The 115,343-nt window shown below is 52.7% G+C and carries 102 protein-coding genes and 1 other RNA gene (2 of these 103 running past the window's edge); 39 read left to right on the top strand and 64 right to left on the bottom strand.

Annotated features, from left to right (window positions below):
• Together GN241_05470 and GN241_05465 are read left to right on the top strand one after the other, a co-directional pair.
• On the top strand, nucleotides 1-675 hold the 3' portion of the coding sequence (locus GN241_05470) for an efflux RND transporter periplasmic adaptor subunit (protein ID XAT56862.1). The gene continues 663 nt to the left of window position 1, outside the view; the window shows 675 of its 1,338 coding nt (coding positions 664-1,338); its start codon lies beyond the left edge, outside the window; the stop codon is at nucleotides 673-675.
• Complete coding sequence (locus GN241_05465; protein ID XAT56861.1) at nucleotides 672-4,271, top strand: AcrB/AcrD/AcrF family protein; 3,600 nt, start codon at nucleotides 672-674, stop codon at nucleotides 4,269-4,271. The genes GN241_05470 and GN241_05465 overlap by 4 nt, the downstream gene beginning before the upstream one ends.
• Before the next feature lie 194 nt (nucleotides 4,272-4,465).
• On the opposite strand, the gene GN241_05460 is transcribed toward GN241_05465, so the two are convergent.
• Entirely contained in the window at nucleotides 4,466-6,298 is a 1,833-nt protein-coding gene (locus tag GN241_05460; GenBank protein ID XAT56860.1) for an ATP-binding cassette domain-containing protein, read from the bottom strand.
• A 94-nt stretch (nucleotides 6,299-6,392) separates the two neighbouring features.
• Nucleotides 6,393-8,432, bottom strand: a complete 2,040-nt coding sequence (locus GN241_05455; GenBank protein XAT56859.1) for a LysM peptidoglycan-binding domain-containing protein — start codon at nucleotides 8,430-8,432, stop codon at nucleotides 6,393-6,395.
• Between the two features lie 29 nt (nucleotides 8,433-8,461).
• Between GN241_05455 and GN241_05450 the strand changes: the two genes are divergently transcribed.
• On the top strand, nucleotides 8,462-9,031 hold the full coding sequence (locus GN241_05450) for a TIGR00730 family Rossman fold protein (protein XAT56858.1): 570 nt from the start codon (nucleotides 8,462-8,464) through the stop codon (nucleotides 9,029-9,031).
• Here GN241_05450 and rarD read toward each other — a convergent pair.
• The 7 genes from rarD to GN241_05415 all read right to left on the bottom strand — a co-directional run bounded on the left by rarD (nucleotide 8,989) and on the right by GN241_05415 (nucleotide 16,122).
• Entirely contained in the window at nucleotides 8,989-9,864 is an 876-nt protein-coding gene (gene rarD, locus GN241_05445) for an EamA family transporter RarD (GenBank protein XAT56857.1), read from the bottom strand. The two genes, GN241_05450 and rarD, sit on opposite strands and share 43 nt — an antisense overlap.
• A 145-nt stretch (nucleotides 9,865-10,009) precedes the next feature.
• The gene (locus GN241_05440) at nucleotides 10,010-10,609 is read right to left on the bottom strand and encodes a superoxide dismutase (protein XAT56856.1); all 600 of its coding nucleotides are present in this window, start codon (nucleotides 10,607-10,609) and stop codon (nucleotides 10,010-10,012) included.
• A 143-nt stretch (nucleotides 10,610-10,752) separates the two neighbouring features.
• Nucleotides 10,753-11,334, bottom strand: a complete 582-nt coding sequence (locus GN241_05435; GenBank protein XAT56855.1) for a sarcosine oxidase subunit gamma — start codon at nucleotides 11,332-11,334, stop codon at nucleotides 10,753-10,755.
• Nucleotides 11,312-14,314 carry a sarcosine oxidase subunit alpha family protein gene (locus GN241_05430; GenBank protein ID XAT56854.1) on the bottom strand — a complete coding sequence of 1,001 codons (3,003 nt, stop codon included), beginning with the start codon at nucleotides 14,312-14,314 and terminating at the stop codon, nucleotides 11,312-11,314. The genes GN241_05435 and GN241_05430 overlap by 23 nt, the downstream gene beginning before the upstream one ends.
• A gap of 70 nt (nucleotides 14,315-14,384) precedes the next feature.
• Nucleotides 14,385-14,714, bottom strand: a complete 330-nt coding sequence (locus GN241_05425) for a sarcosine oxidase subunit delta (protein ID XAT56853.1) — start codon at nucleotides 14,712-14,714, stop codon at nucleotides 14,385-14,387.
• Complete coding sequence (locus tag GN241_05420) at nucleotides 14,708-14,878, bottom strand: hypothetical protein (protein ID XAT56852.1); 171 nt, start codon at nucleotides 14,876-14,878, stop codon at nucleotides 14,708-14,710. The genes GN241_05425 and GN241_05420 overlap by 7 nt, the downstream gene beginning before the upstream one ends.
• Nucleotides 14,878-16,122, bottom strand: coding sequence for a sarcosine oxidase subunit beta family protein (locus tag GN241_05415; protein XAT56851.1), 1,245 nt, complete (start codon nucleotides 16,120-16,122; stop codon nucleotides 14,878-14,880). Before GN241_05415 ends, GN241_05420 begins: the two co-directional genes overlap by 1 nt.
• 176 nt (nucleotides 16,123-16,298) lie before the next feature.
• Between GN241_05415 and ccmI the strand changes: the two genes are divergently transcribed.
• The 3 genes from ccmI to GN241_05400 are packed head-to-tail and all read left to right on the top strand — an operon-like array spanning nucleotide 16,299 to nucleotide 18,258.
• Complete coding sequence (ccmI, locus tag GN241_05410) at nucleotides 16,299-17,537, top strand: c-type cytochrome biogenesis protein CcmI (protein ID XAT56850.1); 1,239 nt, start codon at nucleotides 16,299-16,301, stop codon at nucleotides 17,535-17,537.
• The gene (ruvX, locus tag GN241_05405; GenBank protein ID XAT56849.1) at nucleotides 17,534-18,025 is read left to right on the top strand and encodes a Holliday junction resolvase RuvX; all 492 of its coding nucleotides are present in this window, start codon (nucleotides 17,534-17,536) and stop codon (nucleotides 18,023-18,025) included. The genes ccmI and ruvX overlap by 4 nt, the downstream gene beginning before the upstream one ends.
• Nucleotides 18,022-18,258 (top strand): DUF1289 domain-containing protein, encoded by a 237-nt coding sequence (locus tag GN241_05400; GenBank protein ID XAT56848.1) that lies wholly within the window; start codon nucleotides 18,022-18,024, stop codon nucleotides 18,256-18,258. Before ruvX ends, GN241_05400 begins: the two co-directional genes overlap by 4 nt.
• A 20-nt stretch (nucleotides 18,259-18,278) precedes the next feature.
• Here GN241_05400 and GN241_05395 read toward each other — a convergent pair whose 3' ends face one another.
• Nucleotides 18,279-18,593 carry a DUF1272 domain-containing protein gene (locus GN241_05395; GenBank protein ID XAT56847.1) on the bottom strand — a complete coding sequence of 105 codons (315 nt, stop codon included), beginning with the start codon at nucleotides 18,591-18,593 and terminating at the stop codon, nucleotides 18,279-18,281.
• Nucleotides 18,594-18,640: 47 nt separating this feature from the next.
• Nucleotides 18,641-19,408 (bottom strand): hypothetical protein, encoded by a 768-nt coding sequence (locus GN241_05390; protein ID XAT56846.1) that lies wholly within the window; start codon nucleotides 19,406-19,408, stop codon nucleotides 18,641-18,643.
• A gap of 476 nt (nucleotides 19,409-19,884) precedes the next feature.
• Here GN241_05390 and GN241_05385 point away from each other — a divergent pair, with 476 nt between their 5' ends.
• From GN241_05385 to GN241_05355, 7 genes are all read left to right on the top strand, one after another.
• On the top strand, nucleotides 19,885-20,619 hold the full coding sequence (locus tag GN241_05385; protein XAT56845.1) for an AAA family ATPase: 735 nt from the start codon (nucleotides 19,885-19,887) through the stop codon (nucleotides 20,617-20,619).
• A complete protein-coding gene (locus tag GN241_05380) occupies nucleotides 20,616-21,881 on the top strand; it encodes a hypothetical protein (protein XAT56844.1) in 1,266 nt (421 codons plus the stop codon). The genes GN241_05385 and GN241_05380 overlap by 4 nt, the downstream gene beginning before the upstream one ends.
• An 88-nt stretch (nucleotides 21,882-21,969) precedes the next feature.
• A complete protein-coding gene (locus GN241_05375; GenBank protein XAT56843.1) occupies nucleotides 21,970-23,700 on the top strand; it encodes a HAMP domain-containing protein in 1,731 nt (576 codons plus the stop codon).
• Between the two features lie 48 nt (nucleotides 23,701-23,748).
• On the top strand, nucleotides 23,749-26,742 hold the full coding sequence (locus tag GN241_05370; protein XAT56842.1) for a response regulator: 2,994 nt from the start codon (nucleotides 23,749-23,751) through the stop codon (nucleotides 26,740-26,742).
• 26 nt (nucleotides 26,743-26,768) lie between these two features.
• Complete coding sequence (locus GN241_05365; protein XAT56841.1) at nucleotides 26,769-28,823, top strand: response regulator; 2,055 nt, start codon at nucleotides 26,769-26,771, stop codon at nucleotides 28,821-28,823.
• Nucleotides 28,802-29,671, top strand: a complete 870-nt coding sequence (locus tag GN241_05360; protein XAT56840.1) for a hypothetical protein — start codon at nucleotides 28,802-28,804, stop codon at nucleotides 29,669-29,671. The genes GN241_05365 and GN241_05360 overlap by 22 nt, the downstream gene beginning before the upstream one ends.
• A gap of 6 nt (nucleotides 29,672-29,677) precedes the next feature.
• Nucleotides 29,678-30,778, top strand: coding sequence for a hypothetical protein (locus tag GN241_05355; protein XAT56839.1), 1,101 nt, complete (start codon nucleotides 29,678-29,680; stop codon nucleotides 30,776-30,778).
• 263 nt (nucleotides 30,779-31,041) lie between these two features.
• Here GN241_05355 and GN241_05350 read toward each other — a convergent pair whose 3' ends face one another.
• Both GN241_05350 and GN241_05345 read right to left on the bottom strand, forming a co-directional pair.
• Entirely contained in the window at nucleotides 31,042-31,359 is a 318-nt protein-coding gene (locus tag GN241_05350; protein XAT56838.1) for a hypothetical protein, read from the bottom strand.
• Nucleotides 31,360-31,523: 164 nt separating this feature from the next.
• A complete protein-coding gene (locus GN241_05345) occupies nucleotides 31,524-32,330 on the bottom strand; it encodes a TSUP family transporter (protein ID XAT59187.1) in 807 nt (268 codons plus the stop codon).
• A 263-nt stretch (nucleotides 32,331-32,593) separates the two neighbouring features.
• On the opposite strand from GN241_05345, the gene GN241_05340 reads away from it, so the two are divergent.
• Together GN241_05340 and GN241_05335 are read left to right on the top strand one after the other, a co-directional pair.
• Nucleotides 32,594-34,057 carry an AMP-binding protein gene (locus GN241_05340; GenBank protein XAT59186.1) on the top strand — a complete coding sequence of 488 codons (1,464 nt, stop codon included), beginning with the start codon at nucleotides 32,594-32,596 and terminating at the stop codon, nucleotides 34,055-34,057.
• The gene (locus GN241_05335) at nucleotides 34,054-35,097 is read left to right on the top strand and encodes a 2-dehydropantoate 2-reductase (protein XAT56837.1); all 1,044 of its coding nucleotides are present in this window, start codon (nucleotides 34,054-34,056) and stop codon (nucleotides 35,095-35,097) included. Before GN241_05340 ends, GN241_05335 begins: the two co-directional genes overlap by 4 nt.
• A gap of 48 nt (nucleotides 35,098-35,145) precedes the next feature.
• Here the strand turns inward: GN241_05335 and dusA are convergent, their stop codons facing one another.
• Both dusA and GN241_05325 read right to left on the bottom strand, forming a co-directional pair.
• Nucleotides 35,146-36,141 (bottom strand): tRNA dihydrouridine(20/20a) synthase DusA, encoded by a 996-nt coding sequence (gene dusA, locus GN241_05330; protein ID XAT59185.1) that lies wholly within the window; start codon nucleotides 36,139-36,141, stop codon nucleotides 35,146-35,148.
• A 240-nt stretch (nucleotides 36,142-36,381) separates the two neighbouring features.
• Nucleotides 36,382-37,212 (bottom strand): EamA family transporter, encoded by an 831-nt coding sequence (locus GN241_05325; GenBank protein ID XAT59184.1) that lies wholly within the window; start codon nucleotides 37,210-37,212, stop codon nucleotides 36,382-36,384.
• 611 nt (nucleotides 37,213-37,823) lie between these two features.
• Here GN241_05325 and GN241_05320 point away from each other — a divergent pair.
• Both GN241_05320 and GN241_05315 read left to right on the top strand, forming a co-directional pair.
• The gene (locus GN241_05320; GenBank protein ID XAT56836.1) at nucleotides 37,824-38,534 is read left to right on the top strand and encodes a hypothetical protein; all 711 of its coding nucleotides are present in this window, start codon (nucleotides 37,824-37,826) and stop codon (nucleotides 38,532-38,534) included.
• 307 nt (nucleotides 38,535-38,841) lie between these two features.
• Nucleotides 38,842-39,968 (top strand): IS3 family transposase gene (locus GN241_05315; protein XAT56835.1). Its coding sequence is split into 2 segments (ribosomal slippage): nucleotides 38,842-39,106 and nucleotides 39,106-39,968, totalling 1,128 coding nucleotides; the frame shifts between segments, so codons are not numbered across the junction.
• Nucleotides 39,969-40,008: 40 nt separating this feature from the next.
• On the opposite strand, the gene GN241_05310 is transcribed toward GN241_05315, so the two are convergent.
• Together GN241_05310 and GN241_05305 are read right to left on the bottom strand one after the other, a co-directional pair.
• Nucleotides 40,009-40,446: a hypothetical protein gene (locus tag GN241_05310; GenBank protein ID XAT56834.1), complete on the bottom strand. Its 438-nt coding sequence runs from the start codon at nucleotides 40,444-40,446 to the stop codon at nucleotides 40,009-40,011.
• A gap of 167 nt (nucleotides 40,447-40,613) precedes the next feature.
• Entirely contained in the window at nucleotides 40,614-40,961 is a 348-nt protein-coding gene (locus GN241_05305; GenBank protein XAT56833.1) for a hypothetical protein, read from the bottom strand.
• 420 nt (nucleotides 40,962-41,381) lie between these two features.
• Between GN241_05305 and GN241_05300 the strand changes: the two genes are divergently transcribed.
• From GN241_05300 to kdsA, 4 genes are read left to right on the top strand one after another with little or no spacing between them, the layout of a single operon-like run.
• Nucleotides 41,382-42,377: an NAD-dependent epimerase/dehydratase family protein gene (locus GN241_05300; protein ID XAT56832.1), complete on the top strand. Its 996-nt coding sequence runs from the start codon at nucleotides 41,382-41,384 to the stop codon at nucleotides 42,375-42,377.
• 58 nt (nucleotides 42,378-42,435) lie between these two features.
• Nucleotides 42,436-43,401 (top strand): KpsF/GutQ family sugar-phosphate isomerase, encoded by a 966-nt coding sequence (locus GN241_05295; GenBank protein XAT56831.1) that lies wholly within the window; start codon nucleotides 42,436-42,438, stop codon nucleotides 43,399-43,401.
• Nucleotides 43,398-44,189 carry a 3-deoxy-manno-octulosonate cytidylyltransferase gene (kdsB, locus tag GN241_05290; GenBank protein XAT56830.1) on the top strand — a complete coding sequence of 264 codons (792 nt, stop codon included), beginning with the start codon at nucleotides 43,398-43,400 and terminating at the stop codon, nucleotides 44,187-44,189. The genes GN241_05295 and kdsB overlap by 4 nt, the downstream gene beginning before the upstream one ends.
• Nucleotide 44,190: 1 nt before the next feature.
• Nucleotides 44,191-45,018 (top strand): 3-deoxy-8-phosphooctulonate synthase, encoded by an 828-nt coding sequence (gene kdsA / locus GN241_05285; GenBank protein ID XAT56829.1) that lies wholly within the window; start codon nucleotides 44,191-44,193, stop codon nucleotides 45,016-45,018.
• A 19-nt stretch (nucleotides 45,019-45,037) separates the two neighbouring features.
• On the opposite strand, the gene GN241_05280 is transcribed toward kdsA, so the two are convergent.
• From GN241_05280 to GN241_05250, 7 genes are all read right to left on the bottom strand, one after another.
• The gene (locus GN241_05280; GenBank protein XAT56828.1) at nucleotides 45,038-46,438 is read right to left on the bottom strand and encodes a TRAP transporter large permease subunit; all 1,401 of its coding nucleotides are present in this window, start codon (nucleotides 46,436-46,438) and stop codon (nucleotides 45,038-45,040) included.
• Entirely contained in the window at nucleotides 46,438-47,067 is a 630-nt protein-coding gene (locus GN241_05275; protein XAT56827.1) for a TRAP transporter small permease subunit, read from the bottom strand. The genes GN241_05280 and GN241_05275 overlap by 1 nt, the downstream gene beginning before the upstream one ends.
• 72 nt (nucleotides 47,068-47,139) lie before the next feature.
• On the bottom strand, nucleotides 47,140-48,156 hold the full coding sequence (locus GN241_05270) for a C4-dicarboxylate ABC transporter substrate-binding protein (GenBank protein XAT56826.1): 1,017 nt from the start codon (nucleotides 48,154-48,156) through the stop codon (nucleotides 47,140-47,142).
• A gap of 181 nt (nucleotides 48,157-48,337) precedes the next feature.
• A complete protein-coding gene (locus GN241_05265) occupies nucleotides 48,338-48,847 on the bottom strand; it encodes an acyloxyacyl hydrolase (protein XAT56825.1) in 510 nt (169 codons plus the stop codon).
• 52 nt (nucleotides 48,848-48,899) lie between these two features.
• Entirely contained in the window at nucleotides 48,900-49,346 is a 447-nt protein-coding gene (modA, locus tag GN241_05260; GenBank protein XAT56824.1) for a molybdate ABC transporter substrate-binding protein, read from the bottom strand.
• A 312-nt stretch (nucleotides 49,347-49,658) separates the two neighbouring features.
• Entirely contained in the window at nucleotides 49,659-50,522 is an 864-nt protein-coding gene (locus GN241_05255) for a hypothetical protein (GenBank protein XAT56823.1), read from the bottom strand.
• A 212-nt stretch (nucleotides 50,523-50,734) separates the two neighbouring features.
• Nucleotides 50,735-51,598 carry an EamA family transporter gene (locus GN241_05250; GenBank protein XAT59183.1) on the bottom strand — a complete coding sequence of 288 codons (864 nt, stop codon included), beginning with the start codon at nucleotides 51,596-51,598 and terminating at the stop codon, nucleotides 50,735-50,737.
• A gap of 266 nt (nucleotides 51,599-51,864) precedes the next feature.
• Between GN241_05250 and GN241_05245 the strand changes: the two genes are divergently transcribed.
• Both GN241_05245 and GN241_05240 read left to right on the top strand, forming a co-directional pair.
• Nucleotides 51,865-52,740, top strand: coding sequence for an ATPase (locus GN241_05245; GenBank protein XAT59182.1), 876 nt, complete (start codon nucleotides 51,865-51,867; stop codon nucleotides 52,738-52,740).
• Nucleotides 52,741-52,783: 43 nt separating this feature from the next.
• Nucleotides 52,784-53,725 (top strand): homoserine O-succinyltransferase, encoded by a 942-nt coding sequence (locus GN241_05240; protein XAT56822.1) that lies wholly within the window; start codon nucleotides 52,784-52,786, stop codon nucleotides 53,723-53,725.
• Here GN241_05240 and GN241_05235 read toward each other — a convergent pair.
• Both GN241_05235 and GN241_05230 read right to left on the bottom strand, forming a co-directional pair.
• Nucleotides 53,722-54,093, bottom strand: coding sequence for a hypothetical protein (locus GN241_05235; protein ID XAT56821.1), 372 nt, complete (start codon nucleotides 54,091-54,093; stop codon nucleotides 53,722-53,724). The two genes, GN241_05240 and GN241_05235, sit on opposite strands and share 4 nt — an antisense overlap.
• The gene (locus tag GN241_05230) at nucleotides 54,090-54,446 is read right to left on the bottom strand and encodes a hypothetical protein (GenBank protein ID XAT59181.1); all 357 of its coding nucleotides are present in this window, start codon (nucleotides 54,444-54,446) and stop codon (nucleotides 54,090-54,092) included. Before GN241_05230 ends, GN241_05235 begins: the two co-directional genes overlap by 4 nt.
• A gap of 351 nt (nucleotides 54,447-54,797) precedes the next feature.
• On the opposite strand from GN241_05230, the gene GN241_05225 reads away from it, so the two are divergent.
• Both GN241_05225 and typA read left to right on the top strand, forming a co-directional pair.
• Nucleotides 54,798-56,336, top strand: a complete 1,539-nt coding sequence (locus GN241_05225) for a methyltransferase (GenBank protein XAT56820.1) — start codon at nucleotides 54,798-54,800, stop codon at nucleotides 56,334-56,336.
• Nucleotides 56,337-56,484: 148 nt separating this feature from the next.
• Complete coding sequence (gene typA / locus GN241_05220) at nucleotides 56,485-58,305, top strand: translational GTPase TypA (GenBank protein ID XAT56819.1); 1,821 nt, start codon at nucleotides 56,485-56,487, stop codon at nucleotides 58,303-58,305.
• A gap of 51 nt (nucleotides 58,306-58,356) precedes the next feature.
• Here the strand turns inward: typA and alaS are convergent, their stop codons facing one another.
• The 5 genes from alaS to guaB all read right to left on the bottom strand — a co-directional run bounded on the left by alaS (nucleotide 58,357) and on the right by guaB (nucleotide 67,547).
• A complete protein-coding gene (alaS, locus tag GN241_05215) occupies nucleotides 58,357-61,020 on the bottom strand; it encodes an alanine--tRNA ligase (GenBank protein ID XAT56818.1) in 2,664 nt (887 codons plus the stop codon).
• Nucleotides 61,021-61,177: 157 nt separating this feature from the next.
• Nucleotides 61,178-62,266 carry a recombinase RecA gene (gene recA, locus GN241_05210; GenBank protein ID XAT56817.1) on the bottom strand — a complete coding sequence of 363 codons (1,089 nt, stop codon included), beginning with the start codon at nucleotides 62,264-62,266 and terminating at the stop codon, nucleotides 61,178-61,180.
• Between the two features lie 302 nt (nucleotides 62,267-62,568).
• Nucleotides 62,569-64,434 carry a response regulator gene (locus tag GN241_05205; GenBank protein XAT56816.1) on the bottom strand — a complete coding sequence of 622 codons (1,866 nt, stop codon included), beginning with the start codon at nucleotides 64,432-64,434 and terminating at the stop codon, nucleotides 62,569-62,571.
• A 494-nt stretch (nucleotides 64,435-64,928) separates the two neighbouring features.
• Nucleotides 64,929-66,092, bottom strand: a complete 1,164-nt coding sequence (locus GN241_05200; protein XAT56815.1) for an RsmB/NOP family class I SAM-dependent RNA methyltransferase — start codon at nucleotides 66,090-66,092, stop codon at nucleotides 64,929-64,931.
• A 6-nt stretch (nucleotides 66,093-66,098) separates the two neighbouring features.
• Nucleotides 66,099-67,547, bottom strand: coding sequence for an IMP dehydrogenase (gene guaB / locus GN241_05195; GenBank protein XAT56814.1), 1,449 nt, complete (start codon nucleotides 67,545-67,547; stop codon nucleotides 66,099-66,101).
• A gap of 199 nt (nucleotides 67,548-67,746) precedes the next feature.
• Here guaB and GN241_05190 point away from each other — a divergent pair, with 199 nt between their 5' ends.
• The 6 genes from GN241_05190 to GN241_05165 all read left to right on the top strand — a co-directional run bounded on the left by GN241_05190 (nucleotide 67,747) and on the right by GN241_05165 (nucleotide 74,742).
• Nucleotides 67,747-68,715 (top strand): arginase, encoded by a 969-nt coding sequence (locus GN241_05190; GenBank protein XAT56813.1) that lies wholly within the window; start codon nucleotides 67,747-67,749, stop codon nucleotides 68,713-68,715.
• A 99-nt stretch (nucleotides 68,716-68,814) separates the two neighbouring features.
• A complete protein-coding gene (locus tag GN241_05185) occupies nucleotides 68,815-70,863 on the top strand; it encodes a DUF4445 domain-containing protein (GenBank protein ID XAT56812.1) in 2,049 nt (682 codons plus the stop codon).
• Nucleotides 70,860-71,225, top strand: coding sequence for a hypothetical protein (locus tag GN241_05180; GenBank protein ID XAT56811.1), 366 nt, complete (start codon nucleotides 70,860-70,862; stop codon nucleotides 71,223-71,225). Before GN241_05185 ends, GN241_05180 begins: the two co-directional genes overlap by 4 nt.
• A 131-nt stretch (nucleotides 71,226-71,356) precedes the next feature.
• Complete coding sequence (locus GN241_05175) at nucleotides 71,357-72,448, top strand: AI-2E family transporter (GenBank protein XAT56810.1); 1,092 nt, start codon at nucleotides 71,357-71,359, stop codon at nucleotides 72,446-72,448.
• A complete protein-coding gene (locus GN241_05170) occupies nucleotides 72,445-73,140 on the top strand; it encodes a chromosomal replication initiator DnaA (GenBank protein XAT56809.1) in 696 nt (231 codons plus the stop codon). The genes GN241_05175 and GN241_05170 overlap by 4 nt, the downstream gene beginning before the upstream one ends.
• Before the next feature lie 60 nt (nucleotides 73,141-73,200).
• Nucleotides 73,201-74,742 carry an exopolyphosphatase gene (locus tag GN241_05165; GenBank protein XAT56808.1) on the top strand — a complete coding sequence of 514 codons (1,542 nt, stop codon included), beginning with the start codon at nucleotides 73,201-73,203 and terminating at the stop codon, nucleotides 74,740-74,742.
• Between the two features lie 264 nt (nucleotides 74,743-75,006).
• Here the strand turns inward: GN241_05165 and GN241_05160 are convergent, their stop codons facing one another.
• Genes GN241_05160 through scpA form a run of 4 tightly spaced genes read right to left on the bottom strand, consistent with a single transcriptional unit; the run spans nucleotide 75,007 to nucleotide 79,026 of the window.
• Nucleotides 75,007-75,687 (bottom strand): molecular chaperone DjiA, encoded by a 681-nt coding sequence (locus tag GN241_05160; protein XAT56807.1) that lies wholly within the window; start codon nucleotides 75,685-75,687, stop codon nucleotides 75,007-75,009.
• A gap of 42 nt (nucleotides 75,688-75,729) precedes the next feature.
• Entirely contained in the window at nucleotides 75,730-76,218 is a 489-nt protein-coding gene (locus tag GN241_05155; protein ID XAT56806.1) for a GNAT family N-acetyltransferase, read from the bottom strand.
• Nucleotides 76,215-76,841, bottom strand: a complete 627-nt coding sequence (locus tag GN241_05150) for a VOC family protein (GenBank protein ID XAT56805.1) — start codon at nucleotides 76,839-76,841, stop codon at nucleotides 76,215-76,217. Before GN241_05150 ends, GN241_05155 begins: the two co-directional genes overlap by 4 nt.
• A 55-nt stretch (nucleotides 76,842-76,896) precedes the next feature.
• Nucleotides 76,897-79,026, bottom strand: a complete 2,130-nt coding sequence (gene scpA, locus GN241_05145) for a methylmalonyl-CoA mutase (GenBank protein ID XAT56804.1) — start codon at nucleotides 79,024-79,026, stop codon at nucleotides 76,897-76,899.
• Nucleotides 79,027-79,154: 128 nt separating this feature from the next.
• Here scpA and GN241_05140 point away from each other — a divergent pair, with 128 nt between their 5' ends.
• A complete protein-coding gene (locus GN241_05140; GenBank protein XAT56803.1) occupies nucleotides 79,155-79,577 on the top strand; it encodes a DUF4174 domain-containing protein in 423 nt (140 codons plus the stop codon).
• 120 nt (nucleotides 79,578-79,697) lie between these two features.
• Here the strand turns inward: GN241_05140 and GN241_05135 are convergent, their stop codons facing one another.
• From GN241_05135 to GN241_05120, 4 genes are read right to left on the bottom strand one after another with little or no spacing between them, the layout of a single operon-like run.
• Nucleotides 79,698-81,698: an acetyl-CoA carboxylase biotin carboxylase subunit gene (locus tag GN241_05135; protein ID XAT56802.1), complete on the bottom strand. Its 2,001-nt coding sequence runs from the start codon at nucleotides 81,696-81,698 to the stop codon at nucleotides 79,698-79,700.
• A gap of 14 nt (nucleotides 81,699-81,712) precedes the next feature.
• Complete coding sequence (locus GN241_05130) at nucleotides 81,713-82,063, bottom strand: hypothetical protein (GenBank protein ID XAT56801.1); 351 nt, start codon at nucleotides 82,061-82,063, stop codon at nucleotides 81,713-81,715.
• Nucleotides 82,057-82,452, bottom strand: coding sequence for a hypothetical protein (locus GN241_05125; GenBank protein ID XAT56800.1), 396 nt, complete (start codon nucleotides 82,450-82,452; stop codon nucleotides 82,057-82,059). The genes GN241_05130 and GN241_05125 overlap by 7 nt, the downstream gene beginning before the upstream one ends.
• Nucleotides 82,453-82,493: 41 nt before the next feature.
• Nucleotides 82,494-84,026 (bottom strand): methylmalonyl-CoA carboxyltransferase, encoded by a 1,533-nt coding sequence (locus tag GN241_05120; GenBank protein XAT56799.1) that lies wholly within the window; start codon nucleotides 84,024-84,026, stop codon nucleotides 82,494-82,496.
• Nucleotides 84,027-84,208: 182 nt separating this feature from the next.
• Here GN241_05120 and GN241_05115 point away from each other — a divergent pair, with 182 nt between their 5' ends.
• Both GN241_05115 and GN241_05110 read left to right on the top strand, forming a co-directional pair.
• Nucleotides 84,209-85,426, top strand: coding sequence for a Bcr/CflA family efflux MFS transporter (locus GN241_05115; protein XAT56798.1), 1,218 nt, complete (start codon nucleotides 84,209-84,211; stop codon nucleotides 85,424-85,426).
• A gap of 63 nt (nucleotides 85,427-85,489) precedes the next feature.
• Complete coding sequence (locus tag GN241_05110) at nucleotides 85,490-86,890, top strand: ImmA/IrrE family metallo-endopeptidase (protein ID XAT56797.1); 1,401 nt, start codon at nucleotides 85,490-85,492, stop codon at nucleotides 86,888-86,890.
• 37 nt (nucleotides 86,891-86,927) lie between these two features.
• On the opposite strand, the gene betA is transcribed toward GN241_05110, so the two are convergent.
• Both betA and betB read right to left on the bottom strand, forming a co-directional pair.
• Nucleotides 86,928-88,595: a choline dehydrogenase gene (betA, locus tag GN241_05105; protein XAT56796.1), complete on the bottom strand. Its 1,668-nt coding sequence runs from the start codon at nucleotides 88,593-88,595 to the stop codon at nucleotides 86,928-86,930.
• Between the two features lie 45 nt (nucleotides 88,596-88,640).
• Complete coding sequence (gene betB / locus GN241_05100) at nucleotides 88,641-90,095, bottom strand: betaine-aldehyde dehydrogenase (GenBank protein XAT56795.1); 1,455 nt, start codon at nucleotides 90,093-90,095, stop codon at nucleotides 88,641-88,643.
• A 130-nt stretch (nucleotides 90,096-90,225) separates the two neighbouring features.
• On the opposite strand from betB, the gene betI reads away from it, so the two are divergent.
• Nucleotides 90,226-90,807, top strand: coding sequence for a transcriptional regulator BetI (betI, locus tag GN241_05095; protein XAT56794.1), 582 nt, complete (start codon nucleotides 90,226-90,228; stop codon nucleotides 90,805-90,807).
• On the opposite strand, the gene betC is transcribed toward betI, so the two are convergent.
• From betC to mgtE, 11 genes are all read right to left on the bottom strand, one after another.
• The gene (gene betC, locus GN241_05090; GenBank protein XAT56793.1) at nucleotides 90,804-92,315 is read right to left on the bottom strand and encodes a choline-sulfatase; all 1,512 of its coding nucleotides are present in this window, start codon (nucleotides 92,313-92,315) and stop codon (nucleotides 90,804-90,806) included. The genes betI and betC overlap by 4 nt on opposite strands.
• Nucleotides 92,316-92,371: 56 nt before the next feature.
• Nucleotides 92,372-93,277, bottom strand: coding sequence for an EamA family transporter (locus GN241_05085; protein ID XAT56792.1), 906 nt, complete (start codon nucleotides 93,275-93,277; stop codon nucleotides 92,372-92,374).
• 39 nt (nucleotides 93,278-93,316) lie between these two features.
• Entirely contained in the window at nucleotides 93,317-93,916 is a 600-nt protein-coding gene (locus tag GN241_05080; protein ID XAT56791.1) for a LysE family transporter, read from the bottom strand.
• A 75-nt stretch (nucleotides 93,917-93,991) separates the two neighbouring features.
• Nucleotides 93,992-94,285, bottom strand: coding sequence for a hypothetical protein (locus tag GN241_05075; protein ID XAT56790.1), 294 nt, complete (start codon nucleotides 94,283-94,285; stop codon nucleotides 93,992-93,994).
• A gap of 498 nt (nucleotides 94,286-94,783) precedes the next feature.
• Nucleotides 94,784-95,536, bottom strand: coding sequence for a YebC/PmpR family DNA-binding transcriptional regulator (locus tag GN241_05070; GenBank protein XAT56789.1), 753 nt, complete (start codon nucleotides 95,534-95,536; stop codon nucleotides 94,784-94,786).
• A gap of 142 nt (nucleotides 95,537-95,678) precedes the next feature.
• Nucleotides 95,679-97,463, bottom strand: a complete 1,785-nt coding sequence (locus GN241_05065) for an SLC13 family permease (protein ID XAT56788.1) — start codon at nucleotides 97,461-97,463, stop codon at nucleotides 95,679-95,681.
• A gap of 42 nt (nucleotides 97,464-97,505) precedes the next feature.
• Nucleotides 97,506-98,384 carry an EamA family transporter gene (locus GN241_05060; protein ID XAT56787.1) on the bottom strand — a complete coding sequence of 293 codons (879 nt, stop codon included), beginning with the start codon at nucleotides 98,382-98,384 and terminating at the stop codon, nucleotides 97,506-97,508.
• A complete protein-coding gene (locus tag GN241_05055) occupies nucleotides 98,381-99,193 on the bottom strand; it encodes a TIGR00282 family metallophosphoesterase (protein XAT56786.1) in 813 nt (270 codons plus the stop codon). Before GN241_05055 ends, GN241_05060 begins: the two co-directional genes overlap by 4 nt.
• A 47-nt stretch (nucleotides 99,194-99,240) precedes the next feature.
• Nucleotides 99,241-99,711, bottom strand: coding sequence for an OsmC family peroxiredoxin (locus tag GN241_05050; GenBank protein XAT56785.1), 471 nt, complete (start codon nucleotides 99,709-99,711; stop codon nucleotides 99,241-99,243).
• Between the two features lie 62 nt (nucleotides 99,712-99,773).
• Complete coding sequence (locus GN241_05045) at nucleotides 99,774-100,346, bottom strand: 5-formyltetrahydrofolate cyclo-ligase (protein ID XAT56784.1); 573 nt, start codon at nucleotides 100,344-100,346, stop codon at nucleotides 99,774-99,776.
• Complete coding sequence (gene mgtE, locus GN241_05040) at nucleotides 100,343-101,734, bottom strand: magnesium transporter (protein XAT56783.1); 1,392 nt, start codon at nucleotides 101,732-101,734, stop codon at nucleotides 100,343-100,345. Before mgtE ends, GN241_05045 begins: the two co-directional genes overlap by 4 nt.
• A 150-nt stretch (nucleotides 101,735-101,884) precedes the next feature.
• Between mgtE and guaD the strand changes: the two genes are divergently transcribed.
• Entirely contained in the window at nucleotides 101,885-103,177 is a 1,293-nt protein-coding gene (gene guaD, locus GN241_05035) for a guanine deaminase (protein XAT59180.1), read from the top strand.
• A 28-nt stretch (nucleotides 103,178-103,205) separates the two neighbouring features.
• On the opposite strand, the gene GN241_05030 is transcribed toward guaD, so the two are convergent.
• The 3 genes from GN241_05030 to GN241_05020 are packed head-to-tail and all read right to left on the bottom strand — an operon-like array spanning nucleotide 103,206 to nucleotide 105,808.
• Complete coding sequence (locus GN241_05030) at nucleotides 103,206-104,549, bottom strand: 8-oxoguanine deaminase (protein ID XAT56782.1); 1,344 nt, start codon at nucleotides 104,547-104,549, stop codon at nucleotides 103,206-103,208.
• Nucleotides 104,550-104,564: 15 nt separating this feature from the next.
• On the bottom strand, nucleotides 104,565-105,389 hold the full coding sequence (hisN, locus tag GN241_05025; protein ID XAT56781.1) for a histidinol-phosphatase: 825 nt from the start codon (nucleotides 105,387-105,389) through the stop codon (nucleotides 104,565-104,567).
• 47 nt (nucleotides 105,390-105,436) lie between these two features.
• Nucleotides 105,437-105,808, bottom strand: coding sequence for a helix-turn-helix domain-containing protein (locus GN241_05020; GenBank protein ID XAT56780.1), 372 nt, complete (start codon nucleotides 105,806-105,808; stop codon nucleotides 105,437-105,439).
• 655 nt (nucleotides 105,809-106,463) lie between these two features.
• On the opposite strand from GN241_05020, the gene GN241_05015 reads away from it, so the two are divergent.
• On the top strand, nucleotides 106,464-107,240 hold the full coding sequence (locus GN241_05015; protein XAT56779.1) for a BAX inhibitor (BI)-1/YccA family protein: 777 nt from the start codon (nucleotides 106,464-106,466) through the stop codon (nucleotides 107,238-107,240).
• 153 nt (nucleotides 107,241-107,393) lie between these two features.
• Here GN241_05015 and rpmG read toward each other — a convergent pair whose 3' ends face one another.
• The 7 genes from rpmG to GN241_04980 all read right to left on the bottom strand — a co-directional run bounded on the left by rpmG (nucleotide 107,394) and on the right by GN241_04980 (nucleotide 112,159).
• Nucleotides 107,394-107,561 (bottom strand): 50S ribosomal protein L33, encoded by a 168-nt coding sequence (gene rpmG / locus GN241_05010; GenBank protein XAT56778.1) that lies wholly within the window; start codon nucleotides 107,559-107,561, stop codon nucleotides 107,394-107,396.
• A 126-nt stretch (nucleotides 107,562-107,687) separates the two neighbouring features.
• Nucleotides 107,688-108,078, bottom strand: an RNA gene (gene rnpB / locus GN241_05005) — RNase P RNA component class A.
• Between the two features lie 33 nt (nucleotides 108,079-108,111).
• On the bottom strand, nucleotides 108,112-108,834 hold the full coding sequence (locus GN241_05000; protein XAT59179.1) for an N-acetylmuramoyl-L-alanine amidase: 723 nt from the start codon (nucleotides 108,832-108,834) through the stop codon (nucleotides 108,112-108,114).
• Nucleotides 108,831-109,442 (bottom strand): hypothetical protein, encoded by a 612-nt coding sequence (locus GN241_04995; protein ID XAT56777.1) that lies wholly within the window; start codon nucleotides 109,440-109,442, stop codon nucleotides 108,831-108,833. Before GN241_04995 ends, GN241_05000 begins: the two co-directional genes overlap by 4 nt.
• Nucleotides 109,443-109,458: 16 nt before the next feature.
• Entirely contained in the window at nucleotides 109,459-110,946 is a 1,488-nt protein-coding gene (gene gatA / locus GN241_04990; GenBank protein ID XAT56776.1) for an Asp-tRNA(Asn)/Glu-tRNA(Gln) amidotransferase subunit GatA, read from the bottom strand.
• Nucleotides 110,946-111,233: an Asp-tRNA(Asn)/Glu-tRNA(Gln) amidotransferase subunit GatC gene (gene gatC, locus GN241_04985; protein ID XAT56775.1), complete on the bottom strand. Its 288-nt coding sequence runs from the start codon at nucleotides 111,231-111,233 to the stop codon at nucleotides 110,946-110,948. Before gatC ends, gatA begins: the two co-directional genes overlap by 1 nt.
• A gap of 329 nt (nucleotides 111,234-111,562) precedes the next feature.
• Nucleotides 111,563-112,159 (bottom strand): GNAT family N-acetyltransferase, encoded by a 597-nt coding sequence (locus GN241_04980; GenBank protein ID XAT56774.1) that lies wholly within the window; start codon nucleotides 112,157-112,159, stop codon nucleotides 111,563-111,565.
• 289 nt (nucleotides 112,160-112,448) lie between these two features.
• Here GN241_04980 and GN241_04975 point away from each other — a divergent pair, with 289 nt between their 5' ends.
• A complete protein-coding gene (locus tag GN241_04975) occupies nucleotides 112,449-112,799 on the top strand; it encodes a RidA family protein (GenBank protein ID XAT56773.1) in 351 nt (116 codons plus the stop codon).
• Between the two features lie 69 nt (nucleotides 112,800-112,868).
• Here the strand turns inward: GN241_04975 and GN241_04970 are convergent, their stop codons facing one another.
• Both GN241_04970 and GN241_04965 read right to left on the bottom strand, forming a co-directional pair.
• Nucleotides 112,869-113,549, bottom strand: coding sequence for a nitroreductase (locus tag GN241_04970; protein ID XAT56772.1), 681 nt, complete (start codon nucleotides 113,547-113,549; stop codon nucleotides 112,869-112,871).
• Nucleotides 113,550-113,615: 66 nt separating this feature from the next.
• Nucleotides 113,616-114,641: a CoA transferase gene (locus GN241_04965; protein XAT56771.1), complete on the bottom strand. Its 1,026-nt coding sequence runs from the start codon at nucleotides 114,639-114,641 to the stop codon at nucleotides 113,616-113,618.
• A 458-nt stretch (nucleotides 114,642-115,099) separates the two neighbouring features.
• Here GN241_04965 and GN241_04960 point away from each other — a divergent pair, with 458 nt between their 5' ends.
• Nucleotides 115,100-115,343: the 5' portion of an amino acid racemase gene (locus GN241_04960; GenBank protein XAT56770.1), read on the top strand. It continues 473 nt past the right edge of the window; only the first 244 of its 717 coding nucleotides appear in the window; its start codon is at nucleotides 115,100-115,102; its stop codon lies beyond the right edge, outside the window.

The following is a 115,343-nucleotide window of genomic DNA, read 5'->3' as shown; positions in this document are numbered from 1 at the left end:
GCGCGCATCGCGGCAGCCAAGGCGGCGTTCAGCACCACCCGTTCTTTGATTGAAAGCGCCGAAGCTGGCGTGGCGGTTGCCGAGCAAGAGATTGATAAATTAACCTTAAAGGCCCCCTTTGACGGCCTTCTTGAAACCGATAGTGCCGAGCTGGGCAGTCTGATGCAGCCCGGTGCCTTATGCGCCACGATCATCCAATTAGATCCTATCAAACTGGTCGGATATGTCCCCGAAACCGATATCGCCCGCGTTACGCTGGGGGCCAAAGCGCGCAGCAAGCTGATTTCGGGTCAAGAAGTGGTAGGCGAAGTGAGCTTCGTATCGCGCTCGGCCGATACGCTCACCCGAACGTTTCGAATTGATATTGATGTTCCCAACCCAAACTTGTCCATAAGCGATGGCCAAACAGCGGAAATTATGGTGGCCTCAGAGGGGACAATGGCGCATTTACTGCCCCAATCCGCCTTGACTCTGAACGATGACGGGCGCCTAGGCGTGCGCCTCATTGACGAAAAAAAACGGGCTGATTTCGTCCCCGTCACGTTGTTGCGCGATACCGCTGAGGGGGCTTGGTTGAAAGGCTTGCCAAATCAAGCAACGGTTATTTTGGTGGGCCAAGAATACGTGAATAGCGGCGTTCTTGTCGCGCCAAGCTATCGTGAGGCTGTTCAATGACCAGCCTCGTCGACTGGGCCGCTGAACGCGCCCGCATGATCCTTGCGATGATTGCGTTATCGCTGACGGCGGGCATTTTTGCCTATACCACATTGCCAAAAGAGGGCGAGCCCGACATCGAAATCCCCGTGCTGTTCGTTTCGGTGGTTTTTCCGGGCATTTCCGCCGCCGATAGTGAAGCGCTTTTGGTGCGGCCAATAGAAACCGAATTGGCGGACCTTGACGGGTTAAAAAGAATGACCGCAACCGCCGCGGAAAACTATGCCGGTGTGGCAATCGAATTCGAATTTGGCTGGGATAAAGCCAAAACCATGGCCGATGCCCGCGATGCGATGAATGCGGCGGAAGCTTTATTTCCCGAAGGCGCCGAAAAATATTCAATCAATGAAATAAACTTTTCTGAATTTCCGATCATTATCGTGAATCTTACCGGCAATGTGCCCGAGCGCACGATGACCCGCATCGCTGAAGATCTACAAGAAGAAATCGAAGGTATGGATGCGGTTCTAGAGGCTGTGATCGCCGGAAACCGCAAGGAAATGATGGAAGTTGTGATCGATCCGTTGCGGTTAGAGGCCTATAATGTCACCGCGGGAGAGCTTATTTCGGTCGTCCGCAACAACAACCAATTGATCGCAGCGGGTGAAGTTGATACCGCGCAGGGCTCGTTTTCAGTCAAGATCCCCTCAAGCTTTGACGAGCCGCGCGATATTTACGATTTGCCTGTCAAAACCAATGGTGATCGCGTCATCACGCTGGGCGATTTGGCGGATATTCGTCTAACTTTTGAAGACCGTGTTGGAACCGCACGCTATAACGGCGAAACAACCGTGGCGTTGCAAGTGGTGAAACGCAAAGGCTTTAATTTAATCAAAACTGCCGCGGCGATCCGCGCCCTGATTGAAGAAGCCGAAGCTACCTGGCCCCCAGAACTGCGCGCGGCAGTGGATATTGGCAGCTCAAACGATCAATCGCGCGTGGTGGCCAGCATGGTGTCGCAGCTCGAAGGCTCGGTGCTCACGGCCATTGCCTTGGTGATGATCGTTGTGCTGGCATCATTGGGAACGCGGGCCGCGCTTTTGGTGGGCTTTGCAATACCCACATCGTTTCTACTCTGCTTCGTTTTGCTCGCGGTTATGGGCATTACGATCTCAAACATTGTGATGTTCGGCCTGATTCTGGCGGTGGGCATGCTGGTGGATGGGGCAATCGTCGTGGTGGAATATGCCGATAAGCGCATCACCCAAGGCGAAGGTCCAATGCGGGCCTATGTAGAGGCCGCCAAACGCATGTTCTGGCCCGTGGTCAGCTCGACCGCTACAACCTTATGCGCCTTTTTGCCTATGCTATTCTGGCCGGGCGTTCCTGGACAATTCATGGGCATGTTACCCGTCACTTTGATCTTTGTTCTTTCAGCATCATTGATCGTTGCCTTGGTCTATTTACCGGTGGTCGGGGGGGTGACGGGGCGGATGGGGCGCGGCTTTGATGGCGCGGCGGCAGTGCTGCGTGCGCGTCTGCCTTGGATCCTGCGCGCGGCTTTGGTGCCTATGTGCATTTACGCGATGTTCCTTGGCGCGATGCAAACCGTCAATCCAGATTATCTTTTCGGGCTAGACGCGGCCAGTATGGGCGCCATGGCAGCCTTGCCCGGCGTGCTTATGTTCCTTTTGGCGGCATTTGCCGCTTCCGTCACCATGGGCGCCGCCAAAATTCACAGCGCGGAAAAAAAGGTGCGCTCAGGCTATCGACGTACCAATTTTGGGTTTTTAGTGAAGCTGATGGTTGCAAATCCGATCATGCCGCTGGTGATGATCTTCGGCGTGTTTTTCTTTGCCTTTTCAGTCTTTGAGTATTTTGGCGAAAACAATCGAGGCGTGGAATTTTTCGTCGAATCCGAACCCGAGCAAGCGATTGTTTATGTGAAGGCCCGCGGCAACCTGTCTTTGCCCGAAAAAGACCGGATCCTCAAAGAGGCCGAAGCACTCGTTCTGGCCCATCCGGGGGTTGAATCGGTCTTTGCCTTCGCCGGGGCGGGTGGGTTAAATCAAAATACTTCAGGCGCTGAAAAGCCCAAAGACACGATTGCACAAATTCAGCTTGAAACCATCCCATGGGAAAACCGGCGGGATCGCCCCGAGCTTGACGGCAATGTGATCATGAAAGAGCTTATAGAAGCGCTTGAACAGCTGCCGGGCATCCAAATAGAAGTGCTCGGGATCGAGCGCGGACCGGCCAGTAATAAACCAGTGCATTTGCGACTGACGGGGGATAATTGGCCCGAATTACTAAGCGTCACCCAAGAAATGCGAAGCGTTTTTGACCAAACCGAAGGGTTGACCTTGGTGGAAGACACGCGGCCCCTGCCCGGGATTGATTGGCAAATTGACGTCGATGTTGAAAAGGCAGGGCGCTATGGCGCCGATGTGGCCACGGTTGGGGCCATGGTGCAATTGGTCACGCGCGGAATTTTGCTGGATACGATGCGCGTGGAAACCAGCGATGAAGAAATTGAGATCCGCGTGCGCCTTCCCGAAAAAGACCGTGTGCTCAGCACGCTAGACGGTTTAAAATTGCGCACCCGAGATGGGTTGGTGCCCTTGTCGAATTTCATTACCCGCAAGCCGGTCCAAAAACTGGCAGAAATTAATCGCATTGATCAAAAACGGTATTTTGACATCAAAGCCGGCGTGCTGCCCGGATTGTCGCGCAGTGAAACGGACGCAGCTGGGGTTGAAAAAGACATTTTGATCAATGCCAATGAACGGATTGCCTTTCTCACCCGCTATTTGGAGGCCAATCCGCTTCCGCCAGGTGTCAGTTGGGAATGGACCGGAGATCAAGAGGATGAAGCCGAAAGCCAAGCGTTCCTATCGAAAGCTTTCATCGCGGCTTTGGCCTTGATGTTCATTATTCTGCTGGCGCAGTTCAACAGCTTTTTCAATTCGTTCATCGTTTTGCTAGCCGTAGTGTTATCAACGGTTGGCGTTCTGATTGGGATGCTGGTGATGCAGCAGGCCTTTTCGATCATTATGACCGGTACGGGAATCGTTGCCCTGGCGGGCATCGTGGTGAATAACAACATTGTTTTGATCGATACCTATCAAGAACTCTCTCGGTATATGCCGCGCATCGAAGCCATTATCAGAACCGCCGAACAGCGCATCAGACCCGTTTTGCTCACAACCATCACGACTATGGCCGGATTGGCGCCAATGATGTTTGGGCTGAGCCTTGATTTTATCAATGGCGGCTATTCTATCGACAGCCCGACCGCACTTTGGTGGAAACAACTGGCCACGGCGGTGGTATTCGGGCTGGGTATCGCGACGGTTCTAACCTTGCTGCTTACCCCCTCTTTGCTGGCCGCGCGCTATTGGATTGTTACCTATATTGTTTGGATCGCGCGGGCGCTGGCCGTGCTCGGCGCGTCACGGCAAGCCGATATCGCACGCGACTGGGCGCTGCAGCGCATGGCAAAACGCCTCAAACAACCAGAAATTATCTGGGATGACCTCATCGAAACGCCCGCCGCCCAAAAGCTTAAAAAAACCGCGACCGGCAAATCATCTGATGGATTGCAAGCCGCCGAGTAAGCCCGCCGGCAGCGTGGCAAGGCGCCTCTAGCTTCGCAGACGCCGCTGCTTGGAGAACCATGCGGCGCGTGATCAATCGGGAACGCTATATGCAGTGCGGCGAGATATGGTTCGCGCCAAGCCTGCGCGCCTGAATGCCAATCCGCCAGCTTGCCCCGCAAACCCGAAGAATGCATGCGCGCACTCAAGCAGCCTCAGGCTTGGGCGCGTTGATCGCTGTCTTGCTCAGCGCTTTGCAACATCCATAAATCATAATAGCGGCCGGCTTTGGCAAGCAATGCCTCATGCCGGCCGGTTTCAACAACCACCCCATTTTCGAGCACAACAATCATATCGGCCTCGGCCACGGTTGACAGACGATGCGCAATCACAATCACCGTGCGTCCAAGGCCCGCTTGCGCCAAAGCGCCTTGAATTTCATGCTCAGTCTCGCTGTCTAACGCGCTTGTGGCTTCATCCAGCAACAAAATAGGAGGGTTTTTCAAAAGCGTACGCGCGATCCCTACCCGTTGCTTTTCACCGCCCGAAAGCTTCAACCCACGCTCTCCTACAACGGTATCATACCCCTCGGGCAAAGATTGGATAAACGCGTGAATCTGGGCATCGCGAGCCGCCTGCTCTACATCTGCGCGGCTGGCCCCATCGCGCCCATAGGCGATGTTGTAAAAAATTGTATCATTGAACAGCACCGTGTCTTGCGGCACCACACCGATTGCGTTTTGCAAACTGCTTTGCGTCACATCGCGCACGTCTTGATTGTCGATGCTGAGCGCCCCACCCGTAACATCGTAAAACCGAAATAAAAGTCGCCCGATGGTTGATTTTCCCGATCCGGATGAGCCCACGATTGCAACGGTCTGACCGGCTGGAATATCGAGCGACACATCGCGCAAAATTTGCCGGTCCGCTTCATATGAAAATGCGATATTGCGCAGCGAAATGCTGCCCCCGGTGACCTGCAGATCAGGTGCTCCCGGCTTCGTGGTGATTTCTTTTGGCTGCTCTAAAAGATCAAACATCTGCCCCATATCGACCAAGGCCTGACGTATTTCCCGATACACCGTGCCCAAGAAATTCAACGGCATGGTGATTTGGATCATCACCGCGTTGACCATCACAAAATCACCCACGGTGAGCGCGCCCGCGCGCACTTGTAAGCCCGCCATCACCATCACAATCGTCAATCCAGCCGTGATCAAAAGCGCTTGGCCAAAATTCAACGCCGCCAGCGAATAACTGGTTTTCAACGCAGCGGCTTCATAGCCGGCCATCGCCGCATCATAGCGTTTGGCCTCGCGCGCTTCGGCGCCAAAATATTTTACAGTTTCAAAATTCAACAGACTATCGATGGCTTTTTGCGCCGCATCTGTATCCTGTTCGTTCATTTCTCGGCGCAATTTCACGCGGTATTCGGTGACTTTGAAGGTAAACCACACATAGACCGCAATCGTGCCGAACAACACCAGAACATACCATAAATCCAGTTTCCATAGCAAAAAAACCGAAAGTAAAACCAGCTCTAACGCCAAGGGACCGATTGAAAACACCAAATAGCGCAGCAGAAACTCAACGCCTTTAACACCCCGTTCGATAATCCGGCTGAGCCCGCCCGTGCGCCGCGTGATATGATAGCGCATCGACAGATTGTGAATATGCTGAAAGGTTTCCAGCGCCAATGAGCGCAGCGCGCGCTGCGCAACCGGGGCAAATACCACATCGCGCAATTGCTGAAAGCCATTGCTAAGCACCCGCGCCAGTCCATAAGCAACAATCAATCCAATCGCGCCAATCACAAATAAAGACGCATCGGGCGACACCAGACTATCAACCGTATATCCATATAAAAAAGGCGTACCAGCCGAAATGAGCTTTGCCAGCACCAGCAACAGCATCGATACGATTAAGCGGGTTTTAACCGCTGAATTATCCCGCGGCCACAGATAGGGGCCGACGCGCCGGATGGTGCGCAGAGCCGAGCGCTTTTCTTCCTGATTAAGCTCTCGGTCAGATTTTATGCTGGGTGACATGGAACATATCCTTTAACACGGTTTTGGTGAACCGTTTCTCAACACGTGGTACAGCTCTCACCAGAAGAGGCCTGCAAGACCTATTCGAAACGCCTTAATCGGGTAGATCAAAGACCTGCCCCGGATAGATCAAATCGGGATCACGGATCTTATCACGATTGGCTTCAAACACCCGCACGTATAAAATCCCCCGCCCATACCGTTTGCGCGCTATCGCCCAAAGCGTATATCCAGGCTGCACCGTAACCACATTTATCCGCGCCTCGGTTTTGGTGTCTTGGAGATGGGTAAGAAGCTTTTGTGGGCTTTCCTTTTTGAACGGTGTTTCAAGCCGCGAAACCACCTTACCAGCCGCATTCACCTGATCAATGCGCAGCGTATAAACCCCCGGATCAACATTGCTGAGCAAAGTTTTCCAGTTGCCATCATCATCCGGGCGTACCAAAAGAACCGGTGCGTTATCAAGATAAATCCGTAGATAAGCCATTGGGTTGCTGCGACCAGACAGCATAACTTGGCCATCCTCATCATAGCTGATCGCATCCAAAGCGATGGCGTCTTGGTCAAGGCTATCATCGGATTGTACAACCCGAACCCCGTCTTTATCCGCGATTAAAACTTTTGGCGGCGCAGCAGCATCCGCCAAGCTTTTCACCGGAGCCTCAGAGGGGGGTTGCGCAGACGCAGTTTCTTCGGGCTTAGCATCTGTAATTTTTGGTGTTTCCGCATCCTTTGCCGCGGCCGCATCAGCAGGTTTTGGCACCTTAGGGCTTTCGAGATCGGCGCGCGCGCTTTCGGTCGTTTCGCCTTCAGAGGCGCTTTGGTTATCGCTGTCCTCATCCCCTGAGACGGACACCGAGCTGCTTTTGGCTGATAGGCCGCTGGCATCTAAACCGTCTTGCGATGTCTCATTTGCCCGGCTCTGCTCGGATGCGGTGGCCTCAGAGGTTGCCTCTGCGTTTTCGACAAGCTCGATCTCCGCTTCATCAGATGTTTCGCTCGCCTCTGGCAGCGGCGCGGCAATCTGCGTGGGCAAGACCAAAACATCTTGATCGGAAAAAACATAGGCCTCAGCGGTCCCAACGCGTAGCCGAATGACGCGCAGCTCGCTGCTATAGGGCAAATCAAAAAACCCTGCAAAATTTCCTGACCCATCTGCGTAAAGCGTGAGAAGCGCGACGTCATTAACCAGCACATCAACCGCTTGATTGGGGCCGACCAAACCGGCGATCAAAACAGCACCATCTGCCTCAATCCGAATTGTTTCAATTTGTGGCACCCTTGCCAAGGGTTTTTCCTCTTTCGCCGGCAGGTCTGTCGCCTCTTTGGTGGCGGCTTGCGTGGTCTCTTCGCGCGTTTGATCGGATCTTGTCGCATCCACATCCTCAGCGGCAGGCTGTGTGGCGGGCGCCTCTGCTTGATTCGCCACGTCTGCCGCAGGTTGCTTTTGCAGGTTCTCAGGTTCGGCTTCAGCGTCAGCATCAGCAGTGGCGGTTTTCGACATGTTGGTTTCTGCTTCAGCCGCGCCGGTTTTTTGGAGCGCCTCAGCTTCACCACCAGCGGCAGCGTCTTCGACCACAATCTCCGCCTCTTCTTCGGCGGCTGCTGGCGCTTTGATTGATTCTGTAACCCGCGTCTCTTCCGCGGCGATTTCAGCTTTGGATTGTTCGGGCGCTAGACCTTCCGGCGAATCGATGGCTGCCTCAGCTTGCTTTTGATCAACCGAGCCGTCGCGATCCGCAACGGCTTGCGGTGCTTCGGCAACCGTTTCTGCCTTGGCAGAGGCGCCATTTTCGAGCGCCGCTTCTGTTTCTGGTGGCGTTTCATCCGTATCTATAGCCGGTTTCTCAGGTGCATCCGCTATTTCTTCGGATTGTGCTGCGAGATCCTTCACCGCCTCAATCGCCATATTCACAGGCTGCTCAGGCGGCTGCACCGAGGCCTCAGGAGGCAGATCAGAGGGACGATTTTGTTGAAAAACCACAAATCCGATAACCGCAATCATGGCCAAAACGAAAAAAATCCAAGCAGGCAGCCTGGCGCGCGACGTGTTTTCTTGCATATTTACCCTTCGGAGCCCCCAGACCCCAATAAAACATTGAGAGACCATAACACTGCAGGTAAACATGGTCAAAGTGTGACATGCCGCAAAAGGACTCCAAAATGCAATGCTTTTCAGTCTGTGTATACTGCGGCTCGCGCCGCGGTGCGAAGCCGATTTATGCCCAAGAGGCCAGCGCTTTGGGCACCGGGCTTGCAGAGCGGGGCTGGAGACTGGTCTATGGTGCAGGCGATGTGGGCTTGATGGGCAATGTTGCCCGCGCCGCACAAGCCGCAGGTGGCGAAACCTTTGGGGTAATTCCAACGCATCTTTTGCAGCTTGAAGTCGGCAAACAAGATCTCAGCAGCTTTATTGTCACCGAAAACATGCATGAACGTAAAAAAGTGATGTTCATGAATTGCGATGCTGTGGTGCTGATGCCAGGCGGCGCAGGCTCGCTTGATGAATTTTTTGAAGTTCTGACATGGCGTCAATTGGGGCTGCACAGCAAACCCCTTATCATCCTGAACGTGGCTGCCTATTGGGATCCGCTTTTAAAATTGGCCGAGCATTTTATTGCAGAAGAATTTGCAGATCCCAGCCTTCGGGATTTTTACACGGTGCAGACTACCGCAACCAACGTTTTGGCTTATTTGGCAACGTTGCGGGCCGAAAACCCCGACCAGCTATAAATCACCACGGCAACCCAAATGATCAAAAACGCCCAAAAATGCCAATCCGTCATAGGCTCGGCAAAGATCAATAAAGCCACCAAAAACTGAATGCTGGGATTGATATACTGCATGATTCCAACCGTCGACATGGAAATCCGACGCGTTGCATAGGAAAACAAGATCAAGGGCGTTGCAGTCAGCGGGCCGGAACCCATCAATAAAAGCCATATTTGCCAGCTATCAGTGCTGTCTTGAATGGGCCAATTTTGGATCACCAGATAGGGCACCGTCAGCGGCAAAAGCAGCATCACCTCAAGCGTGACGCTGATCACAGGCGATAAATCCAGGCGCTTTTTCAAAACCGAATAAGTTCCAAAGCTCAGCGACAGAACCAAGGCCAACCAAGGCGCGACCCCCAAGCCATAGGTCAAAACCAACACGGCAAATACCGCAAGCGCCACTGCAACCCATTGCAAGGCAGAGAGCTTTTCCTTGAAAACAATCAAGCCAAAAACCACGGCAACTAAGGGAAAAATAAAATAGCCCAAGCTTGCCTCGCTGACGCGATTGATCTGTACCGAATAAATGAAAAAATACCAATTCACGGCAATGGCGCAGGCTGCGGCGAATAAAGTGATCACATGTCCTCGATTGCCGAGCGCATGAATTAATGTAGAAAACCGGCCCTGCAGCCCCAAAACCAAAGCAAAAAACAAAAAAGACCACAGGGTGCGCTGCGCCAGCAATTCAAGCGGCGGCACCATCGTCAGCAAGTTGTAATACAAAGGCGAGAGCCCCCAAATCACGCAGGCCGCCAGAATGGCAAGAATTCCCTGGGCCGTTCTGTTCATATCACGCAGCCTCGCCGTTTTCTTATGATCATGCTCGGGCCAGTTCAGGCCTGCGCCTTTGCACAGCCCTGTCTGGGTCAGCCCTCATGAAAAAACCTGCCAAACAAAGATTTGGCAGGTTTATCTCTTATTTATGCGCGCAGCCTTACATGCGGCTGGCAACATTTTCCCAATTCACCAGATTATCTAGGAAGTTTGACAGATAGGCCGGGCGTTTATTGCGGAAATCGATGTAGTAGGAATGTTCCCACACATCGCAGCCCAATAAAGCCGTTTGGCCAAAGCAAAGCGGGTTCACGCCATTTTCGGTCTTGGTCACTTTCAATCCGCCATCGACGTCTTTGACAAGCCAGCACCAACCGGCGCCAAATTGCCCAGCGCCCGCGGCTGCAAATTCCGATTTAAACGCATCAACGCTTCCAAAGCTATCGTTGATTGCCGCGACCAGCTCTGTGGGCATGGCAGCGCCGCCTGGCCCCATCATTTCCCAAAACTGATTGTGGTTCCAATGCTGGCTGGCATTGTTGAAAATACCATTTTGAGCCACCGCACCGGCTTGATAGGTGCCCCGAATAATATCTTCGAGCGATTGGTTTTCCCACTCGGTGCCGGCAATCAGTTTATTGCCATTATCGACATAGGCTTTGTGATGCAGATCGTGATGATATTCCAACGTTTCCTTGGACATACCTTTATCGGCAAGCGCATCATGGGCATAGGGAAGATCAGGAAGTTCAAAAGCCATAGAAGGCCCCCTTTCAAATTTACAAATTCACTAGGCACAAATGGTAGGGTTCACCCCTCGAGGTCAAGCCCTAACCCGATAAAAAGCAATAATTTGCGATCCGTTCAAGCCTTTAAAGAAAAATGCGTCCGCAGCAGGGGGGATTACCAATCGCCAACCTCTGCGCCAATAGCAGCCGCGACGCATAGTTGTTTAAACATAAAACGCGCCACCGAACGAAAGCAAATCACGCGGATTTCAGCTTCAGCTGGCAGCCACATCGCAGCTGCAATTTGGCCAAACCGAGTGCGCCTTATTTCGGCAACTGGAAAGCCGGTGACGCGCATATCTACCGGCGCCAGTTTCGCCGCCACGCTGCGCGCAGCACCGCCCGAAATCGCAAAGACCGCCCGCGCATCTGACACGTCAACCACCATGGCGTGGCAACTGTTCAACGCCGTTTCAAGCAGGGGCAAAATCTCAGAAACCTCTTCTTCGGGGCCGATCAAAAGCGCCTCATCGGGTGACATCCATGCAAGAGACAGCGCACCGGCCTGCTCAATCTGCCGCGTCCCCGGCGGCGATAGGCGCGTGGCTTTTTTGAGCCCAGTTTGAAATTTTTTATCCGAAAAATCACCGCGCAAAGTCAGCATACCCAAGCCGGACACCTGCGAAATTCGGGCAATGCCTTCAAAATCGGCGGGTTTGTCCTGTGTCTGCAGCTTAGACATTTTGTCTATCTCCATTCTTGTCGTAAAACACCGGATCAACCAGTTTTACCTTCACCTCATTGCCCGAAAGATTGGGAAAATTCAAAATCTCTCCCATTCGTTCAGGCCCCTGCGCAACCAACCCCATGGCAATGCCCCGATTCAGCGTTGGCGAGAAATAAGTAGAGGTAACGCGGCCAATTGTATTGCGCTGGCCATTTGCGTTTTCGCCCTCACCCACAGCATAGGCCCCATCTGGCAGAACACTGCCATCAAGCGTTTCCAATCCGACAAGTTTCCACCGGTCTGGATCTACCATATGGCTGCGCTCTTGCGCGCGCTTGCCTAGAAAATCGCTTTTCTTTTTTGAAATCGCCCAATCCAATCCCAAATCCTGCGGAATAACCGTACCATCCGTTTCGTCACCGATCATAATAAACCCTTTTTCGGCCCGCATCACGTGCAGCGCCTCGGTGCCATAGGGCATGATCCCAAATTCTTCTCCGGCCGCGCAGAGCGCCTGCCAAAACGCCAGTCCCTGCCCCGCAGGCACCGCTATTTCGTAAGAAAGCTCGCCGGAAAAGGAAATTCGAAAGACACGCACGTCAAAAGCGCCCAGCCGCCCCTCGGCATATTCCATAAAGCCCAGCGCCTCTTTGCTGACATCTAAACCGCCCAGCTTTTCCAAGACGTCGCCCGCTTTCGGTCCAACCACGCCCACTTGCGCATATTGTTCGGTAAGATTGGCGACATAGACCTTCCAATCCCACCATTCGGTTTGCAGCCATTCTTCCATATGCGCATGAATATGCTCAGCGCCGCCAGAAGTCGTGTGGCAAAGAAACGAATGTTCACCAAGGCGCACCACGACTCCATCATCCATCAAAAAGCCGTTTTCCGAACACATCAACCCATAGCGGCATTTTCCGATTTTCAACGTGCTCATCATATTGGTGTAGAGCATATCCAAAAACTTTGCGGCATCTGGCCCCTGTACCAAAAGCTTGCCCAAAGTAGAGGCATCCAACAGCCCCACCGAATTTCTTGTTTGGCGAATTTCACGCGCAACCGCGTCTTGATGGGTTTCATCGGCCCGAGGATAGCAATAGGGGCGGCGCCATTGCCCCACCGGCTCCATGTAAGCCCCCTGCTCGATATGCCAGTCATGCATCGGGGTTTGCCGCACCGGTTGAAAAATCTCATCGCGCGCCGCACCCGCAATCGCGCCCATGGAAATCGGCGTGTAAGGTGGGCGAAAGGTGGTTGTGCCCACCGCCGGAATATCGGCGTTTAAAGCCCCAGCGAGCACCGCCAAACCATTGATATTCGACAATTTCCCCTGATCCGTTGCCATGCCCAAGGTGGTGTAACGTTTGGCATGTTCGACGCTTTCAAACCCCTCTTGCGCTGCCAATTGCACATCGCTGACCTTGACGTCATTTTGAAAATCCAGCCACGCTTTTGAACGTAGCTTTACACCCGCACCCTGCGGCATCATCCAGACCGCTTCCATCGCGGCTTCCGCCGTTTGATCGACCTCAGGCAGGGGCTGTGAAGCCGCTGTTATACCCGCGGCCTCTGCGCCTTGCTGCAGCGCATCCTGCATCACTGCGCCAAGAGAAAAATGCCCATTGGCCGCGCCAGCCGCCAAAACAAACCCCTCACCCTCTTGGTTGAGCGGCGCCTTTTCAGGATCTGGCCGGAACATCGCCAGAGCCTCATCCCAGACCAGTTTACCCCCGCAATGCGACCATAAATGCACCACCGGAGACCAGCCCCCCGACATCGCCAAACAATCACAAGCGATTTCTTCCAAAACCGTGCCCTGCCCCGCTTGATCGCAAATCGCCACGCCCGTTACCACGCCGCGCCCCTTTACAAAGGCCACGGCTTTGCCCGTTTCTACGCGAATGCCCAACTTTTGCGCCGCCTCGGCCAAGGAGCCACCGCCTGCGCTGCGCGCATCCAAAATAACCGGCACATCCAGCCCTGCAGCTTTCAAGGCGATGGCCGTGCGATACGCATCATCATTATTGGTAAGAACGACCGTGCGATCCCCCATCGACACACCAAAATTCTCAACGTAATCGCGCAAAGCCGAGGCCAAAATCACCCCGGGAAGATCATTGCCCGCAAAAGAAAGCGGCCGCTCGATCGCGCCCGTCGCGGTCAGGATCTTTCCGGCTCTGATCCGCCATAAACGATGCCGCGGACCCGGCTGCGAGGGTGCATGATCCCGCAGGCGCTCATATCCCAGAAGGTAGCCGTGATCATAGACACCTGCGCCCATTAATCGGGTGCGCATTGTTACATTTGCCTGGGCCGTCAGCTCTGTAACCAGATCCTCGATGAAATACTCGGGATCTTTGCCGTTAATCTGATCGGGCTCGACCACGCAGCGCCCCCCCCAATGCGCGCTTTGCTCCATGACCAAGATCTGTGCGCCCGAGCTTGCCGCGGCTTTCGCGGCCATCAATCCGGCAATACCCCCCCCAACAATAACCAAATCATAAAAGGCGTAAAAATGCTCGTAAGTATCGCTATCACGCATTTTGGGCGCTTTGCCCAAACCGGCCGAGCGGCGAATAAAAGGCTCATAGACATGTTTCCAAAGCGGGCGCGGATGGATGAACATTTTATAATAGAACCCGGCAGGCAGGAAGCGCGCCAATTTGCTATTGATCGCGCCGATGTCAAATTCCAAACTGGGCCAATGGTTTTGCGATTCAGCCACAAGACCGTCGAATAATTCGGTCGTCGTTGCGCGCTGGTTGGGCTCAAACCGGGTGCCCTCGCCCATATTGATCAAAGCATTGGGTTCTTCGGCGCCGCTGCTGACAACGCCGCGTGGGCGGTGATATTTAAAAGAGCGCCCCACCAGCATTTGATTATTCGCAAGCAAGGCCGAGGCCAAGGTATCGCCTTGATATCCCTTCATTTTGCGACCGTTAAACGTAAAATTCAAAGGGACGTCTTTATTCAAAAGACGACCGCCTGTTTGCAAACGCGTACTCATTGCATGCTGCCTTTTAAAACGAAGGATTGGAGTGCTGGCTTGCAGCGTTTAAAATTGCGGTAAAAGAGCATCACGAAAACTCCCGCCACGACCAGCCAGGGCGCTTTGCAGAGATGGCCTTTTTGATATCCTCAGGGGGGGTCAAACTTTGCGCCGAATAAGTACCAAACACTTCCAAACTCGTAGTGCAGCGCGCGGCATGAAACCATTTTCCACAACCAAAGCTGTGCCGCCAACGTTCAAAATGTAGGCCTTTGGGGTTTTCGCGCTGGAACAAATAGGCTTCAAATTCATCGTCGCTTGACCCGACGCCAAAGCGCTTCAGATGCGCCTCGCCGCTTGGGCTTAGCTCGGTTTCTTCGGCCTCAACGCCGCAATAGGGGCATTTCATCACTAACATATTTCGCCATCCTTTCGGAAAACAATTTTGCGCAAACAGCTCCATTGCGCCGTAAAATTGCAGATTTCACGCGCGATCACTGCGCCGCCATCCGCTTGGTCCAAGCTGGCAATCTGCACAATGCTTTGACCATAGGCAGCATCGGAATATTCAGCCTGCGCCATCAATGGGCCACCCCGGCCGCCACACTTTCATCGATAAATTTGCCCTCTTTGAAGCGCCACATCGAGAACTCATCGGTCAGCGAAGAGGCGCCTTTTGCGATCAACTCAGCCATGCCAAAGCCCGAGCCGGGAATGGCTTTGAAGCCGCCGGTTCCCCAACCACAATTGATAAAGCAATTGTCCAAAGGCGTTTTTGACAGGATCGGTGAGCGATCCCCCGTCATATCCACGATACCGCCCCACCAGCGCAGCATTTTAAGCCGTGAAATCATGGGGAAGGTTTCGACCAAGGCCCGAACAGTTTCTTCGGCGTGATGAAAGCTCCCGCGTTGGGTGTAATTGTTAAATCCATCCGCACCGCCTCCAATCACCATCTCACCCTTATCCGATTGGCTCATATATCCATGCACGGTATTGGCCATGACCACCACATCCATACAGGGCTTGATCGGCTCGGACACCAACGCCTGTAAAGCCACTGATTCTACCGGCAGGCGAAACCCGGCCATCTGTGCCAAAACGCCCGAATGCCCGGCCACTACGATGCCCAGCTTATCGCAGGCAATCGCGCCCTTGGTCGTTTCCACCCCGGTCACCTGCCCTGCCGCTTGGGTTACCCCGGTGACTTCGCATTGTTGAATGATATCCATACCCATATCCGAGCAGGCGCGCGCATAGCCCCAGGCTACCGCATCATGACGTGCGGTGCCCGCCCGCGATTGCCACAAAGCGCCCAGCACAGGATAGCGCGGCCCGTCGATATTGATGATCGGGCATAATTCTTTCACGCGCTCAGGTCCGACAAATTCGGTTTTCACCCCTTGCAGCGCATTTGCATGGGCGGTTCTTTGATAGCCACGCACTTCATGATGGGTTTGCGCCAACATCATCACGCCACGCGGGCTGAACATAATGTTGTAATTCAAATCTTGGCTCAGCGTCTCATAGAGGCTGCGCGCCTTTTCATATATCGCAGCAGAGGGATCCTGAAGGTAATTTGACCGGATGATGGTGGTATTGCGGCCCGTATTACCGCCCCCCAACCAGCCTTTTTCGATAATCGCAACGTTTTTAATCCCAAAATTCTTGCCCAAGTAATATGCCGTTGCCAATCCATGACCGCCCGCGCCAACGATCAAAACATCATATTTGGCCTTGGGCGTTGGCCTGCGCCAAGCCCGCTCCCAACCACTATGGTAACGCATCGCTTCGCGCGCAATTGAAAATGCAGAATAACGCTTCATGAGTGGACTTTCAGAATAGCTTAGACAATGCCGCCTTATGACAAGATGCTAAAAATTACCACACCCTCAGAGCGTCACAACATTTATCGCTTGCGACATCTGGTGCAAATCGACGCATTGCCCCTTTTGTCGGGGCTTAAGGAAGGCTAGATAAGGGAAAGGTGGGAGACGGCGCTATGATGTTTTGGATTATCAGCACAGGGTTATCAGCAGTGGTCGCTGCGTTTTTCCTAGCCGTGATGCGGGCGCAATCTGCGCAACCCGAAACCACCACGCCGGCATTGCTGATCTATAAACAGCAATTGCAAGAGGTTGAAAAAGACGTCGCCAAAGGGCTCTTGGCCGCAGAGGAGGCAGAGCGGCTGAAAATCGAAATCTCGCGGCGCATTCTAGCACTTGATGCCACCAGACCCGGGCAAACCCGAAGTGACACACCTGCCTCACTTGCCCTGACAGCTGGGCTAATCACGGTGACTCTTTTGGGCGGAACGTTTCTAATGTACCGCGAATATGGCGCGCCGGGTTATGAAAACCTTTCGCAAAAACAACGCATTGCCAATGCTCAACGGTCATTGCAAACACGCCCCAGCTTGGAAGAATTTGCCGCTGCAATTCCCGTCCAACCCGAAGTTGTTGCGCCCAGCGCCGATTACACAGATTTGGTTGAAAAACTTCGCAAAACGGTTGCCGAACGCCCGGATGATCTTGAAGGCCATGTGCTGTTGGCCAATGTTGAAGCCGGTTTGCAAAATTTTGCAGCCGCCGCTCAGGCGCAAGAGGCAGTTTTAAAACTTAAGGGTGAAGCCGCTGAGGTTTCAGATTTCTTTGACCATGCCGAATTGCTGATTCTCTCGGTGCAAGGCTATGTCGCGCCCGAGGCCGAGGCTATTTTGCGCGATATTATAAAGCAAGAACCCACACATGAAGGCGCCACCTATTATATCGGCCTGATGATGGCGCAGAATGACCGCCCAGACCAAGCTTTCCGGCTTTGGCGCGCGCTTTTAGAAAAAGGCCCAGCTGACGCGCCTTGGATCACACCGATTCGGGACCAAATCGAAGAAGTGGCGGTTTATGCGGGGATCAATGATTATGTTCTGCCCGATGCAGACCAAGCCGCCGCCAGCGCGCAACTGGCTGGCCCGACGCAAAGCGATATTGATGCCGCAAGTGATTTAAGCGCCGATGAGCGGATGATAATGATCGAAGGCATGGTCGCGCAATTGGCCGAGCGCCTCGGCGCAGAAGGTGGCTCATCCGCGGAATGGGCCCGTCTGATTGGTGCCCTGAGCGTTTTGGGCCGCGTCGATGAAGCGCAAGAGATTTGGCGTGAGGCGCAACTGGTCTTTGCAGGGTCAGCCACAGATCTTGAAACCTTGCAACGAACAGCAGAACAGGTTGGGCTGATCCAATGATTATGGATAGGATTGAAGAATATGCGCTGGCGCTACCGGAAACCGGCGCGCTTATTGGCTTGGATCTGGGCACCAAGACCATCGGCGTGGCGATTTCGGATAGGCTACGCTCGGTGGCAACCCCAATTGAAACTATCAAACGCGCGAAATTCAACCTCGACCGCCAACAGCTTGAAGCGCATATTCACACGCGCGATGTCAAAGGGTTAATTTTGGGTCTGCCGCGCAATATGGACGGCAGCGAAGGCCCGCGCTGCCAGTCTACACGCGCTTTTGCGCGCAATTTGAGCAGCCATATTACTATTCCAATCGGCTTTTGGGATGAACGTTTATCAACCGTCGCGGCTGAAAAAGCTTTGTTAGAGGCCGATACGTCCCGTCGCCGACGCGCGGAAGTGATCGACCATGTGGCTGCATCCTATATTTTACAAGGCGTTTTAGACAGGCTGCGCCATTTTCACGCGCAAAATGCAGCGGTAACAAGATGACAGAAAAAGATCTCTGGAGGCGTAATGAGCCAGATTCGCCCTGCGTGAATATCTGTTTGATCCACCCTAAAGAACGGCTCTGCACGGGGTGCCTACGCAGCATCGAAGAGATTTCCATTTGGTCGCAACTAAGCCCCGAAGCCCGCAGAACACTCATGCAAGAGCTGCCCGCCCGGCAGGCCGCTTTTAAAAAGCGCCAAGGCGGGCGCGCGGCCCGGCTCAAAAAAACGTAATCCGACCTCGGCACAATGCGCTAGCGTTCCTCGGGGTTAAAAGCGCGCAGCTTCTCGACCATTTCTTCAATTTCAGACCGCGCAAATTTTGAAACGCGCCGCGTTTGCGAGGCAGGGTGCACCAATAGGCCAAGCTCGGGATTTGCCCGCCAAGAATTTTTGGGGCGGATCGGGCGGGCGCTCAAGCCTCCTCCGCAGGTTGCGCAGACATTAAAAAGCACGGTTTCAACGCAATCAGCGCAATAGGTACATTCATATGAACAAATGCGGGCCTCTAAACTATCGGGTGGTAAATCTTTATCGCAAAGCTCGCAATTCGGGCGCAATTCTAACATCTCACCTCTCCTTATCTCGGGATAAACCAGCCAGCAGCCCCGAACGCTTATAGATTTGGCCACTCCACGATATCATTCAATTCTGGCCGAAAATAGGCAATCATACGGCCTTCGCTGGGGGCACGGGCATCCGCTTGCCATGGGGCAATCCCATGCAACGCTAGCCTATGGATCGCATAGGCTTCGCCAGGCTCGGCATGAACAGCCACGCGGCGGCAGTTTGCAAAAGCGTCTCGGCGTGCGGCATGATACACCTCACTCAGATCAATATCGGACCATTGCGATGCAGGATAGGGGCTAAGTGCGGCCTGAAACGCTTTGTGCATAATCAGATGCGAGCCCTCCCAGACAACCATCGGGCTGGCTTTGATATCGCAGGCGTTCAAGGGCAAACCAAGCACATAGGCATGGGGCTCGCGCAACATACGGCGGCGCGCTGCGCCGACGGGCAAAAGCCCGTCCACATGCGCCGCATCCCGTGTCAGCCGATAGGCAAACCCAGCCTTGGTTTCGCCCTGCCTTGGTTTTGGATATCCCGGATAAAGAATTGAGACCTGCGCGGGGTGCAGAGCCTTTGTAGCCACGCTTTGAATTAACTCTGAAGCAGGTCCGGCCAGCTCAATACCCTCAAATCGCCCGTCATCACCCGAAGGCAAGACGTCTACGCCAACAAACCAAGTGCCTTCGCATTGCAACCATTTTTCTTTCAAGGCGGGGGTTTGCGCTGCGCCACTGGCGAATTTTCGCGCCGCGTTCGCCCATTTTTTGATTTCATCATTGGCCTTAAACCGACGCCAACCTTTTGCTCCAAACATGCCTATCCCAGTGGTTTGTTGTATTCGCATCTTGACGCATCAAAGAATAAAAAGACAACAAGGCCTCGCGCCATGCGCCTTGACGTGGAAGTTAGGCCTGATCGCTTGCCCGCCAAGGATAAGATCCTTTTTTTTCAAAACGGCATCTGCGCCCGCAAACGCAAAAAACGCGATAACCGCTCAATAAGCGAGCGTAAAACCCGATTGAACAGACCAGATCTGCCCTTCGCGCAGGGGCCTTCATCCTGCCAAGCATAAGTTCAGAAAGATCAAACCGGCTGAAACGGCCCTAAATGTAAAAATCAATGCACCTACCAGACATATACCCAAAATGGTTGGATATGGGATTTTGGGATATAATTTGAGACGAAACTTGACAGAGACACCAAGCTAACGCACGTTTTGAATATTCAAGATTGATATTTTCAACATTCTAATTCGGCGCGAACACCCCTCGCAGACATTGTTTTGAACGTCTGCTCACCTATTACAAAAATTCATCAACCTGCCTACGGGCATTTTATTTAAAGATTAAGAAAAATTTACGCGTGACATATATTATCACCTTCGCCAGTTCAAAAGGTGGATCAGGAAAATCCACATTTTGCGTCAACTTCGCAGCCTATTTCGGGATGCGCGGCCGCAACGTCACAATTCTTGATACCGACTTTCAAAAATCAAGCCATGACTGGGTGCGCGAAAGCTCAGATGAATGTTTAGAGAACGTTAAAACCTATGTGGCCAATGAAGAAAACAGTATAAGACAATATATCAAACAAAGCAGATGTGATATTTTATGCGTTGACAGTCAGGGCGCCGTCTCGCGGGAATTGGCCGCCTGTTTGGAAGCCTCAGATTTGATCATTACCCCCTGCCGCCCCTCGCGCGATGATTTGGTAGGCTTGGGTTGGGTGGCCGCGTTTGCGCGACGCGTCAATCCAAAATTTGCAACATCCTCAGATCGCTTATTGCCCGTTTTGAACGCGGTTAACAAACATTCCGTCGCCTTCCAACATGCCCGACAACAGCTTATGGCAGATGGGTATAAAGCCGCGGATACCGCGATTTCTCAACGCGTTTCGCAGGCTGAAGCGAATTTCAACCGCTGCTCGATTTTCCACCAAAACAGCCGCGCCGCGCAAGAGTTTCGCGCGCTGGGTTGGGAGGTGATGGAGCGCATCACGCAGCATAAATCGGAGGCCGCTGCATGAGCAAAGCTTTAAAGCCCGTCTCAGCGACGAAAACAGCAGAAACCCAGCTTGAAGATTTAATGCAAGCCCTGCCCGAAAACCGCTTGCAAGATCTGTCCTTGCAGACCCAAGCGATCGATATGGCTGATAAAGCCGCGCCGGTAACAGAGGCAGAGGTCGAGCAATCCCAACAGCGCGATGCACAGCCTGACACCCGCCGGCGCGCTAAAGCGGGCGAAGAGCCACAAGCAAACGCAACAGAGGCGCCGCGCGTCGCGTTTTCACCGCTTGCAGAAACCGATGAAGCCTTTTCTGAATATTCAAAATTATTTATTTTCGAACGCCATAATACGCAATTCGGCGTGCCCGTGAAATATGTAGTGGAAGTTGTACGCGATTTTGCGCCAATCGAACCGCTAACCTTGAATCTGCGCAGCTGTATTGGCACTGTGGTCTATCGCAACTGTTTGCTTCCCGTTTTCGAATGTGGCGATTTGACCCCCGCAACTTCACAAAATCAGGCGGCCAAAGCCCCGCAATCGATTGTTAAATTAGACGTGAATGGCACGTTGCTCTGCCTGTCAATGGACCGTCATGTAGCCGTTTTGTCATGCGCTGATGACATTTTGGATCCACGCAACCGAATATTAACCGATGCAGCACGCGCCTTTTTCATCTTAGACGTGATCGGCTATCAAAGTTCCAATTTAACCCTGATTTCACCACAGCGTTTGGCACAAGAGGTAGCTGTCAAGATTGGCAGTCAAACCGTGATTGAGGGCCAAGAGGACATCACGCAAGGCCGGCAGGTTAAAACGTTTGGCACAACCAGTGAATTTATTCATGCGCGCATTTCCAATGTGCATTTTGTGGTTCCGGTCGAGAATGTAATCGAAATTATAGAGGGCTATGAAGTCACGCCTATTTATGGAGATGGAAATTTTTTGCGGGGCTTAATCAATCTACGGGGGCAGGTATTATCGTGCCTTGATATCTCAAAAGATCTAAGCTTGATGCCGCGGGCTTTGGATGAACGCAACAAATACATGGTCTTGCAAGAAAATGGCAAAGATTTGGTGCTCTGCGTGGATGACGTGTTGGGGATGATGACCATTGATAGACGCAGCTTTCGCAACAGCACAGAAATTCTGTCAGAGCCTGTGTCAGATCTGTTCCAAGGTATTAGCGAAATCGGCGAACTCACCATCATGCGCCTGTCATTGCCCGACCTGATAGGGTCTGAAAATTTGAACGAATACCGCGGAAAAAGAAACTTTATTTAACCCCAGACTAAGATCAAGCGTCTGTTTTTGGGCGCCAATGACCAAGACTGCTTATTAAAGCCAATTTTTTTTAAAACTAGGAGCTGACATGAAAACCTCGATGAGCCTGTCTGCCAAAATCATATCGCTTATTCTTTTATTTTGCCTCACCAGCCTCGCTTCCGGCCTCTATTCAATATCCTCAATGGCTTCGATTGGTAAAAAAATCCACAATCTATCAACAGTTGAAATTCCTTTGCAAAATCAGGTCGCAAAAATTTCTGAACATCAATTAAACCAAGAGCTGGCGCTCACCGGAGCAGCGCTAAATTTAGAGTTAGATGAGATTGAAAAATACAAAATGCATCTGAGTAATTTCCACCAACTGAATAAGGTTGTCGCGAAGGAACTAGAACTGGCTGAAACCTTAATACGCAGTACTGTTGACACACTTAATCCTGAAGAAAACAATATCGACACCAGCACTATGGCCCAAGTCCAAGACGACCTGGGGCAGAGTGTTTTGACTTACAACAATATTCTAAAAAGCTTGGAACTTGTAGGGCAGAAACATGACGAATACGCCATTCAAAGCTCAAAATTCATAGAGCTACTGGAACACACAAGTGCACAAAGTCAGATTACAAGATTTGCCAGAATTCAGCGGCAAAAAGTTTTGGTTCAGTTAGAAGAGACGCAAAAACACTTGGATACGCATTTGAGCAAATTGCGCGATACCGTCCAAAAGATCTCACTTCAAGCAATGATCGAAGCTGAAGAAACAGAAAAATCCGCTCTTAGAGTCACCGTTCTGATCATCAGCTCTTCGCTTTTTATCTCGCTTAGCATCGGCATTTGGATCGCGGTGAATATCCGGCGCCGTTTGCGCGAAACAATCATCTCTGTCGATCAAATTTCTGACGGCAACCTCACCGTGAAAAATGATTTGTCTTCCAATGACGAAATCGGTTCGGTGATGCGCGCAATCTCAAAAATGCAGGAAAATCTCACGAATATTGTGGCCTCGCTGCTTGAGGTTTCGCGCCAGGTCACCGAGCAATCAGAGCAAATGCAATCCGGTGCTCAGCAAGTCTCGGATGGCACCACCGAGCAAGCCAATTCGGTTCAAGAAACCGCAACAGCGATGGAGCAGATGACCACATCCATCCGCGAAAATGCGGATGGCGCGGTGGAAGCCGATCGCAAAGCCACAATTTTGGCAGAAGACGCGCAGGTCTGCGCGCAAGCAATGGAAAAAACCGCAGGATCCATGAAAGATATCGCGGACAAAATTACGATTGTTGAAGAAATCACACGCAAAATTGAACTCTTGGCCCTGAATGCTTCGGTCGAGGCGGCCCGCGCTGGCGAGCATGGCAAAGGCTTTGCCGTGGTAGCCTCAGAAGTGTCAAAACTGGCCGAATTAAGCAAGCAAGCCGCCTCTGATATTCAAGTCTCGTCTGGCGAAGGCAAAGAGCTGGCTGAAAAAACCAACCAGATGCTCAATGCTTTGTTGCCCGAGATCGAAAAAACCAAAGATCTGGTCCAAAATATCAGCGCCTCTTCGGAAGAACAATCTACCGGAGCCGCGCAAATAAACACTTCGGTGCAAGTGTTGGACGGGGTTATTCAAAGCAATGCCTCAGCCGCGCAACAATTGTTTCAAACCGCGCAAACGGTTTCGGCTCTGGCCCCTCGTTTGAAGGCATTGGTCGCCCGCTTCAAAACCGACCACCCCTCTGACGAGGTGAGCTTTCAGCAATCGATGCCCGCGCCCCCATCGCGACCACCGGCACCATCCTCAGACCCAATTCAATCAAATAATTTTGAAAACTATTAATCGCTGGCGGCGCCGAAGGCGCTGGCCAACGGCCTTTTTGGATAAAATATGCAAATGTATGATCCAGCGATCTTAACGGTTGATATCCCCGATAAAAACGTCGAAAGCCCCGATCTTGACGCGTCGGATATGGCGCTGTTGGAAAAGTTAATTGAAACCACCGAACAGGCTTATTCCGATCTTTTGACGTTGATAAAAGTCAAACCTGACACCCCTCAAGAGGCCTATGATATGGCCTATCGCAGGGGCTATCTGATCTTTGGCATGCTGGATGTGTTGCGGATAATGCAACCAAGGCAGTTGATGCAAATCATTGTGTTTATGTTGGATTATGGTCGATTTCACCACAGCTTTAGCCAGCATTCGATGGATTACCTGCTGCAGCTTCTATTTGAAAACACGCTGACGCTTTTAAAAGACTGGGAAGAGTCTGAAGACGGCAAAGCGGATATCAGCGATATTATCGGCGAAGCAGAGGGATATTTGCGCCTTGCCTTAACTGAGTTCAACGAAACCCTCACGCAGGATCAAGCGGCAGATATAAAACGAAGAAATACCGAAGAGCCCGAGCGTCATGAGGATGCTCAGAGCCCCAATGCAGAGCCAGCCGCCTTGGCGCAAACCTCTGAAGCGCTTTTCAAGCGGCTCGACGCGCTGGATAGCGAACCCGAGGCACTGTTGATCGGCGCGGATAAACGCGACTTAATCCCAGCGTTTACACAAGAGGCGCAGGATAATGTGGATGCGATCGAACTCTCACTGATCGAGTTGGAAACAACGCAAAGCCCGCTTGAGGTTATCAACCAAATTTTTCGCGCTGTGCATACGATAAAGGGCGGCGCGCGCTTGCTCGAGATCAAAAAGATTGAAACCCTTGCGCATGAGGTCGAAACAATTTTGGATGAAATGCGCTCAAAGCGATTGAACATCTCATCCAATCTGATCGATGGGTTGATGTCAGCAGTCGCAGGTTTGGGGCATTTGATCCGACAGGTGATTGAAGAACGGCCGCTGGATACGCCGATCAGACCGCTTATACAGACTCTATATGCCTCAACGGATCCAGCCAAACCGGCGATCCAACCTTCTGCAGAGCCACATAAAAATGCAGAGCCAAATTCCGAGGCGGCGCCAGCAGCTATACAATCCGCTGGCACTGTCACACCGGGAATTGCGCAAGATGAAACCATTCGCATCCCCGCGCAAAAGCTGGATGATGTGCTGAACACCGCCTCAGAGGTATTTATCACGCGTATCCGGCTGCAAAACGATCTGCATGTTTTAACGCAATCCTTTTACAATTTGGAAAAACTGACTGGAACCGCAAAATTCCATTTGGTGTTTGAAGCCGTGGAAAGCTTAAAGCAAAAGGTGCTTGATCTGGATAATGATCTGATCGAACCTACGGGCCGCCAAGGTCAATCGCGTATCTCTGGCCTTTCCTCTGAGCGGGCCAGTTTGAAAAAAATCAAAGATATTTTAGACAGCGAAATTTTGCAGAATTTGGAGTTTTTTCCGGAAGAGTTCCGCCTAACGATGATGCGCATAGACGATACCCGCAAACAATTACAAAAGAATATCGAAGATCTTGAGGGGCTAAGCGGGCGTTTGCAAACCGGCGCAATGAGCTTTCGCATGGTGCCGGTGGCGCAATTGTTCAATCGCTTTCCCGCGCAGGTTCGAGATATGGCGCGAAAGACGGGCAAAAAGACGAATTTGATCCTCTCGGGTGCCAGCACAGAGCTTGATAAACTTTTGATCAATCAATTGGCCGATCCTCTGCTTCATATTATCCGCAACTCTTTGGATCACGGCTTTGAATCCCCCGAAGAGCGCCTAAGCCAAGGCAAATCAGAAATCGGCAAAATTGAACTCTCAGCCTATTATCAGGGCTCAAATGCGGTGATCGAAATCAAAGATGATGGTCGCGGGATCAACCTCGATACCATTTTGGCGAAGGCCTTGGAGCGCGAATTGGTGCTGCCCGCCGCGGCCGAAAATTTAACCCAAAAAGACATCTTAGATCTGACGTTTCATCCCGGCCTGTCTTCCGCAGAAAACGTCACCGAGCTTTCAGGGCGCGGTGTTGGAATGGACGTCGTAAAAACCGCCATCACGCAAGTGCAAGGCACGGTTGATATCGAAACCGAAAAGGGCAAAGGCACAAAAATCACTCTGCGTTTGCCGTTAACACTGGCAATTGTGGGCATTTTATTGGCCAGCGAAAACGGCCATCAATTCGCGTTTCCAGTATCGAATGTTGTAGAAATTCTTACCGTGTCAAAAAGCGGATTGCGCCGGGTGGGCGGCGGCTTGGTGTTTAATTATCGCGGGATGACGGTCACGGTGAGCACCCTCTCGCGTTTGTTAAACTTTCCACCCAGCGCCTTCAACCAAGTGGAAAAAACGATCATCGTTTTGGCGGATGGCGACCGTTATATCGGCATCCTGGTGGATGAGGTGAAGGGCCGGCAAGACGTGTTAATCAAACAATTTGGATCCTTGGTTTCAAAAATTAACTTCATGATGGGATGCACAATCCTGTCAGATAGTAATTTGGTGCTTATCCTCAATGTGGGGGAAATCTTAACCGAGGACCTGCACACTCAAGCGCCGTTAAACGATATCACAACCGATGCCGCCACGTTGCAACGGGCCGATCATACAATCCTTGTGGTGGATGATTCAGCGCTCCAACGCAACCGCTTAAGCGCCTTGTTAACGCGGGCAGGGTATCAAGTTGAAAGCGCCACAGATGGCCATGATGCGCTTTCAAAAGCTGCTGCGCGCCATATCTCTGCCTTTTGCGTGGATATCGTTATGCCCTTAATGGATGGCTATGAATTTGTTGAGCGCCTGCGCGAGCAGCCCGGGTTAAGCGCAGCACCCGTTTTCATGATCACCGGCAAAAAAATAAGCGACGGCCCGGAAAAACGCCGTTTGGCTGCGTTAAACGCAACCGAGTTTTTCGAAAAGCCCATCAATGAAGATGACATCATCGCCGCGTTGGACAAGGCCTGCCTTGCCCCAACCGCGCCCTGAGCTCTGCCTAAGGATTTGGATTAACCATGCCCCAGAATTTGCACATGCCCACCCCCTCCGAGCTGATGGCCCAAACACAGGCACGGGACACCGTTTTGCTTTGCCTCGAAAATGAACTTTATGCCACATACTTGAAAACCTGTTTGCAGGATCAAGACTTTGATTTCGAGCTGATCGCAAAAAACCATATTGTGACGAAGGTTTCAGAAAACCCCAAAACCACTTTGGTGCTGCAATCGGACACGAATGAACAGGAATTGATCAATGTGGCTTTTCGCTTAAAGCGCCTGTTTCAAGCCGATTTGCGAATTTTATTTTTATCCTTAGATTATGCGCTTGCCCCCGATGTGGTGGGGATTTGCGATGGTTTTCTGCAATTTCCAGTCGCTGGCGAGGATTTTGTTGCGGCGATTGAAAAGGCAAATACGCGGCGCAATAAGATTCTCTTGATCGACGATTCGGCTTTGGTGCATAAAACAATTGTTGGGCCGTTGCAGCAGGCAGGCTTTGAGGTGGCGCAAGCTTTTGATGGCGAGGAAGGCTATCAGATGGCGCGAACTCAGCAACCAAACTTGATCATTTGTGATATCGAAATGCCGAAAATGAACGGCTATGAAACCTGCGCCGCGCTGAAAAATGACCCTCTTACTGCCGAGGCCACCTTAATCATGTCAAGCACGCTTTCCTCCGCTACCGACCAACGCAAGGGCTTTGACGTGGGCGTCGATGCTTTCATTGGAAAACCGGTGCATGTTGAAGGGTTGATAGAAAAGGTCAGTGCGATGCTGGAAAGGTTTCGAGGTGCCCGCGAAAGCATTGTCATTTTGCAAGGCCCTGAAACCAGTGACCAAGATATTGCAGCGGTTTTGAACCTGCAGGGATTTCGCACAAAACGCGTGCCCACCATCGCCGCCTTTCTCAGAGCCGTTCAGCGCAGCACCTGCGATTTGGTGATTTGTGAATTTGAGCCAAGCGATGGTACGATCGTTGACCTGTTTAATGGATTAAACACAAGCGATCTGCCCAGCACCCCGGAGGTGATCGTTCTTTTGCCCGATACCAATGAGGCAAATATCCGGATGGCCTTGAATGCCGGCGCCAAGGCCGCGGTTACCACAGGCTTTGGCGTACATGATTTGGTTGCAAAAGTTGAAAAAACACTCGCGGACCGGCGCACCAAAGACGAACAAGCTCAATTGCAACGTTATGTCTCCAAAGCCTCGTTGAAGGTGGCGCTGGAAAAGGCGGTTTGGGGCGCTGGACAAACCGCCCCGCGCGCCGATCGAAAAACCGTAACCGTGACGTTTATCGACATCATGAATTTTACCCCTCGATGCGAAGCCTATGCCCCGGGTGATGTTGTGGAACAGGTGAATAAGCTGTTCAGCTTGGTAACCCGGACGATCATTAAGCATGGCGGTGATATTGATAAATTCATCGGCGATGCCTGCATGGCCTTTTGGATTCATGATCAAAGCAACAACGCTCAAAAAGCACTGCTTGACACTATGCTTGAAATTAAAGCCAGCCTCAGGACGTTGAACGAAAGTGATCCACGGTTAAAAACTGACCCTTTCGCCCTTAGAATTGGCGCGCATTCAGGCCCGGCAATCCTCTGCGATCTTGGCGCAGCTGAAGCCCGGATCGACCTGACCGTCATCGGTGATACGGTCAATACGGCAGCCCGCCTTGAAGCTGCTGCCAAACTCTATGGCCTGCAAAACTTGCTAGGAGAAAGCATTATCAGCGCTCATCAAGACCGATATTGCACGCGCATGATCGACCGCGTGACCGTGAAAGGCAAATCACAATCTCTGGCCTGTTTTGAACTTATGGATCGCTGGGACGCAGCGTCTGACACGCAAAAAAGATTGGCTGAAACTTTCAACGAGGGATTTTCAAAATACACCAAGGCGGATTTTAAAGCTGCGCATAGCTGCTTTGAAGCCGCCCAAGAGCATGAACCAAAAGGTTTGAACGCCTCGCTCACCCCGTCCAGTTTGTTCTTAAAACGCTGTCAGAACCTGATGGCCAAGCCCCCCAAAACTTGGACAGGCATATGGGACTGGAACGCCCAATAACCCCCATGCAAGACCTAAGCACGCAGGACTATGCGCTGATCAAAGCGCTGTTCTTGAACCTGTTTGGCTTGGTGCTGCCCAAAACCATTCCCCCTGTTGCAAAAACGCGCAGTTTGCAGTTTTTCAATGAGCACGGGGTTACCGATCTGGCGCGCACAATATCGCTTTGGCAAGAAACAAAAGCCACCAGCGCTTTCCAACCTCTGACCGATATTTTCACCGTGAACCATACGTCATTTTTTCGCGAAAACGCCCATTTTAACTATTTATCCCAAACTGCTTTGCCCGCCATCGCGCCCGTTCAGCTGCCCCGCCCAGACCGTCAGCTGCGCATGTGGAGCGCGGCAGCCGCGTCTGGCGAAGAGGCATTTTCGCTCTTATTTGCAGCGCATCAATATTATGGAGATCCATTCTGGGAGATGCAGGCCGGGGTGCTGGCCACAGATATCTCAAGCGAAATGCTGCGCAAAGGCTATTCGGGGCAATTTCAAAATGAACGTTTGCAAAAAATAGCGCCGCAGATTTTCCAATCCTACACCCATAAACAAGGCGAAGACAGGTTCCAGTTTATCAAAAAGGTGCGGAAAAAAATCTTATTCCGCTGGTTTAATCTCGCCAGTGCAAAATTTCCATTCAAGCAGCGTTTCCACATCATTTTTTGCCGAAATGTGATTTTATACTTCAGCGAAGCTCGTCGCGTAACGCTTTTGGAAAACATTTTTAACGCGTTAGAGCCGGGGGGGTTTCTTTTTATCGGCCTGTCTGAAGTGAATATAAAATGCCAAAGGGCTTGCAACAAGTTGCGCCGGCGGTCTTTCGAAAACATCCAGATCTTCCTTAGGGCCTGAATTTTTATGAAGCTCGTTATCATCGCCTCTGACGCGATCATCCGCAAAGCCCTGAGCCAATATTTTTTATCGACAGGCTTGATAGAGGCGACGGCAATGCCTTGCAATGCCAGCCGCGTGCTGCGCTATTTTGCAAAACGCACGCCCGATGTTATTTTGTTAAATCTCGACGTTCACACGCTTGATATTATCTCTGCCCTCGACAAAGCAAAAGGCGAAACAAAAATTCCAACGCTATTCTTGCTGGCCCCCGAATTGCTATCAACGCTTTCCGATAGAAATCTCTCGTTAAAATCACGGCATGCTGATTATTTGATCAAACCAGAGCGCAACCTGATGCGAAATATTCGGTTTTTATTGCCTCAAATTGAAGAAAAAATATGGTTTTTATCGCATGCCCCCACCCGGCCATTACGGGCAAAACCCACCGCCGCTTCGCCGATAGTGGAGCAGGATCCGGTGCCAATACGCCCTTTCCCTCTGCCGTCAATCCCCGAACCGCAAACGATGCCCAAACCGCCGCGCGGCACAGTTTCCTCAAAAAATCAAAAAAATTTGGTCGCCATTGGCACTTCAACCGGGGGAACCAGCGCCTTGATGAGCGTGTTATCCGCCTTGCCCAGAACCTGCCCCGGCATCGTTGCCGTTGTCCATATGCCATCAAGCTTTACCAAAGCCTTTGCAGACCGGTTGGACACATTGTGCAGCATCGATGTTTTAGAAGCCACCGATCATCTACCGGTACGCCAAGGGCAGGCCATTATCGCCTGTGGCGGCAAGCATCTTGAGGTGCAAAAAAGGGGCGCAGGCTATTGGGTTAAGGTCACGCAAGGCGATTTGGTGAATGGGCATTGCCCGTCGGTGGACCGGCTGTTTTTTTCTGTTGCAACCGCCGCAAAGCAACATGCAATGGGCATTTTAATGACCGGAATGGGGCGCGATGGGGCAAAAGGCTTGTTGCAAATCAAAGATGCAGGTGGGAAAACCGTTGCGCAGGATGAAACAACATCCGTGGTATTTGGCATGCCAAAAGCCGCGATTGATCTTGGCGCCAGTGATAAAGTTGTGAAGCTGCAAGATATTGCCGCAGAAATTTTGCACCCATAACCGCTGCTCAGAGTGACCCAGTTATGTTGGATCAGTCCCATGTATGGCGGCGAAATGATGTATGTCCGCCGCGTTTTACTAAGCGGCATCTTCGAGGGAATAAAACCCCAATGTAACCGAACAGGCCGCCCCCTGAGCAATGCACGGGCAAGCCCAAAGACGCCACACTACCAGAGCGAACGCATGCTGTTTGCTCCTGTGGCTATGCCCCCGCAACAATGCGATGCTAAGCGACAGTTCGCCCACCAAAGCCACAGCTTTCGTCAATCTTTGAGATCAATCTGCTTTGAAAACAGAGTGAAACCTGCGATCCGTGTCTTCCTAAAACCTGCAGACACGCGCGGCGAAATCGTTGAAAACCCTTGCCCTTGCGAGACAATGCACATCTTACCCCTCGCATCAGTCACGGAGGCAAACCACGCGCGGGATTTATCGTTTTGATAAATTTCGACCAATGTCCCTTGACTCGATAAACCCCAGAATAGCAATTGGAAATCAGGCATTTTGTGTAGAAATGACGATCGGTGTTCACAGGCAAAACCAGGGCTGACAAACAAGAACAGGGCGATGAGATATTTCATACAAACCTCCTAAAACGGGCTGGGGTTTCACTAGAGAAAATATCTCACTCATTCCTCATGCCTCCGCACGCTGTTGCGCCTAGACCCGCGATCATCAAACTATTGGGCGCCTCGGGGTATTTTTCTTAAAGGCTAGAAAAGACCTTATTGGGGTTCCGAAAATCTTAATATCCGATCGCTTTGCGCAGCATGTTCAATGCCACGGCGCAAATGAATATTGCAAAAATACGGCGCAATTTTGTAGCGTCTAACCTATGCGCCAAACGCACGCCCAAAGGCGTGGTGATCAACGTCATGGCAATGATCAATCCAAAAGCCACAAGATTCACTGCCCCCAGCGAATAGGGGGGGCGTGAGGCCGCCTCAATATCAACAAAGAAGAAAGACACCACCGAGGGCGCCGCAATCAACAAACCAAAGCCGGATGAGGTGGCAACGGCTTGGTGAATGGTTTTTCCATGAAGCGTCATCAGCGGCACGCCCAGACTGCCACCACCAATGCCCATCAAAACTGATATGAATCCAATCATCGGCGATAAGAGAGCCCGGGCCCATCCAGATGGCATTTTCGTGCCAAGGGTCCAATCCGAGCGGCCAAAAACCATATAAAATCCAATAAACAAACCAAAACCACCAAAAATCCACTGCAAGGTGATCGATCGCAATTGCGTTGCGAACAGCACCCCAAACACCGCACCCAGCGCGATCCCCGGGGCCCAAAGTTTCAGCAGCTCCCAATCAACACCAGCCTGGCGATGGTGGCTGATCAAAGAGCGTAATGAGGTAACGACGATCGTCGCCAAAGAAGTGGCCAAGCACACCTGCATCGTATCATCGCCCGCATAACCAAGGCCGGTGAAACTGTAAAAAAACGCCGGTACCAGAACCATGCCGCCGCCCACGCCAAATAATCCAGCCAGCAGGCCCGCAAAGGCACCCACCACCGACAGCAAGATAAACATTTCCAGCATAGTCACATATTTTCGTTTAATACCCGAGGCTTGCAACGCTTACCTTCAAAACCCCTACCGTGACAGCGAAAAATTCAGCCCGCTGGGCATTTGATGCATTTCGAAACAAAATAAATGCTTTACCTTGCAGTCTTTACTTTGCGCGTTATCTTCCTGAGAATTGAGACCATAAGCAACAAGCCGGAGCCCACATGACCCTACAAGAAATGCTCGCATCAGCGCCAGGTGCATCCCCGGCCTTAGGTGCGCCAAATCGCCCTTGGATGCATTTTGACGAATTGAGAAAGCTGTCCCAAACCATTGGAGCCCAGCTTGCCGGTTTTGGGCTTGGACGCGGAGATCGCGTTGCGATCGTGCTGCCAAACGGCCCTGAAATGGCGTCGGCATTTGTGACCATCGCGCAATGGTGCGTGACCGCGCCGCTGAACCCGGCCTATAAGCGCGATGAATACGCTTTTTATATGGAAGATTTGAAGGCAAAAGCCTTGGTCGTGATGGCCGATGATGACGGGCCGGCCGTTGAAGCCGCTGACAAGCTTGGAATTAAAATCCTTCGCCTACACAGTTCTGATGCCAGCCCAGCCGGCGTTTTCTCTTTACGCGGCTCTGCGCTAGCCAGCGCAACTGCTGCTCCGGAACCTGTGCCCGCCCAAGCCGATGATATTGCTTTGATCCTGCACACATCGGGCACCACCTCGCGGCCAAAAATTGTGCCTTTGCTTCACCGCAACCTGACCGCCAGCGGGCACCATATTGCCAGCTCGCTTGCATTAAGCGGCGCGGATCGCTGCTTGAACGTTATGCCGCTGTTTCACATCCATGGTCTGGTTGCCGCTGTTACTGCATCGCTTTGCGCGGGCGCCAGCGTCAGCTGTACAGCCGGGTTTGACGCTTTGAAATTCTTTGGGTTGATGAAAGAGGTTCAACCAACATGGTACACGGCGGTTCCCACGATGCACCAAGCGATCCTGTCACGCGCGGCGCGCAACGCAGATGTGATTACCGAGGTTGGCCTCAGGTTTCTGCGCTCGTCCTCTGCTTCCTTGCCACCGCAAGTTTTTGACGAATTGGTCAAAACCTTCAACGCGCCGGTGATCGAAGGCTATGGTATGACCGAGGCAGCCCATCAAATGTGTTCAAACCCGTTGCCACCGCGCGCGCAGAAACCGGGATGCGTGGGTATCGCAGCAGGCCCGATGGTGCGCATTGCCTCGGAAAGCGAAGATCATTTGATTGAAGATCTGGGAGAAATCGTAATTTCCGGCCCCAACGTCACCCCCGGATATGAAAGCAACCCCGACGCCAATGCCAAAAGCTTTTTTGAAGCTGAGGGCCATCGCTGGTTTCGCACCGGCGATCAAGGTCATTTAGACGCAGAGGGATATTTATGGCTGACCGGCCGGTTAAAAGAAATCATCAATCGCGGTGGAGAAAAAATTTCGCCCCGCGAAGTGGATGAGGTTTTAATGGACCATCCTGCTGTAGCGCAGGCCGTTACTTTTGCGCTGCCACATCCAAAACTTGGCGAAGATGTGGCCGCTGCAGTGGTGCTGCGCGACAATGCTGATATTGAAGCGGCAGAGATCCGCAAATTCACGCAAGAGCGGCTTGCCGCGTTTAAAGTGCCCCGTAAGATTCTGATCTTGGATGAGATTCCAAAAGGTGCAACCGGTAAATTGCAACGGATCGGCCTGCATGAAAAGCTTGGATTGGCTGAGAGCGCATGACGAAAATATGCATATTTGGTGCCGGCGCCATCGGCGGCTACATGGCCCATGCGTTGATCAAAGCAGGGGCGGATGTCTCGCTGATTGCCAGAGGCCCGCATCTTGAGGGGTTGCGCGACAATGGTCTCACCCTGATAAAAGAAGGCGTGGCCGAAACCCTCCCTGTGAGGGCCACGGACACACCCGAAGAGCTTGGCCGCCAAGATTATGTGATCAGCGCTCTGAAAGCGCATTCCGTCGCCCCTGTGATCGACCGGTTCAAACCTTTGCTGGCGGAGCACACGGCGCTGGTCCCGGCGGTGAATGGCATACCTTGGTGGTATTTTTACAAAGCGGGCAGCGACAGCGCGATGGAAAACCGATGGCTGGAAACCTCGGATCCTGGGGGCATGCAATGGGCCGCCTTTGGCCCTGAGCGGGCGATTGGATGCGTGGTCTATCCTGCCTGTGAAATTTCGGCACCAGGCCAAATCACATTAAAATCGGGCGATCGGTTCACCTTAGGCGAACCTGATGGTCAGCGCAGCGAGCGGGTGATGAAACTGTCAGAGCTATTGCGCGCGGGGGGGTTGCGCGCGCCCGTAAAGCCCAGATTGCGCGATGAAATCTGGATCAAGCTTTGGGGCAATTGCTCTTTTAACCCGGTCTCAGCGCTGACCGGCGCCAGTTTGGATCTGATTGGCAATGATCCTGCCAGCCGCGCGGTGATCCGTGATGCGATGATCGAATGCCGCAAAGTGGGCTTGGCCGTCGGCGCACGGTTCAATGTGGATATTGAGCGGCGCATCCAAGGCGGCGCCGATATTATAGGCCATAAACCATCAACACGGCATGATGTTGAATTGGGGCGCCCGATGGAATTGGATGCGCTGACCAGCACGGTGCTGGAATTGGCCCGCCGCCTAGAAATAGAAACGCCAACCTTGAACGCGATCAGCGCGTTGGTGCGCCTGCAAGGCAGCGTTCTGGGGCTTTATGACAAGCAAGAGTCGATAGAAACTGCGATTAACAGCCCCTATGTGCCAGCCGAGGGCGGGTAAGCCGGTTTAGCAGTTTTTTCAGGCACGCGGGCGGCAGGTGAATGGCCGCTAAGCCGCTTCGCGCTCGATCACTTGTTGCAGCGCCTCTAAAACCAGCTCGGGGCCATCGCAATGCGCGCGCTCGGATAAAACCCGCCGCCATCCGCGGGCGCCTGGGCGGCCTGTAAACAGACCCAACATATGCCGTGTTATTTGATTAAGCCGCCCGCCATTTTCGATATGGGCATGGATATAGGGCATCATCTGATGCACCACATTGACCGGATCTATTACCCGATCCTGCCCGAAAATAACAGCATCCGCATTGGCGAGAAGATCGGTTGGCTGATGATAGGCCGCACGGCCAATCATCACCCCATCCAATCCCGCATCTAGGAAATTTTGCGCCTGATCCAACGCGGTTACACCGCCATTGATCGACAAGTGCAGCGCCGGAAACAGGCCTTTCATCTGCAACACTAAACCATAATCAAGCGGAGGGATATCGCGGTTTTCTTTCGGGCTAAGGCCCTCTAGCCAAGCTTTACGCGCATGGATGATAAAGCGCCCGATACCCGCCCCTGAAACACGCGCCAAAAACTCGGGCAGTATCTGCTCGGGAATTTGATCATCAACGCCGATCCGGCATTTGACCGTAACCTCAATATTCACAGCAGAGCGCATGGCCGCGCAGCATTCAGCCACAAGCCCGGGTTCGCGCATCAATACAGCGCCAAAGCGACCCGATTGTACCCGGTCAGAGGGGCATCCAACATTGAGGTTGATTTCATCATATCCGGCCTCGGCGCCCAGTTTGGCAGCCTCTGCCAATTCAGAAGGGTCCGAGCCCCCCAATTGCAACGCCACCGGATGTTCAGCCGGATGGTAATCGAGCAAATGCAAGGCCCGTCCGCGCACCAATGCAGGCGCCGTGACCATTTCGGTATAGAGCAGCGCATTCTGGCACAATAAGCGATGCAAATAGCGGCAATGCCGATCCGTCCAATCCATCATCGGCGCCACGCTCAGCCGGGCCGCGTGATGCAAATTCTGCGAAGAGGCCATGGGGCGCGTAAGCATAAAGACACATCCTAGGGTTTGCGTGCCATCCTCCTAACGCAGGAATACGCCTTTTTGCAAGCAAAGCGGTGAGACGCTTTTAATGCGGATTTCACGCAAAAGCCGCGCCGATCTGCCACGCTGTCAGAAGCTCTTGCATAATCAGGGCACCATATCCCCACGTATCGGCGTGCCCGCTGCCGGCAATCCACACAGCGCGTTTGCAACACATCCCCTTGAATAGTGCTAGGCTGCCTCGCTAAGCGCTTGGCGGCGCAGCGCATAAATACCCGATGCCACAATAATCAACGTGCCGATTGCAGTCCAAAAATCGGGGATCTGCGCGAATACCAAATATCCATAGAAGGTGCTCCAGATAATCAAGCTATATTGCACCGGCGCCACCACAACGGCTTGCGCAAGGCTCAGCGCTTTGATCACCGAAAATTCACCCAAAGCGGCCAGAATGCTCATCGCCAGCAAGAGCAGCCCATCGCTTGAAAAATCCGGCATCCGCCATACGAAGGGCAACATCAACGTGATCAAACTCATGCTGGTAATCGCCGTATAGGCCACTGTCGTGGATACTGGATCCGCATGGCTTAAAAACCGCGATAGCACCTGCCGGCAGGCGAAGAAAAACGCAGCGCCCACCACCAAAAACACCGCAGGATGCAACACATCCTGCCCCGGGCGGATCACAACCAAGGTTCCCACAAAACCCAAAATCACCGAAATCCAACGCCGCAGCCCAACTTTTTCTTTCAGAACACTCACCCCCAATACGATCACGATAAAAGGGGCGACGAAGCTGACCGCTGCGGCATCAGCAAGCGGAACGTAGCGCAAAGCCATCACAAATAAACAGGCCGATCCTGCTGCTGTTGCCCCGCGCATCACCTGCAATAACGGCTGCTTCGACACCAAAAAAGCCGGGCCGCGTAATAGCAAAAATACAACGACGCCGCATAGAAGCCCCAATTGGCGGAACCAAACGATCTGAATCGGGTGCATGCCATCAGATAAAAACTTTGTCATCGTATCCACAGCCGAAAACAAAAACATGCCAAAAGCCATAAAACAGATGCCCATGAAACTGTCAGAGCGCATATGCCGCGCTCCGATCTTGCTTTGTGGCATGCAGGCAATTGCGCGGATCACAAAGCGCCGCGCCACATGAAAAAGCGATCGCAATTTCAGCCCGGGCATTACGCGCCCGGCGTGCCGCACGGTTTGCCAAACCCGCAGTTCGATCATCATGTGCGCGGACCACAGACATTGTTGGACCTTTTCAAACAAAGATATGGATGAACAGCCTGTACCCATATAAACGCTGTATCGCCAGTTGCCTCCTCCCAAAAGACAACCGGCGATACCGGCACTCTCGTATTGGCTACAGGTGCTGGAGGCAGAGTTTACACAAAGCGGTCGGAAAAGAAAGCCCCTAGTCAAGCGTCGTTTTTTTGAGGGTCTAAGATATCCCCTGACACATGCGCCTCGTCTCAGGAAACGTAAGCAGCCCATAGGGTGCTGCGCTTAAAAGCTTGATCAAACACCGATGAGCTGATCAAAAAACATCACCGGCAAGACTTTACAGCTAAGCGCAATGAAAAAATTGAAAAAAAACCTTTATTTTAAATCTATTACATTGTTTAAAAGTGTCACAGCGATATTCATATGAGGGTCAAATGAAACAGATCGAATTAGCCTATCTCCCCGTTATTGGTCGTGGAGAACAGATAAACCTCATCTGCGCTCTGCATGGCATTGAGTTAAATTATCTTCTTTCCAGCCCGATGGGGGAAGATTTCGATAAAGACACGCAAGCGCCCTTTGGAATTATTCCTTGGATGAAGGATATGTCGAACGGGTTGGAATTGAACGACTCGATGGCGATTGTGCAATATTTGGTCGCCCAATATCCCGGCCCGTTAACGCCCAAAAACAATGAAACGGCTGCCCGCATCAACATGTATTGGGCTTGGGTGCAGGATTACTATTCCTTTGTTTTATCGCCCTTCCACGATATTATTACGGGGCATAATGAAACCTTTTGGAGAAATCTGCGTTTAACTGACAGCCTGGCTGATGGCGGCAAAGATGCGGGTATCGCCAATCTGACTAGGCTGCATAAAAGCCGCTTTGAATTTCTTGAAAAGCATTTGAGCGCGCAAAAAGCAGGGCCGTTTTTAACTGGAGACACCTGCTCTTATGCCGATATCTTCCTCTATACCTGCGTACGCGCCGTTCAAGAAACCGGGGGTTTTGGTATGTTAAGAGAGGCCTGTGGGGGCGACCCATTTGCAGAATTCCCAACCATTCTCAGCATAACAGAGGCAGTCGGCGCGCTCAGCACCGTAAAAGACAGCGCCGCCAAATTTGCGCAATGTCCCATTTAAGGCGGCGTCTGTAAAAAACGCCAAAAAAACGATCCAGCCCATCCAATATGGCAGCAGCTTGCGCTGATCCCAAATTTTAGAACCAGCAAGCCTTCGGTCAGACCGCTGTGAACGTGATACGGTTTCACAGCGGTCGGTTCTGTGTTTCAATAGTGCAGAACAAGCGCCTCCAGCGCTGCGGCGCGCGTTAGGCTTACGCAGCAACGCTTATGATGGCAGCGGGCGCAGGCAAGTCACGCCTGGAATAGCCCCCTGCAAGTGGTCCACCAACTGGGATAGTTTTGTTCCACAAATTGGAGGATCAGCGATGGCTGGGAAACGAGAGAAGCCCGAAGAGATAGTATCGAAGCTTCGGCAAGTTGAAGTTCTGCAAGGGCAAGGGATGACGATAGCGGATGCGGTGCGCCAGATCGGCGTGACACAACAGACGTTCTATCGATGGCAGAAACTGTATGCCGGGATGGGTTGGTCTCAGCTCAAGCGTCTGAAGGAGCTTGAGAAGGAGAACCAACGGCTGCGGCGGGCGGTGTCCGATCTGACATTGGACAAGCTCATATTGAGCGAAGCTGCGAGGGGAAACTTCTGAGCCCTTCGCGTCGTCGCAAGTGCATCGATCATGTACGGCAGGAGCTGGACGTGTCTGAGCGTCGTGCCTGCCGCGCCTTGGGGCAGCACCGTTCGACACAAAGAAAGGTTCCGCAAGGCCGGGCTGATGAAGAGCGGCTGACCGATGATATCATTGAACTGGCCGACAAATATGGCCGCTATGGTTATCGCATGGTGACGGGTTTGCTGAACAACGCTGGCTGGCATGTGAACCACAAGCGGGTCGAGCGCATCTGGCGACGTGAAGGGCTGAAGGTCCCACAAAAGCAGAGAAAGAAGGGGCGGCTTTGGCTGAACGATGGAGCGTGCGTGCGCCTCAAGCCTGAACGTGCGAACCATGTCTGGTCCTATGACTTCGTCCAGGATCGCACTGCTGACGGGCGGCCCTATCGGACACTGAACATCATCGATGAATACACAAAGGAGGCGCTGATGATCCGCGTCGATCGCAAACTCAACTCAACCGATGTGCTGGATGCATTGACAGACCTGTTCATCCTGCGCGGCCCTCCAGAATACATAAGATCCGACAATGGGCCGGAATTTATCGCCCTGAAAGTGCGGGACTGGATCGCTGCCGTTGGCGCCAAGACGGCTTACATCGAACCTGGATCACCCTGGGAAAATGGATACTGTGAAAGCTTCAACGCCCGGTTCCGCGACGAGCTGCTTAATGGCGAACTGTTCTACAGCTTAAAGGAGGCCCAAATCCTGATCAAGAAATGGTGCATTCACTACAACACAGTCAGGCCGCACAGTTCATTGGGCTATCGTCCGCCTGCACCGGAAAGCATCGTTCGGATGGACCAAAGGCCAATAATGCACTAACATTCAAACCGGATCACCAAATGGGGGCACGCCACGCCCCTCAAATAAGAGTGATAAATCGGATCCACATCCACACAAGCACTGCCGTTGACGGGATCCAAATTATCGCGCGCATTGGAAATCCACCATTGATCGCTAAGTGATTGAAAAATATGTGGTAAAATGAATGGATTGTGCGGAGGTAAAAATACCAATAGGCCAATTGTACGAAATACGCGTCGCCCGTATTTGTCACAAATATTGAAATGCAGACGGTGTAAAACAAAACTGGAAACTCAAATAAATTTGTAAGGTTTCTCTGAGAGTTGCGTAACACCACGCTTCCATTATCAAAGGGAGGATGGCGGTGTTCTTCTCCATCAACAGATGCATCGCTCGAAGTAAGATAGATTTCTTTGAGCCTGATGCCGGTGGAAAATAAAAACACGGTGGCCGTTAAACACATCATGTAGAACATGGGCATAAATATTTCTGTCATTTTTAAGACACTCCACTGGGCTGATCTATGGCCGCTTCACGACCATCGATGTTTTAGAGCTTCGGGATCAACTGGGTAAAGATCCTGACGGGTTTGCAGCGATCCATGTTTCTTTATCCTCTGCGCCACTGCCGCTTGAAACAACGCGAGCTAGCGCAGATTTTCGCTTAGAAATTGCTTCTTATATCCTCGAAATGATCTTCCCATCCGCCATCCGGTATAAAAGTATCATCAAAAGATTGTTGTTTTGACAGCTCGGTTTTGTAGAAAACTTCCTCGCATTTTTCGCGCAACGCTTCCAAAAAATAACCGTCTTCCTTATCAAGAATACCGTTTTTGCGCAGGCTGGCATCGCGCAGCTTGGTTATACGCGCCAACTTGGTTTCCCAAAACTCGATTTGATCTTCATCTGCGTTTTCTTGCGCCAAACCCAATGCAAATTCGCCAAAATGCATGCATTGATACAGCAGCGTTTGATGCGTTTGAAACAGTTTTGCTTTTCCAAAACCAAACATGAATTTTCCCTATCATATCCCAATATATCGATGCGCCTTTGGCAAGCATCCGCATGACCAAACTACCATAACGAAAGTATTTTATCTAGGACAGGTTTTTTACCAATCCAACTGCCTGTCTGCGCGGCGTCTTTTTTGCCAACGGCGCATATTCTCGGCCTTGCCCCCTAGCCCGCAAATCGTCGACAGCACGGAACAATCGTTGCCCTGCCCGCTGCAAAACGCGCCAATCCAGTCAGAGCCAAACCATTTTATAAGGGAGCGAGGGTTGATTTTGCCTTCAATTGAACGTGATCTATCGGTAAGGCGCGTAAAAAAACCCACGTATACGTCTAGACCCGCGCGCGTGGGGGGCATAGACCATTGGCAAGGCGAACAGGCCGCTTAGATTTTCGTGGCGGCTGACGGGAAAGGCAACATATGCATATTTTTATCACCGGCATTGCAGGTTTTATTGGTGCAAACGCTGCCGAGCAATTGTTGAAGGCTGGGCACCGCGTGACGGGTATTGATAATTTAAACGATTATTATGACCCGCAATTGAAGCAGGCTCGGCTTGCGCCATTGACCAGACATTCCAATTTTCGGTTTCATCACGCCGCGGTTGAAGACCCGGATGTGCTTAAAAACCTATTTGAAGCCAATGGTTTTGATGCAGTGATCCATTTGGCTGCGCAGGCCGGCGTGCGCTATTCAATCGAAAATCCCCGCAGCTACCTTAACAGCAATTTGATCGGTACGTTCGAACTGTTAGAGGCCGCCCGCGCCCATCCGCCCAAACATATGTTGCTGGCCTCCACCTCTTCTGCCTATGGCGCCAATGAGGCGATGCCCTATCAAGAAACGCAGCGCGCCGATCATCAAATGTCGTTTTACGCCGCCACCAAAAAATCAACCGAGGCAATGGCTCATTCATACGCGCATCTATACCACTTACCGATCACGATGTTTCGGTTCTTTACCGTCTACGGTCCTTGGGGGCGCCCCGATATGGCGCTTTTTAAATTCACCGACGCTATTTTGAACGATCGACCCATTGATGTGTATAATCATGGCAATATGCGCCGTGATTTCACCTATGTGGATGATTTGGTGCAAGCGCTGATACTTTTGATCGAAACCCCGCCTTCAGACACACCAGTAACGGCAGAGGACAGCCTGTCGCCTGTTGCGCCGCATCGGGTGCTCAATATTGGCAACAATGCGCCCGTCGCATTGGAAGAATTTATTGCTGCGATCGAAACCGCCACTGGGCGCTCTGCAACGCGCAATTTGATGGATATGCAAGCAGGCGACGTGCCCGCGACCTGGGCCGATACAAGCCTTTTGCAAGCCCTCACCGGGTACCAACCGAAAACAGACATTCAGACCGGTGTCCGAAAATTTGTTTACTGGTATAACAGCTATTACAGTTAGGGTTTGAACGGCGCGGCAAAGCGCCGTAAAATGATGCACACCTAAAGGATGAAACACGATGCCAGATCCCGCCGCGAGCAGTATCCTGCAACATGCGCAGCGCGTCTTAGACACCGAAGCCGCCGCCCTGGCCAAACTGGCGAGGCATTTACCAGCTGATTTTCAGGCCGCAACCGAAGCTATGCTGGCCTGCCAAGGGCGGGTGATCGTTTCAGGAGTTGGGAAATCTGGCCATATCGGGCGCAAAATTGCGGCCACATTTGCCAGCACCGGCACACCCTCCTATTTCATCCACGCAACCGAAGCCAGCCATGGTGATCTTGGGATGATTGGCCCGCAGGATCTCTGCCTGCTGATTTCCAATTCCGGCGAAACCGCCGAGCTGAAAGATATGATCGCGCATACGCGGCGGTTTTCAATTCCAATGGCCGCGATTTCCTCGAATGGTGCAAGCACGCTGAGCAAAGCTGCAACCTTCAAACTCACGCTTCCCGATGCGCCCGAGGCCTGCCCGATTGGCTTGGCCCCAACCACCTCAACAACTTTGGCATTGGCCTTGGGCGATGCCCTCGCGGTTGCCTTGATGCAGCAGCGCAACTTTCGCGCCGAAAACTTTCAAACCTTTCATCCCGGTGGCAAGCTGGGTGCCCAAATGATGCGCGCGGGCCAGTTGATGCATGGGCCGGAAAAACTGCCGATTGTCTCAGCCAAAAGCTCGATGGCGGACACCTTGCTGGAAATGACATCCAAGGGCTTTGGCGTGGCCGCTCTGATTGAAAATGATAGGCTCACCGGGTTGATATCAGATGGGGATTTGCGCCGTCATATGCAGGGCTTGATGGATAAAACCGCAGCTGACATTGCCAGCCCGACCCCGATCACTATCGCCGAAGATGATTTTGCAGCAGATGGGCTGCGAATAATGAACACGCATAAAATCTCGGTCCTTATCGTGGTGGATAACGCTGGAACAGCCTGTGGTATATTGCATATCCACGATTTATTGCGCGCGGGCGTGGCATGAAAACCAGCATTATCATCCCCGCCCGCTATGCCAGCTCTCGTTTTCCTGGAAAGCCCCTGGTACAACTGCAACTGCCAAATGGCGCGCAAAAGTCGCTTATCGAGCTCAGTTGGCAGGCAGCCAGAGCTGTCAAGGGCGTTGAGGATGTGTTTATCGCCACGGATGATCGCCGCATCGCCGAGGCGGTAGAGCTGTTTGGGGCCAAGGTTATCATGACCTCAGAGCAATGCGCGAATGGCACCGAACGCTGCGCGGAAGCGGTGGAAAGGGCAAAGTTGACCTCAGACCTGATTGTCAACTTGCAAGGCGATGCGCCGCTCACCCCGGCTTGGTTTGTTGAAAAGCTCATCAAGGCGATGCAAGACGATCCGACCGCAGAAATGGCCACGCCGGTCTTGCGCCTTGATCGTCTGACGCATGGGCATTTCTTGGAAGACCGCCGCAACGGGCGGGTGGGCGGGACCACCGCGGTTTTCGACAACAACCAGCACGCGTTGTATTTTTCAAAAGAGGTGTTGCCCTTTATCGATCTCAGCGCGCTGCCCAATGCAGCCCCCCTGCCCGCCTTTCATCATGTGGGCGTTTACGCCTATCGGCCCAGCGCCTTGGCGGAGTATTTAACCTGGCCACAAGGTCCTTTAGAAGGTCTGGAAGGTTTGGAGCAGCTGCGCTTTTTGGAAAATGGGCGCAAGGTCAAATGCGTCGAAGTCGACGCACGCGGCAAAGTGTTTTGGGAATTAAACAACCCCGAAGACGTGGCGCGAATAGAAAGCGTGATAGAGGGTTGATATGCAGGATAAAATCATAAAAGTAGGCAATATTGCCATTGGCGGCACCAACCCGTTCGCGCTGATCACAGGCCCCTGCCAGCTGGAAAACCGCAATCACGCCTTCATGATGGCCGAAAAAATTGCTGAGGCCTGTGCAAAAAGTGGTACCCAATTCATCTTCAAGGCGAGCTATGATAAAGCCAATAGATCTTCAATAAACACGCAGCGGGGCCTTGGAATTGAAGAAGGTTTGCGCATTCTGAGCGATATACGCGCGGCATTTGGCTGCCCCATTCTAACCGATGTGCATGAGGCAGCGCAGTGCCAAACAGCCGCCGGCGTGGTGGATATTTTGCAAATTCCCGCATTTTTATGCCGGCAAACCGATTTGCTTTTGGCGGCGGGAAAAACCGGCCGCGCAATCAACGTTAAAAAAGGCCAGTTTTTGGCGCCTTGGGATATGCAGAATGTGGCCGATAAAATCGCCAGCACCGGCAATGATCGAATTTTGCTCTGCGACCGGGGCACCTCCTTTGGCTATAACACTTTGGTCAGTGATTTTCGCGGCCTGCCGATTATGGCCAATACTGGTTATCCGGTGGTGTTTGACGCCACGCATTCGGTTCAACAACCGGGCGGGCAAGGCAATACATCAGGGGGTCAGCGCGAATTCGCGCCGGTTCTGGCCAGAGCCGCCTGCGCGGTTGGCATTGCTGCGCTGTTTATCGAAACCCATCAAGACCCGGACACCGCGCCAAGCGATGGCCCAAATATGATTCCTGTCGATCAAATGGGTGATTTGATCAAAGAACTGCGCGGGTTTGATGCGCTGCGCAAAAGCCTCTAGAAAGCTCAAACCACCCTATCTACGAAGCGAGTGATGGAAGCCAAAGCACGATCGAGGGAAAGCTGACCAAAAGCGCAATCGTCACTGCATCCGCAAGGAAAAAAGGCATAACCCCTTTGAACACGTCTTGAACGCTCAAATCATCACGCACACCCGCCACCACAAAGCAATTCAAACCGATGGGTGGCGTGATCAAGCAAAACTCGGCCATTTTCACCACCAGAATTCCGAACCAAATCGCGCACATCGTGCCAGACATGCCAAAGGCGCTATCTGCGGCAGAGACCATTTCCCCGCCATTCAGCGCCATCACCGCCGGATACACGACCGGCAAGGTCAGCAATAACATCCCAATCGCATCCATAAACATGCCCAGCACCGCATAGGCCAATAGGATGCAAATCAAAATTAACATGGGCGCCATATCCAGCGATGTAATCCAATCCGAAAACGCATCAGGCAGTTTGGCAAAGCCCAAAAACCGCACATAAATCAAAACACCCCAGATGATAGTGAAAATCATCACCGTCAACTTTGCGGTTTCCAACAAGGCTTCACCCAGCTGCTTCCAGCGCATCCCCCGATAGAGCGCCATCACAAACACGATAAACGCACCGACCGCGCCGCCTTCCGTCGGCGTGCCCCAAGCTTCGCCAAACGGGTTGTAAACGAAGAAAATAATGATCACCACAACGGCCACAATCGGCAGCGCCGGCGGCAGGCTTTCGAAGCGTTCGCGCCAGGTGAACCCGGATACTGGCGGCCCTACTGTTTTAAAACTCACCGCGATTCCAATGATTAAAGTGGCATAGATGATGGCCGAAAAAGCGCCCGGAATGAAGCCCGCAAGCAACAGCTTGCCCACATCTTGCTCAACGATAATCGCATAGATCACCAGAATGGCAGAGGGCGGGATCAACGAGGCCAGCGTTCCTCCAGCGGCCACAACACCCGCCGCAAACTGCTTATTATAGCCAATTTTCAACATCTCCGGAATGGCGATCCGCGCAAACACCGCCGCCGTGGCCACCGAAGCGCCCGACACCGCCGCAAAGCCCGCAGTTGCAAACACCGTTGATACCGCCAAGCCACCGGGCACCCAGGCAATCCAACGTTTGGCCGCTTCGAACAACGCCACGGTCAATTTTGCATAATAGGCCAGATAACCGATCAATATAAACACCGGAATTAGGCTTAGAACCTGCGCGCTTACCTTGGAATGCGGCGTCAATCCCGCCACTTTCACGCTGATTTGCAAGGCTTTTCCGAACTTCGCAGGGTCATAATCAAACCCATTCCACCGTAGCCATACCAAGCCAACAAACCCCGCCAGACCTGCCGCGAAGGCCACGCGCATCCCGAGCAGCACCATAACCAGCATGCCCGTGCTGACATAAAGGCCGATCGTAATATTATCCATCAATCCGCCCCTTCCAACGCCTGCGCTTCAAGCTTTGCCTGCTCGGCCACGCTTAGGGTCAAAGGTACGGCAACCGGGTTTTCCAAGCCAAAGATCAAAGCCCGGCCATATCCAAACGCCTGCAACAGCAACCGCAAGCACAACACCGCAAAGGCCACGGGAACAATAAGCTTTGAGGGCCAGACTGGAATGCCGATATCAACTGAGCTGTCACGGCTACATAAAGGGCGGGCGCAGTCAAAAGAGCGATCAAAATGCTCCCATGCTCCCCAAGTAAGAGCCATCATCAAGACCAAAATCAATAATACAGATAGCAGCTCAAACAGCCAAAGCACGCGCCCTTTTAAGGCCGAGACCAGCATGTCCATGCGGATATGGGTACCATCACGTTGCACGTAAGAGACGCCCATGATCGCGATGACGGGCATTGCTGCTTCGATGTAATCAACATAGCCCGCTAAGGGAGAGGCGAAAAATTTACGACCTGTCACCGAATAAGCTGCCAAAAACATCAATGAAAAAATCGCCAGCCCGCTAATCAAGGCGCAAAATCGCTCAATCGGAAGCAAAGCGCGATCAAGCCGGCTCAGAAGGCTTGAATCTTCTAGTACCGCCGCAGATCCTGCCATTTCACCCTCCGAGCTTTTAGATATAAGCAGACCGCCCCGATCCGGGGCGGCCCATCATTTTTCTTAACTGGTTTAATTGGCCGCTTTGGCCTCTGCCAAAGTGGACATCACCAGATCATAGAGCTCTTGACCTGGCAGCCCCTGAGCTTCCATGTCTGCGATCCAAGCATCGCGGATCGGATCCGCTGCTTTGGCGCGGAACGCATCGATTACATCGGCACTAATCTCAACTTTTGTCACGCCTTTCTCAGCCAAGACGGAATCCCATTTGGCCAACAACTCACCATAATTGGCTACGTAATGATCAAGCGCTTCCTGCACAGATCCATCCAACGCTTCGCGATGCGCGTCTGACAAAGACTCATAGGCATCAATATTGACCACGACGGGGCAATTCACCGTGCCGGGGTTCAAATTCGCCGTCCACCAATCGGCTTGGTTGATTGTACCGAAAGACAAATGCGCGTGCTGCGCAAAGGCCACCGTGTCAACAACGCCAGATTCCATCGCTTGATAGGCTTCTGTTGCCGTCACCGATGTTGGAACGCTGCCCGCAGCAGCGAAGGCTTTTCCCAAACCGCCAGTGGCGCGCACCCGCATGCCTTCAAAATCACTCAGCGCGGTTCTGGGCTCGCCCGTGCCGACCAAGTTATATTGTGGCATCGGTGAAGTCATCAGCAGCTTCGCATTCCACTGCGCCATTTCTTCGGTGGCGGCGGGATGCGCATAAACAGCAGCAGAAACCGCCACTTCTTGCGCTAGATTTTCAACGCCCAAAAAGGGCAGTTCCAAAACGGTCACGACGCGGTTTTTATCGGCATGATAACCGGCGCAGAACTGCGCCATTTCAAACGCGCCAATACTAATTCCATCGAGGTTTTCTTTGTTTTTGGACAAACCACCATAGCTGATATTCAGCGTGAATTCGCCGTTTGTCTTTTGATCAAGCAATTCGCCCAATTTATGAATATGCTCTGTGAAGGCACGGCGTTTTCCCCACACCGATACGTTCCATTCTTCTGCCAATGTTTCCGTTGCCAACGCGCCCGCGATGGCAAAGACAAATAATTTAGGCATTAACGTTTTCATGTTTTTCTCCCATTCTCACGTGCTCGTAAGGTGTAGCTAATAATCAAAGCCTTCACAACCAGAACAAGCCTCAGCAGGTTGCGCAAAGGCAGCGCACCAGCCTTTCGGCCAAAAAATGAACGTTGTTGTCAGCGATGCTGAAGAAATGCCCTGATGGGTCAGGTCAACCACAGGAAGCGCCTTAAAGACCCCAAGAATATCGCAGCTGTACAGTTTCTAAACCGAAATTGGTTGCGTAGATTCCCGCGTTCGAGCGGTGATCATAGCTCGCTGCAAGCCGGCCTGCTGATCCAAAATCATATCCAACTTCGATCCCTGAACGAAATTCAATAGGGCCGCCCAGATCCTCGCCTGCGCCGCGTGCATAAAGCCCAGACATGAGGTGAACCTGCGCAAAGATCGGCGCAGTTTTAAGGGCTGCTTCGTAGAGTACGCCCACGCCGGCCCAATAATCACGTCTCTGCGTTGCTGAGGCGCCATAGACCATACGCCATGGCCCGTAGGCCCGCCCTGGTTCTTTGCGAAGATAGACTTCTGTATCGACTTGATCCAATTGATAATAGACTTGGCCCGCAGAGATACTGATCCGCTGCGGCACTTGCGACTCGGCATAACAATTGGGCTTGCAGTCCGATAGTGAGATATCTGCAAACCCAGCGAGCAAGGTCAATACTGCAAAAGTTCCGTCCATAATATAGCCCACATCCAACTGGTATCTTCTACACCAGACGAGATTTACGCTGCTAACGCAACGGAGTAAACCCAAAGTGATAAAAAACCTCTAGAGCCGGGAGAGAGGTAAAGAAATCCGCAAAATTTTCTGCCGCCTGAGTTGAATTTTGAGACAAAAGACCGATCGTGTAAATGATAGGCTCATGCGCTTCTTCGGGCACTGACGCCACTTTATGTACCGTGGTTTGCGCAACCAAATCTGAGGCGTAGACGATCGCAAGCCGTGCCTCATTCACCTGTGCCAGCCGCAACGCGGCGCGTACGTGATCGACCTGTAGGATCTGTGGTGCTAAATCGCTCCAGAGATCAAAATAGGTTAACGTCTGATGGGCATAGAGGCCCGCGGGCACGGAGCCCACATGCCCCACCGCCAAATAGCCATCTGCTAAAGCGGCTTTGAAGGTTTCGCGGCGGGTAAAGTCAATATTTTGCTCAGGCTCAACGCTGCTGGCCACCACAAGTTAGTTTGAAAACGCGGGCCGCGCTCGGTTGATGAAGCCTTCCCCCACAAGCAAATTTACCAAAGCGCGATTGACAGAAATGATAAGATCGGCGGGCGCGCCTAAGCGCCGCCACTTGCCAGACACGTAATAATTGGCCGCCCCTCATGCAACGCCGATTGCAGCGCTACACCCTCTTCTAATGCATCTTTTAAACTGGCTGCAGCGAGCATAAACAGAGGTTTTTGCGCCTGTTTCGCCACCGCTATGGCCGCTTTTAAACACAATAAAAAACCCAGAAAACCAATGAAAAATGAGGAAATCGAATATTCATTCGGGTTTTGTGGGGAGCTCCATATCTGACCAGTATTCGGAAAACTTTGGAAAATTCCACGTCATACGATAATGGCGCGATATCACGGGCGTGCCAATTTTCATATCTTTTACCAATGAGGGCTTCAGGGCATGCCCCGAAAAGGTCAGAGCGACCTGTGATTTCCTGCGCGCCTGAACCCAAGGCAAGCGGCATATGAAAGCAGAATAATCCCATCCCACGGTCATATATTCGGTGGTAAATTTACTGGCCAATGCGCGCGAAAAGACCCGAGTTTTTCCGCGGGCAAAGTAACTGATAAAACGCTCATCTGTTTTACAAATACGATCAAGGGGCCATTTATGGGTGATACCACGCCAGCGCACATAGCCAAATTCTTTCTTAAACGCGTCGGGCAGGCCCGCAAATTCTCTGGGGTAGAATGCCATAATCGGACTATTGCCGTAATAGTAGTAATTCTTCGCGAGCAACCGCGCCAAGGGCATGGCCCGCCACCAAGGAATATAATGCCCACGGCACATATACATCCCACCGGTTTTTTCCACATCGGCAACTAATTTTGCCACATCGCCCAAAATCATCGTGTCCAAATCAATAAATACGGTCGGCAGATCCGGATTCAAAACGCCCGGAACGAAAATAGACAGTTTCAGCCGGCAGCCTTTTTTCATCGTTTCATACCAATCGCCCCAATCAGGAAAGGGTTTAACATCAATGAAATCACCCAACCCCTCTGGATCATCGGTCACGCAGACAAAACGCACGTTTCGCGATGCCATCTTCTGCAGATTTAAAAGCGTGTTGTTCACGTGGTTCGCAGAATAACGATCACCCCATTTCACCACCACAACCTGCATCATACCGAAACCTCTTTTTGCTTAGCTCTTAGACCCGCGCCGCCCCTACTGCAAACGGGCGCGCACGCACTATGCATAAAACGTTGCTGACCGCGCTGTCTAGCCCTAATCCATTTAGCCCACGCTCGGCCGGATGCAGCCCAAAGCGTGGCTTTATAAATCCCCCCGCCCGATTGACAGGGCTTGAGCCCGCCCACCCTGCTGATAATATGCTGTCAACCTGTTGGCTCGGCGCCTTTAGAGGCCGGTTTTACAGCGCGGGTTTCTATCCAAATATTGATATAATTGGCACCAAAAATCACCAAAGCTCCAAGCACCACATAGATGTCAATCACCTCACCATATAGGCTAAAGCCGACCAACATGATCACCGGCAAACGCAATAAATCAACCGGCACCACAACGGTGGCCGGGGCTAAAGACAAAGCGCTGGTCAAGCATAAATGCGCAAATAATCCAGCGCAGGCAATCAGCACGACCCAAGGCATGTTGCTGAAAGATGGCAATGCGATATCGCCATCAGCGCCCGCGCAAACAGCCCCAAAGACCAGCTGCATCAACGTCATGTAAAACAAAACTGTCCAAATGGTTTCGCTGCGCGTCAATTGTTTTGTCGCCATAATGGATCCGGCGAATCCAATCGCGGCCATCGCACCTGCCACTACCCCCCAACTTAGCGTATCGGGCGTGGGGCGGGTGACCAGTAGCACCCCAAGCAACCCCAAAGCACCGGCGAGCATGCGGGTTTTGCTCAATGTTTCGCCAAGCACCAAGGGAGCCAAGAGTAAAACCCATAAAGGCGCGGTGAACTCCAAGGCAAATACCTCGGCCAGCGGCACCACAGTAATGGCAAAAAACCATAAATTCTGACCGGTAAAATGGCAGATATTGCGCACCAGATGAACGGGTAGATGCCGCGTTGAGATCTCTTTGACTTGGCCAAAATAGACGCCAAAGGCCAGCACCAAAACCGCCCCGACCACGCTGCGAAACAGCATGATTTCAAACGTATCAAGTTGGAAGCTAACAGCACGCCCGGCAACCGCCATGGCTGTAAAGCTTGCAATCGCCCCGAACATATAAATCGTGGCACGCAGCAGATGCGATTTTTGCGTCGTCACCAGTTTCTACCTTCCTTTTGCATTGCCAGACGGGCCAGATTGTCTTGGCTTTGCAAACCCGTATCGCTCTGTCAGAAGCCACCCGGCTAGAGGGAAGCGCCCGCGTTGTACAGACAAAACAAGGGCCTGCGCTGGTATAAGGGGCGCATCGGGTGCGCCAAAATCAATTTGACCTTGGGCGCTGCACTGTCTACCTAGCTGAAAGATCACAAGAGGCCCAACCGATGATATATTCTTCTGCAGAGCAATGGCAAAACGCGCCGCATAAACGGGTGGTGCTTTTTGGCATGTCAGGTTTGGGCAAAACCTATATGTCCAATATTTTGCGCGACACGGGCGCTTGGTTTCACTATTCGGTCGATTATCGGATCGGCACCCATTACATGGGCGATTACATTACGGATAGCATCAAGCGCAAAGCGATGGATGTACCCTATCTGCGCGAACTTTTATTGTCTGACTCGATCTATCTGGCCTCAAACATCACCTTTGAGAACTTGGCGCCGCTATCCACTTATATGGGCAAACCCGGCACCGAGGCCAATGGCGGCATACCGTTTCAAGAGTATCGCAAACGCCAAGAGCAGCATCGCCGCTCGGAAATCGCCGCGTTGCTCGATACTCCAGAATTTATCGAACGCGCCGAAGAAATATATCAGTATGATCATTTTATCTGCGATTGCAGCGGCTCAATCTGCGAAGTTGTTGACCCATTTGACCGCGATGATCCGGTGCTAAAATCGCTCAGTGAAACTGCGCTATTGGTGTGGATAAGGGGCAACGAAGCGCATACGCAAGAACTCGTTCAGCGCTTTGATAAAGCCCCCAAACCGATGTATTATCACCCTGATTTTGTCGTTTCAAAATGGACTCAATATCTTGCCGACCAAACCCTGCAAGAGCACCAAGTAAATCCAGATAGTTTCATTCGGTGGATCTACGCGGAGGCTCTAGCGCATCGCCAGCCGCGCTATGAGGCAATGGCCAATTGGGGCATTACCGTTGACGCCTCTGAGGTTGCGCGCGCCAAAAGCGAAGAAGATTTTAGCGCTTTAATCGGCCAAGCGCTCGCCGCCAAAGCCGCCCCTGAGCCAGTTTAAGAAAGATGCGTTCAACGTAATTTGGGTATCAGAAAGACAAACAATGCCAATAAAAATTCCCGCCAACCTGCCTGCCTTTCATGTTTTGAAGCAAGAGGGCGTGATGGTGATGAGCGATGATGAAGCAGCCCGGCAGGATATTCGCCCCTTAAACATCGGCCTCTTGAATTTAATGCCAAAAAAAATTCAAACCGAAAACCAATTTTCGCGCTTGATTGGCGCAACACCGCTGCAAATTAATCTATCTTTGATCCGGATGAGCGAACATCACACCAAAAACACTGCGGCAGAACATATGAGCAGTTTCTATCGCGCCTTCCAAGACGTCAAAGCAAGCGGTGAAAAATTTGATGGCCTGATCATCACCGGAGCTCCGATCGAGCATCTGCCCTTTGAGCAGGTGACCTATTGGGATGAGCTTCAAGAGGTGTTTGAGTGGACGCAATCGCATGTGCACGCAACCTTTGCGGTCTGTTGGGGTGCAATGGCGATGCTCAACCATTTTTATAAAATACCCAAATATGATTTAACTGCAAAGGCCTTTGGATGCTTTGCACAAACCAATCTGGATCCGACCTCCCCTTTTCTAAGGGGGTTTTCGGATCAATGCGTTATCCCAGTGAGCCGCTGGACCGAAATCAACCAAACCGATATTGATCGCCATTCCGGCTTGAGCACGCTTTTGGGCAGCCCCGAGGTTGGCCCCTGTTTGGTGCAAGATCCCGCTCGCCGCGCCTTGCACATTTTCAATCATTTTGAATATGACAGCGACACCCTAAAACAAGAATATGACCGCGATGTTGCATCCGCGATAGATATCAACGTACCGATCAATTATTATCCAAATGATGATCCGAGCAAAGCGCCGCAAAACCGATGGCGCAGCCATGCGCATTTACTTTACGGCAACTGGATCAACGAGATATATCAAACAACGCCTTTTGATCCTGCTCAAATCGGTCAGCCCCTGTCAGACCCGCTTTAATTTTGCGCCTTTTTAGATAGGCGCCACGTATCGGCATCAATGGCCAGACGGGCCTCAACAGCCGCATTTGCAATCACCGAGACCGTTCCGTTTTCGGGATCAGTCACATTCATACCGCCTTTTACAACCGTTACGTTTGCCCGCCCGCGGGGCAGCGATGCGGCAACCACCTGCGCATCCACACGCTCTGGGCACATGGCTGCAATGGTCACATTCACCTCCATCTCAGCATGATCCAACGCCAAGCTGCGAAACAAAACCAGTGAACTGTGATGCAACGCATCTTGTACCGCCCGACACGCCGCTTTCGTGTAATCTTCGCCGTAAAGATCATTGCCGCTGCCCATTTCCAAAATAATGCGTTTCATTGCTGCAGCTCCAAATCAAAAGAAACCAATATCGCGGCATTTGCGATAATCGTCGCAGGCCCGTCGGGCTGGTTTGGTCGCGGTATTTCCAACCCGCCAACGGCCCCTTTTATTGAAACTTGCCCATAAGGAAATAGCGCCTTTAAAGCCGTAAAATCCAATTCATTGGGGTTTGGCACCGCGATTTCAACATCGATCAACATGGCCGCTTTTGGAAATCCAAACGCCTCCGCAAGGCTGACTGAATTATGCCATAAGGCGTCTTCTATCGCCCGCTGCGCGGCCTTCGTGGAACTGCCGCTGCGCAGGGCAGTTCCCATCCCAAGCTCCATAAGCATTCGTTTTTTCGCCAATTTCATCCAACCTCTATCTGAGAAAACCCGCCTTTTTGCCCAAGCCCCCAGGGCGCATTATGGCAAGTCTTTCACAGGCCCTAAGGAATGGGAAGCGCCAAAGGCGGCCATATCTTAAAGCATTTGGCCAATTACGACACAGCGTCGCAAATAAGCCAGACTCAAAGCTTATAAACGTCAAAACTTGGCCCACTGATTCAAGGATCTGGCATATGCAAGCTGAAGCTTCGATTATTCAACTAATCTGCTGTACTATCGGCGCGGAACGCGGCCGGGCGGCCCGTGGTGCTCCGATCACTTAGACGCCACCCGCGCCATTTCAATTTTGCAAATCACTCTTTGGACGAAGCCATGACAGAACAAATTATCCGCCGTGCAGGAGGGCGCTCTGCCCGAAGATCTGCGCGCAGCGCCCCCCTCGCCGATCACTTGCGCCCCGTACGTGCCGGCCTTGAAGGCGGGCGATTTAACCCGCTGAGCCCACAAGCTGAAGACCGCATTCACGCAGCTGTGCTTGACGCTTTGGAGCATATCGGCTTGGCCGACGCCCCCCCCAGCGGCATCGAATATATGACGAAAGCCGGCGCAATTTTAGACAATAATGGCCGCCTTCACTTCCCGCGCAGTTTGATCGAAGACACCATCGCGCGGGCAAACCGTTCGATCACGCTGTACGGGCGGGATCCAAAACATGATCTGGAATTATCCGGAGGCCGGGTGCATTACGGAACCGCGGGCGCTGCGGTCCATGTGGTGGATGTCGAAGGGCGCGCTTACCGCGAAAGCACCGTGCAAGATTTATTTGATGCAGCCCGGATAACCGACACGCTCGATAATATTCATTTTCTGCAACGCCCGATGGTTTGCCGTGATATCCCCGATAATAGAGAGATGGATCTCAACACCGTGTATGCCTGTAGCGCGGGCACAACCAAACATATCGGAACCTCTTTCACAGAACCTAGTTTTGCCACAGATGCGTTGGAAATGTTGCACCTGATCGCGGGTGGGGAAGACGCCTGGCGGGCGCGTCCCTTCATGTCAAATTCAAACTGCTTCGTGGTTCCGCCAATGAAATTTGCAACAGAAAGCTGCCTGGTGATGGAGCGCTGCATCGCGGGCGGCATGCCAATTTTACTGCTCAGCGCTGGGCAAGCCGGGGCCACGGCGCCGGCCCCTATTGCGGGTGCTATCGTACAAGCGGTTGCCGAATGCCTGGCCGGATTGGTCTATGTAAACGCGGTGCAACCCGGGCACCCGGCGATTTTTGGAACTTGGCCTTTTGTGTCAGATTTGCGCACAGGCGCAATGTCGGGGGGCAGCGGCGAACAGGCGCTTCTCAGCGCAGGATGCGCGCAAATGCATCGTTATTACGATTTGCCCGGCGGCGCTGCGGCGGGAATCGCGGATGCAAAACTTCCCGATATGCAAGCCGGTTGGGAGCAGGCGACCTCAAATGTAATGGCTGGCTTATCGGGGCTGAATATGGTCTATGAAGCCGCCGGAATGCACGCATCGCTTTTGGGTTTCTGTCTGGAATCGCTTATTTTGGGAGATGATTTGATCGGCCAAGCCTTGCGCTGCGTGCGCGGTATCGAGGTCACAGAAGACACGGTCAGCGTTGACGTGATCCGCGCCACCTGTTTGGAGGGGCCCGGCCATTATCTCGGCTCTGATCAGACCTTGGCCTTGATGCAAACCGAATATATTTATCCCGCTTTAGGCGATCGGACCTCGCCAAAAGAATGGGAAGAATTGGGTAAGCCAGATCTGCTTGAAAAAGCCATCGCGCGCAAAACTGAAATTTTATCGCGCCCCTCCGCGGCCTGTTTTGACCCTGCGATCGACAGCGTCATACGCGATAGGTTTAAGATCCACTTGCCCGCTTAGGGCCTTTAAAATATGAGGGATAACCAAATCGGGGCTTGATCCAGCGCCGTTATCCTATTTTTCGCCCAATTGGGCCCTATCTGCTCTGGCCTTTTGCGGCCAGAGCAGATAGGCGAGCCGCAACTAAAGATACAAAAGGGCACCAAATATGGATCTTCGCAATATTGCGATCATCGCGCATGTTGATCATGGCAAAACCACCCTCGTGGATGAATTGTTGAAACAATCGGGCGCTTTTCGCGCCAATCAAGCCGTGGCCGAGCGCGCCATGGACAGCAATGATCTGGAACGCGAGCGCGGCATCACCATTTTGGCCAAAGCCACGTCGGTGGAATGGAAAACCACCCGGATCAACATCGTTGACACGCCTGGCCACGCCGATTTTGGCGGTGAAGTTGAACGCATTCTCAGCATGGTCGATGGTGTGGTTCTGCTGGTCGATGCGGCAGAGGGTCCAATGCCGCAAACCAAATTCGTTACGGCCAAAGCCTTGGCTTTGGGCCTGCGCCCGATCGTTGTGCTCAACAAGGTGGATAAACCCGACGCCGAGCCCGATCGTGCATTGGATGAATGTTTTGATTTATTCGCCTCGCTTGGCGCCAATGATGATCAGCTTGATTTTCCGCATATGTACGCCTCTGGCCGCGCGGGTTGGGCAGATCATGAGCTTGATGGGCCGCGTAAAGATCTCTCAGCCCTGTTTGATCTGGTTGTGAACCACGTATATGCGCCCAAACAAACCGCTCAAATCGGCAATGATTTTCAAATGCTGGCCACCACATTGGGCAATGACCCTTTTGTTGGGCGCATTTTGACCGGCCGGGTAGAGAGCGGCAGCTTGAAGGTTGGCGCCACCATCCAAGCGCTGACCCGGTTGGGCCAAAAAATCGAACAATTCCGCGTTACGCGCATACAAGCCTTCCGCGGCCTTGCGCCGCAAGATATTGAACTGGCCGAGGCCGGCGATATCGTCTCGCTGGCCGGTATGAGCAAAGCCACGGTTTCAGATACGCTCTGCGCCTTAGCCGTTGATACGCCGCTGCATGCCCAGCCCATCGACCCGCCAACGATCACGGTCACCTTTGGCATCAATGACAGCCCGCTTGCCGGACGCGAAGGCAAGAAAGTGCAAAGCCGCGTGATCCGCGAGCGCTTGCTGAAAGAAGCCGAAAGCAATGTTGCAATCAAAATCAGTGAAACCCCCGGGGGAGAGGCGTTTGAAGTCGCCGGTCGCGGCGAATTGCAAATGGGTGTTTTGATCGAGAATATGCGCCGCGAAGGCTTCGAATTATCAATCTCACGCCCACAAGTTTTGATGCGCGAAGGCGAAAACGGCGAGCGCCTTGAGCCGATCGAAGAAGTGACGATCGATGTAGATGATGAATATTCCGGCACTGTGATCGAAAAAATTACCGGCACGCGCAAAGGCGATCTGGCCGAAATGAACCAGACGGGAAATGGCAAAACGCGGATTATAGCCCATGTTCCTTCACGCGGATTGATCGGATATTATGGCGAGTTCTTAACCGACACCCGCGGAACGGGCGTGTTGAACCGGGTGTTCCACGAATGGGCACCGTTTCGCGGAACTATACCCGGGCGCCGCGCCGGTGTCTTGATTTCTATGGAAAACGGCGTCTCCGTTGCTTATGCACTCTGGAATCTAGAAGAGCGGGGCCGCATGTTTATTGGCGCGCAAGCCCCCATTTATCAGGGTATGATTATCGGAGAACATAGCCGAGACAATGACCTTGAGGTAAACCCGCTTAAGGGCAAAAAACTCACCAATGTCCGCGCCTCGGGAACCGATGATGCGGTCAGACTGACCACCCCGATTCAAATGTCATTGGAACAGGCCATTGCCTATATTGATGATGATGAGTTGGTCGAGGTGACGCCCCAGTCCATCCGCCTGCGCAAACGCTATTTGGATCCGCATGAGCGCAAACGGATGTCAAAAACAAAATAAATGAAAGGGCGTGCAATGCACGCCCTTTATCGTTAGGCCTCTGCGCCGCCGTTAAGCCTGTAATAAGGCTTCAACCGCGTCAATAGCCTGCGCGGCATTGCTGATATCGCTGCCACCGCCTTGCGCCATATCGGGGCGACCACCGCCGCCTTTGCCGCCCAAAAGCGGTACCGCCGCCTTGACCATATCAACCGCCGAGATGCGATCGAGCAAATCGCTTGAAACGCCCGCGCAGACCGCTACTTTCCCGCCTAGATCCGCAATCAAAAGTACCGCAACCGATCCGATTGACGCCTTGTGGCTGTCAATCAGAGCCGGCAGGTCTTTGCCCGAAACGCCGCTGACAACTTGCCCTAAAAACGCAACCCCATTGACCTCTTTGGCCTGCGGCGCATCCCCTTGACCCGGGCCCCCCGCCAAGGCCAGTTCGCGGCGCAATTGTGCCACTTCATTTGCAAGCGTTTTGCGCTCATCTAACAAAGCCGCCACGCGGCGCTCTAAATCTGGCATCGGGGCTTTCAACGCGCTTGCCAGCCCTGAAACAACCGCGCTTTGCTGCGCAAGATGCGCGGATGCAGCGGCCCCTGTCAGCGCCTCAACGCGGCGCACGCCGGCGCTGCTGGCACTATCGGATAAAATCACAAACCCGCCAATGTCACCGGTTTGCGCAACATGCGTGCCACCGCAAAGCTCTAAAGAATAGGTCGTTTGATCCATGCCTTTGCCAGAGTCTTCGGCCTGACCCATAGAGACAACGCGCACCTCATCGCCATATTTTTCTCCAAACAGCGCTTGTGCACCGATGGCACGGGCATCATCGGGTGTCATGATGCGGGTGGTCACCACGCTATTTTGGCGGATATAGGCATTCACTTCTGTTTCGACAAGTTGCAACTCTTGCGCCGTTAAGGCCTTGGCGTGGCTGAAATCAAACCGCAGCCGATCTGCGGCATTCAGCGACCCGCGCTGTGCAACATGCGCCCCCAAATGGCCGCGCAACGCCTCATGTAGCAAATGCGTGGCGGAATGGTTTGCGCGGATCGCACTGCGCCGATGGTGATCCACTGCCACTGAGCAGCCGATCCCGGGTTGCAAATGCCCGCTGGTGATTTCTGCATAATGCAGAAAAACGCCCGCCACTTTCTTGGTATCGGTGATCCTTGCGCTGCCCGTTTCACAGCTCAGCACACCCTGATCACCCACTTGACCACCGCTTTCGGCGTAAAACGGCGATTGATTTAACACGACAAGAGCGCTTTCACCGGCTTCTACGTGTGCAAGATTTTTACCATCGCGCACAAGGTTCAAAATTTGCGCCTCAGCGATTTCAGTATCATACCCTAGAAAATCGGTGCTGCCATGTTGCTCAGCAATATCGAACCAAAGGCTTGAATCTGCAGCCTCGCCAGTGCCCGACCAGGCGGCGCGCGCTTTTGCCTTTTGATCGGCCATAGCGGCCTCAAACCCCGGCAAATCAACGCTTCTGCCTTTTTCGCGCAAAGCATCTTGGGTTAAATCAAGCGGAAAACCATAGGTATCATAGAGTTTAAACGCTGCTAGGCCAGACAGTTCAGCAGCCTGCGGCAAACCGGCAACCTCATCATCTAGCAGCTTCAAGCCGCGCTCTAAGGTTTGCCGGAAGCGGGTTTCTTCTAACTGCAAGGTTTCTTGTATCAACGCTTGAGCCTGCACCAATTCAGGATAGGCGGCACCCATTTGCGAGACCAGCGCCGGAACCAAACGATGCATCATGGGGTCTTTCACCCCCAGAAGATGCACATGTCGCATCGCGCGGCGCATAATACGGCGCAACACATAGCCGCGCCCATCATTCGAGGGCATAACGCCATCAGCCATCAGAAAGGAAGTCGAGCGTAAATGATCGGCAATGACCCTGTGATGGGTTTTCCCCGGCCCATCGGGATCATTGCTCGACGCATCAGCGCTGGCTTCGATCAGCGCGCGCATCAGATCCGTATCATAATTATCATGCTTACCTTGCAGCAGCGCCGCAATCCGCTCAAGCCCCATCCCGGTATCAATCGATTGTTGATCCAGCGCCGTCATCGATCCATCTTCAAATTGTTCATTCTGCATGAAGACCAAGTTCCAGATCTCGATAAAGCGGTCACCGTCTTCTTCGGGGCTGCCCGGAGGTCCTCCCCAGATATGATCGCCGTGATCATAAAAAATCTCAGTGCACGGGCCGCAAGGGCCCGTAGGACCCATCATCCAAAAATTATCATTCGTGGCAATTCGGATGATCCTATCATCGCTTAAACCCGCAACTTTCTTCCAAATTGCGGCAGCCTCGTCATCGGTGTGATAAACCGTGACCAGCAGCTTCGATTTATCGATACCAAACTCTTTGGTTAACAGCTCCCAGGCGAAGGGGATCGCCTCAGTTTTAAAATAATCGCCAAAGCTAAAATTACCCAGCATCTCAAAAAATGTATGATGGCGGGCGGTGTAACCCACATTATCAAGATCGTTGTGTTTGCCCCCGGCGCGCACGCATTTCTGCGAGGTCGTTGCCCTCTGGTAATCGCGCTTTTCAACCCCGGTAAATAGGTTTTTGAACTGCACCATGCCGGAATTTGCGAACATCAATGTCGGGTCATTGCGCGGCACCAACGGGCTGGAGGCCACAACCGTATGATTATTTCTGGCAAAGTAATTCAAAAACGTACTGCGGATATCATTCGTCGTGGCCATAAGCTGCCCTTTTTATTGCGCATTCTCTGCCGCCCCCTCTAGCTCTTTGTCCAGATTTTGTCCACCGGTCCTGCGTTGCTAGCAGGGGTATATTCCAAATAAAAAAGGCCGCTGGCGCGCGCCAGCAGCCTAACTTACCCTTGGTTCTAATTGGGCCTTAGCCCTCTAACACGCTGTCTCCACCATCGCTGAGTAAATTATCAGCTAATTTTTTCTTTAAATCAAAATCAAGCCCATGCGCAGCGCGAATTTTATCTTCAATCTCAAGCGCTATTGCTTTGTTTTCTGATAAAAACACTTTTGCATTTTCGCGACCTTGGCCGATACGCTCATCCCCGAAACTATACCAAGCCCCGGATTTATCAACGATTCCAGCTTTCACGCCCAAATCAAGCAATTCCCCATTCTTGGAGATGCCTTCGCCGTACATAATATCAAATTCAACTTGTTTAAACGGAGGCGCAACCTTATTTTTTACGACTTTTACCCGCGTGGCATTTCCAACAACTTCATCACGGTCTTTGATCGCGCCAATACGGCGAATATCAAGCCGCACTGAGCTGTAAAATTTTAACGCATTGCCGCCCGTGGTGGTTTCGGGGCTGCCAAACATCACACCGATTTTCATCCGAATTTGGTTGATAAAAATCACCATGCAATTGCTGCGGCTGATGGATCCCGTTAATTTGCGCATCGCTTGGCTCATCAAACGCGCTTGAACACCAACGCTGCTATCACCCATATCGCCCTCTAATTCTGACTTGGGCGTTAAAGCCGCCACAGAATCAACCACAACCATATTCACCGCCCCAGAGCGCACCAGCGTATCGGTGATTTCCAACGCTTGCTCGCCCGTATCGGGCTGGCTGATCAACAATTCATCAAGATCAACGCCAAGCTTTTTCGCATATTGCGGATCCAACGCGTGTTCGGCATCGACAAAGGCACAAACCCCGCCTTTTTTCTGTTCTTCTGCAACGCAATGCAAGGTTAACGTGGTTTTACCCGAGCTTTCAGGGCCATAAATCTCAATGATCCGGCCTTTGGGCAAGCCCCCAATACCAAGACCAATATCCAACCCAAGCGAGCCGGTTGAGGTGGTTTCAATCTCTTGTATCGCGTTTTCGCCGCCCAACTTCATGATCGAGCCTTTGCCAAATTGACGCTCAATTTGACTTAATGCGCTGTCTAATGCTTTTTGTTTATCGTCATTTTTTTTATTGGTCATGGAAAGTAAGTCTGCCATATCGGTTACGCCTTTTCCGGTTATTTCACAGCCAAGGCCCCACGGCAATCACTGCTTTGTTCTGCTCATGTTCCTATATGGGGGTAAAAAGAGAACATTTCAACAGTTTTCTTGTCGAGGATCTCTCAAAAGGGTTAATCAACCCTTTATATTTTATCAAAAACTGTTGACGTTTTCGGCGGTTTTAGCCGAAATTTAAGGCTCTAAACAGGCCTGCCCGCATCGCAGCCATTTGTCGGCCAACCAAGAATTTGGGCAAAACAATAAGCATTTGCAAAGGTCGCAGGCCGGTTGTGGGCAAATCACGGCATTTGCGATTCAACTGCAGAGGCCAATTGAGTCAAAGAGAATGGCTTTGCTAGAAAAATTGAATTTGGCACAGATGACTGATCGGCCGTCAACTTATCTTCTGCATATCCTGACATGAAAATAATTCGTATATAAGGGCGGGTTTGCAAAGCCTCGCGCACCCAACTGGGCCCGCCACGCCCCGGCATCACGACATCAGTGACAAATAGATCTAATTTAACATTTGGGTTTTGGGCGATTTCTAAGGCCTTTTCGCCCGATTCAGCCACCAAAACGGAATATCCGCATAAACGCAGGGCTCGGGCCGCAAACGTCCGCACAGTTGCTTCATCCTCCACCAATAAAACGGCGCCGCCCTCCGGCCTATTTGCAACCAATTTGATATCCGAAGGCGGGGAGGCAGCTTTTTGAGATGGCAAATCACTGGCTGGCAAAAGTAAGGTGAAGATAGTGCCCTGACCAACGCTGCTATCCACAAAAATATAGCCTCCCGTTTGCTTAACAATCCCATAGACGGTCGACAGACCCAAACCGGTGCCTTCGCCGGTGCGTTTGGTGGTGTAGAACGGTTCAAAAATTTTTTGTAATTTATCAGAAGCAATCCCACAGCCTTTGTCTTGAATGGAAATGCTCACATAAGCGCCCTTGGGAACCGCCACACGATCACGGAGCATGGGTTCGCAAATCTCTGTACCGGCGGTTGAAATAAATATTTCACCACCCTCTGGCATTGAATCCCGCGCATTCACAACAAGGTTCATAACAACCTGTTCTAACTGCCGTTTATCGGCCCGCACGGCGCGTTTCACAGGATCATATTTCAACCGTAACTGCACTTTCTCTCCAACAAGCCGGTCTAACAAATGCGTAAGATCAGACAACGTTTCCCGAATTTCAAGGTTTTGCGGCCGCAAGGTTTGCTTGCGGGAAAACGCCAAAAGCTGAGAAACAAGCGCCGCAGCGCGATTGGCGTTTTGATTGATTTGTAACAAATCATCGTAATCCTGATCCGATTTTTTGTGGCGCAAGAGCAGCAAATCGCAATGCCCAGTGATCGCGGTTAATAAATTGTTAAAATCATGCGCCACGCCACCAGCCAATTGACCAATTGCTTGCATTTTTTGACTTTGAACAAATTGCGCCTCCAACGATTTAAGTTCGGTTGCATCGGTGAACACAGCGGTCAAATTGGAGCGCCGGTTGGACATGTCTTTATACAACGACACTTGCACAAAGGTTTCGCGCTCAGGCCGCGAGAGGCGCAGAAACTCGGGTTGCTTCAAACCTCGGCCCAAGGTGGCATCGCGCAACCAATCCGCCAAGGCCCGCCCCAGCCCCTCCATCACCTCTTCAATCGCGGGTGTTTCATCGGCTCGCAGCCCCAAGAGCTTCGAGGCTTGAGAATTGGCGCGAATAATCACGCCCTGAGGCGATAATTCTGCCATCGGAACGGGAACCCGTTCAAAATCATCGTGAGGGGTCGGTGCGATCTCCTCTTTGCTCCAATTTGGCACCAAAAACACTTCATACTCTCCAGCCTCCAAACGGTTTTGCAAAAAGCGAAAGGTACCAAAGCAGCCATTTAATTTCAGCGTCTCCGGCAGGAGAGGCGCGCGCTTTAAAGCCTGTGTAATTTCTTTTTGGCTGTGAGCCTGTTTTAAAAGTCTGGTTGCTACAGGATTGCCAAAAAGCACCTGCCCGTTTTCACCAAGACGAAAAAAGGGAAGACAATCACCGATCAGGTGGCAGTGGCAAGAATGAAAGCTGCTGGCCGAGGGCGTGGAAGTCGACGCAAAATGCTCGGCCTTAAATTTTCTGCCAAGCCAAATAAAAAAATCCGTAATCTTATGCCAAGACATTTTAAAAATCGCTTACATCCTGAAAATGAAATTGGTTTTGCCACCCTCGCATTGCAGCGTGCAAAATCAGAACCACAAAGCCCGTTTCATGCCGATGCTCAAAGCAACTATGAGGCCTGGTAAAATCTGCTGTCGGACAACTTTGGCCCCATGGTTTGCGCGCGTTCAAACATGGGATGCGACTGTCGATTTGCGGCTTGCCTGGATGGAGGCTTTTTAACGCTGCAAAAAAGAGGCCAAGCTTTCTCAAAAGGCCGAAGATTCGCAGAGGCGGACCCTGAACAGACGCGGCCGCATATCCCACCCTCCCTGAGCGGGGCGGGCTCTGTCTTGCGCACCATAGAACGGCACGAATAGCCCAAATGTCAGCTCATACATTTTTGCCCCAAAATACCAACTGGGCGATAAAATACCTGTGCCGCCATATTTTAAGATGGCAGAAATATTTTTAATTTATGTAAAGACCATAGCCGAGATCTGGCACTGCGTACAAATCAATCTTTCTTTAATACAGCGTAATAGAAACCATCGCCCTGATTTGACGGAAGAAATTGCTTCGAATCCCGGCAAGACCAAGACGGATTCCCCGCAATAAAGCTTTCGATTTGATCGCTGTTTTCGCGCTTTAATACGGAACATGTCGCATAAAGCAGCAAACCACCCGATGCCACCAAAGCACTGGCTTGCGCTAAAATTTCGCTTTGCAGGTTTTGTAAATCGCGCAGACGCGCTGCCGTTAACGTCCATTTCCCAGAGGGATCACGGCGCCAGACCCCGCTACCAGAACAGGGCATATCGCAAAAAACAAGCATCTGAGCGGGGCCATCTGCAATTGGCGGCTGATCGAGCAGCACCACCTCAGCTTGCGCGCGCGCTGCCCGGTTTGGCAGATCGCGCATGCGCTCACCTGCACTATCAAAGGCGAAAATTGGTTGTTTCAACCACGCGGCCAAGGCCAGCGTTTTACCGCCTCCTCCCGCGCAATAATCCAGCACAGGGCCCGAGGTTTCGCGCGGCAGCACCGTGATGCTCGCCTGGCTAGACGCGTCCTGCAACTCTACCAAACCGGCTTCATAAGCCCGCGAGGTTTTGATTTTGCGCGCGCCCTCTAACACCTGCAGCGCGGTTTCAACAAAGGCGTGTTGAGCGGTAAAAATCTTCTCTTTGCGCAAAGCCTCTGCAGCAGCATCACGGGTGGCTAGGGCCAGGTTCACCCGCAAAAACACGGGCGCACGCGCGCGCAAATTTTCCGCTACCGGGGCGGCGTCTTCCCCAAGATCCTGCTGCCAGATAGGCCATAACCAATCCGGCAAATCGGCTTGCTCAGCGGCGGAAATATGCGCCTTGGCCTTGCCCTCTTCAGGCGCTAACAGCGATGGTGCATAGCCTTCTGCCGTGAAATAATCCTGCGGATCCAAATTCTGCCGTCGCAAGGCTGCGATCAAGAGCGCGCGGCCCGTCTCCGCTCCGCCCAAAGCCGCGTAAGAGCGCCGGCAGCGCAAAGCATCATACACCCAATCACGAATTGCCGCGCGATCCTTTGAGCCTGCATAGCGGTTTTGACGGCCCCAGCGGGTCAAAGTTTTTTCAGCGCTCTCCCCGGACAAGATCAAATCAAGCAGGGTAATTGCGGCCTGAACGCGAGCAGCGGGAGTCATTTTTAACTACATAACCCGGTAATTGGGGCTTTCACGAGTGATTTGAACGTCATGCACATGACTTTCTTTCAAACCGGCCCCCGTGATTTTCACAAAGCTGCAATTGCGCCGCATTTCAGAAACCGTAGCGCAGCCGGTATATCCCATCGCCGCGCGCAACCCCCCCACCATTTGATGGATCACCGCATTTGCAGAGCCTTTATAAGGCACTTGCCCTTCGATCCCCTCGGGAACCAGCTTATCACTGGCCGCATCCTTTTGAAAATAGCGATCCGCAGAGCCGCGCGCCATCGCCCCAAGCGAGCCCATCCCACGATAAGATTTGAACGAGCGGCCCTGATAAAGGATCACATCACCGGGGCTTTCATCGGTGCCCGCGATCATACTGCCCACCATCGCGCAAGATGCCCCTGCGGCAATCGCTTTGGCAAAATCACCAGAAAATTTTATGCCCCCATCCGCGATGACCGGAATATCGCCGGCCGCGTTCGCGCAATCTAAAATCGCCGTCAATTGCGGCACACCAACCCCCGCCACCATACGGGTTGTGCAAATGGACCCCGGCCCAATTCCCACTTTTATCGCATCCGCACCGGCGCAAATCAACGCTTTGGTGGCTTCTGCGGTGGCCACGTTACCCGCCACCACTTGTACCGCGTTTGATAATTTCTTGATCCGTTCAACCGCGTGGGCCACGCCTTCTGAATGACCATGCGCGGTGTCAATCACAACCATATCCACACCGGCATCGATCAAGGCCTGCGTGCGATCAAACCCAGCATCGCCCACCGTAGAGGCGGCGGCAACGCGCAACCGTCCCAGATCATCTTTACAGGCTGTGGGATTCAAAACGGCTTGTTCAGTGTCTTTTAACGTAAGAAGACCCGTCAATCGGCCCTGGCCATCTGTCACCAGAAGCTTTTCAATCCGCCGCGATTTCATCAGGCTGATCGCCTCTTGTCGATCCGCTGGCTCGCGCAAAATTGCCAGATTTTCCGAACTCATCATCGTTGCCACGGGCGTGGCATCATCGCTGGCAAAGCGCATATCACGATTGGTGACGATCCCAACCAACAAACCCGCTTGGTTCACAACGGGAAAACCGGTCACGTTATAGCGCTCTTGCAGCGCTTTTGCATCAGCCAAGGTCTGATCGGGCGTCAGAGTAATGGGGTTATAAACAATGCCGCTTTCGAACCGCTTCACGCGGCGCACCTGACGGGCCTGTTCCTCGGGATCAAAATTGCGATGGATCACACCCATGCCGCCGGCCTGTGCCAGCGTAATCGCCATGCGCGCTTCCGTCACCGTATCCATGGCCGAGCTGAGCAAGGGAATGTTCAGCGCAATCGCCGACGTCACGCGGGTGCGCGTATCGGCTGTGTTTGGCAAGACGTTGGACGCCGCCGGAACCAACAAAACATCGTCAAAGGTAAGTGCCTCGCGAATCTGCATAAGATCATCCTTTTATTGCAGGTATCGATTGACAGCTTGCTATTCCATGATCCGGCCGAAAAGGAAAGAGGCTTTCTAGAGAAGTTTCAAACCGAAAAGATTATGATGTTTAATTTCGCGCAAAAACCCTCTAGCAACAAGGCGCAGAGGAAGCGCGCATACCAGCCAAAGGCGCGCCTTGACACCATAAGGAACCAACATGAGCACACATGGCTATGAAAGCGGGCGCTTGGATCTTCCATTTGTTGGCATTTCCACCTTTGGAAAGCGCCCATATCAGCCCGATTGGAGCAATCTTGAGGCAGATATTGCAATTTTGGGCGCGCCGTTTGATGCCGGCACGCAATGGCGTTCTGGCGCGCGCTTCGGGCCACGCGGCGTGCGCGAAGCATCAACCTTGTTCAGTTTCGGGCATGCCGGAGCCTATGATCACGAAGACAATCGCGTCTATTTGCCGGGATCTGTGCGCATGGTCGATATGGGCGATGCGGATATTATCCATACCAATACGCAAAAAAGCCATGCCAATATCGAAAAGGGCGTGCGCGCAGCGCTTGCAGCAAATGCCTTGCCCGTCACCATTGGCGGGGACCATTCGGTCAATATTCCGTGTATCAACGCGTTTGACGATCAGGGCGATTTTCATATCCTGCAGATTGATGCGCATCTCGACTTTGTCGATGAACGCCACGGCGTGCGCTTCGGCCACGGCAACCCGATGCGCCGCGCCGCTGAGAAACCCTACGTGACCGGCCTAACCCAACTGGGCATTCGCAATGTCAGCTCAACCGCCAAAGAAGGCTATGAGGCGGCGCAGGCGATGGGATCAGATATCATATCGGTGCGTCAAGCGCGGGCTTTGGGCCCAACCCCCCTCGCCGAACGGCTGCCAAAGGCGACGGCGCTTTATATTACCATCGATATTGATGCATTTTGCCCCTCGATCGCCTCGGGAACCGGCACCCCCAGCCATGGCGGCTTTCTCTATTATGAGGTGCTAGAAGTGCTGCAAGAAGTCAGCAAGACGCATCGAATTATCGGCATTGATCTGGTCGAAGTTGCCCCTGATTACGATCCCAGCGGATCCACCAGTATCTTGGCGGCGCAACTGCTGCTAAATCTGCTTGGGTTTATTTTTGATGCCCGTCAAAGCGCCGCAGCCCTATGACGCGCAAAACCATTTTAATGACGTTTGCGGCCGATTTTCTGAGCGCAAATCGCGATAGCGTCGAGTCAAATTCTGAACTGTTTGAATAGGCCCGTTTGAATGACCAAAGACCCTCTTGTTGTTTTCACCCCCTCTGGAAAACGTGGCACATTTCCCAAAGGAACGCCCGTTCTAAGCGCAGCGCGCGCATTGGGCGTGGATCTCGACAGCGTTTGCGGTGCCCGCGGCATTTGCAGCAAGTGCCAAATCTCACCCGCCTATGGTGAATTTCCCAAACATGGCGTGAGCGTGGCAGATACTGCGCTGTCAGAGTGGAATGCCGTTGAACAACGCTATCAAGAGAAACGCGGGCTTAAACCCGGCCGGCGTTTGGGGTGCCAAGCCCAAATCCAGAGCGATATCGTGATTGATGTCCCCCCCGAAAGCCAAGTGCATAAACAAGTGGTGCGAAAAGCCGCAAGCGATCGCGCAATCGAGATGGAGCCGGCAACCAAATTATATTTTGTTGAGGTTGAGGCACCCGACATGCATGAGCCTACGGGCGATCTTGAACGGCTGGAACGGGCGCTTCACGCGCAATGGAGTATCGCCGGCATAGAGATGGAGCTGGCGGTTCTGCAACAGCTTCAGCCGGCGTTGCGCAAAGGCAATTGGCAGGTGACCGTAGCCCTTTATCAGGATCATAAAAGCCCCAAAGCACAGGTTCTTCAGGTTTGGCCCGGGCTGCACGAAGACGGTATATTTGGTTTGGCCATTGATCTAGGGTCAACCACGGTTGCGGCGCATCTCACCGATTTACAAACGGGCGCAGTATTGGCCAGTTCGGGCGTTATGAATCCGCAAATTCGTTTTGGCGAAGACCTGATGAGCCGGGTGAGCTATGCCATGATGAATTCTGGCGGTGATCAAGAAATGACCCTGGCCGTGCGCGAGGCGATCAATGGATTGGCCGATGATTTGACAAAACAGATAGGCTGCAGCAAGGCCCAGCTGTTAGAAGTTGTCTTCGTATGCAACCCTGTAATGCATCATTTGCTTTTGGGAATTGACCCTGTGGAATTGGGCCAAGCACCATTTGCATTGGCAACATCAGACTCGCTCAGCCTAAGAGCCGCTGATTTAGATCTCACCGCGCTCAATCCGGCCGCGCGCTGTTACATATTGCCCTGCATTGCGGGGCATGTTGGGGCGGATGCTGCGGCGGTGGCTTTGTCGGAAGAGCCGGGAAATTCAGAGGATCTGGTTCTGATCGTCGATGTTGGAACAAACGCCGAAATTCTTCTGGGAAATCAGCAGCAGGTTTTGGCCTGTTCGTCCCCCACGGGGCCCGCCTTTGAAGGGGCACAAATCAGCGCGGGGCAGCGCGCGGCCCCCGGCGCGATCGAAAAAATTGAAATTGATCCGATCACGAAAGATCCGCGGTTTCGCGTGATTGGCTGTGATCTTTGGTCGGATGATCCCGGCTTTGCCGAACAAAACCCCAGCGGCATTACCGGAATTTGCGGGTCAGGTATCATCGAAGCGGTTGCTGAATTGCGTCTGGCAGGCTTGCTGGATGAAAGCGGCTTGCTTGGCTCGGCCGAGGCAACGCAAACCCCCCGAATGGTACCGGAAGGGCGCACGCATTCCTACGTGATTTTTGACGGTAGCGCCGAGGATGGGCCGGTAATCAGCGTGACGCAAGGCGATATTCGCGCCATCCAGCTGGCCAAATCGGCGCTTTACGCCGGTGCTCGCTTATTGATGGATGAAATGGGGGTTGAAAAGGTAGATCGTGTGGTTTTGGCCGGTGCGTTTGGAGCGCATATTTCAAGCAAGCATGCGATGGTGTTGGGCATGATACCCGATGTACCACTCGAGAAAGTATTTTCGGCTGGCAATGCGGCTGGAACCGGAGCTCGCATCGCATTGAGTAATCTTTCCGCCCGTAGAAAAATCGAAGCAACGGTGCGCAAGATCACCAAAGTGGAAACCGCGATTGAACCGAAATTTCAAGAACATTTCGTTGCCGCGAACGCCATTCCCCACAAAACCGATCCCTTTCCCGAACTCAACGCGGTGGTCGACTTGCCCAAAGTCTCGTTCAACGCGGGCAGTGGCGAAGGCCAAGGCGGGCGCAGGCGGCGGGCGCGCAAACCTGCCCTGTGAGCCCCGCAGTAAAGGCTTTTGAAGCTCAGGCCTTGGGCAGCGCTGAGACCCGATGCGCAAAACAGATTGCCCGATTGCCGCGCAAATTTGAGCGCGCTGCCGCACGCGCCCAAGACCTGCTCGGCCGCGCCTCTTTCGACCCAGCTCAAAACGAAAATGGCATTGCGCAGCCCGATGGTGCGCCTTTAGGTTTAACGGCCCGAAAACAATTTCAGGAAAAAATAAGCGCAGGGTCGCGAGCAGCGGCCAGTTCCCACGGCGAAACCGAGAACAGCAGCGCAAAAGTCCAAGGGGTCAACGAAGCTTGTAAGCGCGTAAATCTCTATGCGGGGTCAAACCCACAGGCTGTTTATCGGGCTTAGAGGCGCAAAATCGAAGGAAAAACCTGCGACTGGCAGATGGTTGGGCAACATAAAAACGCCATTTATTGCCGCTAGACTTGCAGTTAAACCTGCCTTAGAGCACTGTAAGCACAGATAAAAGGGGTGCGTAAATGGCCTTAGCCAACAAGGTTCAATTAACATATTGGGGCGCAGCAGCGGCAATCAGCGGAGTGGTGTTTTGGGTGCTGGGGGATATGCTCTTACCCTTCTTAATCGGGATCGCAATTGCCTATTTTCTTGATCCCGCGGCGGATATGCTTGAACGCTGGGGCTTGTCGCGCAGCCTGGCCGTACTGGCGATCACGCTGGCAAGCCTGGTTATTCTTTTGCCCGTTTTGCTCTTCATCACAACGACGCTGATCGGACAGCTAAGCGCATTGAACAATCTTTCCTTCTCTGAAGAAAAAATCATCGAAATCGAAGCGCAGCTTAAATCGATCCTGCCCGCTGCGATTGGAGAAAGCCTTGATCTACGCGCCCTCTTTCATAAGGTAAGCGCTTTTATCAGCGCGCGCGCCACACAATTGCTGGATGGCTTTGCGCAGCAGATGTTTGGCGCATTGGTCTCTTCAGCGGCTTCTTTGATCAACTTGGCCGTGCTGTTTTTGGTGGTGCCCGTGGTGGCTGTTTACATGCTGCTCGATTGGGATCGAATGATCGCGCATTTGAAAGGGCTGCTTCCCCGCGATCACGAAGGCACCATTTGCATGCTGGCAAGTGAAATCGACCGGACATTGGCGGCCTTTATCCGCGGTATGGGCTCTGTGAGCCTTATTTTAGGCAGTTATTACGCGCTTGGTTTATGGGCCATCGGTTTGGATTTTGGATTGGCGATTGGTGCTTTCGCTGGTTTGGTTACATTTATCCCATATCTCGGCGCCATTATCGGCGGCGGTTTGGCGCTTGGCTTTGGAGTTTTTGAATTCTGGGGAGACTGGTCAAAACTTTGGTTTGTTGCAGGAATATTTTTATCCGGCCAAATCATTGAGGGCAATTTTCTAACCCCCAAACTGGTTGGCACGTCAATCGGCCTACACCCGGTTTGGCTGTTATTTGCCCTATCCGTATTTGGCGGCTTATTTGGATTTGTGGGTTTGTTGATCGCCCTGCCGGTGGCGGCAAGCGTTGGCGTTTTGGTACGGTTTTTTACCGGCGAATATCAAAAAAGTCTCCTCTATAAAGGCAAAAGTGACCTCTCGTGAGCAAGCCCCTTTCTGCGCAACTTAGCTTTGATCTTCCCAGCCGGCCCTCTTTGCAGCGCGGAGATTTCTTTATTAGCCCAAGCAATGCGCTGGCCTTGTCCATGCTTGAAGAATGGCCTTCCTGGCCCAATAATTGCCATATTCTAAGCGGCCCGGAAGGCGCCGGAAAAACCCATCTTGCGCATGTATGGGCCGCCACCAGCGGTGCCCAAATTATAAATGCCAACGATCTGCCAAACCAAGAGATTGCAACGCTTTCTCAAACCTCGATGGTGGTCGAAAATATTCCAAATATCAGCGGCGATCGCGCCGCCGAAGAGGCTTTATTCCACCTCTTAAACCTTATTAAAACTGGGCCGGGTTGGTTGCTGATGACCGGGCGTGAAAACGCGCTTTTTTGGGGTATTAAACTGCCCGATCTGGCCTCACGACTGGCCGGAGCCCGCAGCGCTGAATTGCACGCTCCAGACGATATTTTATTCGCAGCGCTTCTGGTGAAACTCTTTGCAGACCGGCAGCTATTTCCCAGCCCCGATGCCATTCAATATCTGGTCACGCGTATCGAACGCTCGTTCAAATCCGCGCAGATAATCGTAGCGCAAATCGACCGTATCGCGCTGAGCAAACAACAGGCTGTTACGCGCAGTCTGGTCAGCAAAATTTTGGCTTCTGCGGACCATTCAGGCGATTGACCTAGCGCATTCTGGCCGCCATAAAGCCAGATAGACAAACCACCCGCGGGGGGCCATGTAATGGTGTCAAACTATGCGCCTTCCAAACAGGAACAGGCAAACTTTGACTCGCGCCTGCGCAAAAAAGGCGATCTGGTCGCGCTGTCGAAAGTGGGTGTTGTCGATATAGGGTCAAACTCGGTGCGTTTGGTGGTGTTTGACGGGGCTGCGCGTTCGCCCGCCTATTATTACAATGAAAAAATAATGTGTGCCTTGGGGGCGGGGCTGGCAGAAACCGGGTGCTTGAATCCCGAGGGCCGCGCGCGCGCGGTGGCGGCGATTTTGCGCTTTACTTATTTGGCAAAAGCCATGGGCATACCGCGCTTGATCGCGGTGGCTACAGCGGCGGTGCGTGACGCGCAAGACGGCGCCGCTTTCGTTCAAGAGCTAAAGGAAAAAACCGGTCAGGCGGTCTTGGTGATCAAGGGCAAAGAAGAGGCCCGCTTATCTGCACAGGGCGTGTTACTGGGCTGGCCCGGCGCCTATGGATTGATTTGTGATTTGGGCGGTTCCTCGATGGAGCTGGCCGAAATCGGCGACGGCAAAGTGGGCAAGCGCATCAGCGCAAGAATTGGCCCGTTGAAGCTGCGCGAGCTTCAAGGTGGTGCAGCGGCACGCCAGCAGTTGATTGCCCGCAACATGGCCAAGTTAACGGAGAAAATGGGGCCGCAACATAACCGTTTGTTTCTGGTGGGTGGATCCTGGCGCGCGCTGGCGCGTATCGACATGGAGCGCCGTGCCTACCCGTTACACGTGATTCATGAATACCGCATGGATAAAGACGCAGTGCAAAAAACGGCCGCTTTCCTAGGCCAATCGGATCCTGAGAAATTGCGGATCAAATGCGGTATCTCGGGGGCACGCATGGCGCTACTGCCTTACGCGATTGAAGTTCTTGATGCGCTGGTTGAGAGTTTTACACCGATAGATATTGCCCTCTCCAGCTATGGTATACGCGAAGGGCTTTTATACGAACAAATGTCAAAAAAACTGCGCAAAAAAGATCCGCTGATTGACGCCTGCGCCTTCGCAGAAATGAAAGATGCGCGCGCACCCGGCTTTGGCTTACAGTTGTTCAAATTTGTTTTGCCGCTTTTCCCAACCGCGGATGAGGAAGAAAAGCGCCTGATCAAAGCCGCCTGCCATCTGCATGATGTAAGTTGGCGCGGCCATCCCGATTATCGCGCCGAAATCTGCTTTGACAACGCTACGCGGGCCAATTTGGGCGGGCTGAAACATGCCGAAAGGGTATTCTTGGGGCTTTCATTGATGCACCGCTATCGCAATCAACGCAAAGGCCATAAATTCGAAAACCTGTTTTCTTTATTGTCTCAGGAGCAGATCCGCATGGCAGAAATTTTGGGCAAAGCGATGCGGCTTGGCGCCATGATGTGGGTGAATAAAAAGGAAACCAACGCCAAATTATTTTGGGCCCCGGATGCCAAAGCCTTGCAGCTGGTTTTGGAAGGCGATGCCGTAAGCCTTTATGGTGAGGTGGCCGAAGCCCGCTTGAAATCGCTTGCACGCGCGATGAATGCCAGCTTTGCCTTCCAGGCAAAATAATCTATCCCAAAAGGCGTTGCGGCACTTGCGCAGAGGCGTTTTTTGCATTGTTTAAACCGCTGCGCGCCGCTGATAGGAAAGGCCATGCGCGGGCTGCCTAGACAGGTTCAGCCTCGCCGGCCAGCCCTAAAATTGCTTTGCAACCTGCAACATGCAGGCTCTGCCAGCCGCTGAGGCGCTGCGAAGCGGTTTATCTTCTCTCATTTGGACAGAACCGCGCCGCGCGCTGGTGATTGCAGGCGCCGCAAAGGCAAGGGGGGCCGATCAGCTTTTGGCGTTTTTAATTTTCTCAAAGGCTTCATTCACCCGGACCAAGCGTTTTTCGGCTAATTTCACTGCTTCTGCGGGTACCCCGCGCGCGATCATCAGATCGGGGTGGCTATCGCGCACCAGCGCCTGCCATTTGGCCTTTATTATAGGAAAAGCATCCTCTTGAGATGCCCCCAAAATTGTGTAGGGATCCGCGGCATAGTCGTTCACGAAGCGGGCGCGAATGGATTGAAATTGCGCCCCCTCAAGCCCGAATAAATCGGCCACTTTTTCTAAAAAGACGTTTTCTTTCGGGTGATAATCGTCATCAGCAGTCGCAATGTGAAACAGCCCTTCCAGCAAATCCTCTAAAATTTTACTACCGCTGCCAAACATAGCGCCAATCCGCTTGGCGTAATGTTCATACCCCGAAACATCCTGTCGCGCCAAATCGAAAACCCGCGCAGCTTGGTCAAGCGCCTCGGGGGGAATGTGAAACACTTGTTGAAACGCCTGCACCTCTGACCGGGTGACATGCCCATCGGCTTTTGCCATTTTTGCGCCCAGCGCAATCACGGCGATGGTGAAGGCCACAGTTTGCTCGGGCGGCTTGCTCCAATAGGCAAATACTTCGGATAAAGGCGCACCCTTTGCCAAAGCCGAAAGAACTTCAGAGATACGAGACCAAAGCGACATAGAGTTTAAATACCCTTCCCGATTTGAAATGTCAGCGGCTGTTCACAAAATTTTTTGCATCAATATCAAATCCAGCCAAGTTTCAAACTTATACCCCACCTCGGGAAGCCGAGCTCTTTCTTGAAAGCCCAACGCTTTGTGAAACTTCAAGCCTGCTAAATTTGCAGCGCTGACCCCAGCCCAAAGGCTATGCACCCCGTTCTTGGACGCATGGAGGCACAGTCGTTCCATCAATTGCCGCCCGATCCCTTGACCCATCGCCCTTGGGGCCAAAATAATGCTATGCTCCATCGTGTGGCGATAGCCTGGCCCCCCGCGAAACTGAAAATAGGTGCAAAACCCCAACAGACCAGTTGCATCCTCGGCGATAAAATAGCCACGATTTTCTAAATCTGCGGCAGAAATTGCTGTTTCCAGCCCGACGATAGTTTTTTCTTCAGTGGTGAAGGTATTTAGCGTATCGCGGATAACAGGGTTCCACAGATCAGCGATGGCTTGAGCATCCTGAACAATAGCGGCGCGCAATTTCATTCCAACACCACCTCTCCGGTTGGCGTTGATAGGCAAACGCTGAGCTGTGGTTGAGCAGCTTTTTCGATCAAAACCCGCTTATCCTGCAGCTGCGCAGCCAAATAAGCCGCAAGCAACTCAGCTTGGGGATGCGCAATCTTAAGCTGCCTCAAGCGACAGCCCCGATCAGGCAGCTTTTGGGCGGGTGAGGGATTGCCCAGCCAATCGATCAAAGCCGGGGCCATATTATCAAGTGGCAAAATACCGGTCTCGGGCACGCTTATCAACCAGTCCAGATCGCCGCGGCTGACCGCAACACTGGGGCCGGTTTGGGGCAGCGCAGCCTCCAATGCCGGGCCCATCGCCTCGGTGCGGCAAATCCAGTTGGTGGGTCTGGGGCGACCGGAAAACCGATCTAGATCGAACCAACGGGGCGCAAACGGGGCTTTGGCCTGCGGGTCGATAGCGATGACTTCCAAATATAGCTCGCCTAGGTTCAGCAGCTGATTATGGGTTCCAAAGCGCAGATGGCGCCCACCAGCCTCTAAGGGCACGCCAAGAGCGGCCTCAACATACTCAACGCCCTCTTGCAAACGGCCGGCGCTGATTGCGATATGATCTATACCAAGCACCATAGGTACCATCTCACGCTTGCTTTTCAGGTCACAAAACCTGTTTTTGTTGCATCCTTGCCTTAGATCAGCCCCGATTGGCGCGGATTAAGCTTAAAATATCTTGCGCCGCCGAGGGTATATTGGTGCCCGGTCCAAAAATCGCCTTTACGCCGGCATTTTTCAAAAAATCATAATCCTGTTGTGGAATAACCCCTCCACAAATCACCAAGATATCGCCCGCATCGCGGGCTGCTAAGATTTTAATCAGTTCCGGAGCCAACGTTTTATGCCCCGCCGCCTGACTGGATATACCGATCACGTGCACATCATTGTCAATCGCGTCCTGCGCGGCTTCCTCTGGGGTTTGAAACAAGGGGCCTACATCGACATCAAAGCCGATATCGGCAAAGGCAGTGGCGATCACTTTAGCGCCTCGGTCATGGCCATCTTGCCCCATCTTTACCACCAGCATACGCGGGCGCCGGCCTTCTTCCTCGGCAAAGGCTTCTATATCCCGCTGAATGGCGGCAAAGCCTTCGTCATTCTCATAGGCTTTGCCATAGACGCCGGCCAAGGTTTTAACCTCGGCGCGATGGCGGCCAAATATTTTCTCCATTGCCATACTGATCTCTCCGACAGAGGCGCGGGCGCGGGCCGCCTCAACCGCTGCTTCCAAAAGATTGCCACCCGCTTGCGCCCGCCGTTCTAATTCTGCCAACGCCGCGTCGCAGGCCGCCTCATCACGTGCTTTGCGGATCTGCTTCAAGCGGGTTACTTGCGCCGCGCGCACGGCTTCATTGTCAATATCCAATATATCAATCGGATCTTCCTCGGGCAGCCGGTATTTGTTCACCCCGACAATCACCTGATCGCCACGGTCAATATCCGCTTGGCGGCGCGCCGCGGTTTCTTCGATTCGAAGCTTGGGCAAGCCGCTGGCCACAGCCTTGGTCATGCCGCCCATATCATCCACCTCTTCAATCAATTTCCAGGCGGCCTCAGCCAAATCCGAGGTCAGCTTTTCCACATAATAAGAGCCGGCCAGCGGATCGACCACATTGGTCACCCCGGTTTCTTCTTGCAAGATCAACTGGGTATTGCGCGCGATACGGGCGGCAAATTCGGTGGGAAGGGCAATCGCCTCATCCAAAGCATTGGTATGCAGTGATTGCGTCCCCCCCAAAACCGCGCTCATCGCCTCATAGGCGGTGCGTACAACATTATTATAGGGATCTTGTTCCTGCAAACTGACGCCCGATGTCTGGCAATGGGTTCGCAGCATTTTGGATTTTGGAGCTTTGGCACCAAGCTCTTCCATAATACGATGCCATAAAAGACGCGCGGCGCGCAACTTCGCCGCTTCCATGAAGAAGTTCATCCCAATGGCAAAGAAGAAAGACAAGCGCGGCGCGAATTGATCAATATCCATTCCGCGCGCCATCGCAGTTTTCACATATTCTTTGCCATCTGCCAGCGTATAGGCCAGCTCTTGAACCAAATTCGCCCCGGCTTCCTGCATATGATAACCCGAAATCGAAATCGAATTGAACTTGGGCATGTTGGACGAAGTATATTCGATAATATCCGCGATAATGCGCATCGAAGGCTCGGGCGGATAAATATAGGTGTTGCGCACCATAAATTCTTTGAGAATATCGTTTTGAATAGTGCCCGAAAGCACCTTGCAATCATGGCCCTGCTCTTCACCTGTGACGATGAAATTGGCTAAAATCGGGATCACCGCGCCGTTCATCGTCATTGAGACGGAGACTTTATCAAGCGGGATCCCTTCGAAAAGGATTTTCATATCCTCAACGCTGTCAATCGCAACGCCGGCTTTGCCCACATCGCCGATAACGCGCGGATGATCGCTGTCATAGCCGCGATGCGTGGCCAAATCAAACGCCACGGAAACCCCCTGCTGCCCCGCAGCCAAGGCTTTGCGATAAAACGCATTTGAGGCCTCGGCGGTGGAAAATCCAGCATATTGGCGAATTGTCCAAGGGCGCCCGGCATACATCGTGGCCTTCACCCCTCTGGTAAAGGGTTCTTGCCCTGGCAGCCCCTCTAAATGTGTAAGCCCCTGCAGATCATCCGCCGTGTAAATGGGATCCACGGCAATACCTTCTAAAGTGTTCCAAGTTAAATCTGCCGGATCGCGGCCGCGCAATTCTTTCGCCGCGATCTCTTGCCATATCGCTTTATTCTGGGTCATTTTTCATCGCCCTCGCATTTTTCGCCGCGCCAAACACGCAGAGTTGAGTGAAAATTTTTAACGATCATAGCGAACCCCTCTTCGCAAACGCTTTCAAGAGACCTATATCAAACCTAAAGGGAGTCATCATGAAATCATTGATCGCCGCAATTTGTGTTGCCGCGCTGCCCAATTTGGGAGGCGCAGAAAGCCTTGAAACCATCTTCGTCGACGTCACGGAGGAAACCACGATCGAAGGATATTTATGGCTAAAACGGCCGGTGATTGTTTTTGCAAATACCGACTTGGATGTAAATTTCCAAACCCAGATGAAATCGTTGCGCCAAGGCGCAGAGGAATTGGCCGCACGCGATGTGGTGGTGCTGGTCGATGCAAATCCCGCCGACAAAACCGCCCTGCGCAAAAAATTTCGGCCGCGCGGATTCGCGGTGTTGCTGATGGGCAAAGACGGACAAATCAAATTACGCAAACCTTTTCCTTGGGATGCCAGAGAATTAAGCCGCAGCATCGATAAAATGCCCATGCGCCAACAAGAAATGCGCTCGAAATAAACCTGCCAGAGGGGCCAGCCGTGCTGGGATAGACCCTTCACCTCCAATCGCGGCAATTTAAAAATAATTGCCGCCGGCCTTGGCCAATCAATTTTATGTGAATGCGCCGGCCTCAACAGCTTACTCGAACTCAATGATAACGTCATCCACGGCCAAACTGTCTCCGGCCAGGGCATTCACTTTTTGAACCACGCCTTTGCGCTCGGCGCGTAGAATATTCTCCATTTTCATCGCCTCAATCGTACATAAGGCTTGGCCTTCTTGAACCTCTTCACCTTCCTCAACACTAAGCTTCACGAGCATTCCGGGCATTGGGCAAAGCAACAGTTTTGAGGTATCAGGCGGCAGTTTCTCGGGCATCAACAGCGCCAATTCTGCGTGCCGGGGGCTGCGGATTGTAACCTGTAAATCCGCGCCGCGCGTGCGCAAGCGAAAACCGCCTGATATCTCATCGACCTTCATCACCAACGGCGTCTTATCCACCAACATATCGGCCAATTTTATGCCCGGTGTCCAGGCTCCACTTACATAATGGGACGCCCCATCCTCAAAGGTAACCAAAGCCCCATTTTGATCCGCCGCTACGGTTACAGCATGAGTTTCCCCCTGCAGGCACACAACCCAGTGATCGCCAACTTTGCGCGCATGATTGTCAAGCCGTCCGGAAATCTGGGCCCGCCGTATTTCACCAACGCGGTACATCGCAGCGCTGGCGGCAACAACCCGTCGCAAAGCCGCAGTTGGCAGCGTAACCCCTTCAAAACCGTCCGGATATTCTTCTGCGATAAACGCCGTTGTCATATCGCCAGAGATGAATTTTGGATGATCCATCACCGCGCTGAGAAAGGGCAAATTATGGCCAATACCTTCAACTTCGAACCGGTCAAGCGCCAAACGCATATGTTCAATCGCGCCGGGCCGGCTTGGCGCCCAGCTGCACAGTTTTGCGATCATCGGATCATAATACATGCTGATTTCGCCGCCCTCATACACCCCCGTATCGTTTCGGATAATATAATCATCTGATACTGTTTCGGCAGGCGGACGATAGCGGGTAAGCCGGCCAATAGAGGGTAAGAAGTTGCGATAAGGATCTTCCGCGTAAAGTCGGTTTTCAATAGACCATCCATTGATCTGAACCGCGTCTTGCTTGAGGCCAAGCGGCTTGCCGGCCGCCACATTGATCATTTGCTCCACCAGATCTATGCCGGTGATCAGTTCGGTCACCGGATGTTCAACCTGCAAACGCGTATTCATTTCCAAAAAGTAAAAATTTTGTGCACTATCGACGATAAATTCAACAGTGCCAGCGCTTTGATAGCCCACGGCTTGCGCCAAAGCGCAGGCTTGTTTGCCCATCGCAGCGCGGGTTTCTGGCGTTAAAAATGGGCTCGGCGCTTCTTCCACTACTTTTTGATTGCGGCGCTGGATCGAGCATTCGCGTTCATTTAGATAAATGCAATTGCCATGGCTATCCGCCAAAACCTGAATTTCAATATGGCGGGGTTGGGTGACGAATTTTTCAATAAAAATCCGATCATCCCCAAAGCTGCTGGCAGCTTCATTCTTGGAAGATTGAAAGCCTTCGCGTGCCTCAGAATCCGTCCAGGCGATGCGCATGCCCTTGCCGCCGCCCCCGGCCGAGGCTTTTATCATCACCGGATAGCCAATTTCTTGCGAGATTTTAACCGCCTCTTCGGCATCGTTGATCAAGCCCATATATCCAGGCACGGTTGAAACGCCGGCCTCTTGGGCAATTTTCTTCGAGGTGATTTTATCACCCATTTGCTCAATCGCGGCGACAGGGGGGCCAATAAAAGCCACATTCGCCGCGGCCAAAGCTTGCGCGAACCGGCTGTTTTCAGACAGGAACCCATAGCCGGGATGCACCGCTTGCGCTCCGGAGCTTGCAATTGCCTTCATCACATTTTCAATCACGATATAGGATTGATTGGCCGGAGATGGGCCAATATGAACGGCTTCATCTGCCATTTGCACATGCAGCGCCTGACGGTCAGCATCCGAATAGATCGCAACTGTTTTGATCCCCATTTTGCGGGCAGTTTTGATGACGCGGCAGGCTATTTCACCGCGATTGGCTATCAGAATTTTCTCAAACATCGAAATAGTCCTTTTTATTCTGGATCAAACGCATCAGCGAAATTGGCGTGGATCAAATTCAAATCAAGGATCAGCTTGGCCTCATAACAGGCTGGATCAAAGGGATCATCATAGGGTTTCACTTCGCGCTCAAACAACCAATTGAGCCGCCCTGCATCCAGATTTCCCCGCTCAAAGGGCTGATCCCAAAAATGTTCAAGAAGCGCGCGTACAAAGCCCGTATCGGCCCGCCGATCCGGGGGGCGACGGTCTTTAAAGCGCTCAAGGCGTTTCAAAGGTGTTACGCCTTTGGGGTTGGGCCGACGAATGGTAAATTGAAAATCTGTACCCGGCAAACGCCCCGGAAAGCCACGATGTTTTAGCATGATGGGAGTGCCTTCTGCTTATGGCCCCTGGGGTGGCGCGCTGCGGCAAAACCCGCCCAGCGCCGCTGGTTATTTCGATTGCTCAAGACATCAAAGATCCGCTCGCCAGAGCGCTCAAATGGCGCTGGGCATGTCAACTCGCCCCCGGCCCGTATGTGTAAATGCGCTCCGCGATGGGTGATTTCAACCACCGGAAAAAACCCCCTAATCGATTGCAGTTTGCGCCAAATATCTTGGCGAATTTGGTGCGCCAAACGCGGCGCAGACATCAGGGGCATCACAACCTCGCGGCTGATGTCAAACCGCACTGGGAGCCGGCGCGCCAATGTAAAACATGGCCCATCATAGATTTCGAACCAATTGCCGCGTTTGATGGTTTTCTGTTGCATGCTCAGCTCACATCACTAGTTAAAATCAAAGCAAAACCCTTTTATAACGGTATATTATCGTGCTTTTTCCATGGGTTTTTCAGCTGCTTACCGCGCAGGGATGCAAAAGCCCGCGAGACCCGTTTGCGGGTTGATTTGGGCTGAATAACCTCATCGATAAAGCCCAACTCTGCGGCCACGAACGGATTGGCAAACCGGTCTTCGTAATCGGCTGTATGTTGCGCGATTTTATCTGCATCGCCCAGATCGGCGCGATGAATAATCTCGGTTGCGCCCTTGGCCCCCATCACCGCAATCTCGGCGGTGGGCCAAGCATAGTTAAAATCACCCCGTAAATGTTTTGAGGACATCACATCATAGGCTCCGCCATAAGCTTTGCGGGTGATCACGGTTACTTTTGGCACCGTGGCTTCGCCATAAGCAAAGAGCAATTTTGCACCATGCTTGATCACCCCACCATATTCTTGTGAGGTGCCGGGCAGAAACCCCGGTACATCCACCAGCGTCAAAATTGGAATTTCAAACGCATCGCAAAACCGCACGAACCGGGCCGCTTTGCGCGAACTGTCAATATCAAGACATCCTGCAAGCACCATGGGTTGGTTCGCCACGATGCCGACGCTTTGCCCCTCTAACCGAATAAACCCAGTTAAAATGTTCTTTGCAAAATCTTCCTGGATTTCAAAAAAATCACCCTCATCGGCGATTTTTAAAACCAATTCCTTCATATCATAAGGGGTGTTGGGATTATCGGGGATCAAAGTATCCAATGACGCCTCAATGCGGCCCGGCTCATCAAAAAACGGGCGTATGGGCGGCTTTTCACGGTTATTCAAAGGCAGAAAATCAACCAAACGACGGGCCTCGCTCAACGCAACGATATCATTCTCATACGCTGCATCCGCAACAGATGACTTCTTGGTATGCGTCGCGGCGCCGCCCAATTCTTCGGCCGTGACCACCTCATTGGTCACCGTTTTGACCACATCGGGCCCCGTGACGAACATATAAGAGCTATCTTTGACCATCAAAATGAAATCGGTCATGGCAGGGGAATAAACCGCGCCGCCAGCGCAAGGCCCCATGATCAAGCTGATTTGCGGTACCACGCCAGAGGCCAGAATATTGCGCTGAAACACTTCGGCATATCCTGCAAGCGAGGCAACCCCTTCTTGGATACGCGCTCCGCCAGAATCGTTTATGCCAATCACCGGCGCGCCATTTTGCAACGCCATATCCATGATTTTACAAATTTTTTGCGCATGCGTCTCAGAGAGCGAGCCCCCGAATACGGTGAAATCCTGCGAGAAAACATAAACCATTCGGCCATTAATCGTGCCCCAACCGGTGATCACACCATCGCCGGGCGGGCGCTGTTTTTCCATGCCAAAATCAGTGCAGCGATGCGCAACAAACATGTCAAACTCTTCGAAACTATCTTCATCCAACAGCAGCTCAACCCGCTCGCGCGCGGTTAACTTACCCTTGGCATGCTGCGCCTCTATGCGCTTGCTGCCGCCACCTTGGCGGGCAACGTCGCGACGCTGCTCAAGTTGTTGCAAAATATCTTTCATCTTGACTCCTTCGGCAATCTGCCGCTTCTGCTATACTGATTGCGGTGTAACGCAAAGAAGATTTATGCAAATTTGCAAATAATTCTACGTATTAAATTGCTAATTTGTAAATTTGCTAACTTTATCTGATCCAACAAACAGATAACCCCATCCACCTTTTTCTGGATGGTTAAGGAGCGTATATGATCGAAAGTCCCAAGGCCCAGTTTCTTAACCGCCAAACCCAGCCGCATATGGTCACGCTGATTATGATGGTCAGCATTTCAGCGCTGGCGATGAATATTTTTTTACCAAGCCTCCCGCGCATGGCGGATGAATTTGACACCAGCGCCGCCATTTTAGGGCTGTCGGTGAGCGTGTATCTGGCGGTCAGCGCACTGGTTCAGTTATTCTCAGGGCCGCTCTCGGATATGCAGGGGCGCCGTCAAGTGACGCTTTGGTCGATTGCCCTGTTCACCGCGGTCAGCATCGCCATTACTTTTTGTCAAAGCACCGAGTCATTTTTGATTTTGCGCGCAATCCAATCTGTCATCGCAAGCGTTTTTGTGATCTCGCGCGCCATCGTGCGCGACACCACCGATACCGCAAATTCGGGCTCTCGGATCGCCTATATCATGATGGGCATGGCGCTGGTGCCGATGTTCGGGCCGGCTTTGGGCGGGGTGATTGATGCCTATTTTGGCTGGCGCGCCAATTTTTGGATTCTGAGCCTGCTGGGGGTGGCGCTTTGGCTCAATTGCTTTTTTGACCTTGGCGAAACCGCGCCAACGACAGATGTGAAATTCCAAGCACATTTTGCGCTCTACCCCGATCTTTTGCATTCAAAACGGTTTTGGGGATATTGCTTCACTTCAGCATTGGGGTCCGGCGCCTTCTTCGCCTATCTGGGCGGGGCCCCTTTTGTTGGCTCTGAAATATTCAGCTTAAGCCCAGAGGCGCTAGGGTTGTTCTTCGGCGCACCGGCAGCGGGATATTTTTTAGGAAACTTTTTCACCGGGCGGTTTTCGTCTCGGATTGGACTGGATGCGATGATCTTTTGGGGGCTCGCCTTGAACTTATTCGGCCTCACAGCCTCTTTGGCTGTATTCTACAACGGTATGGGATCAGCGATCAGCTTTTTTGGCTTCATGACCTTTGTCGGGTTTGGCAATGGGTTAAGTATTCCCAACGCCACGGCCGGAATGCTGGCTATACGCCCAGATCTTGCCGGGGCTGCCTCAGGGCTTGGCAGCGCCATTATGATTGCGGGCGGGGCGGCCTTATCCGCCCTTGCTGGCGCCGTTTTAACGCCAACCAGCGGCGCCACGCCCCTGCTTTGGCTGATGTGGAGCTCGGTTGCCGCAGGGGTGATCTGCATGATTTATGTCAAAAAACGCCATCGCAGCATTCAAGCCTCTTGACGCCTCTAGCATAATTAGCAAGCTTAGCAGATCATTTTAGAAAATTTGCAAATCGGGGTGACAATGGCCGTTCAAAAGCTCTATGCCGGCGCCAAGCTGCGCGATCTGCGCCGTAAACTGAGTCTGACGCAAAAGGAATTTGCCGCGCGTCTGGGCGTATCGTTGCCCTATTTGAATCAGATTGAAAACAACAACCGGCCGGTCTCCAGTTCTATTCTCTTGGCATTGGCCCAGGAATTCGGCTTTGACATCACTGAATTATCAAGCGGAGAAAGCGAGCGCCTTGTCAGCGATTTGCGCGAAGTTCTGGTGGATCCGGTTTTTAGCGAAGCACAACCCTCGCTTGGCGATCTGCGGCTGGTGGCGTTTAATGCCCCGGCCTTTAGCCGCGCATTTCTGGATCTGCACCGCGCCTATAAAAACACCCAAGAACGCATGATGTCATTTGATGAAGCCTTGGGCTGGCAAGATGGGCATATGCAGCCCAACCCTTGGGAAGAGGTGCGTGATTTCTTTCATTATTGCGACAATTACCTGGACGCGGTTGATAGGGCGGCCGAAAGCTTCGCGAATGGGTGGCAAGGGCCAAACTGGCTGCGCGGAAACGTTGAAGAGGCGCTTGCAGGCTTAGGAATACGCGTGGAATTAAGCGACCAAACCCCCTTGCGGCACTATGATAAGACCCAAAACCGGCTGAGCTTGAGCGCCCATGCCAGCCCACCAACGCAAATTTTTCAACTCTGCCTGCAATTTGCCCTGATCACAGAAGAGCCCTTGCTCGAGGCCACATTGGATTTGGCGAGATTTCAATCGCCTCAAGCCCGCGATATTGCGAAACTCGGCCTGGCCAATTATTTCGCCGGGGCGGTGATGATGCCCTACAGAATATTTTTACAGGCGGCCCAAGACGAACGCCATGATCTGGAAAGATTGGCACGCCGTTTTGGAGCATCCTTAGAACAAGTTGCGCATCGGCTCTCAACGCTGCAGAGGCCCGGCGCGAAAGGTATTCCTTTCTTCTTTGTGCGCGTCGACCAAGCAGGCAACATCACCAAGCGCCACTCTGCCACGCGGCTGCAATTTGCGCGCTTTGGCGGCGCGTGCCCGTTGTGGAATGTGCATCGCGCCTTTGAAACTCCGGGGCGGTTTTTACGGCAATTGGCCGAAACGCCAGATGGGGCGCGTTACATTTCGCTTGCGCATGATGTGTCAAAAACCGGTGGCGCGTTTGGGGCTCCGGCGCATCGCTATGCGATCGCACTGGGCTGCGAAGTAAAACATGCCGCGACTATGGTCTATGCCGATGGAATGGACGTTGACACCCCGCATGCTTATGAACCGATTGGCGTTTCTTGCCGGGTCTGTGATCGGCGCGCCTGCCACCAACGCGCCCTGCCCCCGTTAGATAAAGAGCTTAGCATTGATCATGATCTGCGCGAGAACCTTCCCTATTCCATCCAGTGATCGCTTAAAATCGCCGCGCCGTTTATTGCCCGCACCTTCAGCGCTGGCTGGTCTGCCAATCCGGCGCCAACCAAGGCTGTGAATTGGCGCGCGCAAGCGGCGTTTTACCCAAAATAAGATCGCTGGCTTTCTCGCCAACCATAATCGAAGGCCCGTTTAAATTGCCATTGGTGATTTGTGGGAAAATACTGCTATCAACCACGCGCAGCCCCTTAAAACCAATCACATTTGTTTGCGGATCGACCACGGCCAAAGGATCATCCACCGCCCCCATTTTACAGGTGCCGCAGGGGTGATAGGCGCTTTCGGCATGGGCGCGGATAAATTCGTCAATCTGGGCATCGGCTTGCAACTCAAAGCCGGGTTGAATTTCATGTTTTACAAAAGGCCGAAAGGCCTCTTGCGCGAAGATCTCTCGCGTGAGGCGAATACCGCGGCGGAAATCTATCCAATCTTTTTCGGTAGACATATAGTTAAAGGTGATTTTTGGGCTGTCTTCTGGCTTGGCTGACCGCAAAGTAACCGCCCCACGAGACGGGCTGCGCATTGGGCCTATATGGGCTTGAAACCCGTGCCCCTCAGAGGCCGCCTTGCCATCATACCGCACCGCGATGGGCAAAAAATGAAATTGCAAATCAGGATATTCAACCCCCGCGGCTGAACGAATAAATCCGGCGCTTTCAAATTGATTAGACGCGCCAGGGCCGCCGCGCGTCAGCGCCCATTGCAGCCCAACCCACGCCTTGCCAAACACGTTCCAATATTTAAACAGGCTCACCGGTTGGCTCGCGGCCATTTGAATATAGACCTCCAAGTGATCCTGAAGATTTTGGCCAACGCCAGGGCGGTCCGCCACTATTTCGATACCATGGGCAGCCAGATGCGCGGCAGGGCCAATCCCAGAGAGCATCAATAGTTTCGGGGAATTGATCGAAGAGCTTGCTAAAATCACTTCCTTTTTGGCCCGAACGGTTTTCAAGCCCCCCCCTGCCAAAAGCTCAACCCCAACCGCGCGGCGTCCAGAAAACACGATTTTTTGCGCCAAGCCGCGGATCAGATTACAATTTTTTCGTTGCAAGGCGGGGCGCAGATAGGCTTTTGCAGCGGACCAGCGGGCCCCTTTGTGAATGGTATGTTCCATCGGGCCAAAGCCCTCTTGCTGCTGGCCGTTATAATCGTCGGTCAGCTGATAGCCGGCCTGCCGGCCCGCCTGCACAAAAGCCTGCACCAAGGGGTTATCGCGCTTGCCGCGCGTCACATGCAATGGGCCATCCCTTCCGCGCCAGCTGGCATCGCCGCCATGCCCGGCCGGATCCCAGGATTCCATGCGCTTGTAATAGGGTAGCACATCCGCGTAAGACCAGCCGCTTGCACCCATCGCCTCCCAGGCGTCGAAATCTTTGGCATGGCCACGCACATACACCATGCCATTGATGCTAGAGGACCCCCCGATCACCTTGCCGCGCGGGCAGGCAAGCCGCCGCCCGCCCAGATGCGGCTCGGGCTCGGACCAATAGCCCCAATCATAGCGCTTCATATTCATCGGGAAGCTCAGCGCCCCGGGCATTTGAATAAGCGGGCCTGCATCGCTGCCGCCATATTCCACCACGAGCACCGAGGCCCCCGACTCGCTTAAGCGATAGGCAAGGGCGCAGCCCGCGCTGCCAGCCCCGACAATCACATAATCGGCTTCTGCCGCGCTCATGCGCGCCATCGCAGGACGCGCGCATAAATGCCGATATCCGCGCCTTTAAAACGGTGCATCAACATCCCCCATACGAACATAGACCGATTTCAACTGCGAATAATGCTCAATCGCGTTTTTCGAGTTTTCGCGCCCGATACCGGATAATTTCATGCCGCCAAAAGGCGCCTCGACGGGGGCATCATTATATGAATTGATAAAGCAACTGCCCGCCTGCAATTTGCCAATAACACGATGCGCGCGGCTGATATCACGGGTAAAAACCCCCGCAGAGAGCCCATATTCGGTTTTATTCGCGCGCGCCACCACATCCCTCTCATCGTCAAAATCCAAAACGCTGAGAACCGGCCCAAATATTTCTTCGCGCGCGATCGTCATCTCATCGCTGACATCTGCAAACACGGTCGGCGCCAAATAAAAGCCCGGGCGCTCGAGCCGCTGCCCTCCGCAGACCAACCGCGCACCCTCGGAAATACCTTGCGCGATGAACCCCTGAACAATCTGCATCTGCCGATCACTGACCAGCGGACCAAAATTTGTGGTTTCATCCAGCGGATCGCCGATCACCGCCCGGTCAAGCCGCGCGCTTAACCGATCCAAAAACGCCTCTTTGATGGTTTTATGCACAAACACCCGCGTGCCGTTGGAACAAATTTGACCTGACGAGTAGAAATTCGCGAGGATCGCGCCGCCAACGGCATTGTCCAAATCCGCATCTTCAAAGATAATCAGCGGCGATTTACCCCCCAGCTCAAGCGTCACCTGCTTCAGATCCGCGGCGGCGCTTTGGTAAACTTTGCGCCCCGTGGCGACCGATCCGGTGAGCGAAACTTTGTTAATGCGCGAATCCTCCAGCAACGCCGCGCCAACATCGCCCTGCCCTTGTACAACGTTGAACACGCCATCTGGCAAACCAGCTTCGCTGAGGATTTCGGCGATTTTCAGCGCGCAAAGCGGCGTGGTTTCTGATGGTTTGAAAATCATCGCATTGCCGCAGGCCAAGGCTGGCGCAGCTTTCCAGCAGGCAATTTGCGTCGGGTAATTCCAGGCACCAATGCCAAGACAGACCCCCAAAGCTTCGCGGCGCGTATAGACCCAATCTTCGCCAAGCTGGATATGCTCTCCAGTCACATTTCCCGCCAAACCCCCGAAATATTCAAGCGCATCGGCGCCGCTGGTGGCATCCGCATATAGCGTTTCCGAAAGTGGTTTGCCCGTATCATGGGTTTCTAGAACCGACAGCTCTCGGTTGCGGGCGCGGATCAGATCGGCAGCGCGGCGCAATACGCGCCCCCGTTCAGTGCCCGAGCGCGCCGCCCAATCTTGCTGCGCGGCCTGCGCCGCGCTTAGCGCCTGCTCTATAATATGATCCGTACCCGCGTATATCTGCGCGATAACAGCCCCTGAAGCGGGGTAAATCACATCAAACCGCGCCCCGCTTATATCGTCAACATAGCGCCCATCAATAAAATGGCTTGCTGTTGGCTGCGTGCTATACATGCATATCCCCTTCAAAGCTGCGCGGAAAGCCATAGCAGAAAAAGTGATATATAAAAATAAAAATTTATATGACCATATTAATTTTGATATATTTCTTGAAATTCTACCCTAGCCGCGTCAGATAAACCGCATGGAAAGACGCAGCATTCGTGACATACGCAATTCAGAATTCATTCAAGCCACTCTGCAAGCGGTGCGACAAAAAGGATTTCAAAATGTCACGTTAAGTGAAATCGCTGCCTATGCGAGCACGACAGCCGCCAGCATAACCTATCATTTTGGCAGTAAAGAAAAGCTGCTGGAAGCTACGATGCGCCACTTGCTCGAACTCTTGCGCCGTGAGGTCATCAACAATCTAAAAGAAACCAAAACATCCAAACAACGCCTGCAAGCCGTTTTAACCGCAAACTTTTCCGATTCTCTCTTCACGAAAACCCATTGCAATGTCTGGGTGCAGTTTTGGTCAGCCGCGCCCTACCAACCCGCGCTGGCGCGGCTTCAAAAAATCAATCGCGCTCGCGTGGCAAGCCATTTGCGGCGCGAAACGCGGCTACTGGTTGCTTCAGAGCGCCAACAAATGGTGGAACAGGCGCTGCAGGCCTATATCGATGGTGTTTGGATAAGTGCGGCGCAATCCACTGGTGTGATAGATGCCCAAGCCGCGCGTACAGATATCAATAATTTATTGGATCTGCTCGTAAGCGCCGGCTAATCCCCTCTGGGAAAGCGTTGTTGGCTTTCCAAAATATTCAGATCCATATGGTTGCGCATATAGCGTTCAGAGGCATCTTGCAGCGGCTGGTAATCCCAAGGGTAATAGCCCCCTTTGCGCACCGCCTCATACACCACCAGGCGCCCCGCCTGGCTTTGTCGAACGGCGGCGTCAAAGGCGCTAAGATCCCAGCGCGCCTCGGATTTTGCCCTAAGCGAGGTCACTGTGCCCTGATGCGCCGGCAGGTTGGCCAAATTTATCCGCTCTTGCGGGTCCGCCTCCAAATCAAACAACTGATCGGGATCCAGCAAACAACGGTTATATTTCCAGCGCCCATAGCGCAAAGACACCAGCGGTGCATAAGAGCCTTCTGCGGCGTATTCCATCAGCACGGGCGCGCTGCGCGCTTGACCAAGCGCCAGCGGCACCAAGGTTTCACCAGCCGTCCAAGGCTGCAAAGCGTCAAGCGATATGCCGGCCAGGTCGCATAGCGTTGGGCAGACATCCAGCGTTGAAACCGGCTGTGTCAGTAGCGCCGCGGGCAACTCTGGCGCCGATATCATCAAAGGCACCCGCGCAGACCCTTCATAAAAAGACATTTTAAACCACAAACCCCGCTCACCCAGCATATCCCCATGATCTGACACAAAGACAATATGGGCCTCTTGCTGCGTGGCTTCCAACACCTCTAAAATCTCGCCAATTTTATCGTCAAGATAGCTGATATTGGCGAAATAGGCGCGGCGGGCGTCGCGGATCATCGCCTCGCTCAAAGTATATGAGCGCCAATCATTGGCATCAAATAACCGCTGTGAATGCGGATCATGCTCGGCATAAGGAAGCGCTGCAACCGCGGGGCTGAGATGCGCGCAATGCTCATAAAGATCCCAGTATTTCTTGCGTGCCACATAAGGATCATGCGGATGCGTAAAGCTAACAGTGAGGCACCAAGGGCGACCATCTTTGCCGCGCGCCAGATCGTATAATTTACGGCAACTTTGATAAGCAACCTCATCATCATATTCCAGCTGGTTTGAAATTTCACCAATACCAGCGCCAGTCACCGAGCCCAAATTGTGATACCACCAATCAATGCGCGTGCCGGGTTTTCGGTAATCCGGCGTCCACCCAAAATCAGCGGGGTAAATATCGGTGGTCAAGCGCTCTTCAAACCCGTGCAGCTGGTCCGGACCAACAAAATGCATTTTTCCAGATAGGCAGGTCTGATAGCCCGCCGCGCGCAAATGATGCGCATAGGTGGGTATAGAAGCTGCAAATTCAGCGGCATTGTCATAGACCCCCGTTTTCGAGGGCAATTGCCCAGACATGAATGAGGCCCGCGCCGGCGCGCATAACGGGCTGGCGGTATAGGCATTGGCAAACCGCGCCGAGCGCTGCGCCAGGCGTTTCAAATGCGGCGCGTGCAGCCAGTCGGCAGGGCCGTCGGGAAACAACGTTCCATTTAACTGATCAACCATAATAATCAGAATATTGGGGGAAGATGTCATAAAAACGCCTCTTTGAGATATAGGTTATTTGGGCTGAGCCTCCGTTAGATGAAAGCCTAGACTTTTGTAGCAGGAACCGGGGGGGTGCGCAGACGACGTTGCAAAACCGCCTCGCGCCAGCTGATAAAACTGACCGATGCCAAAATTGTGCCGCCCCCAATCACCACCCATGGATCGAGCGGTTCGTCAAAAAACACCATCCCAACCGACACCGCCCAGACCAGCTGTAAAAACGTAACTGGTTGCGTGATGTTCACGGGCGCTGCGGCAAAGGCCAGCGTCATCGTGTAATGCCCCAATGTGGCAAAGCAGGCCACTCCAAAAAGGATAAGCAAATCGTTTGTCGAGGGCGGAACCCAAACCATCCATGCCATCGGCGCCAGCCCCAGCGTGACAAAGAGCGAAAGCATCACAACGATTGCGCCCGCCGAAACTTGATCGCTGAGCCGTTTGGTTAACAAATAAGAGCAGGCGAAAAATACCGCAGCCAGCAGCATCGCCAGATGCCCCATATCCACGCTGCGAATACCGGGTCGCAAAATAATCAAGGCGCCCACCAAGGCAATGCCGACGGCGATCACCCGCCGCAAAGCCAGTTTTTCACCCAAAAATAACGCCGCCCCCAATGTCACATAAATCGGCGATAGGTAATTCATCGCCGTTACATCCGCCAAGGGAATCCGCGCCATTGCAAAAAACCATAGAAACACCGCCCCCACATGCGCAGCGCCGCGATACACAAAAAGCCGCATCAACGGCTGCGAAAAATTACTTTTGAAGACCGACCCCAGCATTGGAACCAGCAAGACCAAGCCCAAAGCATATCGCAAAAACGCCGCCTCAGCGGCGGGCATATCCGGGCCTAAATATTTCACCAAGGAGGTCACGCCCACAAACATAAGCCCCGTCACGATCATCCATAAGATGCCGCGTAAGGTTGATGAAGAAGAACGTTCGGTCATGGCGCTACTGAAAAGCTAAATAGGCCGAAAGCACAAGAGCTAATGAGAGGCGAGCAGACTGTAAGCGATTGCCCACATCACAAGCGCAATCCCCATATCTAAAATCTGCCATGCGCGGGAATTGGCAAAAAAGGGCGCCAAAAGACGGGCGCCATAGCCCAACCCGAAGAAAAAGGTAAAACTGGCTAGCATAGCCCCCAAAGCAAAACCCAACGGGCTTTCGGATTGGTTGGCAACCCCCCCCACCAAAATCACCGTATCAAGATATACATGCGGATTTAAAAAGGTCAGCGCCAGGCATGTGAACAAGGCCGCCGGCAAAGACATCACATCGCCCATTGCATCCAAAGCTTGATTGCCGCGCCAAGCCGATATCATGCTGCGTGCACCATAGGCGAACAAAAACAACGCCCCCGCAAAGCGGATCCAGATCATAAGGTTGGGCAGGGCCTCCAAAAGAGTGCCCAAACCAAAAACCCCCAGAAAGATCAACAGCGCGTCAGAAACCGCGCAAAGCAACACGATCGGCAAAACAAAACGGCGCATCAAACCGGCCTTCAACACGAAGGCGTTTTGCGCTCCGATCGCAAGGATCAACGAAAGACCAAGGCCAAAGCCCAAAAAGAAAGGTTCGATCATGATATAGGTCTTGCGAAGATCATCCGCAACACAAGCCATAGAACACGGCGCAACACAACCGTAGAACCGCCCCCCTTAAACGATAGGGCTTGTATAGCTTCCCGCTTTGGTATTGGGCGCATGCGACAGTAACCCGCGCTCAATCAAGGCCTTCAAACACCTGTGAAAGGTCGGCTGCGCCATCCCGTTCAACAACGCGTGCTTCTTAATATCAACAGATTTTGCAGTGCCACCCGCCATAAAGATTTCTGTGTAAGACGCGTAGAACACATCTTTTTCGTTTTGGGTCAATGCCCCAAGCCCCACTTCCTCCTCAAGGCCCAATAGGAGCTCTCGCATCTGCGCCATTTTAAAGTATCGTTGGGACATTATTCACCTGTCAAAAACATCAGAAGACTGTTTGATCGATCAAAGTGCCCGAAGCAGAAAAGTCTTAAAACCATACCGAAAGTGGACCAAAAAACTGTCTGACTTTCAATACAAAATTGTGTCGATTAAAAAGTTATCATTATGACTTAAGGAAATCTTTTAATTGACCCTGGGTGATAAAAAGGCGCGGCAAATTTACGTGAAAATTACCAAATCCAGTTTGCCCATGCCTCAAAAAATGTATAAGTTGTGGGCTAGGATTCGAGATCTGTCATCATTTTCTGACGCCGTGTACAACAGATTACACATGGGGCGATTGATGTCATAAAGATAATCATTTTTCAACCAAGGCGCAATCGGTCAAGAAAAACAGCCTGCAAACATTGCAAAAAAAAATTTAAAGAACGATTTCGCTAATGTCACAGAATCGTGTCGAAAACTGATCATTCATCAGGTTAATATGTAAGACTCAATAATTTAATAATATTAAACAGATACTCAATCAGAGCCTTCTAATTGCGCCATAACCTCGTCACTAGCTTCGAAATTGGTTGTCACGCGCTGAACATCATCGTCATCCTCAAGCGCATCGATAAGCCTCATCAGCTTTTCCATGCCCTCAAGATCCAGCTCTGTGGTGGTTGTGGGCTTCCAAACCAGCTTGGTTGACAAGCTTTCGCCCAAATCATTTTCCAACATTTGCGCCACTTCATTTAGGCTGGTGTCTTCACACCAGATGAAATGCCCATCTTCTGAGCTTTCCACATCTTCTGCGCCCGCTTCCAGCGCCGCCATCATCACGCTATCATCATCACCGGCGGAAGCGGCGTAACTCACCTGACCTTTGCGATCAAACATAAACCCCACCGATCCGGTTTCCCCCAAATTGCCACCGTGTTTTCCGAAGGTCGAACGCACATTTGACGCGGTGCGGTTTCTGTTATCCGTCATCGTTTCAACAATCACCGCCACGCCATTTGGGCCGTAGCCCTCGTAACGGATTTCTTCATACTCATCACCATCACCCGCAACCGATTTTTTAATCGCGCGCTCAATCACATCTTTTGGCACCGAATTTGATTTGGCTTCCTTAACGGCCAAGCGCAAACGGGGATTTTTTTCAGGATCCGGATCGCCCATCTTAGCGGCTACGGTAATTTCTTTGGACAGCTTCGAAAATAATTTTGAGCGCGCCGCGTCTTGGCGCCCTTTGCGATGCTGAATGTTCGCCCATTTTGAATGGCCTGCCATTTTCCCCTCCGAAATCCGTTTTTATTTGCGCCTATATAGGTCAGGCTATCACCAAGGGGCAAGCCACGAATCTGCAAAGTTTATCACCAAGGGCCGTGCCCCGGCATGGTAGGGTTAAGTTTCCAAATCCGGATCAGCCGCTTTATAAGGGCCATATTTTGGGAATAAACCAAGCCGACAAAAGCCCAATACTCAGATTGAGCGGCACACCAACGCGCAAAAAATCAGAAAAGCTATACCCGCCGGGCCCATAAACCAGCATATTGGTTTGATAGCCAATCGGCGTGGCAAAGCTGGCCGAAGCGGCCACCATCACCGCCACAACCAGCGGCCGGGGATCAACGCCCAAATCATGCGCCAACGCAATCGCCACAGGCGTTACGATCACAGCCACCGCATTATTTGACACCAGTTCTGTGAGCAGCGAGGTCAGTAGAAAAAAACACCAAATCAACAGGAATGGCGAGAGGTCTGCGATCAAAGGGGTCAGAGCCTCGACCACCAGTGCCACCGCGCCCGCATGGTGCAACCCCGCGCCTATGGCCAACATCGAAAATATCAAAACCAACAAGCGACCCTGAACGAAAGCAAAGGCTTCCTCTGCATCAATGGTCCGCGTCACGAGCAATATCGCGGCAGCCACCAAGCTGAGCACGAAAAGAGGTGCAAAGCCAAAACCGGCCATCAGCACCAAACCCAAAATCGTCACAACTGCGATGGGTGCATGACGGCGACGAAACGGTTGCACAGCCGGTTGAGAAATAACAACAAGGGCAAATTCTTGCGCCAGGCGTTTGATATCTTCAGCAGCGCCTTCCAGCAGTAGCGTATCCCCCAAAGTGATAGTGAGCGAGTGCAAATTTTGCGCTATATTCTGATTATGCCGGTGCACAGCCAGCGTATAAACCCCAAAGCGCCGCCGCAAATGCAGATCGCTTAACCTGCGCCCCAGCATTTGGCACCCAGGCGTAATTAATATTTCAACAGTTGTGGTTTCCACGGCAGAAACCTGATCCACCGGGCCTCTTCGACTTAAGGTTTTTTCCTGCTGTAGCCCCAACAATTCCCCGATCGGAGAGCGTAAAACAACCCGGTCACCTGCGTTTAGCCGGATTGCCTTTAATTTATCACGCAACGAGGCGTTCTTGCGCAGCACATCGATCACCCGAACCCCTTGCCGGCGAAATAAGGCCACTTTTAAGACCGGCCTGCCGATGAGCGCCGAGCCCGGCGGGATAAGCACTTCGCTGAAAAATTTCTTCTGCGTTTGATCTGACAATACATCTGCCAAACTGGCGCGTTCGGGCAAAAGCAACGGTGCGATAAACCGCAGATAAACCGCGCCCCAGACCACCAAAATACAAGCCAAAGGTGTGATTTCAAAAAGTCCAAACCCCGCCAAACCCAAGTCACGGGCAACCCCATCCACCAATAAATTGGTGGAGGTCCCCAACAGGGTCAACATGCCGCCTAATATGGCTGTATAGGAAAGCGGAATAAGAAGTTTACTGGCAGAAATATCTAGGCTTCGCGCCAATTGCACAAAGACCGGGATCATCACCACCACCACCGGCGTGTTTGACACCACCGCTGAGGATAACAATACGAATAGCAGTAAAAGGCCCAAAATACCACCAGGATGGCGCATTTTTTGATTTTGCACAGCCGAAATCAACGCATCCAAAGCACCCGTGCGCACCAAGGCAGCCACCACGATGAACATCGCGCCAATTGTCCATGGCGCCGGGTTTGAAAACACTTGCAACGCCGCCTCATAGGGCAAAATACCCGTCACCAAAAACAGCGCGGCGCCGCTCAAAGCAATCACCTCACTAGGAAACCGCTCTTGCCAAAACATCACCAGCATCACCGCCACGATGCACAGCGAAAATCCCGCCGGCCATAAACCGGAAGAAAAAAAGACCATACGCGTCCCTTCAAACCCACTCAGCCGCGCCTTAGACCGTGTTTAACGGCGCGGCTGCACCAGAAACATACCAATCAGTATGGCAGATAATGCCGCCCATAAAAACAGGCTTGGTTGCTCATTCAGTAGAATAATCGCCCAGAAAACGGCAAAAATCGTAACGGCATAACTGACCTGTAGGGCGAAAACAGGCCCCGCCCGTTTCACCAACCACACATAGCTCGTATAGGCAAAAGCATGCAGCGTTGCCGAAGCGATCAAAGCAAGATCCGGCGCGCCCCATGGCAGGCGCGGGTCGATCCAATGCCCACTGACAAGCGCAAAAGGCAGCGTTGCAAGCGCTCCAAGACAGCTGGCGCCAAATAAAGTGGCCACGGGGTTTAAGTTTTGAGTTCCAAACCGCGCAACATAATTGCCCTCAAACCCATAGCAAAGGGGCGCAATGACAGCTAAGAAAATAAAACCCACTTTGGAAGAATCGGGCAAACGCGCCTCTGGCAGCACCAGCAACATCACACCACAGAGCCCAAAAAACAGCCCCAAGAGCCGGAATTTCGCAAAGGTTTCATTGCCCATCATCACGGCAATAGGAAAGCCGAACATGGGCACAGTTGCGATAATCACCGCCAAAAACCCCGCCGGCAAGTGGATAGCAGCCGTATAAGAGGCCGAATTTGGCGCAATGGTGCCCACGCAGGCGATGATTGCAAATAAGCGCAGCGCGCCGGGCGTAATGGTTAAGCTTTGACGCCGGACCAGTAAGACAATGCCCAAAACGCTGGCGCAAATCACCTGTTGCCAAAAAATAAGGCCAAAAAACAAATAGCCATCCGAGACAATCACTTTTGTCAGCGGGATCGTTAAACCCCAGGCGGAGCCAATGCATAGCACCGCTAAATACGGCCAAATCCGTTCAATCATAAAGCCGCCGCTTGCAATTGACCGCCCACGCGGATCATCCTTACATTCTGCGCTTTTCCAGTGCTATCCTCAGTTTCCACGTAAAGCCCGGCAAGCGTGGCAGGCCCATCTGCCGGGCTGAACCGCGCTTTTGGCATACCCGTCACAAAGCGGCGCAAGGGTTCGGTTTTTTCCATCCCGATCACGCTATTATAATCGCCGCACATGCCCGCATCGCTTTGATAGGCGGTGCCTTTGGGCAAGATCATCGCATCCGCGGTTGGAATATGCGTATGGGTGCCCACCACAACGCTGGCCCGCCCATCACAAAAATGCCCCATCCCCATTTTTTCAGAGGTTGCCTCGCAATGAATATCAACCAAGCTGGCCTGTGTTTGCCCGCCCAAAGGATGCTTAAGCAACACTGCATCGATCGCCGAGAAAGGATCATCAAAGGGACGTTTCATAAACACCTGCCCCAAAACCTGCGCCACCAGAATTTTGCGCCCGCGCGCATCACTGAAAATACGCGCTCCGCGCCCAGGGGCGTTCTTGGCAAAATTTAAGGGGCGAATAATTCGTGGCTCTTTTTCGATAAATCCCAACATGTCTTTTTGATCAAATGCGTGATCGCCCAAAGTGATGCAATCTGCACCCGCGCCAAGCAATGCGCGCGCATGATCGGAGCTTAATCCATGGCCACTTGTGGCGTTTTCAGCGTTGACCACGGCAAAATCAATCTGCCACTCGGCTTTCAACCGCGGCAGGTTTTCAACCAGAGCTGCGCGACCTGCGCGCCCCATCACATCGCCAAGAAAAAGAAGCTTCATGCCGCCGTCCCTAGGGCCTCTGCCCTGAAAGCGCAAGCAAAAGCCGGCTATGAAAACTGATATTTCGCCCCGTAAGTGACCGGAAAATTAACAGAACGGGCGATAAAGCACCGCTCTGAAACGCGGTGGTGCAGCAGGTCGGCACGGCTGGGATCATCGCCGTTTGACAGCGTGATCTGCGGCCGTAACGTTGCCGCGACAAACCGACTGGCGCCATTGGCAAGCGTTTCGCCCTGTGCAATAGGGTGATCTTGATAGGCTTGAACACATAAGCCGGCCTCACTGGCCAGGTGCAAATACCATAACATATGACAGCCGCTCAGCGCTGAAATCAACAGATCCTCAGGATTATAAAGCGCGGGATTCCCACCCAAAATTGGATCATTCGAGCAGCTTATCACAGGTTTTCCGGGGCTGCACAAATCCCAACTGCGCGCATACCCGCCATAGGTTTTTGTGCCCTGCCCGCGGTTTCCCGTCCAGATTACCCGCGCCGTATAATCGTGAAGAACAGTCATAAATTTTCCTTTCAGCCAAGGCAATTTGCCCAACGAAATCAGCGTCAAAAACACGCCTAAACTTAGATCATGCGCGCGCGCAGATCGATGATCTCATCCTCGGTTACGATTTGATCCAAAGGTTGATCCGTTGCCTCCAATGGCAGGTGATCCGCCTGCTGCGCGCTATAGGCAAATCCAATCGCCAAAGTAGGTCGCTTTGCGCGTAACATCTCGAGCGTGCGGTCATAAAATCCACCGCCATAACCCAGACGCCCGCCATTGCGATCAAACGCCACAAGCGGCACGATCACCAGTTCCGGTTCAAAAAAATCATCGTCAATCGGGATTTTGGCACCAAATGGCCCCTCTTTAAGCGCGCCCTCAGGATACCACTTTGAAAACCGCAAAGGATGGCCTTCGCCGGTAATCACAGGCACCCCAACCGGGCCGTATCCAGCTGCTTCCGCCATCGCGGGGCGCGGATCGATTTCGGTGCGAATGGGCATATATCCGGCCAAGGATACGCCGCGATATCCGGCCAAAACCGATGATAAGAGCCCCGCGCAAGCGCCTATATCCAGAGCATGCGCCGCTTTGCGCCGCGCGAAGGCGGCTTTGCGCGCGGCCCGTTTTCGCTCTGTCAGACCACTCATAACAAGATCAACCCTGCCAAACCCAGAAATGCCAGAAATCCCACAATATCGGTGACCGTGGTCACAAAAGCCCCAGAGGCCAACGCAGGATCAATGCCAAAACGTGCCAGCAGAACCGGAATGCCAGTACCGGCAAAACCCGCCACAACCAAATTGATCACCATCGCCAGCGCGATCACGTATCCAAGCATGGGGGATCCGAACCATATAACCCCGACCACGCCCATTACCAAGGCGAAAACCACCCCATTTAAAAGCCCCACAAGAACCTCCCGTCTTACCACCCGAACCAGATTTGAGCGGGTCAGATCTTTGGTCGCAATCGCCCGCACCGCAACCGTCAGGCTTTGCGTGCCCGCATTGCCGCCCATCGAGGCTACTATGGGCATTAAAATCGCCAAAGCCACCAATTGCGCAAGCGCTGCTTCGAATTGCGCGATCACCAAAGAGGCTAAAATAGCGGTAAACAGGTTCACCCCCAGCCAAGGCAAGCGCTGCTTGGCCGTTTCCAAAACCGTATCGCTGAGGCTGCTTTCTCCAACCCCGGCGAGGCGCAAAATGTCTTCCTCATGTTCACGGTCAAGCACCATCATCGCATCATCAATCGTTATCATGCCGACAAGGCGCTGTTCATGATCCACAACAGGCGCAGAAATCAGATGATATTGATTGAACGCATAGGCAACCTCTGCTTCGTCTTGATCTGCCGGGATTACGCGAAACATCTCTTCCTTCAGGCTGGCCAATGCGGTGCTGCGCTTTGATGACATGATGCGCCCTAGCGTGACATTGCCCACCGGATGGAATTTTGGATCCACAAGAATCACATGATAAAACTGTTCTGGCAACTCCTCGGCTTTGCGCATGAATTCAATCGCATCTCCAACCGTCCAATAATCGGGCGCTGCAACCACTTCGCGCTGCATTAAGCGACCAGCAGAAAACTCTGGATAGGCCAGCGATTGTTCGACAGCCAAGCGATCTATATCATCCAAAGCGTCCAGAATGGCTTCTTGCTGCGGCGTTTCCAAATCTTCCAGCAGATCGACAACATCGTCGCTTTCTAGATCGCGCACCGCATCGGCCAAAACCTCGGGTTTCAGAAGATTGATCACGTCTTCGCGAATGGCCTCATTCAGCTCAGACAGGATTTCACCATCAAATTCACGCTCATAAAGTCGGATCAATCGCGCCCGATCGTGACCATCGATTTGTTCGAGCAAATCCGCGATATCCGCCGCGTGCAAAGGCTCCATCTGGGCAACCAGTTGATCACGATCTTTACGATCTACAGCCTCTAAAATAGCCGCAACAGCGCTTGGCTTCAGCTCATAACTGCGATCGGGCTGCGCCAGGTCTTGATCAGATAGAATGGTATGGTTTTGCATCATAAGCCCCCATAAACTATGCTCGTGATAGCGGAGAATAAAACAAAAGAGCAATGCAATAACGCGGTTTACCGGCCCTGATATGCAAATTATACAGCTAGGGATGGGTTTCAATCAAAAGGATCTTACGTGATCGCATCCTCACCTCAGCTGTTGCTAACAGGCCAAACGCTCAGTTTTAGAGCCGATCCCTTTGTAACAGAGATCGCAGCAGCCAGCACTTTCGACAGCGCCGGCGGCGTGCTCATTGAAGCGGGAAGGATCCTTGCCCAAGGCCCAGCTGCAGATTTGCGCCGACACTACCCACAAGCGCAGGTCATCGATTATGGCGATAAACTGATCATGGCGGGATTTATCGACGCGCATGTTCACTATCCGCAGACCGCAATCATTGCCAGCTGGGGAAACCGCCTGATTGATTGGCTCAACCAGTATACGTTTCCCGAAGAAATGCGATTTGGCGATGCGGCTTATGCGCATCGCAGCGCAGAGACCTATCTGGATCTGGCGCTCGCGCATGGCACGACCAGCCTGGCCAGTTTTTGCACCATTCATCCAAACAGCGTAGAGGCGCTGTTTGTCAGTGCGACCGCGCGCGGCATGGCCATCGTGGCGGGCAAAACCTGCATGGATCGCAATGCGCCCGAGGGCCTGTGCGACACGGCGCAAAGCGCCTATGACCAAAGCAAAGCCTTGCTGCAAACATGGCATGGGCAAGGCCGGGCGCGCTACGCCATCACGCCGCGGTTTTCGCCCACCTCAACCCCCGAGCAGCTGACCGCATTGGGGGCGTTATGGCAGGAATTTCCCAATTGCCTGATGCAAACCCATCTCAGCGAACAAATCGATGAAATCGCATGGGTGAAAGATCTCTTCCCCAATGCGCGTGATTATCTGGATACCTACGAGACATTCGGTTTACTAGGCCAACGCGGCCTTTACGGGCACGCAATACATTTGGAGCCGCGCGAAAAAGCGCGGCTGAAAGAGGTTGGCGCGGCTTTGGTTCATTGCCCGACCTCAAACAGTTTCATCGGCTCGGGCCTTTTTGATATGAACGGTCTGGCACATGCCGGGCAACGCATCGCTCTGGCAACCGATACGGGGGGTGGATCCAGCTTTTCCATGCTGCGCACTATGGCTGCGGCTTATGAGATCGGGCAACTAAACGGTCATCCTTTGCACCCGGCGCAATTGCTGTGGTTGGCCACGATGGGTTCTGCGCGCAGCCTGCATCTTGACCATGAAATCGGCAGCTTGACGCCCGGAAAATATGCGGATCTGGTGGTTTTAGATTTAGCCTCAACTCCCGCAATCGCGCAGCGGCAAAGGCGCGCTATTGATCACTGGTCAAGCCTGTTTCCTACCATCATGATGGGCGATGATCGCGCCATCCATTCAGTTTGGATCAAAGGCGCAGAATGGCACAACAAAACCGGTTAGGCGCGCCGCAGATGCGTTTCTCAACCCGTTATGCGTTGATAAGCTTTTGCACCAGACGGTTTTGATGCCCGATCAAAGCCTCTAGATCGGTGCTGGACAGCTGGCCATCGCGTACAACAAAGCGCCCTTCCACCATTAAATCGCGCACTTTATTCGGCCCGGAAAGAACCAACGCCGCAGGATCCCAGCTGCCCGCACTTTCCACCCCAGAAACATCCCAAATCGCAATATCCGCGCGTTTTCCAACCGCCAAGCGCCCGCATTCGGGCCGGCCCAGCACATCTGCGCCCCCGCGGGTTGCAATTTCCAACGCCTCGCGCGCACTCATGGCATCGGCCCCTTGCGACACCCGTTGCAGCAACATCGCTTGGCGCGCTTCATCCATCAAATTGCCCGAATCATTGCTGGCAGACCCGTCGACACCCAATCCCACAGGCACCCGCGCATCGCGCATCTGGCGAAGCGGGGCGATCCCCGAGCCAAGGCGGCAATTCGAACAGGGGCAATGCGCGACACCGGTTTGGCTTTTGGCAAATAAGGAAATTTCTTTGGAGTCCAATTTCACACAATGCGCGTGCCACACATCCGCACCTGTCCACCCCAAATCTTCAGCATATTGCCCAGGGCGACATCCAAATTTTTCAAGCGAATAAGCGATATCTTCATCGTTTTCTGCCAAATGCGTGTGTAAAAATACCCCCTTATCGCGCGCCAAAAGCGCCGCGTCGCGCATTAAATCACGACTCACCGAAAACGGAGAACAGGGCGCAATGCCCACCCTAAGCATGGATGCGGGAGAGGGGTCATGGAACGCATCCACCACGCGGATGCAATCTTCCAAAATCCGCGCTTCCTTTTCAACCAAAGCATCAGGCGGCAAGCCGCCATCGCTTTCTCCGATGCTCATCGCGCCGCGGGTTGGAAAAAAGCGCAAGCCAATTTCCTGCGCCGCCTCGATCGTATCTTCCAGCCGCACACCGTTGGGGTATAAATACAAATGATCGGCGCTTAAGCTGCAGCCAGACAACGCCAATTCGGCTAATCCCACCATCGCTGAAACGCGCATTTCTTCAGGCCCAAAACGGGCCCAAATCGGGTAGAGCGTCTGCAACCAGCCAAACAGCAACGCATTTTGAGCGCCAGGCACCGCGCGGGTTAAGCTTTGATAGAGGTGATGATGCGTGTTGACCAAACCCGGCGTCACCACGCAGCCTTTAGCCTGCACAACATCGCAAGAAACAGGCGGCATATAATCAGTTTCTACTGCGATGATTTCGCCATCATGTATATGAATATCAGCGCCTCCCAATTCGCGCCGCGCATTATCCATGGTGAGAATGTAATCGGCATTTTTAATCAGAATATCGCTCATACGCCCGTCTTTAATTCACGCTTTTTGTAACAAGGGCAAAGCCGCGGCCATCAGCTCGGGGGTTGCCGCAGCAATAATTTGCCCTCCGTTATGCGCGGGACGCTCCTGCCAATTGCAAACCACCCCTCCAGCGGCTTCGATCACTGCGATCGGCGCTTGCACATCATAGGCGCTCAATCCGGCCTCGATCACCAAATCGATCTGCCCCGCCGCCAGCAACGCATAGGCATAACAATCTAAACCATAGCGCACCAATTTAACCTCTTTGGCCACCGCCTGAAAGCTCGCATGCTCGGCGCGGCTGCCAATTTCAGGAAAAGTCGAAAACAACACCGCCTCCTGCAAAGAGCGCGTAGAGCGCGTTTGCAAAGCCGCCGCCCCCAAAGGGCCCGCCATCGTGTTCAGCCCCAAACCACCGATAAACCGCTCGCCGATATAAGGTTGATCAATGACTCCAAAAAACGGGCCCGCCGCATCGCGCAAGGCAATCAAAACGCCCCAGGTTGGGGTTCCGCTCATGAAAGAACGGGTGCCATCGATCGGATCGAGCACCCACGTTAACCCCGAGCTTCCAGAAGTTTCACCGTATTCTTCGCCCAAAATGCCATCCTCTGGGCGTTGCTCTTCAAGGATGGCGCGCATCGCGCGTTCAGCGGCTTTATCCGCATGGGTCACAGGATCAAAGCCCTGATCAGCTTTATTTTCAAGCGCCAATTTTGTTGACCGGAATAGCGGCAAAATCGCCTCTCTGGCCGCGTCGGCCAAGGCAACCGCCACGCGTTTTAGATCTTCTTTATCCGTCGCAGAGAGGGTCTCCCTGCTTACATACGCTTTTTCCATAATCAAACCCTTTCGCCCAAAGGCGCTAGAGCATGATCACACGAAAATCAAGCGACGTCGCTGAGCACCCGGGCAAGGTCAAACAATCTACGCCGTTGGTTTTCCGGTATCGCATAGTAAGAGCGCACCAAATCCAACGCTTCTTTATCGCCCATAAGATCTGACGGCATCGCGTCAGACTGAATTTTAACGCCTTTTTCTGCCTGCAACCCATCGAAGAAAAAATTAATCGAAACGTCTAAAGTGCTTGCGATATCCCATAGGCGCGATGCGCTTACACGGTTCGCACCGGTTTCATATTTTTGAATTTGTTGAAATTTAATCCCGACATGCTCTGCCAATTGCTGCTGCGTCATCCCCACCAGCCATCTACGCTGCCGGAGTCGCTTTCCAACATGTTCGTCAACAGGATGTGCCATTGAATATTCCTTTTTATAACAATCATGGCGGTTTAGACCGAAATACCCTGGCCAAACCCTTAATTCATGATCGAGAGATTAGCAGAACATCCGCAAAATTCAAGCACTTTTTGTTACTTAAGCGAATAAAGTTTTTAATTCACTCTCTTTAAAGGAGAGTATTCGCAGCGCTTAAAACTGGCTTTCAAAGCGGTGATCGCAACGTCAAAGCACCCCACCACTTGTCAAGCACAGCTAGGGCAAGCCGTCTGCTTTGTGCAGATCTTCTTAAGAAACCTCGTATTTTCAATGCAAAGGACGGGTTTGTTCGATTTTACAGAAACCACATAGGCGCGTTGAAATTCCCATAAGCCATGGCCTCAACGCGCTTTTGGTGAACTGCAGAAACCGGTTGACCGGTCTTTTGCCCGCAACACCCTGTAGATGGTTCATACCGTCAACCGCTCGCCACCTTGGACGGTCCGAAAAGAGACCTTAAAAAATGCGTAAGGCCTTTAAACGGTGTTCAAAAAGACTCACTTCGCACTATTTTTAACAATTCAGGAATTGATCGTACGCTAAGCCTTGAAAAGTGGCTCATTCTCCCCAATATGTATCTTAATGTTTTTTGCAGAATGGAGATCCCATCCTGCTAATTCGGCACTGGAGGTTAATTATGGCAGAATTTGAAACAATGCGCAGCACCGCAGCGGGTCGCGTCGGCGAAATCGACGAGGGCCTACGCACGCATATGAACAAAGTATATGGTACAATGTCCGTTGGTATGCTGATTACAGCATTGGCCGCATGGGCCATTGCCGGCTTGGCAACCACGTCTGATCCGGCCTTGGCTGCCGGCCAGATGGCCAATGGTACGTTGCTCACGTCTTTCGGCGTTGCCATTTACACATCAGCTCTACGCTGGATTGTGATGCTGGCACCTTTGGGAATGATTTTTGGCTTTGGCGCCATTATGCAACGCGCTTCGGCCAGCGGTGCGCAATTGTTCTTCTTTCTTTTCGCCACATTGATTGGCGTCTCGCTGAGTTCGATCTTTGTGTTCTACACAACCTTCTCAATCGTGCAGACCTTTTTAGTCACCGCGATCGCTTTTGCAGGCTTGTCGCTTTGGGGTTACACCACAAAGAAAGACATTTCAGGCTGGGGCTCTTTCCTGATCATGGGTGTAATCGGCATTTTTGTAGCGATGATCGTCAATATGTTCCTCGGCTCTCCCGCGATAATGTTTGCGATTTCGGTTCTGGGCGTTTTGATCTTTGCTGGCCTAACCGCCTATGACACGCAGAATATCAAAAATACCTATTTGGCGCATGCGCATCATGGCGATCAGGAATGGTTGGACAAGTCAGCGATTCACGGCGCGCTAAATCTTTATCTGGATTTTCTGAACATGTTCCAGTTCTTGCTGATGTTCATGGGCAATCAGGAATAGGCAAGCGCCTCTGTCGATACCAAAAGGCCGCGGTTCGCTTCGCGGCCTTTTTTATGCGATCTGAATGAAGCGACGGCTGAAGCTATCAACCGCAACAAAAAAACCACTCAAAACACTGAGTGGTTTTTTATGGCTTAAAAGGACAAGGCCTGCTTATTTGATCTTACCTTCTTTATATTCAACATGCTTACGCACAACCGGATCGTATTTACGAACGACCATCTTCTCAGTCATTGTGCGGGCGTTTTTCTTGGTCACATAAAAATGGCCAGTGCCTGCGGTAGAATTCAGGCGGATTTTAATAGTGGTTGGCTTGGCCATGAAACGTCTCCTGAAGCGGGGGATCAAACACCCGTAAAACTCTGTAGAATGTGCCTTTTAGCGATGCTGCGGCTGCTGTCAACCGTGACCTGGCATATTTTCTGCAGCTCGTCCGGATCAAAGCAAACGCGCGGAGAACCTATAAGCCGGATTCTGTCCAGAGGTTGCCCTCTTGGATGATCATTCCTCTTGGCCCAAGGTTACCCCTGCGCCTCTAGCTGCCAACCCGAACCCTATAGGCCAAAGATGCCCGGTGGTGATATCGAAAAAACGATCAACCCACCTGAGGTTCCTATTTGGCATTGCTCCTGGTGGGGCTTGCCATGCAAGACCTGTTACCAGGCCTCCGGTGGGCTCTTACCCCACCCTTTCACCCTTACCTGCGACCAGCGTAGGCGGTTTGCTTTCTGTTGCGCTATCCGTCGGGTTGCCCCGCCCGGGCGTTACCCGGCACCATTTCTTTGTGGAGTCCGGACTTTCCTCGACCCCGAAGGGCCGCGATCATCCAGTTCTCCGCGCAAAGCTGCAGTAGGCGCGAAAAGCGGCAAGGTCAATTGCAAAGCGTATTCAAAGCGGCCACCAGCGTACAATCAAACCGGCTTAAAGGGCCCCGGCGATGGGGCGCGAAATGCTGCCGGAGCGACGATAAGATTTGCTCCAAACCAAAGCTTGGATCATATCCATAATCTGCAGCCTGTTTCACAAATTGTGCCCGGGCGCGCAGCGCATCTTCACCCATCACCGGATCCATCTCGACAATCGCATTCAAATGCCAGGTTTTAAGATCCGGCCAAACACCAACCCCGCTTAGCGCCAATCTGCGCCAATCAAACCGTGCACCAGGATCGGCTTTTCGGCCAATGGCAACGTCGGAATGCCCCAGAACCCGATGCGCCGGAATATTGTGCCGGCCAATAATATCGCCACAAAGCGCAATCAGCGCACGCATTTGTTTATTGGAAAACGGATGATCGCCGCGATTATCAAGCTCAATACCAATTGACCGGCTGTTGATATCCGTTTCACCGGCCCAGAAACTGCGCCCGGCATGCCAAGCGCGCTGGCTTTCGCACACCAGCTGGAGAACCCGGCCATCCAATGTGATAAGATAATGCGCCGACACCTCATGGATCGGATCGCATAAGCGCTGCAGCGCGGCCTCGGCGCTTTGCATCGCCGTGTAATGCAACAGCAAAAGATCAATCGAGCCTCCTGCGCGACGCGGGCCAAAATTTGGCGAGGCCCTGACATCCGCAAAAGGGGCGCCAATCATCCCGACGATCCGGCCAAGCGAAACGGCGTCGGATCCCAAGAGCAGGCAAACCCATCGCCATCCGGATCAAGACCCATCCAATCCATTTTCGGACCGCTGCGCTTTAAAAACACCTGCTGGGCTTCGCTGGGAGAGGCATAAAAGTTACAGTTCCGCAGATATAGCTCTTCATTGTAAAGGCCGGAGCGGCGATAGATTTGCACCCCAACCGGGTTGGTCGTGCGCAAAGCGTATTCGATGATACTGATCTCATTTGTGCCCGGGCGCACGGGCAAATCGGTGGGCTCAATCACAACATATTTCGCACGGCTTTCGGCCAAGCGCTTGGCATCGCTTTCGATCGATTGACGGGCGGCAACCGCCTCAAAATCATTTTCATCCGACAGCGAGGTCGTATCAACCGAAGCAGCCGCGCCTGTTGGGTCATCAACCTCAACCCCTGAGGCGGGCGCCAAGCTTTGTTGCTCAACAGCCATCGGAGAAGGCAGCGGCAACACCGAGGCCGCATTTGGCGTCGGGTTTTGCCCAATCTCAACTGGCTCGCAGGCACCAAGAAGCGCCAAGGCGCCACCGGCGGTTAAAGCTCTGATCAAAAGGGAGTTCGACATTAGGGTCGATCCTGCATCATGAGGTCCACCAATTCTGCGGTTTATACGCAAACCCAGAAGCCTGTTCCAGAGTGTAGGCAGAATTTAGCAAATCTGCCTCCTCCCAAGGGCGACCAATCAGCTGCAGCCCCAGCGGCAAGCCCTGTTTGTCCAATCCGGCAGGAACAGAAATGCCTGGCAAACCGGCCAAGTTCACGGTGACCGTAAACACATCATTAAGATACATTTCCAAAGGATCCGCATCCGCCATACCGCCAAGCGCAAACGCCGCAGAGGGCGTGGTAGGGGTTAAAATACTGTCAATACCCGTTGCAAAAACATCGTCAAAATCTTTTTTAATCAACGCGCGCACTTTGCGGGCACGGTTGTAATACGCATCATAAAACCCTGCGGATAACACATAGGTTCCCACCATGATCCGGCGCTGCACTTCCGGGCCAAACCCTTCCGCGCGGGTTTTTTCATACATCTCTGTAATGCCATCGCCCGCCGCCAAAGCAGCCCGGTGCCCAAAGCGAACACCATCATAGCGCGCCAGGTTTGACGACGCTTCGGCTGGGGCAATCACGTAATAGCTTGGCAGCGCATATTGCGTATGCGGCAAGCTGATATCGATCATTTCTGCCCCAGCAGATTTCAACATATCTTGGCCTTCTTGCCATAAAGCCTCGATCTCATCCGGCATGCCATCCATCCGATATTCGCGCGGGATGCCGATTTTTTTGCCCCGAATATCACCACTCAACATCGCTTCGAAATTCGGCACGGCCAGATCAGCGCTGGTGCTGTCTTTGGGATCATGGCCAGACATGGCCTCAAGCATAATCGCCGAATCCCGCACTGTTTTCGTCATTGGGCCTGCTTGATCAAGCGAGCTGGCAAAGGACACGATACCCCAGCGCGAACAGCGCCCATAGGTAGGTTTGATCCCGACAGTGCCGGTAAATGCAGCAGGTTGGCGGATCGAGCCTCCGGTATCGGTTCCGGTGGCCGCCAAACAAAGATCTGCTGCCACGGCCGCGGCGGAACCGCCAGAAGACCCACCGGGGGTCAGCGCCTGCTCACCCAGTTTCCAGGGATTGACTACGTCGCCATAGATCGAGGTTTCGTTTGAACTGCCCATCGCAAACTCATCCATGTTGAGCTTGCCCAGCATAACGGCACCGCTATCGCGCAATTTCTGGCTAACCGTGCTTTCATATTCGGGCTTAAACCCTTCTAGAATTCGACTTGCCGCTTGACTGGGTACGCCTTTGGTACAGAATAAATCTTTGATCCCGATCGGCAAACCGCACATATCCGGCGCATCTCCAGAGGCCAGATGTTGATCTGCTGCCCGCGCCAAATCCAACGCCAGCTCGGGCGTTTTATGAACAAACGCGCCCAGCGCATCAGCGCCCTCAATCGCGCTTAGGCAGGCTTCGGTCAGCTCAACCGAGGTGACCTGTTTCGCGCGCAGCGCATCGCGGGCCTGGGCCAAACTCCATGCGTTCATCTCACTCATTATTCAACCACCTTTGGAACCGCAAAAAACCCTTCGCGCGCATCTGGCGCATTGGCCAAGACCTGCATTTGCTGATCACCATCATTCACCTCATCCGCGCGTCGTTTCAACCGCTGCGGAGTGACCGAGGTCATTGGCTCAACCCCGCTGACATCCACCGCATTTAATTGCTCGATGAATCCCAAAATCGCATTAAATTCCTCAGCCAAAGCGGGCAAAGCCGCTTCATCCACTTTTAATCTGGCCAATTTTGCCACTTTTGCGGCTGTTGCAGTATCGATCGCCATCGACCTCTCCATATTCTTTCCCCGAGGGGTTTAGCGCCGCAGGCCTCTGCCTGCAAGCATCTGCTGACAGCATTAATGCAAAAGCCAGCGGCCCCTTCCGGCTGCGACCCCAACGAAACTTTCAATCACCTATCCGCTCGCTGAGCCAAAACGCCTTATGTTTCTTTTAAAACAGACCCACAGCCACCAGTGGGCGCGCATGTCGCTTTTTAAAATTTTATGCATGGCCCGCAGTTAAATCAACGGTTTTGCCCGCGCGGCCAGACGATCCGCGCGCGTCCAAATGGCAATATCGTTGGGCGAAATCGGCCTTGCAACAAAAGCAGTCATTACGCGTATTGCTGCAATTGCCAGGTTAAATTTGCCTTCACGCTGGGCCATTCGCTTGCAATGATTGAATATACGGCGCTGTCTCGATAGCTGCCATTGGCCATAATCATATTGTTGCGCAAAATCCCATCCTGCTTGGCGCCGAGGCGCTCAATCGCCCGCAGGCTTTGTAAATTCATCGCATGGGTTCTAAATTCCACGCAAATGCAATTCAATTGCTCAAACGCATATTCGAGGAGCAGCCATTTACATTCGGTATTCACCGCGCTGCGCTGGATAGATTTTCGCAACCAAGTTGACCCAATTTCCAACCTGCGCTGCGATGGTTCAATATTCATATAGGTGGTCATACCAACGCAGCGCTGCGTCGCAAGGTGTTTGACCGCGAAAGGGTACATTGAGCCCTGCCGGTGCAACTCTGAGCGCCGGCTGATCTCTGCGCGCATCTCGCAAGCAGAGGGAATGTTCGTGTACCATAATTTATGCAAATCACCGTCTTGAACCGCCTCAACTAGATCTTCGTGATGAGCCATTGACAAAAGTTCCAGCGCGGCAGCTTTGCCTGTAAGGGTAATATTTTCTTCGCATAGTCGCATCGATTAACTTTCCATTTTTCTGGGTTTATTCTGACACTGCGCCGAAACAAACGCCAAACCCGCCTGTCGTAACACCCAGCCTTGCTCTTTTGCCCAGCCCAAAGCGGGCGCTACGAAGATCCGCAGAAATTAAACGGCCGCTGATTCCCAGAGCGCCGCGCGATCTGCATGTCCCTGTGTGCGCGCTGCGTAAAAATTCATTCAAAGGCAAATCGGTGCTTTCCTCTGCGCGATTTATTGCAAATACTGCCCCGTATCGAAACCCCATACTCGCGCTAAAGGAAAAGACATGTCAGACATAACACGAATAGCAACAGGGCAACGTATGAGCCAAGCGGTGGTACATGGCAGCACCATTTATTTGGCAGGCCAAGTCGGAACTCCGGGCACATCAGTCACCGAACAAACCCAAGAAGTTCTTGATAAAGTTGATAGTTTACTAGAGCAGACGGGTTCGGATAAAACGCGCATTTTAAGCGCCACGATCTGGATGGCTTCTATGGATGATTTCGCGGATATGAACGCGGTCTGGGATGCGTGGGTGCCTGAGGGCCACGCCCCTGCCCGAGCCACGGGCGAATCTGCTCTTGCGACCCCCAAGCACCTTGTTGAGGTGATTATAATCGCGGCAAAAGCCTAGCTGCTATTGCCCCAAAGCCACCCAAGCCGCTGATCGGCCTCGGGCTTGGGTCGCGCCGCCAAGAGCCGCTTAATCGGGCTTATGCCACCGCAGAACCTCCTGCACGCCCGCCCGTTTGGTCCGAAACGCATTTGCCGGATGGTGTTTATCTTCATAGCCGAAAGACACAGCGCATAGGATATCGCGATCCGCTTCAATCTGCAGCTTTTCGCGCAGAATAGGCGCCATTCCGGCAATCGCCGCCTGCGCTATCGTGGCTATTCCCAAGGCCTGCGCGGCAAGCGTAAAAGCGGTGATGAAAGCGCCCGCATCCAGCGCGGCATACGCGCCCAATTCTTTGGGAATTGTCAGGATCGCCACCTGCGGCGCATTAAAGAAGCGATAGTTTTCTAGCATTTGCTGACGCGATGCGGCGCGATCACCTTTTGCAACCCCCACAGCCTCGTATAATTGCCAGCCACAGGTTGAGCGGCGATGTTTGTATTTGCCGCTATAGCTTTCGGGAAAGGGGATCTCTGGTGCTTGCAACCCCTCTTTGGCCGCCTCCGTCAAGGCAGCGGCCAACATCTTGGTTTGCGCGCCTTCGCAAAGAATAAGCTGCCACGGCTGCGCGTTACACCAAGACGGGACCCGTTGAGCCGCCTCAACAATTTTTTCAATATCAGAATGCGCGACCGGCCTGTCTAAAAATGCGCGGCAAGAATAGCGGGTCTGTAACAGCGCGTTCAGCGTCTCAAACTGGGCGAGCATCAGAAATTCCTTCGTTTAATTCGGCCAAGATCTGGCCTCGGTCTGCATCTTTGGCGCGTATTTCGCCTATTGCTTCGGGGGCCCATGTCGAAATCGCGGTGCCGGTGCTGCCTGCAGCAAGCCTTGCGCCCAGCTCCAAATCTGGCGTGCTTGAATATGCGGATCGTTTTGGGCCTCTTGCGGTGCATTTATTTTCGCAACGCAGGCATCGGTTTGCGCAAATAAATCATCCCAATGCGAGGCCGGTTTCTGCGCGAATAATCCCGCCAAACGGGCGGTGAGCTCGGGCCATAGCGCGGGCTCGAATTGTTTGCAAAAGTCGGCATCTTCTTGCAGGTCCAATTTCCTTAAAAATGCGGCATAAAATTGCGGCTCCAAACATTGCACGGAAATATAGCCGCCGCCGCGACAGGCATAACTCCGGCTAAAATGCGGCCCGTCCAACAGGCTTTTGCCGCGTTCTTTGACCAGCCCGCCCTGCCCTTGAAGAGACATCAAAAGCGACAGCATATGCGATGTCCCATCCACCATAGCCGCATCAATCACAGCGCCTTTCCCAGTGGCTCTTTGGGTCAGCAAAGCCGCCAGAATCCCAATCACCAGATATAGCGCACCGCCGCCAATATCACCCAATAAGGTGGGCGGCGGAAACGGCGTTTCACCGGCATTTGAGGCATACCAAAGCCCGCCACTACGCGCCAAATAATTCAAATCATGGCCCGCTGCCTGCGCCAAAGGACCGGTTTGTCCCCAGCCCGTAACCCGTCCGTAAACCAAACGCGGATTGACGTGCATCACATCCTCTGGCCCCAAGCCCAAACGCTCCATCACCCCGGGTCGAAAGCCTTCGATCAGCCCATCAGCTTGGCAGACCAAACGGTGCGCAAGCTGTTTTTCATCTGCGTTCTTCAAATTCAAAACGATCGAGCGTTTGCCGCGATCCAGCAGATTATGGCGGGCATGAGCAGGGCTTTTATCTGCGGTTTCGCGATGAATAACGATCACATCCGCGCCCAAATCTGCCAGCATCATACCCGCAAAAGGCGCCGGCCCAAGGCCTTCGAACTCGATCACTTTTAATCCTGATAACATCGACACCGCGCGCTTTTGAACACAGCGTTCTGCTTAGCATATCTGCCAGTGGTTTCCAATCAAAGCGCCCGCCCTGGCTAAGATATTCAGCCGGCATGCTGTTAAAGCGGCCCTATGAGTGACCATTTCGCCTTTGGCGGATCCAGCGTCAGCGCCGCTGCCAAGGCCACCGCCAGCAAACTGGCGAACTGAAGTTAAATCAAAAAAGTAAATTTTGTCATTGGCGCCATCTCCTGTGACCTCAATCCACCGTCAAATAGCCAGACTTCACCTGCAATCAAGCCGCTAGGCTGTTCTTGCGCCAAAAAAACAGCGGGAAACCGCCGACGATCCATTTCAAAATAAGCGACAATCAGGCCTTGGCATATCCATTCAGAATTGATTTAACTGCGCCTTAACAGGCCAAGAACAGCGCCGTCTGCCGCTGCAAAGTCGGCTAAATACAAAGGATCTAACCTATGAAAAAAATCGGCGTTTTAGGGGGTATGGGGCCCGAAGCGACCATTCTTTTTCAACAGCGCTTGCTCAACGCGGTGCGCGCGCAGGATGATCAAGATCATATCCCTTTGCTGATCGATATGAACCCCCAAGTGCCCTCACGCTTGGCCTATGTTTTGGATCAAACGTTCGGTGCGCGGGATCCCGGTCCAGTGCTGGAGGATATGGCCCAGCGCCTCGACAAATGGGGCGCAGAGGCGCTGG

This window comes from Rhodobacteraceae bacterium IMCC1335 (assembly GCA_039640495.1).
In the GTDB taxonomy this organism is placed as follows: Bacteria; Pseudomonadota; Alphaproteobacteria; order Rhodobacterales; family Rhodobacteraceae; genus Thalassovivens.
The sequence above is the reverse complement of the archived record's forward strand: the minus strand, read 5'-3'. Positions and strand labels throughout refer to the sequence as shown.

Excerpts from the sequence above, each read along its gene's own strand:
- GN241_05250 (XAT59183.1), bottom strand. The coding sequence starts at position 51,598 with ATGTTCGGGGCGATTGCAAGCTTTACAGCCATGGCGGTTGCCGGGCGT.
- GN241_05310 (XAT56834.1), bottom strand. The coding sequence starts at position 40,446 with ATGACAGAAATATTTATGCCCATGTTCTACATGATGTGTTTAACGGCC.
- recA (XAT56817.1), bottom strand. The coding sequence starts at position 62,266 with ATGGCAGACTTACTTTCCATGACCAATAAAAAAAATGACGATAAACAA.
- GN241_05155 (XAT56806.1), bottom strand. The coding sequence starts at position 76,218 with ATGAAATTGCGCGCCGCTATTGTTCAGGATGCTCAAGCCATCGCTGAT.
- GN241_05190 (XAT56813.1), top strand. The coding sequence starts at position 67,747 with ATGAGCACACATGGCTATGAAAGCGGGCGCTTGGATCTTCCATTTGTT.
- GN241_05080 (XAT56791.1), bottom strand. The coding sequence starts at position 93,916 with ATGATCGAACCTTTCTTTTTGGGCTTTGGCCTTGGTCTTTCGTTGATC.
- ruvX (XAT56849.1), top strand. The coding sequence starts at position 17,534 with ATGATTATGGATAGGATTGAAGAATATGCGCTGGCGCTACCGGAAACC.
- alaS (XAT56818.1), bottom strand. The coding sequence starts at position 61,020 with ATGGCCACGACGAATGATATCCGCAGTACGTTTTTGAATTACTTTGCC.
- GN241_05465 (XAT56861.1), top strand. The coding sequence starts at position 672 with ATGACCAGCCTCGTCGACTGGGCCGCTGAACGCGCCCGCATGATCCTT.
- betA (XAT56796.1), bottom strand. The coding sequence starts at position 88,595 with ATGAGCGCGGCAGAAGCCGATTATGTGATTGTCGGGGCTGGCAGCGCG.
- GN241_05275 (XAT56827.1), bottom strand. The coding sequence starts at position 47,067 with ATGGCAGGATCTGCGGCGGTACTAGAAGATTCAAGCCTTCTGAGCCGG.
- rarD (XAT56857.1), bottom strand. The coding sequence starts at position 9,864 with ATGAACAGAACGGCCCAGGGAATTCTTGCCATTCTGGCGGCCTGCGTG.
- GN241_05165 (XAT56808.1), top strand. The coding sequence starts at position 73,201 with ATGGTGTCAAACTATGCGCCTTCCAAACAGGAACAGGCAAACTTTGAC.
- ccmI (XAT56850.1), top strand. The coding sequence starts at position 16,299 with ATGATGTTTTGGATTATCAGCACAGGGTTATCAGCAGTGGTCGCTGCG.
- GN241_05340 (XAT59186.1), top strand. The coding sequence starts at position 32,594 with ATGCATTTTGACGAATTGAGAAAGCTGTCCCAAACCATTGGAGCCCAG.
- gatC (XAT56775.1), bottom strand. The coding sequence starts at position 111,233 with ATGGCGATCGATACTGCAACAGCCGCAAAAGTGGCAAAATTGGCCAGA.
- GN241_05240 (XAT56822.1), top strand. The coding sequence starts at position 52,784 with ATGCCAATAAAAATTCCCGCCAACCTGCCTGCCTTTCATGTTTTGAAG.
- GN241_05400 (XAT56848.1), top strand. The coding sequence starts at position 18,022 with ATGACAGAAAAAGATCTCTGGAGGCGTAATGAGCCAGATTCGCCCTGC.
- GN241_05335 (XAT56837.1), top strand. The coding sequence starts at position 34,054 with ATGACGAAAATATGCATATTTGGTGCCGGCGCCATCGGCGGCTACATG.
- GN241_05390 (XAT56846.1), bottom strand. The coding sequence starts at position 19,408 with ATGTTTGGAGCAAAAGGTTGGCGTCGGTTTAAGGCCAATGATGAAATC.
- GN241_05020 (XAT56780.1), bottom strand. The coding sequence starts at position 105,808 with ATGGCACATCCTGTTGACGAACATGTTGGAAAGCGACTCCGGCAGCGT.
- GN241_05225 (XAT56820.1), top strand. The coding sequence starts at position 54,798 with ATGACAGAACAAATTATCCGCCGTGCAGGAGGGCGCTCTGCCCGAAGA.
- GN241_05280 (XAT56828.1), bottom strand. The coding sequence starts at position 46,438 with ATGGATAATATTACGATCGGCCTTTATGTCAGCACGGGCATGCTGGTT.
- GN241_05160 (XAT56807.1), bottom strand. The coding sequence starts at position 75,687 with ATGTCGCTTTGGTCTCGTATCTCTGAAGTTCTTTCGGCTTTGGCAAAG.
- GN241_05395 (XAT56847.1), bottom strand. The coding sequence starts at position 18,593 with ATGTTAGAATTGCGCCCGAATTGCGAGCTTTGCGATAAAGATTTACCA.
- betI (XAT56794.1), top strand. The coding sequence starts at position 90,226 with ATGGAAAGACGCAGCATTCGTGACATACGCAATTCAGAATTCATTCAA.
- GN241_05150 (XAT56805.1), bottom strand. The coding sequence starts at position 76,841 with ATGGTACCTATGGTGCTTGGTATAGATCATATCGCAATCAGCGCCGGC.
- gatA (XAT56776.1), bottom strand. The coding sequence starts at position 110,946 with ATGAGTGAGATGAACGCATGGAGTTTGGCCCAGGCCCGCGATGCGCTG.
- GN241_05245 (XAT59182.1), top strand. The coding sequence starts at position 51,865 with ATGATATATTCTTCTGCAGAGCAATGGCAAAACGCGCCGCATAAACGG.
- GN241_05270 (XAT56826.1), bottom strand. The coding sequence starts at position 48,156 with ATGAAAACGTTAATGCCTAAATTATTTGTCTTTGCCATCGCGGGCGCG.
- GN241_05460 (XAT56860.1), bottom strand. The coding sequence starts at position 6,298 with ATGTCACCCAGCATAAAATCTGACCGAGAGCTTAATCAGGAAGAAAAG.
- GN241_05380 (XAT56844.1), top strand. The coding sequence starts at position 20,616 with ATGAGCAAAGCTTTAAAGCCCGTCTCAGCGACGAAAACAGCAGAAACC.
- GN241_04995 (XAT56777.1), bottom strand. The coding sequence starts at position 109,442 with ATGTCGAACTCCCTTTTGATCAGAGCTTTAACCGCCGGTGGCGCCTTG.
- GN241_05325 (XAT59184.1), bottom strand. The coding sequence starts at position 37,212 with ATGGCTTTTGGCATGTTTTTGTTTTCGGCTGTGGATACGATGACAAAG.
- GN241_05030 (XAT56782.1), bottom strand. The coding sequence starts at position 104,549 with ATGAGCGATATTCTGATTAAAAATGCCGATTACATTCTCACCATGGAT.
- GN241_05055 (XAT56786.1), bottom strand. The coding sequence starts at position 99,193 with ATGAAGCTTCTTTTTCTTGGCGATGTGATGGGGCGCGCAGGTCGCGCA.
- hisN (XAT56781.1), bottom strand. The coding sequence starts at position 105,389 with ATGGAAAAAGCGTATGTAAGCAGGGAGACCCTCTCTGCGACGGATAAA.
- kdsB (XAT56830.1), top strand. The coding sequence starts at position 43,398 with ATGAAAACCAGCATTATCATCCCCGCCCGCTATGCCAGCTCTCGTTTT.
- GN241_05425 (XAT56853.1), bottom strand. The coding sequence starts at position 14,714 with ATGTTAGTGATGAAATGCCCCTATTGCGGCGTTGAGGCCGAAGAAACC.
- mgtE (XAT56783.1), bottom strand. The coding sequence starts at position 101,734 with ATGCAAAACCATACCATTCTATCTGATCAAGACCTGGCGCAGCCCGAT.
- guaB (XAT56814.1), bottom strand. The coding sequence starts at position 67,547 with ATGCAGATTCGCGAGGCACTTACCTTTGACGATGTTTTGTTGGTTCCG.
- GN241_05075 (XAT56790.1), bottom strand. The coding sequence starts at position 94,285 with ATGTCCCAACGATACTTTAAAATGGCGCAGATGCGAGAGCTCCTATTG.
- GN241_05120 (XAT56799.1), bottom strand. The coding sequence starts at position 84,026 with ATGAAAGATATTTTGCAACAACTTGAGCAGCGTCGCGACGTTGCCCGC.
- GN241_05205 (XAT56816.1), bottom strand. The coding sequence starts at position 64,434 with ATGTCTTGGCATAAGATTACGGATTTTTTTATTTGGCTTGGCAGAAAA.
- GN241_05050 (XAT56785.1), bottom strand. The coding sequence starts at position 99,711 with ATGACTGTTCTTCACGATTATACGGCGCGGGTAATCTGGACGGGAAAC.
- GN241_05345 (XAT59187.1), bottom strand. The coding sequence starts at position 32,330 with ATGCTGGAAATGTTTATCTTGCTGTCGGTGGTGGGTGCCTTTGCGGGC.
- GN241_05420 (XAT56852.1), bottom strand. The coding sequence starts at position 14,878 with ATGGCGCAGGCTGAATATTCCGATGCTGCCTATGGTCAAAGCATTGTG.
- rpmG (XAT56778.1), bottom strand. The coding sequence starts at position 107,561 with ATGGCCAAGCCAACCACTATTAAAATCCGCCTGAATTCTACCGCAGGC.
- GN241_05060 (XAT56787.1), bottom strand. The coding sequence starts at position 98,384 with ATGATTGAACGGATTTGGCCGTATTTAGCGGTGCTATGCATTGGCTCC.
- GN241_05070 (XAT56789.1), bottom strand. The coding sequence starts at position 95,536 with ATGGCAGGCCATTCAAAATGGGCGAACATTCAGCATCGCAAAGGGCGC.
- GN241_05370 (XAT56842.1), top strand. The coding sequence starts at position 23,749 with ATGCAAATGTATGATCCAGCGATCTTAACGGTTGATATCCCCGATAAA.
- GN241_05295 (XAT56831.1), top strand. The coding sequence starts at position 42,436 with ATGCCAGATCCCGCCGCGAGCAGTATCCTGCAACATGCGCAGCGCGTC.
- GN241_05175 (XAT56810.1), top strand. The coding sequence starts at position 71,357 with ATGGCCTTAGCCAACAAGGTTCAATTAACATATTGGGGCGCAGCAGCG.
- GN241_05235 (XAT56821.1), bottom strand. The coding sequence starts at position 54,093 with ATGAAACGCATTATTTTGGAAATGGGCAGCGGCAATGATCTTTACGGC.
- GN241_05430 (XAT56854.1), bottom strand. The coding sequence starts at position 14,314 with ATGAGTACGCGTTTGCAAACAGGCGGTCGTCTTTTGAATAAAGACGTC.
- GN241_05115 (XAT56798.1), top strand. The coding sequence starts at position 84,209 with ATGATCGAAAGTCCCAAGGCCCAGTTTCTTAACCGCCAAACCCAGCCG.
- GN241_05355 (XAT56839.1), top strand. The coding sequence starts at position 29,678 with ATGAAGCTCGTTATCATCGCCTCTGACGCGATCATCCGCAAAGCCCTG.
- GN241_05140 (XAT56803.1), top strand. The coding sequence starts at position 79,155 with ATGAAATCATTGATCGCCGCAATTTGTGTTGCCGCGCTGCCCAATTTG.
- GN241_05415 (XAT56851.1), bottom strand. The coding sequence starts at position 16,122 with ATGAAGCGTTATTCTGCATTTTCAATTGCGCGCGAAGCGATGCGTTAC.
- GN241_05305 (XAT56833.1), bottom strand. The coding sequence starts at position 40,961 with ATGTTTGGTTTTGGAAAAGCAAAACTGTTTCAAACGCATCAAACGCTG.
- GN241_04980 (XAT56774.1), bottom strand. The coding sequence starts at position 112,159 with ATGCGACTATGCGAAGAAAATATTACCCTTACAGGCAAAGCTGCCGCG.
- dusA (XAT59185.1), bottom strand. The coding sequence starts at position 36,141 with ATGGCCTCTTCGCAGAATTTGCATCACGCGGCCCGGCTGAGCGTGGCG.
- GN241_04975 (XAT56773.1), top strand. The coding sequence starts at position 112,449 with ATGTCAGACATAACACGAATAGCAACAGGGCAACGTATGAGCCAAGCG.
- GN241_05015 (XAT56779.1), top strand. The coding sequence starts at position 106,464 with ATGGCAGAATTTGAAACAATGCGCAGCACCGCAGCGGGTCGCGTCGGC.
- GN241_05440 (XAT56856.1), bottom strand. The coding sequence starts at position 10,609 with ATGGCTTTTGAACTTCCTGATCTTCCCTATGCCCATGATGCGCTTGCC.
- GN241_05320 (XAT56836.1), top strand. The coding sequence starts at position 37,824 with ATGAAACAGATCGAATTAGCCTATCTCCCCGTTATTGGTCGTGGAGAA.
- GN241_05125 (XAT56800.1), bottom strand. The coding sequence starts at position 82,452 with ATGCAACAGAAAACCATCAAACGCGGCAATTGGTTCGAAATCTATGAT.
- GN241_05265 (XAT56825.1), bottom strand. The coding sequence starts at position 48,847 with ATGGACGGAACTTTTGCAGTATTGACCTTGCTCGCTGGGTTTGCAGAT.
- GN241_05130 (XAT56801.1), bottom strand. The coding sequence starts at position 82,063 with ATGCTAAAACATCGTGGCTTTCCGGGGCGTTTGCCGGGTACAGATTTT.
- typA (XAT56819.1), top strand. The coding sequence starts at position 56,485 with ATGGATCTTCGCAATATTGCGATCATCGCGCATGTTGATCATGGCAAA.
- betB (XAT56795.1), bottom strand. The coding sequence starts at position 90,095 with ATGTATAGCACGCAGCCAACAGCAAGCCATTTTATTGATGGGCGCTAT.
- GN241_05135 (XAT56802.1), bottom strand. The coding sequence starts at position 81,698 with ATGTTTGAGAAAATTCTGATAGCCAATCGCGGTGAAATAGCCTGCCGC.
- GN241_05375 (XAT56843.1), top strand. The coding sequence starts at position 21,970 with ATGAAAACCTCGATGAGCCTGTCTGCCAAAATCATATCGCTTATTCTT.
- GN241_05000 (XAT59179.1), bottom strand. The coding sequence starts at position 108,834 with ATGATTGGCGCCCCTTTTGCGGATGTCAGGGCCTCGCCAAATTTTGGC.
- GN241_05255 (XAT56823.1), bottom strand. The coding sequence starts at position 50,522 with ATGATGCAGGTTGTGGTGGTGAAATGGGGTGATCGTTATTCTGCGAAC.
- GN241_05085 (XAT56792.1), bottom strand. The coding sequence starts at position 93,277 with ATGACCGAACGTTCTTCTTCATCAACCTTACGCGGCATCTTATGGATG.
- GN241_05360 (XAT56840.1), top strand. The coding sequence starts at position 28,802 with ATGGGACTGGAACGCCCAATAACCCCCATGCAAGACCTAAGCACGCAG.
- GN241_05045 (XAT56784.1), bottom strand. The coding sequence starts at position 100,346 with ATGAGTGGTCTGACAGAGCGAAAACGGGCCGCGCGCAAAGCCGCCTTC.
- GN241_05200 (XAT56815.1), bottom strand. The coding sequence starts at position 66,092 with ATGACTCCCGCTGCTCGCGTTCAGGCCGCAATTACCCTGCTTGATTTG.
- GN241_05365 (XAT56841.1), top strand. The coding sequence starts at position 26,769 with ATGCCCCAGAATTTGCACATGCCCACCCCCTCCGAGCTGATGGCCCAA.
- scpA (XAT56804.1), bottom strand. The coding sequence starts at position 79,026 with ATGACCCAGAATAAAGCGATATGGCAAGAGATCGCGGCGAAAGAATTG.
- GN241_05185 (XAT56812.1), top strand. The coding sequence starts at position 68,815 with ATGACCAAAGACCCTCTTGTTGTTTTCACCCCCTCTGGAAAACGTGGC.
- GN241_05450 (XAT56858.1), top strand. The coding sequence starts at position 8,462 with ATGCAATGCTTTTCAGTCTGTGTATACTGCGGCTCGCGCCGCGGTGCG.
- GN241_04965 (XAT56771.1), bottom strand. The coding sequence starts at position 114,641 with ATGTTATCAGGATTAAAAGTGATCGAGTTCGAAGGCCTTGGGCCGGCG.
- GN241_05435 (XAT56855.1), bottom strand. The coding sequence starts at position 11,334 with ATGGAGATAGACAAAATGTCTAAGCTGCAGACACAGGACAAACCCGCC.
- GN241_05065 (XAT56788.1), bottom strand. The coding sequence starts at position 97,463 with ATGGTCTTTTTTTCTTCCGGTTTATGGCCGGCGGGATTTTCGCTGTGC.
- GN241_04970 (XAT56772.1), bottom strand. The coding sequence starts at position 113,549 with ATGCTCGCCCAGTTTGAGACGCTGAACGCGCTGTTACAGACCCGCTAT.
- kdsA (XAT56829.1), top strand. The coding sequence starts at position 44,191 with ATGCAGGATAAAATCATAAAAGTAGGCAATATTGCCATTGGCGGCACC.
- GN241_05110 (XAT56797.1), top strand. The coding sequence starts at position 85,490 with ATGGCCGTTCAAAAGCTCTATGCCGGCGCCAAGCTGCGCGATCTGCGC.
- GN241_05350 (XAT56838.1), bottom strand. The coding sequence starts at position 31,359 with ATGAAATATCTCATCGCCCTGTTCTTGTTTGTCAGCCCTGGTTTTGCC.
- betC (XAT56793.1), bottom strand. The coding sequence starts at position 92,315 with ATGACATCTTCCCCCAATATTCTGATTATTATGGTTGATCAGTTAAAT.
- GN241_05300 (XAT56832.1), top strand. The coding sequence starts at position 41,382 with ATGCATATTTTTATCACCGGCATTGCAGGTTTTATTGGTGCAAACGCT.